The 115,343-nt window shown below is 53.8% G+C and carries 99 protein-coding genes and 1 tRNA gene (2 of these 100 cut by a window edge); 60 read left to right on the forward strand and 40 right to left on the reverse strand.

Annotated elements, in window-relative coordinates; translation table 11 throughout:
- Positions 1-201, forward strand: the 3' end of a protein-coding gene (locus tag DYY88_RS06625) for a sensor domain-containing protein (protein ID WP_052288299.1). Its footprint begins 1,494 nt before the window's first position; the window shows 201 of its 1,695 coding nt (coding positions 1,495-1,695); its start codon lies beyond the left edge, outside the window; its stop codon occupies positions 199-201.
- Positions 202-909: 708 nt separating this feature from the next.
- The gene (locus tag DYY88_RS06630) at positions 910-3,036 is read left to right on the forward strand and encodes a serine/threonine-protein kinase (protein WP_039726101.1); all 2,127 of its coding nucleotides are present in this window, start codon (positions 910-912) and stop codon (positions 3,034-3,036) included.
- Between the two features lie 102 nt (positions 3,037-3,138).
- Here the strand turns inward: DYY88_RS06630 and DYY88_RS06635 are convergent, their stop codons facing one another.
- A complete protein-coding gene (locus tag DYY88_RS06635) occupies positions 3,139-3,423 on the reverse strand; it encodes a 4a-hydroxytetrahydrobiopterin dehydratase (RefSeq protein WP_039726102.1) in 285 nt (94 codons plus the stop codon).
- 1,188 nt (positions 3,424-4,611) lie between these two features.
- Here DYY88_RS06635 and nadC point away from each other — a divergent pair.
- On the forward strand, positions 4,612-5,466 hold the full coding sequence (nadC, locus tag DYY88_RS06640) for a carboxylating nicotinate-nucleotide diphosphorylase (protein WP_084607212.1): 855 nt from the start codon (positions 4,612-4,614) through the stop codon (positions 5,464-5,466).
- A gap of 16 nt (positions 5,467-5,482) precedes the next feature.
- Here nadC and DYY88_RS06645 read toward each other — a convergent pair whose 3' ends face one another.
- Positions 5,483-5,863 (reverse strand): DUF2237 family protein, encoded by a 381-nt coding sequence (locus DYY88_RS06645; protein WP_084607213.1) that lies wholly within the window; start codon positions 5,861-5,863, stop codon positions 5,483-5,485.
- 226 nt (positions 5,864-6,089) lie between these two features.
- On the opposite strand from DYY88_RS06645, the gene DYY88_RS06650 reads away from it, so the two are divergent.
- From DYY88_RS06650 to DYY88_RS06665, 4 genes are all read left to right on the forward strand, one after another.
- Positions 6,090-6,161 (forward strand) — tRNA-Cys (locus tag DYY88_RS06650).
- An 89-nt stretch (positions 6,162-6,250) separates the two neighbouring features.
- On the forward strand, positions 6,251-6,703 hold the full coding sequence (locus tag DYY88_RS06655) for a cupin domain-containing protein (RefSeq protein WP_039729587.1): 453 nt from the start codon (positions 6,251-6,253) through the stop codon (positions 6,701-6,703).
- 375 nt (positions 6,704-7,078) lie between these two features.
- On the forward strand, positions 7,079-8,065 hold the full coding sequence (locus tag DYY88_RS06660; protein WP_130199335.1) for a hypothetical protein: 987 nt from the start codon (positions 7,079-7,081) through the stop codon (positions 8,063-8,065).
- Positions 8,066-8,302: 237 nt separating this feature from the next.
- Positions 8,303-8,839, forward strand: coding sequence for a hypothetical protein (locus DYY88_RS06665; RefSeq protein ID WP_039726108.1), 537 nt, complete (start codon positions 8,303-8,305; stop codon positions 8,837-8,839).
- Between the two features lie 564 nt (positions 8,840-9,403).
- Here the strand turns inward: DYY88_RS06665 and DYY88_RS24850 are convergent.
- Positions 9,404-9,529, reverse strand: coding sequence for a hypothetical protein (locus tag DYY88_RS24850; RefSeq protein WP_302849230.1), 126 nt, complete (start codon positions 9,527-9,529; stop codon positions 9,404-9,406).
- 360 nt (positions 9,530-9,889) lie between these two features.
- On the opposite strand from DYY88_RS24850, the gene DYY88_RS06670 reads away from it, so the two are divergent.
- The 4 genes from DYY88_RS06670 to DYY88_RS06685 all read left to right on the forward strand — a co-directional run bounded on the left by DYY88_RS06670 (position 9,890) and on the right by DYY88_RS06685 (position 12,945).
- Positions 9,890-10,603 (forward strand): YHS domain-containing (seleno)protein, encoded by a 714-nt coding sequence (locus tag DYY88_RS06670; protein WP_236146328.1) that lies wholly within the window; start codon positions 9,890-9,892, stop codon positions 10,601-10,603.
- 516 nt (positions 10,604-11,119) lie between these two features.
- A complete protein-coding gene (locus DYY88_RS06675; protein ID WP_130199336.1) occupies positions 11,120-11,851 on the forward strand; it encodes a hypothetical protein in 732 nt (243 codons plus the stop codon).
- Positions 11,852-11,858: 7 nt separating this feature from the next.
- Positions 11,859-12,443: a molybdenum cofactor guanylyltransferase gene (locus DYY88_RS06680; protein ID WP_039726112.1), complete on the forward strand. Its 585-nt coding sequence runs from the start codon at positions 11,859-11,861 to the stop codon at positions 12,441-12,443.
- 235 nt (positions 12,444-12,678) lie between these two features.
- Positions 12,679-12,945 carry a DUF3146 family protein gene (locus DYY88_RS06685; protein WP_039726113.1) on the forward strand — a complete coding sequence of 89 codons (267 nt, stop codon included), beginning with the start codon at positions 12,679-12,681 and terminating at the stop codon, positions 12,943-12,945.
- Positions 12,946-13,120: 175 nt separating this feature from the next.
- Here DYY88_RS06685 and DYY88_RS06690 read toward each other — a convergent pair whose 3' ends face one another.
- Both DYY88_RS06690 and DYY88_RS06695 read right to left on the reverse strand, forming a co-directional pair.
- A complete protein-coding gene (locus tag DYY88_RS06690) occupies positions 13,121-13,555 on the reverse strand; it encodes a pre-16S rRNA-processing nuclease YqgF (RefSeq protein ID WP_039726114.1) in 435 nt (144 codons plus the stop codon).
- Between the two features lie 167 nt (positions 13,556-13,722).
- The gene (locus DYY88_RS06695) at positions 13,723-14,196 is read right to left on the reverse strand and encodes an HmpF-related protein (protein WP_039726115.1); all 474 of its coding nucleotides are present in this window, start codon (positions 14,194-14,196) and stop codon (positions 13,723-13,725) included.
- Between the two features lie 254 nt (positions 14,197-14,450).
- On the opposite strand from DYY88_RS06695, the gene DYY88_RS06700 reads away from it, so the two are divergent.
- The 7 genes from DYY88_RS06700 to ilvB all read left to right on the forward strand — a co-directional run bounded on the left by DYY88_RS06700 (position 14,451) and on the right by ilvB (position 22,078).
- Positions 14,451-15,122, forward strand: coding sequence for a sigma-70 family RNA polymerase sigma factor (locus DYY88_RS06700; protein WP_039726117.1), 672 nt, complete (start codon positions 14,451-14,453; stop codon positions 15,120-15,122).
- Positions 15,123-15,396: 274 nt separating this feature from the next.
- Positions 15,397-15,978, forward strand: a complete 582-nt coding sequence (locus DYY88_RS06705) for an anti-sigma factor family protein (RefSeq protein ID WP_052288300.1) — start codon at positions 15,397-15,399, stop codon at positions 15,976-15,978.
- Between the two features lie 698 nt (positions 15,979-16,676).
- Complete coding sequence (locus DYY88_RS06710; RefSeq protein ID WP_044151109.1) at positions 16,677-17,924, forward strand: HhoA/HhoB/HtrA family serine endopeptidase; 1,248 nt, start codon at positions 16,677-16,679, stop codon at positions 17,922-17,924.
- Between the two features lie 130 nt (positions 17,925-18,054).
- The gene (gene def / locus DYY88_RS06715) at positions 18,055-18,627 is read left to right on the forward strand and encodes a peptide deformylase (protein ID WP_236146330.1); all 573 of its coding nucleotides are present in this window, start codon (positions 18,055-18,057) and stop codon (positions 18,625-18,627) included.
- Between the two features lie 18 nt (positions 18,628-18,645).
- Positions 18,646-19,089, forward strand: coding sequence for a protein-tyrosine phosphatase family protein (locus DYY88_RS06720; RefSeq protein ID WP_039726118.1), 444 nt, complete (start codon positions 18,646-18,648; stop codon positions 19,087-19,089).
- Between the two features lie 103 nt (positions 19,090-19,192).
- Positions 19,193-19,912 (forward strand): ribonuclease PH, encoded by a 720-nt coding sequence (rph, locus tag DYY88_RS06725; RefSeq protein WP_039726119.1) that lies wholly within the window; start codon positions 19,193-19,195, stop codon positions 19,910-19,912.
- A 315-nt stretch (positions 19,913-20,227) separates the two neighbouring features.
- Positions 20,228-22,078, forward strand: coding sequence for a biosynthetic-type acetolactate synthase large subunit (gene ilvB / locus DYY88_RS06730; protein WP_039726120.1), 1,851 nt, complete (start codon positions 20,228-20,230; stop codon positions 22,076-22,078).
- A gap of 155 nt (positions 22,079-22,233) precedes the next feature.
- On the opposite strand, the gene DYY88_RS06735 is transcribed toward ilvB, so the two are convergent.
- The 7 genes from DYY88_RS06735 to DYY88_RS06765 all read right to left on the reverse strand — a co-directional run bounded on the left by DYY88_RS06735 (position 22,234) and on the right by DYY88_RS06765 (position 32,281).
- Positions 22,234-23,304 carry a hypothetical protein gene (locus tag DYY88_RS06735; RefSeq protein WP_039726121.1) on the reverse strand — a complete coding sequence of 357 codons (1,071 nt, stop codon included), beginning with the start codon at positions 23,302-23,304 and terminating at the stop codon, positions 22,234-22,236.
- A gap of 834 nt (positions 23,305-24,138) precedes the next feature.
- On the reverse strand, positions 24,139-24,834 hold the full coding sequence (locus DYY88_RS06740) for a lysozyme (RefSeq protein WP_052288301.1): 696 nt from the start codon (positions 24,832-24,834) through the stop codon (positions 24,139-24,141).
- A 13-nt stretch (positions 24,835-24,847) separates the two neighbouring features.
- Positions 24,848-26,326: a D-Ala-D-Ala carboxypeptidase family metallohydrolase gene (locus DYY88_RS06745; protein WP_039726123.1), complete on the reverse strand. Its 1,479-nt coding sequence runs from the start codon at positions 26,324-26,326 to the stop codon at positions 24,848-24,850.
- A 623-nt stretch (positions 26,327-26,949) separates the two neighbouring features.
- A complete protein-coding gene (locus DYY88_RS06750) occupies positions 26,950-27,828 on the reverse strand; it encodes a class I SAM-dependent methyltransferase (RefSeq protein WP_044151110.1) in 879 nt (292 codons plus the stop codon).
- A gap of 207 nt (positions 27,829-28,035) precedes the next feature.
- Positions 28,036-29,190 (reverse strand): glycosyltransferase family protein, encoded by a 1,155-nt coding sequence (locus tag DYY88_RS06755; protein WP_039726126.1) that lies wholly within the window; start codon positions 29,188-29,190, stop codon positions 28,036-28,038.
- Entirely contained in the window at positions 29,190-31,046 is a 1,857-nt protein-coding gene (locus DYY88_RS06760; RefSeq protein ID WP_072041308.1) for a glycosyltransferase family 2 protein, read from the reverse strand. The genes DYY88_RS06755 and DYY88_RS06760 overlap by 1 nt, the downstream gene beginning before the upstream one ends.
- 482 nt (positions 31,047-31,528) lie before the next feature.
- Positions 31,529-32,281 (reverse strand): pentapeptide repeat-containing protein, encoded by a 753-nt coding sequence (locus DYY88_RS06765; RefSeq protein ID WP_052288303.1) that lies wholly within the window; start codon positions 32,279-32,281, stop codon positions 31,529-31,531.
- 254 nt (positions 32,282-32,535) lie between these two features.
- Between DYY88_RS06765 and DYY88_RS06770 the strand changes: the two genes are divergently transcribed.
- Both DYY88_RS06770 and DYY88_RS06775 read left to right on the forward strand, forming a co-directional pair.
- Positions 32,536-34,389, forward strand: a complete 1,854-nt coding sequence (locus DYY88_RS06770) for a hypothetical protein (RefSeq protein ID WP_039726127.1) — start codon at positions 32,536-32,538, stop codon at positions 34,387-34,389.
- Between the two features lie 15 nt (positions 34,390-34,404).
- Positions 34,405-36,210, forward strand: a complete 1,806-nt coding sequence (locus DYY88_RS06775) for a DUF3685 domain-containing protein (RefSeq protein ID WP_039726128.1) — start codon at positions 34,405-34,407, stop codon at positions 36,208-36,210.
- A gap of 282 nt (positions 36,211-36,492) precedes the next feature.
- Here DYY88_RS06775 and groL read toward each other — a convergent pair whose 3' ends face one another.
- Positions 36,493-38,127, reverse strand: coding sequence for a chaperonin GroEL (groL, locus tag DYY88_RS06780; protein ID WP_039726130.1), 1,635 nt, complete (start codon positions 38,125-38,127; stop codon positions 36,493-36,495).
- A 179-nt stretch (positions 38,128-38,306) separates the two neighbouring features.
- On the reverse strand, positions 38,307-38,618 hold the full coding sequence (gene groES / locus DYY88_RS06785) for a co-chaperone GroES (protein WP_039726131.1): 312 nt from the start codon (positions 38,616-38,618) through the stop codon (positions 38,307-38,309).
- A gap of 219 nt (positions 38,619-38,837) precedes the next feature.
- Here groES and DYY88_RS06790 point away from each other — a divergent pair, with 219 nt between their 5' ends.
- From DYY88_RS06790 to DYY88_RS06800, 3 genes are all read left to right on the forward strand, one after another.
- The gene (locus DYY88_RS06790) at positions 38,838-41,522 is read left to right on the forward strand and encodes a two-partner secretion domain-containing protein (RefSeq protein ID WP_052456672.1); all 2,685 of its coding nucleotides are present in this window, start codon (positions 38,838-38,840) and stop codon (positions 41,520-41,522) included.
- 263 nt (positions 41,523-41,785) lie between these two features.
- Entirely contained in the window at positions 41,786-42,556 is a 771-nt protein-coding gene (locus DYY88_RS06795; protein ID WP_367889270.1) for a response regulator, read from the forward strand.
- A 116-nt stretch (positions 42,557-42,672) separates the two neighbouring features.
- Complete coding sequence (locus tag DYY88_RS06800) at positions 42,673-43,212, forward strand: Dps family protein (protein WP_039726132.1); 540 nt, start codon at positions 42,673-42,675, stop codon at positions 43,210-43,212.
- Positions 43,213-43,461: 249 nt separating this feature from the next.
- Here the strand turns inward: DYY88_RS06800 and DYY88_RS06805 are convergent, their stop codons facing one another.
- A complete protein-coding gene (locus tag DYY88_RS06805; protein WP_044151111.1) occupies positions 43,462-44,115 on the reverse strand; it encodes a PQLLE family protein in 654 nt (217 codons plus the stop codon).
- 221 nt (positions 44,116-44,336) lie between these two features.
- On the opposite strand from DYY88_RS06805, the gene DYY88_RS06810 reads away from it, so the two are divergent.
- Both DYY88_RS06810 and DYY88_RS06815 read left to right on the forward strand, forming a co-directional pair.
- On the forward strand, positions 44,337-44,597 hold the full coding sequence (locus DYY88_RS06810; protein ID WP_130199337.1) for a hypothetical protein: 261 nt from the start codon (positions 44,337-44,339) through the stop codon (positions 44,595-44,597).
- Positions 44,598-44,706: 109 nt separating this feature from the next.
- Positions 44,707-47,253: a COR domain-containing protein gene (locus tag DYY88_RS06815; protein WP_052288305.1), complete on the forward strand. Its 2,547-nt coding sequence runs from the start codon at positions 44,707-44,709 to the stop codon at positions 47,251-47,253.
- A gap of 46 nt (positions 47,254-47,299) precedes the next feature.
- On the opposite strand, the gene DYY88_RS24015 is transcribed toward DYY88_RS06815, so the two are convergent.
- On the reverse strand, positions 47,300-47,458 hold the full coding sequence (locus tag DYY88_RS24015) for a hypothetical protein (protein WP_160299522.1): 159 nt from the start codon (positions 47,456-47,458) through the stop codon (positions 47,300-47,302).
- Positions 47,459-47,585: 127 nt separating this feature from the next.
- Positions 47,586-49,517, reverse strand: coding sequence for a tRNA uridine-5-carboxymethylaminomethyl(34) synthesis enzyme MnmG (gene mnmG, locus DYY88_RS06820; RefSeq protein WP_039726133.1), 1,932 nt, complete (start codon positions 49,515-49,517; stop codon positions 47,586-47,588).
- 278 nt (positions 49,518-49,795) lie between these two features.
- On the opposite strand from mnmG, the gene DYY88_RS06825 reads away from it, so the two are divergent.
- The 6 genes from DYY88_RS06825 to DYY88_RS06850 all read left to right on the forward strand — a co-directional run bounded on the left by DYY88_RS06825 (position 49,796) and on the right by DYY88_RS06850 (position 59,178).
- Positions 49,796-50,584, forward strand: coding sequence for a sulfite exporter TauE/SafE family protein (locus DYY88_RS06825; protein WP_039726134.1), 789 nt, complete (start codon positions 49,796-49,798; stop codon positions 50,582-50,584).
- Positions 50,585-50,889: 305 nt separating this feature from the next.
- Positions 50,890-54,897 carry a PAS domain S-box protein gene (locus DYY88_RS06830; RefSeq protein ID WP_130199338.1) on the forward strand — a complete coding sequence of 1,336 codons (4,008 nt, stop codon included), beginning with the start codon at positions 50,890-50,892 and terminating at the stop codon, positions 54,895-54,897.
- Between the two features lies 1 nt (position 54,898).
- A complete protein-coding gene (locus DYY88_RS06835; protein WP_052288307.1) occupies positions 54,899-55,927 on the forward strand; it encodes a GAF domain-containing protein in 1,029 nt (342 codons plus the stop codon).
- A 207-nt stretch (positions 55,928-56,134) separates the two neighbouring features.
- The gene (locus DYY88_RS06840; RefSeq protein WP_052288308.1) at positions 56,135-56,944 is read left to right on the forward strand and encodes a hypothetical protein; all 810 of its coding nucleotides are present in this window, start codon (positions 56,135-56,137) and stop codon (positions 56,942-56,944) included.
- 198 nt (positions 56,945-57,142) lie between these two features.
- The gene (locus DYY88_RS06845) at positions 57,143-58,297 is read left to right on the forward strand and encodes an AI-2E family transporter (protein WP_044151112.1); all 1,155 of its coding nucleotides are present in this window, start codon (positions 57,143-57,145) and stop codon (positions 58,295-58,297) included.
- 140 nt (positions 58,298-58,437) lie between these two features.
- The gene (locus DYY88_RS06850) at positions 58,438-59,178 is read left to right on the forward strand and encodes a hypothetical protein (RefSeq protein WP_052288309.1); all 741 of its coding nucleotides are present in this window, start codon (positions 58,438-58,440) and stop codon (positions 59,176-59,178) included.
- Positions 59,179-59,187: 9 nt separating this feature from the next.
- Here DYY88_RS06850 and purM read toward each other — a convergent pair whose 3' ends face one another.
- Entirely contained in the window at positions 59,188-60,246 is a 1,059-nt protein-coding gene (gene purM, locus DYY88_RS06855; RefSeq protein WP_039726135.1) for a phosphoribosylformylglycinamidine cyclo-ligase, read from the reverse strand.
- A gap of 955 nt (positions 60,247-61,201) precedes the next feature.
- Between purM and DYY88_RS06860 the strand changes: the two genes are divergently transcribed.
- The gene (locus DYY88_RS06860) at positions 61,202-62,158 is read left to right on the forward strand and encodes a septal ring lytic transglycosylase RlpA family protein (RefSeq protein WP_039726136.1); all 957 of its coding nucleotides are present in this window, start codon (positions 61,202-61,204) and stop codon (positions 62,156-62,158) included.
- A gap of 45 nt (positions 62,159-62,203) precedes the next feature.
- Here the strand turns inward: DYY88_RS06860 and DYY88_RS06865 are convergent, their stop codons facing one another.
- Both DYY88_RS06865 and DYY88_RS06870 read right to left on the reverse strand, forming a co-directional pair.
- Complete coding sequence (locus DYY88_RS06865; protein ID WP_052288310.1) at positions 62,204-63,106, reverse strand: 4'-phosphopantetheinyl transferase family protein; 903 nt, start codon at positions 63,104-63,106, stop codon at positions 62,204-62,206.
- Between the two features lie 14 nt (positions 63,107-63,120).
- Positions 63,121-64,227 (reverse strand): rhodanese-like domain-containing protein, encoded by a 1,107-nt coding sequence (locus tag DYY88_RS06870; RefSeq protein ID WP_039726137.1) that lies wholly within the window; start codon positions 64,225-64,227, stop codon positions 63,121-63,123.
- A gap of 554 nt (positions 64,228-64,781) precedes the next feature.
- On the opposite strand from DYY88_RS06870, the gene DYY88_RS06875 reads away from it, so the two are divergent.
- From DYY88_RS06875 to DYY88_RS06890, 4 genes are all read left to right on the forward strand, one after another.
- Positions 64,782-66,527, forward strand: a complete 1,746-nt coding sequence (locus DYY88_RS06875) for a DUF3370 domain-containing protein (RefSeq protein ID WP_084607012.1) — start codon at positions 64,782-64,784, stop codon at positions 66,525-66,527.
- A gap of 283 nt (positions 66,528-66,810) precedes the next feature.
- Positions 66,811-68,769: an FAD-dependent oxidoreductase gene (locus DYY88_RS06880; RefSeq protein WP_039726138.1), complete on the forward strand. Its 1,959-nt coding sequence runs from the start codon at positions 66,811-66,813 to the stop codon at positions 68,767-68,769.
- 65 nt (positions 68,770-68,834) lie between these two features.
- Positions 68,835-69,923, forward strand: a complete 1,089-nt coding sequence (locus tag DYY88_RS06885) for an aromatic ring-hydroxylating dioxygenase subunit alpha (protein WP_044151113.1) — start codon at positions 68,835-68,837, stop codon at positions 69,921-69,923.
- Between the two features lie 93 nt (positions 69,924-70,016).
- Entirely contained in the window at positions 70,017-70,583 is a 567-nt protein-coding gene (locus DYY88_RS06890) for an REP-associated tyrosine transposase (RefSeq protein WP_039726140.1), read from the forward strand.
- 69 nt (positions 70,584-70,652) lie between these two features.
- On the opposite strand, the gene DYY88_RS06895 is transcribed toward DYY88_RS06890, so the two are convergent.
- Both DYY88_RS06895 and gyrA read right to left on the reverse strand, forming a co-directional pair.
- Positions 70,653-71,939, reverse strand: a complete 1,287-nt coding sequence (locus DYY88_RS06895; RefSeq protein ID WP_039729609.1) for an ABC transporter ATP-binding protein — start codon at positions 71,937-71,939, stop codon at positions 70,653-70,655.
- 79 nt (positions 71,940-72,018) lie between these two features.
- Positions 72,019-74,562: a DNA gyrase subunit A gene (gene gyrA, locus DYY88_RS06900; RefSeq protein WP_039726141.1), complete on the reverse strand. Its 2,544-nt coding sequence runs from the start codon at positions 74,560-74,562 to the stop codon at positions 72,019-72,021.
- A gap of 220 nt (positions 74,563-74,782) precedes the next feature.
- Here gyrA and DYY88_RS06905 point away from each other — a divergent pair, with 220 nt between their 5' ends.
- Together DYY88_RS06905 and DYY88_RS06910 are read left to right on the forward strand one after the other, a co-directional pair.
- Positions 74,783-75,181, forward strand: a complete 399-nt coding sequence (locus tag DYY88_RS06905) for a response regulator (protein WP_039726142.1) — start codon at positions 74,783-74,785, stop codon at positions 75,179-75,181.
- 210 nt (positions 75,182-75,391) lie between these two features.
- Positions 75,392-76,141, forward strand: coding sequence for a creatininase family protein (locus DYY88_RS06910; RefSeq protein ID WP_039726143.1), 750 nt, complete (start codon positions 75,392-75,394; stop codon positions 76,139-76,141).
- 129 nt (positions 76,142-76,270) lie between these two features.
- Here the strand turns inward: DYY88_RS06910 and DYY88_RS06915 are convergent, their stop codons facing one another.
- Positions 76,271-77,227, reverse strand: coding sequence for an RpoD/SigA family RNA polymerase sigma factor (locus tag DYY88_RS06915; RefSeq protein ID WP_039726144.1), 957 nt, complete (start codon positions 77,225-77,227; stop codon positions 76,271-76,273).
- A gap of 283 nt (positions 77,228-77,510) precedes the next feature.
- Between DYY88_RS06915 and DYY88_RS06920 the strand changes: the two genes are divergently transcribed.
- A complete protein-coding gene (locus tag DYY88_RS06920; RefSeq protein WP_039729611.1) occupies positions 77,511-78,839 on the forward strand; it encodes a cytochrome P450 in 1,329 nt (442 codons plus the stop codon).
- Here the strand turns inward: DYY88_RS06920 and DYY88_RS06925 are convergent.
- Positions 78,817-81,405 (reverse strand): bifunctional diguanylate cyclase/phosphodiesterase, encoded by a 2,589-nt coding sequence (locus DYY88_RS06925; protein ID WP_160299524.1) that lies wholly within the window; start codon positions 81,403-81,405, stop codon positions 78,817-78,819. The genes DYY88_RS06920 and DYY88_RS06925 overlap by 23 nt on opposite strands.
- Before the next feature lie 480 nt (positions 81,406-81,885).
- On the opposite strand from DYY88_RS06925, the gene DYY88_RS06930 reads away from it, so the two are divergent.
- The 3 genes from DYY88_RS06930 (at position 81,886) to dnaN (ending at position 85,074) form a co-directional block, all read left to right on the forward strand.
- Positions 81,886-82,074, forward strand: coding sequence for a hypothetical protein (locus tag DYY88_RS06930; RefSeq protein WP_130199340.1), 189 nt, complete (start codon positions 81,886-81,888; stop codon positions 82,072-82,074).
- A complete protein-coding gene (gene dnaA, locus DYY88_RS06935; protein ID WP_039726146.1) occupies positions 82,035-83,417 on the forward strand; it encodes a chromosomal replication initiator protein DnaA in 1,383 nt (460 codons plus the stop codon). The genes DYY88_RS06930 and dnaA overlap by 40 nt, the downstream gene beginning before the upstream one ends.
- A gap of 517 nt (positions 83,418-83,934) precedes the next feature.
- On the forward strand, positions 83,935-85,074 hold the full coding sequence (gene dnaN / locus DYY88_RS06940; RefSeq protein WP_039726147.1) for a DNA polymerase III subunit beta: 1,140 nt from the start codon (positions 83,935-83,937) through the stop codon (positions 85,072-85,074).
- Positions 85,075-85,197: 123 nt separating this feature from the next.
- On the opposite strand, the gene DYY88_RS06945 is transcribed toward dnaN, so the two are convergent.
- From DYY88_RS06945 to purF, 3 genes are all read right to left on the reverse strand, one after another.
- The gene (locus DYY88_RS06945; RefSeq protein ID WP_044151114.1) at positions 85,198-85,869 is read right to left on the reverse strand and encodes a Pr6Pr family membrane protein; all 672 of its coding nucleotides are present in this window, start codon (positions 85,867-85,869) and stop codon (positions 85,198-85,200) included.
- A gap of 44 nt (positions 85,870-85,913) precedes the next feature.
- Positions 85,914-86,180 carry a hypothetical protein gene (locus DYY88_RS06950; protein ID WP_039726148.1) on the reverse strand — a complete coding sequence of 89 codons (267 nt, stop codon included), beginning with the start codon at positions 86,178-86,180 and terminating at the stop codon, positions 85,914-85,916.
- 162 nt (positions 86,181-86,342) lie between these two features.
- Positions 86,343-87,863 (reverse strand): amidophosphoribosyltransferase, encoded by a 1,521-nt coding sequence (purF, locus tag DYY88_RS06955; protein WP_039726149.1) that lies wholly within the window; start codon positions 87,861-87,863, stop codon positions 86,343-86,345.
- A 459-nt stretch (positions 87,864-88,322) separates the two neighbouring features.
- Between purF and cysC the strand changes: the two genes are divergently transcribed.
- From cysC to DYY88_RS24025, 11 genes are all read left to right on the forward strand, one after another.
- On the forward strand, positions 88,323-88,868 hold the full coding sequence (gene cysC, locus DYY88_RS06960; protein WP_039726150.1) for an adenylyl-sulfate kinase: 546 nt from the start codon (positions 88,323-88,325) through the stop codon (positions 88,866-88,868).
- Between the two features lie 59 nt (positions 88,869-88,927).
- Positions 88,928-89,068 (forward strand): hypothetical protein, encoded by a 141-nt coding sequence (locus DYY88_RS24020; protein ID WP_160299525.1) that lies wholly within the window; start codon positions 88,928-88,930, stop codon positions 89,066-89,068.
- Positions 89,062-89,838: an enoyl-ACP reductase FabI gene (gene fabI, locus DYY88_RS06965; RefSeq protein WP_039729616.1), complete on the forward strand. Its 777-nt coding sequence runs from the start codon at positions 89,062-89,064 to the stop codon at positions 89,836-89,838. Before DYY88_RS24020 ends, fabI begins: the two co-directional genes overlap by 7 nt.
- 454 nt (positions 89,839-90,292) lie before the next feature.
- The gene (locus DYY88_RS06970; protein ID WP_052456676.1) at positions 90,293-91,144 is read left to right on the forward strand and encodes a hypothetical protein; all 852 of its coding nucleotides are present in this window, start codon (positions 90,293-90,295) and stop codon (positions 91,142-91,144) included.
- 20 nt (positions 91,145-91,164) lie between these two features.
- Positions 91,165-92,364: a lipase family protein gene (locus tag DYY88_RS06975; RefSeq protein ID WP_039726151.1), complete on the forward strand. Its 1,200-nt coding sequence runs from the start codon at positions 91,165-91,167 to the stop codon at positions 92,362-92,364.
- 419 nt (positions 92,365-92,783) lie between these two features.
- Positions 92,784-93,410: a TMEM165/GDT1 family protein gene (locus DYY88_RS06980; protein ID WP_039726152.1), complete on the forward strand. Its 627-nt coding sequence runs from the start codon at positions 92,784-92,786 to the stop codon at positions 93,408-93,410.
- Positions 93,411-93,491: 81 nt separating this feature from the next.
- Positions 93,492-94,196, forward strand: a complete 705-nt coding sequence (locus tag DYY88_RS06985; protein WP_039726154.1) for a cytochrome b/b6 domain-containing protein — start codon at positions 93,492-93,494, stop codon at positions 94,194-94,196.
- A 190-nt stretch (positions 94,197-94,386) separates the two neighbouring features.
- Positions 94,387-94,962 carry a hypothetical protein gene (locus DYY88_RS06990; protein ID WP_052288314.1) on the forward strand — a complete coding sequence of 192 codons (576 nt, stop codon included), beginning with the start codon at positions 94,387-94,389 and terminating at the stop codon, positions 94,960-94,962.
- Positions 94,963-95,597: 635 nt separating this feature from the next.
- Positions 95,598-98,069 (forward strand): ATP-binding protein, encoded by a 2,472-nt coding sequence (locus DYY88_RS06995; protein ID WP_052288315.1) that lies wholly within the window; start codon positions 95,598-95,600, stop codon positions 98,067-98,069.
- A gap of 80 nt (positions 98,070-98,149) precedes the next feature.
- Positions 98,150-98,416, forward strand: coding sequence for a hypothetical protein (locus DYY88_RS07000; RefSeq protein WP_039726156.1), 267 nt, complete (start codon positions 98,150-98,152; stop codon positions 98,414-98,416).
- A gap of 89 nt (positions 98,417-98,505) precedes the next feature.
- On the forward strand, positions 98,506-98,673 hold the full coding sequence (locus DYY88_RS24025) for a hypothetical protein (protein ID WP_160299526.1): 168 nt from the start codon (positions 98,506-98,508) through the stop codon (positions 98,671-98,673).
- Between the two features lie 88 nt (positions 98,674-98,761).
- Here the strand turns inward: DYY88_RS24025 and DYY88_RS07005 are convergent, their stop codons facing one another.
- From DYY88_RS07005 to DYY88_RS07015, 3 genes are all read right to left on the reverse strand, one after another.
- A complete protein-coding gene (locus tag DYY88_RS07005; RefSeq protein ID WP_084607015.1) occupies positions 98,762-99,472 on the reverse strand; it encodes a histidine phosphatase family protein in 711 nt (236 codons plus the stop codon).
- A gap of 175 nt (positions 99,473-99,647) precedes the next feature.
- A complete protein-coding gene (locus tag DYY88_RS07010; RefSeq protein WP_242517581.1) occupies positions 99,648-100,154 on the reverse strand; it encodes a flavin reductase family protein in 507 nt (168 codons plus the stop codon).
- A gap of 46 nt (positions 100,155-100,200) precedes the next feature.
- Positions 100,201-101,592, reverse strand: coding sequence for an NAD-dependent malic enzyme (locus DYY88_RS07015; protein ID WP_039726158.1), 1,392 nt, complete (start codon positions 101,590-101,592; stop codon positions 100,201-100,203).
- Positions 101,593-101,844: 252 nt separating this feature from the next.
- Here DYY88_RS07015 and DYY88_RS07020 point away from each other — a divergent pair, with 252 nt between their 5' ends.
- Complete coding sequence (locus DYY88_RS07020) at positions 101,845-102,327, forward strand: SRPBCC domain-containing protein (RefSeq protein WP_044151115.1); 483 nt, start codon at positions 101,845-101,847, stop codon at positions 102,325-102,327.
- A gap of 126 nt (positions 102,328-102,453) precedes the next feature.
- On the opposite strand, the gene DYY88_RS07025 is transcribed toward DYY88_RS07020, so the two are convergent.
- The 5 genes from DYY88_RS07025 to DYY88_RS07045 all read right to left on the reverse strand — a co-directional run bounded on the left by DYY88_RS07025 (position 102,454) and on the right by DYY88_RS07045 (position 106,401).
- Entirely contained in the window at positions 102,454-103,080 is a 627-nt protein-coding gene (locus tag DYY88_RS07025) for a Uma2 family endonuclease (protein WP_039726159.1), read from the reverse strand.
- A 235-nt stretch (positions 103,081-103,315) separates the two neighbouring features.
- Positions 103,316-103,897 carry an AbiU2 domain-containing protein gene (locus DYY88_RS07030; protein ID WP_039726160.1) on the reverse strand — a complete coding sequence of 194 codons (582 nt, stop codon included), beginning with the start codon at positions 103,895-103,897 and terminating at the stop codon, positions 103,316-103,318.
- Between the two features lie 187 nt (positions 103,898-104,084).
- Positions 104,085-104,948 carry a GIY-YIG nuclease family protein gene (locus DYY88_RS07035; protein ID WP_072041309.1) on the reverse strand — a complete coding sequence of 288 codons (864 nt, stop codon included), beginning with the start codon at positions 104,946-104,948 and terminating at the stop codon, positions 104,085-104,087.
- Between the two features lie 396 nt (positions 104,949-105,344).
- Positions 105,345-105,893 (reverse strand): FKBP-type peptidyl-prolyl cis-trans isomerase, encoded by a 549-nt coding sequence (locus DYY88_RS07040; protein WP_039726163.1) that lies wholly within the window; start codon positions 105,891-105,893, stop codon positions 105,345-105,347.
- Positions 105,894-106,077: 184 nt separating this feature from the next.
- A complete protein-coding gene (locus DYY88_RS07045; RefSeq protein ID WP_039726164.1) occupies positions 106,078-106,401 on the reverse strand; it encodes a phasin family protein in 324 nt (107 codons plus the stop codon).
- Positions 106,402-106,606: 205 nt separating this feature from the next.
- On the opposite strand from DYY88_RS07045, the gene DYY88_RS07050 reads away from it, so the two are divergent.
- Complete coding sequence (locus DYY88_RS07050; protein WP_039729626.1) at positions 106,607-106,930, forward strand: TIGR03792 family protein; 324 nt, start codon at positions 106,607-106,609, stop codon at positions 106,928-106,930.
- A 30-nt stretch (positions 106,931-106,960) separates the two neighbouring features.
- Positions 106,961-107,320: a hypothetical protein gene (locus DYY88_RS07055; RefSeq protein WP_039726165.1), complete on the forward strand. Its 360-nt coding sequence runs from the start codon at positions 106,961-106,963 to the stop codon at positions 107,318-107,320.
- Between the two features lie 164 nt (positions 107,321-107,484).
- Here the strand turns inward: DYY88_RS07055 and DYY88_RS07060 are convergent, their stop codons facing one another.
- Entirely contained in the window at positions 107,485-108,519 is a 1,035-nt protein-coding gene (locus DYY88_RS07060) for a magnetosome magnetite crystal formation protein family (RefSeq protein ID WP_052288317.1), read from the reverse strand.
- 456 nt (positions 108,520-108,975) lie between these two features.
- Between DYY88_RS07060 and DYY88_RS07065 the strand changes: the two genes are divergently transcribed.
- Complete coding sequence (locus tag DYY88_RS07065) at positions 108,976-110,373, forward strand: NCS2 family permease (RefSeq protein WP_039726166.1); 1,398 nt, start codon at positions 108,976-108,978, stop codon at positions 110,371-110,373.
- A gap of 187 nt (positions 110,374-110,560) precedes the next feature.
- On the opposite strand, the gene DYY88_RS24030 is transcribed toward DYY88_RS07065, so the two are convergent.
- Both DYY88_RS24030 and rpe read right to left on the reverse strand, forming a co-directional pair.
- Positions 110,561-110,737 (reverse strand): hypothetical protein, encoded by a 177-nt coding sequence (locus DYY88_RS24030; RefSeq protein WP_165390102.1) that lies wholly within the window; start codon positions 110,735-110,737, stop codon positions 110,561-110,563.
- 462 nt (positions 110,738-111,199) lie between these two features.
- A complete protein-coding gene (rpe, locus tag DYY88_RS07070; protein WP_039726168.1) occupies positions 111,200-111,907 on the reverse strand; it encodes a ribulose-phosphate 3-epimerase in 708 nt (235 codons plus the stop codon).
- A 441-nt stretch (positions 111,908-112,348) separates the two neighbouring features.
- Here rpe and DYY88_RS07075 point away from each other — a divergent pair, with 441 nt between their 5' ends.
- The 3 genes from DYY88_RS07075 to DYY88_RS07085 all read left to right on the forward strand — a co-directional run bounded on the left by DYY88_RS07075 (position 112,349) and on the right by DYY88_RS07085 (position 114,715).
- A complete protein-coding gene (locus DYY88_RS07075; protein ID WP_130199341.1) occupies positions 112,349-114,013 on the forward strand; it encodes a S8 family serine peptidase in 1,665 nt (554 codons plus the stop codon).
- A gap of 67 nt (positions 114,014-114,080) precedes the next feature.
- Positions 114,081-114,377, forward strand: a complete 297-nt coding sequence (locus tag DYY88_RS07080; RefSeq protein ID WP_039726171.1) for a cupin domain-containing protein — start codon at positions 114,081-114,083, stop codon at positions 114,375-114,377.
- A gap of 53 nt (positions 114,378-114,430) precedes the next feature.
- Positions 114,431-114,715 carry a YkvA family protein gene (locus tag DYY88_RS07085; RefSeq protein WP_039726172.1) on the forward strand — a complete coding sequence of 95 codons (285 nt, stop codon included), beginning with the start codon at positions 114,431-114,433 and terminating at the stop codon, positions 114,713-114,715.
- A gap of 55 nt (positions 114,716-114,770) precedes the next feature.
- On the opposite strand, the gene DYY88_RS07090 is transcribed toward DYY88_RS07085, so the two are convergent.
- Both DYY88_RS07090 and cimA read right to left on the reverse strand, forming a co-directional pair.
- Positions 114,771-115,031 (reverse strand): hypothetical protein, encoded by a 261-nt coding sequence (locus tag DYY88_RS07090; RefSeq protein WP_039726174.1) that lies wholly within the window; start codon positions 115,029-115,031, stop codon positions 114,771-114,773.
- A 112-nt stretch (positions 115,032-115,143) separates the two neighbouring features.
- A protein-coding gene (gene cimA, locus DYY88_RS07095; protein WP_044151116.1) for a citramalate synthase crosses the window boundary here: on the reverse strand, positions 115,144-115,343 show its end. It continues 1,498 nt past the right edge of the window; 200 of the gene's 1,698 nt are visible here — the last part of the coding sequence; its start codon lies beyond the right edge, outside the window; its stop codon occupies positions 115,144-115,146.

The raw sequence follows: 115,343 nt of genomic DNA on the forward strand, positions 1-115,343 counted from the left end.
AAGCTCGAAATTCTGCAATCAGTAGTGCGGCTAGCGTGGAATTTAGGCTTAGAAGTGGTCGCCGAAGGGATTGAAACTCCCAAGCATCTGGCCCAAGTACAGGCGCTGCGCTGTGAGTCGGGTCAAGGATTTCTCTTTTCACGGCCCCTCAATAAGACGGCCATGGAAGCGATTTTGCAATCACAAGCGACAGCTTCTTAGGAATTGGAATTAAATTAAGTGTGAACAGCCGAGACGGCTGTTCAAGAGCAGGCAAGATGCCTGCCCGACAAAACTTGGATTTTATAAAATCCTGATTCCTTAGTGACTGGCAAGGGATACTACGCGCTATCGGAGCCGCGATCGCCCCTCTCATGGCTGGAGCGATCGCGGTGGGAATCCTGACGCAGACATTCGCATCGCTACTACGTAACCTGGGCAGCCTGGCCAGTCCACATCCGTTAAGACAAATTGAGCAAATCCGCTTTTAGGACGGTGGGTAAGCTTTATTGAACACAAAGCGGTATGACTAGGTCATGCCATTCCGTGTGTGCAGCTGTTTGCACCCTCAGGAATGAGCATTGAATCGGTTGGGACAGTCGAGACAGCTATCCTCAGGCAAGTAAGGTGACTGAATGCCTGCTCCGATTTTGGGTACCTGCTCCAATGTGGGTCAATTTGCCCCTCATGTCTAAGACGACATCGCTGAGCGGGGCAGCCGACGACTGGTGACTAGTCAAAAGACTCGGCAGACTCGGCGATGGACTGCCAGATCTTTGCCAGGAGATGGCCGCGACGCTCCTATAACCCGCCTTGGCCATGCCCGCCACCTTGCCTGACTAGATTGAGGGACGCATACTTCATAAGCGAGTGCTGATTCCGCCAATTCTGACTTGCACCACACACCGTATCTGCCGTTGACGAAATCCTATGAGTCTTTGCATTAACCCCAGTTGTCCCCAACCTGCCCACCCAGAAAACAGTCGCCATGTGACTTGCCAAGCCTGTGGCTCGGGACTGTTGTTACAGGGACAATATCGGGTCATGCGCTTGCTCAGCAGCAGTAGCGGCTTTGGTTTAGTGTATGAGGCCTATCAGCAAGATCAGCCCAAAATTTTGAAAGTGCTACGGCCTGATCGCACAGATAATCCCAAAATTTTGAGCCTCTTTCGTAAAGAAGCGGAAGTCTTAAGTCAGCTCAACCATCCGGGAGTACCGCTGGTGGAACCGGACGGCTATTTTGTCTACCAGCCTCAGGCGGGGCCACCGCTGCACTGCATTGTGATGGAAAAAATTGATGGCCCCAATTTGCTGCAGTGGATGCTGCAGCAGGGCAATCATCCCATCGGCGAACGGCAGGCGTTTCAATGGCTGCATCAACTGACGGAAATTTTGCGGCGGGTCCATCAACACAATTACTTTCACCGCGACATTAAGCCGGATAACGTGATGCTGCGATCGAGCGGGCAACTCGTGCTAGTCGATTTTGGGGCAGCACGGGAAATGAGCCAAACCTATCTGGCTCAGGTGAGCGGTTCGGGCGTGACTACCATTAGTTCAGCCGGGTACACACCACCAGAACAAGAACAGGGACAGGCAGTGCCCCAGTCTGACTTTTATGCCCTGGGCCGCACGATTATCTTTTTGCTCACGGGGCGATCGCCAAACGACCCCGCCATGTATGACCCCATGCTCAATCTGTTTAAGTGGCGGTCCTTTGCGCCGACCATTTCCGATGAGTTTGCCAACTTGTTAGACAGTCTCGTGTCGCCCCGCGTCATCGATCGCCCCAAGACGGCACAGGAATTGTTAGATCGCCTGCAAAAGCTGTCCCTCAGCCAGTTTATGCAACTGGGCGACACCGCCGCGTTACACGCCATCACTTCACCCCCGGTCATCGAGAGCGATTGGGGCAGTACACAGGCCAGCGGCTTTCAGATGCCAGACAATGCAGCGAGCCCTATCGGCGACACCCCAGCGCCCACGGTGATCCCCCGTCGTGGCAACTCCCACCTCTGGACTTGGCTCATTGCGGGTGGGTTGACCTGTGCTGGCCTGCTACTACTCGGCGTCGGGGTCTGGCATCGCCAGCGATCGCAGCCCCCAGCGGCCACCGTCCCATCTGGTGCGGTCAACGATATTGACGTGGCTCAGCCCACGCCAGAAATTCGGGTCGAGCTGCTGCGCACCCTGACCAGTCACACCAACTCCATCAATGAGTTACAGCTGCTATCAGATGAGCGGCGGTTTATCAGTGCCAGTGCCGACAACACCATTCGCCTGTGGGATTTGAGTAGCGGGCAAATCCTTCACACTTTTACCGGACATCAGACCTTTGTGAATGCGATCGCCCTCAGTCCCGACGAACTCACCCTCTACAGCGGTAGTGCTGACGGTGCCCTCCTCGCTTGGAATCTGAACACCGCGGAGCAACAGGCGACCTTTGCCGGACATGACAGTCCGATTAATGCTCTCGCCCACCACCCCAACGGTCGTCTCTTGGTGAGTGGCGGCTCCGATGGCACGATCAAAATCTGGGAAACCGCGACCCAAACCCTGGTGCAAACCCTCACCGGACACGAGGGCGCCGTGAATACGCTGATCATCACGAGCGATGGCCAGCGCATCATTACGGGCAGTGCCGATCGCACCATTCGCATTTGGGATTTGCAAACGGGAGAGGCACTGGCAGTGCTCGCCGGTCACGACAGCTTCATTAACGCGATCGCTGCCAGCCCCGACGGGCGATATTTATTCAGCGCTAGCGCCGACCAAACCCTCAAACGCTGGGATTTGAATGCCGAAGAAGTGCTCGAAACCCTCAACGGCCACACCAGCTATGTGAATGTGTTGACCGTGAGCCGGGACGGACAGACCGTGGCCAGCGGCAGCGCCGACGAAACCGTGCGCCTGTGGGATGTGACGACCGGCAAACTCAAAGTAACCTACATCGGCTTTGGGATGCCCGTCGATCATTTGCTGCTGCCCTCAGAAAAACAGATCGTCACCGCCAGCCGCGAAAACTCCGCCATCAAAGCCTGGAATCTCGAACCCTGAGGCGGATTTTGACTCCGCGATCGCTGAACGGACCTGCCCCTCAGCTCACCCGGCAGGAGCTAGCTGGAGCGCAGACCGAAGCCATGCGAACCGAGGCAGCAATTACGTCGCTAATTTGTCAATGGTTGCTGCCAGGTCAAAGTCTTTTTGGGTCAGGCCGCCCGCATCGTGAGTGCTGAGGGCAATGGTGACCTTGTTGTAAGAGATGGAGAGATCCGGATGGTGCCCAGCAGTTTCAGCTGGTTCCACTAATTTATTGACAAAGGCGATCGCGCTCGGGAAGCCATCAAAGGTCTTCACGGTTTGAATCGTCTTGCCTTCTTGTTGCCAACCGTTGAGCGATTCCAATTTGGTCTGAATTTCAACAGCGGATAATAACGCAGTCATGACAGCGATGTCTCCAAAAGCTTGCGACTACTTTGACCTTAGCGCTGATGCGGGGCTGTGTATCTGGGTCAATAGTTAGGGACTCGCGGCAACGGCGACGCTGTCAGACAAATCTATTGGATGAATCGCCGACCTTGAGGAGAAATACCGGAATCGACCCATCAATGAAATATGCCCCTTTAAAAACTATCCGCCCCTACTCGTGGAAGGCAAAACCTTCAAAAAGTAGGGGCGGTGTAGCGGGTCTCAGGCTGAAACCAGACTGCCGGAAGGAACTCCAGGATCCAGTTTCAATCGGTCAGGCAATCTGCAACGAGATTGACACTGGTTCCTAGCGAACAGCCCCGGCACACAGCCGACTTACCTCAACCTGAAGACCCATGCATTTACTACTGTCACTCATGGGCATCACCTCCTTTAATCCTAGACGGTTTTTTCTAGGTGGACTATGCAGCCGTTGACTGCAATGAAGTAAAACTAACACACATTTTTAGAAATTGGGGGCACCAGAGAAAATTCTAGCCGGGCCATCGCCATGCCTCCCCACAGCCCCCTACCGTGTACATATAAGTCTTGCAACCCTTGCCGTCATGGCTTTACCCTCATCCCCCAACCCCTGCTCCCAGAGCGGGAGCAGGGGAGCCGGAAAGCTTTGTCTGGCCTCCCCCTCGCCCATTTTTGGGAGAGGGGGACTGAGGGGGTGAGGGCCGAGATGTNNNAGGGGAGCCGGAAAGCTTTGTCTGGCCTCCCCCTCGCCCATTTTTGGGAGAGGGGGACTGAGGGGGTGAGGGCCGAGATGTGTATACACAGGAGTCACAGACCCAGATGTCTGGATTCTGTGGCGGGGTGGCAAGGGGCATTCATGCTGCCGCTGCTTAAAGCGTGGTCGCCTTTGCGCCTGCAACCGTTACAACGTCAGCTCAACAGGCGATTTTTGCCCTCTCTCCAAACCTCTCTCCCAAAGGAAGCCAGGCTTCAAAGCATAGTTTTTCGCTAGTCATGATGATCAAATCAATTAGCAACAACAGGCTTGGGCTTTTCATTGAACTCACACTTTACAGGTGCCTGCTGGCATCGAGTGACGCGGCTGGCGCAGTGTCATAATGGAGGGCTCGACAAAGCGGGCCGGACTGAGAGCCTGGGTCACCAGTCTTCAGGTGTCGCTGTTTTTATCCAGTAGGTGTGTTTGTGATACCTCCCAACGTAGTTTTAGATCCGATGTTGCAGCGCTGGTTGCAGGAAGACATTGGCCGTGGCGATCGCACTACTGCGGGCCTGGGTGACATCATCGAGCAGCCCCATCGGGCAGTGTGGATTGCCAAAGCGCCAGGCGTGCTCGCTGGATTGCCGATCGCGCAACGAGTCTTTACCCTGCTGGATGCCGCCACAGAATTCACCCCCCTAGTCGCGGAAGGCAGCGACTGTGAACTGGGGACGGCGATCGCTGAAATTACCGGCCAACTCGGCGCTTTGCTAACCGGGGAACGGGTGGCGTTGAATCTGGTCATGCGACTCAGCGGCATCGCCACCCTGACCCGGCAATACGTCGACCAAATCGCTGACCTCCCCGCGCAACTGGTCGATACCCGCAAAACCACGCCCGGCCTGCGCCTGTTAGAAAAATATGCCACCCAAGTCGGGGGGGCTCGCAATCATCGCTTGGGCTTGGATGACGGCGTCATGATTAAAGACAATCACATTGCGGCGGCAGGCAGCATTGCGGCGGCGGTGGCCCACATTCGGCAAGACATGCCTTACCCACTCACCATTGAGGTGGAAACCGAAACGCTCGCCATGGTGGAGGCGGCACTGGCCGCCCAAGTGGACATCATCATGCTGGACAACATGCCACCGTCAGAAATGGCCCAAGCAGTGACGCTGATTCGGCAAACTCAGCCCCATGTGAAGATCGAGGCATCGGGCAATGTGACCCTACAAACCTTACGGGCCGTCGCTGAGACAGGGGTGGACTACATTTCCACCAGTGCGCCGATCACGCGATCGCCCTGGTTGGACCTGAGTATGCGCATCCAGCAGTCATGAGAGGCTTGGTGCCCCCTCAGCTAGCAGCTTCCTTATCGAGCGCACATGATTGCAAAATTTCGAGCGCAATGACCTGCAACGCGGCTTCGTGGGTGGCTTCTAGCGCGACTGGGGGCGCAACGCCGTCATCATAGGCTTGTTGCCAGCGTGAGGCACAGACACACCAGCGATCGCCCGGTTTGAGCCCCGGAAAGTTATACATCGGCATGGGGGTGCTCAAGTCATTGCCCTGCGCTTTGGTGTAACTCAAAAACGCCTCGGTCATTTGAGCGCACACCGTGTGAGACCCAAAATCACCCGCTCCGGTATTGCAACACCCGTCGCGATAAAACCCCGTTATCGGCTCAGTGGAACAGGTTTCTAAGGGGCCACCCAATACGTTCTTGGCGTTTGCCATCGTCATCTTTCCCTCGGCCATGCAACATTAAATATTGTGACAAGCGATCGCCCCTGTGGCGAGAATCAATCTGGGATTGAGCAACCGACGCCTTCTTTCCAGAGAAATACAGCCGCTCGCGATCGGCTAGATGCCACTGAGATTTGCGATCGCTCTGCCCATACGAACGCTCGCGCATTTAAGGTACTAAATTGCGGTCAGATTTGATATGGTAGTTACTTGGTGCGGCGACATAGCCAAGTGGTAAGGCAGAGGTCTGCAAAACCTCCATTCCCCGGTTCGAATCCGGGTGTCGCCTTCTTGAATCTTTGAAATCAAACGCTCGTAATGACTGAGCGCAGCGATAGACTCGGGGGGCGATCGCCCTCAGTCGTCAAAGGAGCTGCCATGTCTTTGCCATTGATTTTGGAACCTGGCGCAGGAAAAACAGTCCACATTCGCAGCAGTACCTGTACTTTCAAACTCACAGGCGCCGAGACTCACGGGCATTTTGGCTTGTTTGAGTTTGTCATGCCGCCAGAGACCGGGGGCGCGAGTCCCCACATTCACAAAGCGCTGACGGAAATTTTTTATGTGGTGCAAGGAGATGTGGAGTTGGTGCTAGATCACGAGACGATCGCGGCCTCGCCAGGGACGCTGATGCGGGTACCCGAAAATCGCCGCCACGGCTTTTCCAATCCGGGCAAAACTTCCGCCAAGCTGCTGATTATGTTTTGTCCGGCAGATTCTCGTGAGCAATATTTTGAAGGTCTCGCAGAGCTCACCCGCGATGGTCGCCAGCCCAGTCAAGCGGAGCTGCTGGATCTGATGCATCGGTTTGATCAGTATCCGGCTGAGTGATGTGGAGAGGTTGGAAATATCGGCGTCGCGATCGCTGGATACGCACTGCAAAATCACAGTGACTAATTGATCAGGCGGCATACTGGCAGATTTATCAGAAGGGAGGATGGGAGCGATCGACCTAAATGTCCGTAGCTTCAAAATGGAGTGAGCCGTATCAACCTTCTTTAATTACACATCAGCTACAATCACTAACTAAAAGCCTTCGATGAATTGCGGGTACACCTAAGGTTAGGTGGTCGAATCCTAGATTCTGAACTTAGTACTTCAGAATTTGAAGTGAAAACCTCAAAACGTTGTCTAGCGAAGTACCAATACGAGACATTCGTACATTAGCACAAATGTCTCTTGGCACTTCTAGATCAGGAGAATTTAGTGAAAGAGAAGTTCAGATTTCGTGTTTATTCCGTCAACCAGTGTGGATATTATTCTCGCGCTACAGATAAGCCTGAATTCGGAGGTCTCGCAGTTACCTTAGAGCAGATGCGCGAGTGGATTGAGAATAAAAGTCTCATAATGACTGGCACGTACCCACTACGCGAAGAAGATAAAATATTCAGAACATTTTGCCGGGGAATTTACTCCAGCGAATTTGGAGATTACTTTGTCGCTACGTGGAATGAAATACCTCATCAAGATAGTGCAACAACTTATATTAATGCTAATGAGCCAGCGGAAAGCGCCAAGGTTAATATTCAAAAGCTTTCAGCAGACAGCATCCCAGGATATCCAGCTTATTTTTGGGTCTTACCAGAAAGACAACAGATTATAACCGTAACTCCAATCAAAAGCCAAAATGGGATGGACAATCTAAAAAAATATATCAGGAATTTTTTAAATTTCTATTCACCTTCTGTCTTGCGGAAATCGGATTCAGATTCATGGGATGAAAGTCAAGTTGAAGTGGAGATTGAAGGGTATCTAAATGAATCAAGTACTTACAAGAAAAGCGATATATTTCCAAGGTTTGAAGCATATTTATACAGCAGAGGAGGTAAAAATATTCAATATATCAAGGAGAATCTTGCTAAAGTAAGAAGAGTGCTTCATAAAAGAGAGTTGGATCTCTCAAAGCCTCCCCAAAAAAGGCTTCTGGGAAATCTATATGATTTCATGGGTCTTGATGAAATACCACAAGATAGAGAGTCTCCAAAAGTAAACTATTCTGTCGACTTGGAGAATCCAACAATAGATCAATTTGAGAGTATTGTTCGAGAATGGGAAAGTCATTCCTTAGAAACTGACAGTCTTTGGGATGATGTTGGATTCTTATTGAAAGACGAACTAGAGAAGTCCGAAGAAAAGCGATGGTTGGGCAGGTTCTATATCTCAAAGGCTATACAGCCTTTTCCAGTCTCGTGAGATACACTTAGTATGTTTTGGAATTTGCTAAGAGACAGGGATGAAAGCTTACTCTNNNCAAGGAAGTTTCTTTGACAGACATTAAAAACTGGTTTACAAATTGCTGCTACTGCACCTCACTAGAGTGAGAAATGCTGTAGATCTTAAAGTCAGAAAAAATGGTGCAGTAGTTGCTCCAGACTCTATCTTTGAAGATGTCAAAAATCGTCGGGCTGAGCTGATGCAAAGCCTAATGTTATGAGAAATAAAATTGCAGCCATCAATAATAAACCTGCGAAATTAATATTTTGGTCGTTGACTTCCATCGGAGTGTTTTTAAGCTTCGCCTTTGGAAGGAATGTTTCATATGCAGAGCAAAAAGAGATTTTTGATAGCTTAAGAGAAACATCCGCCATAGTATTTGGAGTCATGGGGGCGTGGATGGCTATCTTGTATCCTGGCGGAATTAGTTCATTATTCAGCAATGAAAAGGAAGCGAGTTCTCAAATTATTGCAATGATGAATGCTATGGTTTCAGCAGCATTCACGATTGCGATTATTCTTCTAATTGAATTCTCATTCCCAATAATTAGACAATTTTCTCTTTCTGTATATTTTATTTCATTGATGAAAGGAGCTTCCTACTCACTTATATTTGTTCTTATCATTTTTCAAGTGAAATCGATTTTGCTGACTCTTTTACCCAACTATATTTTAGAGAAGAAACTCAAAAATGCCGAACACAAGGCGGCTGTGAAGTCATATTTGACTGGGGAAGAATACAAAAGGAAATGAATTTGAGTAGTTGCGAGAGGGAGCAACTACTCCGTTGCGATGTTGGACAACTGGCACAGTAGACCAGTTTTGATGCAGTAGTCATTACAAGTCCTCTGATTAGAGTGTTCTTTGGTGTTCACCTGCCCAGCTATATACCATCGTCGGCAACTGCCGCTGTTGAGGTACTGTCACACCAAGCAGTTAAAGAGAGAATGCGGGTTTTAAGTGTGTGACAGTTGGGCATTTTGGGCCAGATATGAGTCCGCTTCAAGGAATCGCTGGCGATGAAGCGGTGGTGGTGGCGTCGCTGGGGCGAGAGGTATGATCTTGGACGGCCCGACCATACTGGAATTGTGAGCATAAAGGGGGAATCTGGCGGATTCAGCGGTCATTCGTGGAATTCTCAAGGACCCTCATAGGCAATTGGATGCGATCGCGCTTTACTTTCTTGTGGGTGCGCCGAATTGGCCCATGGGTTTGGAGCCAGTGTGATTCTAGTCAACACAATCGCCTCAAGTTTTCAGGCTTCTATAACCTCGCCTTAGGTTTGCTTGATGCGATCGCAGGATGACGAGGTCGATGTCAGTTAGTGATGTCCAGGTTGATTTTTGCTTGGTGGGCGTAGCGATCGCCTGGGCTGCCGAGGGTATTTGCTGTGAAGGCAGGATTTTCCAGGTCGTCCCTCGCCGCCGCTACAATCCGGTGCACACATGTGCCGCCAGACAAACCTCTCCGCTGTCGTCTGGTGTCGCCATGGAGACATCATGTGACTCGCCTCAGAACAATTATCTGCAACCTTGAGGTCTCGACGACCTCTGTTCTTGGCAATTTCTCAGACTTCCCTTAGAGACTCCTCAGAATGCATTCAGACCGTCTTCAGTTCATCAGCGTTTAGTAAGGGAGACATCGCTGAGCGCGTATATCGCCTACCTGGTTGAGCTTAAAGACTACGGTGGACTGTGCGTTTGCCTATCGGTAGCTGTACTCGACACCCTGACGGGTATCTCCTTCGTAACTACTTGTTGTTTTCCATTGAGTTTCATGCAAATTAAGTATTTGACTGCTTTAATGGCTTCTGCCGTTCTGTCTGTTGGCGTCGCCTCCGTACCAACCGTGCTCACGGCCCAAGCAAATCCTTGTGCAGCAAAGGTGGAGGATCCCTGTGCCGCAGCCGACCCCTGTGCCGCAGCCGACCCTTGTGCAGCGGCTGACCCCTGTGCCGCAGCCGACCCCTGTGCCGCAGCCGACCCTTGTGCAGCGGCTGACCCTTGCGCGGCAGCTGACCCTTGCGCGGCGGCTGACCCTTGTGCGGCGGCTGACCCTTGTGCGGCGGCTGAAGTCGTCACTTCTTACGCCCCTCCTCACACTGAGGTGTATGTGGAAAGTGGTAGTAACCTAGCCATTCGCGGCGCTGACCCAGTGGCCTACTTTACAGAGGGTGAAGCAGTTGCCGGAGTTGCTGAGTATGAATATGAGTGGAATGGGGCAACTTGGCGCTTTAGCAGTGCTGAAAATCAAGCTGCTTTTGTCGCTAATCCAGTAGCCTTTGCGCCGCAGTATGGCGGTTACTGTGCCAAAGCCATGAGTGAAGGCAATCTGGCCTCTGTTGACCCCCGCGCTTGGAAGATTGTCGATGGCAAGCTGTATTTGAACTGGAGCAAAGAGGTGCAGGCGCAGTGGCTGGGAGACGTTCCAGGGAATATTGAGAAGGCTGATGGATTCTGGCCTAGCGTGCTGGCCGCGCAAACTTTCTATGAAAATCAACTCGCCTGGGCGCAGTAAAAAAGTTAGGGCAACTCTCCCAGCATGCGGTTCTTGTTAAAACCAGCAACCTGAAGTTGCTATCACTGTTGCGAATTGACACAAGTAAAGCCAGTTTCCTCTGCTGACTCTAAGCGAGATGGGGAAGCTGGCTTTGTTATTTGCCCAATTCGAGCAGTTAAGAGTTCATTCCCCGTGTGATGAATGACATCGGCTAGCAATAGCAGGCATTTTCATGGGTAACGACTTACCTGAAATTGTGAAATTAAAGGTGGATTTTGGCGCAATCAGCGGTCATTCATGGAATTCTCAAGTACCCTCATAGGCAATCGGGTGCGATCGCGCTGGGCTCTGACGGCATCACACCAGTCAGGTCGCTCAATCGGCTAAACTGTGTAGTACGTCAGCACTGATTCAGCATCCTGCCGTGTGAGAGGGATCTGATTTCTCGCCCCATCGCGAGCGGTGAATGGTAAGCCTGTTTCAACGCCGCTTAGCCTGCAACTCCCTGATTTTCGCTGCTAACTTTTTTGCGCTATGACTACCCGGATTTCATCAACTCAGCGATCGCCAGTGTCCTCTAATCGCTCATCCGCCAAATCGATCAAGGTGGTGCGCTACATTGTGGCGACCGTCCTGCTGATTGCGGGTATGGTGGCGGCCAAAGGGGCGATCGCTTGGGCAGCGGAGACTTTTGTCTACAACCTGCCCCTGTTCGGCGGGCTGCTCAAGAGCCTGGAACTGATGGAAGTCACCAATGTCGTAGTGTTTGCGATTTTGGGAGTCAGTTTAGGCGCATTTACGTTATGGCTGCCCCGGCGCTGCGGCTTGTGGATCAAGCTCATTCCGTTTGTCATTGCGGTGCCGCTGGTATTTATGACGGGCTATGCGGTGCGTTATCACCTTTGGGTCAATCAGGTGGCGGTGGAATCAGAATTGTTGCCCGCGCAGGCCGAACAGGTCACCAACACCCTGCTCAACCAGGCCACTGGCACGGATGGCGTCATGGGATTCTTTCGGTACACCGTGCAGGTGCCCATCTTGCCCACCGATTTGCGCGCCCTGCAAAACATTGATGAAGACGACAAATGGTTCCGGTCTGAGCTGACCCGCTTCAGCGGCTTAGAACCCGGCTTATTTACCATGGTCTTTAAGATCACTGGCTGGAGCATTCGCGCCTTTTATGTGCTGCTAGCGGTCATTACCGCCAGCCTGTACTTTGCCAAAGGCTTGTTGTGGGTCGATCGCAACCGTCAGACCCAGCGCTAAGTCAAAGATGAACCTCTCAGCCGTCATCCTTGCGGGTGGAAAAAGTGAGCGCATGGGGCAAGATAAAGCCCTGTTAACCATTGAGGGGGTGCCGCTCTTGCGTCGCACTTGGGCCGTGGCGCACCGCCTCACACCCGACGTGCGCATTGTGACCTCGCGCCGCGATCGCTATCAATCCCTGCTGCCACCGGATGTGACCTGGCTGGACGAATCCACACCGGGGGGGCCACTCCTGGCTTTTGAGCAGGCATTGCGGGCATGCTCCTCGGCTGCTACCGACTGGCTGCTCTTACTCGCTTGCGATCTTCCCAATTTGCAGGTCGAGCCATTGCAGCAGTGGTCGCAATCACTAGCCCAGTTGTCGCCTGAGGCGATCGCTCATGTACCCAAAACGGCTCAGGGATGGGAGCCGCTATGTGGCTTTTATCGCTCCACGAGTTTGCCGTCGTTGCAGGAGTATCTGTCCACCGGGCAGCGATCGTTCCAAGCCTGGTTGAATGCCGCCCCCGTCGTGGCGATTACGGATGTGCCAATCGGCCTGCTGGCTAACTGCAACACCCCAGAAGATTGGCATCGCCTGACGCAAACATAGCCCTGGCGCAATATCCTCCATCCACAGGAAATCGCGCCTCAAAGCCCCGACTCATACCTTCTACAGACAAGCCGAAGCGCTCAAATATTCACAAATCCTGAAAATAAAGTGGATGAGGCGGTAGATCTTAGCGGGCCTGCGCGGCTATCTTAGCTGTTGAGACAGTGCCGTTTGGGAGCGATCGCCCGTCCCCAAACGACTCATCTGTCCGCTGTCGAAACCTGGCATTTGCCCTGTGACACGTCGCCGTTCATTGCCTGAAACCACTGCCCACGTTCGCATTACGTATCAATCCTGGCAGCAGGGTCGCCTCGAAGGTGAAGTTTGCGCCAACGAATATGTATGGCAGTTTCAATGGCAGTTTCCTAAAGGGGGACTCAAGATCGAGCCCTCTCTGGGGCGGGCGCTAATTCGAGAACCCCTGGGCCGCTTTTTAGAACAGTGCGACTACCAACTCGAAGCCGGGGGCGACTATTCCTTTACCATTCGGGCTCGACTTTAGGACGCAGCGTCACTGACGACCGTAACGGCTGACGGCTTAGGAATCAGGATTTTATAAAATCCAAGTTTTGTTGGGCAGGCATCTTGCCTGCCCCAGGACAGCCGAGACGGCTGTCCACACTTAATTGCATTCTCCTTCCTTGGAGGCAACACACCGAACTCAGCGGCACGTCGGCTTATCCCTCGACCAAACGATTCAAATAGCGCTCAATCAGCAGCATGGCCACAATGTCGTCAATCGGCTCTTGGGGCTGCCGCATCCCTTGGGGAATCAGACGCTGCAACCCCTGGGGCGGATTGAGTTGCCAGTAGCGATCGCGCGCCTCCAGGGAAGAATACCGTTCATCGACTAACACCACCCGCAACGGCTCTGCCAGCTGCGTCAACTGCGCTTGCCAATCATTGGCAGAGGTTTGATCCCCCATCACAATGAGCGAAATGGGGTATTGCTGCTGTAACTGCTGAATGGTCGTCATCACCTCATCGGCGGCAATGACCGCACGATAAAACAGCTGGCGATCGAGCCCCATAATCGCTAACCCACATTTCTGACGTCCCGGATCAAATCCCAAGATCGTGGGCTGGGAGCAGGCTCGCGCATTCGCAATCACAGACTTTTCGTACTCTCAACAATGTTTGCTTGCATTATCTGCCACAACTGAGCGAACCTCCAACTGAGTAGAGATCAGGACGGCGATCGCAACCCACCACCCCACAGTATTCAAGATTGCTCCGATATCGAACGCTGGAAATCGGCTTAGGCAGCCGACAGGGCGGTTTACTCAGCCTCTTGTTGCCGGGCCAACAATTCCGCCTCACGCTGCTCTAGCTCAGCCCGCGCTACTTTCAGGTTGCGTTCCAATTCTTGAATTTCATCCCGTCGGGCCGCCGTTTCCAAGGCTCGACGTTCCACTTCCTGGCTTTCAAGGGTGAGCGATTGTCGCCACTGTTCAGCCCGCTCCGCCTCTTGGGCGAGAAAATCGGGCGTAATGCCCTGAGACAAAAACTGTTCTAAGAGCTCTAACAACCAGGGCACCACATCGTCGATCGCCACAATCTGCAACTGGTCATCCTGTTGTTCCACCGTAGCCAAAACGATCGCTCCAGGCCCAACGCTAGCGGCGACCTTAGTTTCGATCACCGCATGGTCAGGAATCGTTTCCCACAGGTACTCATCAACCTGTCGGGCCAGGGGTTGTAGAACAGTATTTCCCAAGAAAGAGGCTCGCTCAATCTTTGCCAGATAACGCATGGGCTCGGGGTAGTCTCGATGGCTTGAGTATACCCTCACTACTTGACCAGAGAGACTTCACTTCAGTCAATCACCCCCAAAATGCTGTGCCACAAAAACGATAGGCACACAGCCTAAACCCAAGACACAGTCGATCACTGTAAAACTCTAATCAATCCGCATTTCATGACTAAATCCTTGCGATGTAAGCAGCGTTTTGTCCTCGGGGGCGGCTCTATCCTTCCTCAACACTATTCACGGCTTTATCTGGATCTATGAGTTACTCATTTTCTACGCCATGGTCATCGGCTCGTTCGGCTTTGTCAGCACTCCGTCATGATGCGCCGACGCAGTTGTCAAACTATGACTTGATTCAGCGTTGCCAGCAGCAGCATCGTCCCGACAAAGCGGCGTTTGCCGAGCTCGTCAAGCGTTATCAAAGCTATGTGGAGAAGCTGCTCTATCACTTAGCCCCGGATTGGTCTGATCGCGCTGATCTGACCCAAGAAGTTTGGATTCGGGTCTATCGCAACTTGCACAAGTTACAAACTATTGAGCGCTTCAAGAGTTGGCTAGGACGCATTACGACCAACCTGTTTTATGACGAGTTGCGCAAGCGTAAGCGTCACCAATCGCCGCTATCGCTGGATGCTCCCCGCCAATTATCAGATGGCGAAATGGACTGGGAAGTGGCTTCAGACGCGCCAAACCCGGTCGATGTGATGATGACCCAGGAATTTTATGCCGAACTGGAGCAGGCGATCGCGGAGCTGCCAGAGGTTTTCCGCACGACGATTGTGCTGCGAGAAATCCAAGGCTTGAGCTACGAAGAGATTGCCGATATTACTAACACCTCACTCGGCACGGTGAAATCACGGATCGCCCGCGCCCGACAGCGGTTACAGCAAGATTTAAATCTGTATCTCAAAACCGAATCATTGACTTAAGGCGGGGAAGCCGTTGGCGATCGGTCATAAATTCTTATCGATGGGGGGGATGTTTCTCAGAGACGTTAACACTATGATAAGAAGTCACCGCTAAACAGTGGTTTTCGCGTTGACGTACACAGATGAATGTGTACCTTGCTGAACGCCCCGGAAAGTTACGGATTTACTGAGCTGATTTCCGCTTTTAGGCTGAACCCAGTTGAGTCGGAACTTATCGGTAGTCTTGCAGCGTCTGTATCATTATCGGTTTTGATGCCACTGAGTTGAACCCAGCATGAGTGAACGCTATCAATCTTCCCATCAGCCCCAGGGAACTCACCCGCAGTCAGTCATTTGCTCGCAGCAGACTGCTAGTGGATACAACAGAGATCTAGATGCCACTAAACGCGATCGCTTCGAGCTACTGAGTGCCTACCTAGATGGCGAAGTCTCCCCCGAAGAACGGCGGCTTGTCGTCTTTTGGCTGGATGAAGACCCAGAAGCCCAGTGTCTGTATCAGCGCTTGTTACAGCTCCGACGCGGCTTTCAAGGATTAGGCACCGAACATTGGCACACAACCAATCCATGTGAGGCTGCGGAACAAGTTGTCTCCAAGCTCAATCATCGTGTGCGGGCGACCTGGATGGCGGGTATGACTGCCGCCGCTGTTCTGGTCGCTGGGATCTTTTCAGGTGCCTTGAACCCGATTGAACGCATGGGGTTGAGTAACGTGTCGGCTTCCAAGACTGAAGACAATTTAGAAATTGCCCTAGACCAGCCGCCTATCCTCATTCCCAAACCAGCGGCCGTGCGTAATATGGACTCAGTCTTGCCCAAAGACGGTGAGTCGTCCGGTTTGAGCGAGACCTCTTTATAAATCCCCTTGATTAGCCAAAATCCCCTTGGTTAGCCATCATAGTGCTTGGCATCAGTCACCCTAAGCCAGTGAATTAGCCGCGATCGCGACTGGTCAGTGATCCTCGCAAGGCGTCGGGCTAGCTGTGAGCATCAAACCGTCAATGGTGTAATGCACAGTTGTGTAAAGCCATTCATTTGATTGCCGCCCTAGCAGAACTGAGGCATCGGCTACTGCCGGATGTCGGTTCAGTCATCCGATGCCCCCCACTGCGGCTGGTTCAGTCGATGGAAAAATGGCCTCCGGCTCGCCACCCTCCTCAAGCCGTTGAGAGCGGTCACTGAACTCCTAATTCCTCCAACTCATCAAAATAATTCAGCGTTCTGACCAGGCAAATTCAACCTTGAGCCAGGGGCGGTTCTTCAAGGCACACAGGCAACGGCTTTTGAATCAGCACCCATAGTTCGCTATTGTGTAGATAGGAACTTGTTAGCCACGACTGCGTCCAACAGTTTGAAGAATAGGTGATAGCGAGAATCACAGGTTCGATGTGTTGGTCTGTCGTTGTGACTGAACGAAATCAGGCAAGGCAATTGCTGATTCAGGAATGTCCCTGATTTCAATTTTTTTAAGTGAATTGCTCAAGGATTGCGGCGATCGCGGCTAATTCGAGCATTCCAATTTTCTCGCCCCTGCTCGCCCAGAGGAGAATCGCTCCCATGACACTCTCAAATCCCACCGACTCAATCTCCCACCGCACGTTGCCCAAACGTCATCGCATCGCCACTTACAGCTTGTTGACCCTCCTCGGCACCGGGGCGTTGGTGCTGTTTAATCAGACCACTCCTTCCGAGGCGAGATTGTCGGAGTGGGTCCAAGAAGAGTTACCGCCAATTACTCAAGAAGTATCGTTAACAGTCGCTCAAACGTCGCGACCCACCTTTCAAAGTACGAGTTTCATCGCGGATGCCGTCGAGCGGGTGGGTCCCTCAGTGGTGCGCATTGACGCCGCCCGCACCGTGGTAAACCGTACACCGGATGTATTTGGTAGCCCCTTCTTTCGAGAGTTTTTTGGTGAGTTTGGCGGCTTCCCTGAGCAGCCGCGTACTCGGGTTGAGCAGGGCACGGGCTCCGGTTTCATCATCGACGCGCAAGGACTCATTCTCACCAATGCCCATGTGATTGAGGGGGCCGATCGCGTGTTGGTCACCCTCAAAGATGGTCGTGAGTTTGCGGGCGAAGTGTTGGGGCAAGATTCATTGACAGACCTAGCTGTGATTCGCGTTGAGGCATCGGGGCTGCCAACGGTGACGCTGGGCGATTCAGAACAGTTGCGACCAGGAGAATGGGCGATCGCGATCGGTAATCCCCTCGGGCTAGACAGCACCGTGACTGCTGGCATTATCAGCGCCACCGGGCGATCGAGTTCCCAAGTACGAGTGCCCGATAAGCGGGTGAGCTTTATTCAAACGGATGCGGCAATCAATCCAGGCAATTCGGGTGGCCCTTTGCTGAATGAGCAGGGTCAGGTCATTGGTGTGAATACAGCGATCATTGGCGGGGCCCAAGGTCTGGGATTTGCAATTCCGATCAACACCGCGCGCGACATTGCCCAAGAGTTGATTGCCAATGGCCGAGTCGAGCACCCCTACATTGGCATTCAAATGCGATCGCTCACCCCGGCCCTACGTGACATCTTGAATGAGCAAAATGGTCGCGATCGGCAAATCACCGCTGAAAGCGGCGTCATCGTGCTCGGGGTGCAATCTAACTCGCCTGCTGCCCAAGCGGGGCTCCGTCCAGGCGATGTCTTGCAATCTCTCGGCGGACAGCCTGTTCAAGAGGCAGAAACCGTGCAAAATATTGTCCAAAATACCGAAATTGGGGAATCGTTAGTCGCCTCGGTGGATCGCCAAGGGCAGCAACTTGAGATCACCCTGCGTACCGCTCCGTTACCCATTCGATAACCCGTTGGCATTGCAACGACTCCCTCGCCAGCCTATCGGCGGACAACAGGAGCCGTACAGCAAACCGCTTATTTCATCCTCAGAAAAATCGGGCTACGCTAAGGGTTAACAACGTTTAGTCGTAGTCGTTATGTGGCCTGCTCAGATGCGTCGGCAACAGCTCTCTATATTGACCTTGGGCGATCCGCAGCTGCGGCAACTGGCCTTGCCCGTGATCAATATTGACGATCGCCTCCAACAGTTAATCAACAACTTAATCTGGACGGCGGAGAAGACCAACGGAGTGGGCATTGCCGCTCCTCAGGTCGGTGAGTCTTTACAGCTCTTTATCGTGGCGTCTTATCCCAACCTGCGATATCCCCATGCGCCGCGGATGGAACCAACGCCGATGATCAACCCGCGCATCATTGCCCACTCTGATGAACAAGTCCCAGGCTGGGAAGGGTGCCTGAGCGTACCGGATCAACGCGGACAGGTCGATCGCTGGCGCGAAGTCGAGGTGGAATATTGCGATCGGCGCGGCCATCTTCAGCGACGAATATTCACTGATTTTGTCGCTCGCATTTTTCAGCACGAACTTGACCACCTCAACGGCACCGTCTTTGTCGATCATGTGGCTGATGCCGCAGAGCTGCTAACGGATGCCGAATACTTCGCCCAACTAGACAGCATACCCGCCATCACTGACATATCCCATACCTGATGACCCAGGGTGCGAGCCATGAGCACCTGGTGGATCGAACAGCCCTACTTTCTGGGGAGTCACAATCCGACCAACCGAGAACTGGCTCGGCTCAGGGAAGCGGGATTCACCGTGCTCATTTCTTTGTTGCAAGAAAGTGAGCAAACACCACGCTATGACGTTGCTTATGCCCAAGCCCTCGGGTATGAGCGCTACACCTTTCCAGTCCAAGATTTTGCGTCACCCACCCCAGAGCAGCTAGAGCAATTTATCGCGTTGGTAAATCAACGCACCTCCGGCGTAAAGATGCTGCTGCACTGTGAGGGTGGTAGTGGCAGAACGGGGACTTTTGCAGCGACTTACTGGGTCGCCAAGGGCATGACGGCGGCAGACGCGATCGCACATATCCGCCAAGCTAATCCCCATGCGGTGGAAACCGCTGAGCAACAAGCGGTAATCGCCAAGTATGAGCAGCAACTCTGAACTCTAAAGCAAGACTCAACGTGTACTGCGACTGGCTGACCTGCTAACAGTTCGTGATTGTCCTGTATTCTGAGTGAGGTTTGGGCAACTTGAGGCAGCATCTATGGCATGGCAGCGTCCTGATGGTCGACAGGCAAACGAACTGCGACCCGTCTCCTTTGAGCTGGATTTCACAAAATTTGCCGCCGGTTCGGTGCTGACTCGCTGTGGCCACACTCAAGTGCTGTGCACAGTTTCGATCACGGACGGGGTGCCACCGTTTCTGCGCGATTCGGGGCGCGGGTGGCTGACGGCAGAGTATCGCATGTTGCCAGGAGCGACACCCGAACGCCAGCGTCGGGAACTGATGAAGCTGTCGGGACGCACGCAAGAAATTCAACGGTTGATTGGCCGGAGTTTGCGATCGACCCTTGATTTTGAAGCGTTAGGGGAACGCACCATTACTGTCGATGCCGACGTATTGCAGGCGGACGCAGGCACTCGTACCACGTCAATTACTGGCGGCTATGTCGCGCTCAAACACGCTTTGACCAAACTGGTGGCGTCAGGAGAATTGGCCCAGTTGCCATTGGTGAACGAAGTCGCAGCCATTTCTGTCGGGATTGTCGAGGGCGAAGCGTTGTTGGATCTCAAGTATGAGGAAGATGTCGCAGCGGCAGTGGACTGTAATGTGGTGCTGAATGGCCAGCTCGACATTATTGAAGTGCAAGGTACGGCGGAAGAAAGGAGTTATTCGCGATCGCAACTTAATCAACTGCTGGACTTGGCAGAGTCCGGGATTCAAGATTTGCTGGCCCAACAGCGTCAGCTATTTGCAAATTAATCTTGTTATCAAAACGTGACTTGCAACCTTGAAAACAGATGGCGCGAGGAAATTTAGCGATCGCTGACCGCCGCCTGAAAGAACGCATTATTGCCGGATCCTTCCTCTCGCTCTAATCGGCTAAATCTATCTCAATAATTTGCCTGTAAAGAATTTCAAGGATCTGCGACCGAGAACCGAAGGATCCTTATTGGTGCCAGATAAATCTCGTACTATAGTGAAAGTCTTACCTGCTACTTTGTGCTTCGCAACAGTTTCGTACGGCACAAATTGGCCAAAATTCTGCCCACTTAAGCGTGTGTGTTCACAAATTCCATGACAACTTCTGTTAAAGCACTTGATAACGTTACAACTCAACGGGTAACTGGTGGATTTGCTCTAATCGACAGCCTACAGCGTCATGGTGTCGAGCATATTTTTGGCTACCCAGGCGGGGCCATTCTGCCAGTGTATGACGAGCTTTACAAAGCAGAACAACGGGGGGGCATTCGCCATATTCTGGTGCGGCATGAGCAGGGCGCGTCCCATGCCGCCGATGGCTATGCCCGCGCCACTGGCAAAGTGGGCGTTTGCTTTGGCACCTCTGGACCAGGCGCGACCAACCTAGTGACCGGAATTGCCACCGCCGCGATGGATTCGATTCCGATGGTCGTGATTACGGGCCAGGTGCCGCGCCCCGCGATCGGCACCGATGCGTTTCAAGAAACGGATATTTTTGGCATTACGCTGCCCATCGTCAAGCATTCCTACGTGGTGAGATCGCCCAAAGACATGGCGCGTGTAGTCGCAGAAGCGTTCTACATTGCCCAGAGTGGGCGTCCAGGACCAGTGTTGATCGACGTGCCCAAGGATGTCGGAGTTGAAGAATTTGACTACATTCCGGTAGAGCCAGGGGATGTGCACTTGCCAGGATTTAAGCCCACAGTAAAAGGGAATCCTCGGCAGATTGATCATGCCATTCGCCTCCTGCGCCGCGCCAAGCAGCCTCTCTTATACGTTGGCGGTGGAGCCATCACTGCCGGAGCCCACGCCGAAATTCAAGAACTGGCGGAGTATTTCTCGATTCCCGTCACCACAACGCTGATGGGCAAAGGGGCGTTTGACGAGCATCATCCCCTCTCGGTCGGCATGTTAGGCATGCATGGCACTGCCTATGCGAACTTTGCCGTGAGTGAGTGCGACCTGTTGATTGCCGTCGGAGCCCGCTTTGACGATCGCGTCACTGGCAAGCTAGACGAATTTGCCTCCCGTGCCAAAGTGATTCATATTGATATCGACCCGGCAGAGGTCGGCAAAAACCGCATTCCCAATGTGCCAATCGTGGGCGATGTGCGCCGCGTACTGCAAACGTTGCTCAGCCGCTTGCACGAAGCCAATAAACCGGGCAGTGCTGAACAAACTCAGGCATGGCGCGATCGCATTCAGCGCTGGCGAGAAGATTATCCCCTGGTGGTGCCCACCTACGACGACATGATTGCGCCCCAAGAGGTGATTGTCGAACTCTGTCGCCAAGCACCGCAGGCTTACTACACTACCGACGTCGGTCAACACCAGATGTGGGCCGCTCAGTTTCTCAAAAATGGCCCCCGCCGCTGGATTTCCAGTGCAGGCTTAGGCACCATGGGCTTTGGTATGCCTGCGGCGATGGGCGTGCAGGTGGCTCACCCAGACGAAGTGACCATTTGCATCAGCGGCGATGCCAGCTTTCAAATGAATCCCCAAGAGTTGGGAACGTTGGCGCAATACGGCATCAATGTCAAAACCGTCATTATCAACAACGGCTGGCAAGGGATGGTGCGCCAGTGGCAGCAGACCTTCTATGGTGAGCGCTACTCCTCATCCAACATGCAGTCGGGGATGCCCGATTTTGAAATGCTGGCGCGGGCCTATGGTGTCAAAGGCATTGTGGTGGAGCATCGGGCTGACTTGGAGCAGGCGATCGCAGATATGCTGGCCCATGACGGCCCTGTCCTCATGGATGTTCACGTTCGCAAAGACGAAAACTGCTACCCCATGGTGGCTCCCGGCAAGAGCAATGCGCAAATGCTGGGACTGCCGCAAAAATCACCCGATGTGCAGACCATTGAGCTGATGTATTGCAGCAACTGTGGGGCCAGAAACCCCTCCAGTCATAGCTTTTGCCCTGAGTGCGGCACTAAGCTGTAAATTGCTAAACCTCCGCTCTTAGTCAGGGCACAGTACACCACTCCAATGGGAGAGTTAAACATGATTAGCTCTCCCATTTTGCATTATTCTTTGGTGCAAGCTTGCAGGCGATTCCGGAGTCATTCAGGCAAAAGTGGCTCAACCCCAGGCTAGGGCTAAGGCTCAGATGATTCTCCGCCGCCATCTGCTGATAGTAGTTGTAATCGCACCATATGTGAGAGTGGGCTGTCGGCATCACCCAGCTGCACTTCTAGAGTTTGGCTGGTCAATGGTTCCAAGTGGTTTAATAACTGGCGCAGATGGGGAGTGCTGGCACCACTATCGACGTAGACTCGTTCCGCCAGTTTATTCATCTGTGTCCATGAGCTGTACAGCTTAGCTGCGGCCTGTTCGAGTTGCGAGGCCTGCTTGACCAAATCAGCAGTGGCGTTGAGGCAACCAATCCTCAAGGCTTCTTCGAGAGCCTGCTCCAAATCGAGATCGTCGCTATTAAGAGCTTGCACCTGCACAGCGGCTTCCAGATATTTAGCTAAATAGCGGGCTTCAGCCGTGACCTGTTTTAACGTGTCGATATCAGGATTGAGGGTGATCTCGGTCTTTAGGGTTTCCTGATGCGGCGGCGGCAGCTTTTGCATTTCTTTGACGAGAGGAGCCAAATAACGGGTCGGAATCGTATTGTTAGCGGCTTTTTCCTTGAGTTCTGTAGGCAACAAGTCAGAACTCATCGCGGTCCACTCGTCAGAGATTTGCCGCACTTCACGCCGGGTAATGTGTTCGCCTCGTTGGGCCGCATCGCTGACCAACTGCTGCACCTCAGGGGCCGATTGCGCCGTCTCGACAAACGCCCGTTTGCTGAAATTATTGACAGATTGAGGCTCTAGCATCCCCTCTTGCAGCAAGGTATCGGCGCTATCAGCGAGTTCGATCAGTGAGTAAGCCTGACTTTTGGTGATTTCACGGTCTTTCAGCCAGTTCAGAAAGCCGGTGCCACGCCCATCGCCACCACGTTTCTCGCGATCGCGCACCGTCCGTAAAATCCGCCCCCGCCAGATATCCGTTTGCAAATCAAAGCGATCGCATACCTGCCACGCAGTTTCAATTTGTTGCTGAAACTCGTACTCCGAAAGATTTTCGTCTTCAGGGCTAGGCAGTTGAAATGAGAGATCGGTGCTGGGATCGAGGGCCGCAGTAATTTGGTCAGCAGCAGGGTGAGAGGCAGCGTTCATAGACTCAGAAATAACGGCACAGGGTCAACATTCTCCCACGAGCATGAGCTGATCACGCATTTAACCGCGAGGATCGCAGCGGCAAGCAGAGGTGAGCTCCCCCAGCCATCATGAAAACAACTGCAAGCTCATACCTAATTCCGTTAGCAAATCTCGTTGCCGGAGGGCGCATAGTCATGCATCCCGGTAACTTTCCTGAATTGATGCAGGAGTACTAAGTTCGGATCCGGAGTCAGCAATCAAACGTTCAACTAAAAGTCCCCTCACTGCCACAGCAGCAAGGGGACTTTAGAACGACATCGCCAACAAGTGACAAATTACTTGCGGAGAGATTCATATACGAGAAAGGGCTCTGACTGAGACCCAGCATCACGACTCTCATGTTGATGCTTGAACGATTTAGTCACTACTTTACGAATCATATTAGGGAGCGTCAGTGGCCAGATTGCTGCGGCAAAGACAATGAATAACCACGCCTGTGGATCATCTTTGCGGGCACAATCATCTTGCCCAAAGACATATGCGACAAAGCTGAAGGTTAGTAAGGCGGTGACTGAATAAATCAACATGGCTAGTGCTGGCTTCTCAAAGATGAACGGTGAGTTGAGCGTGAGCAGACGAGATCTCAATTCAGAGAACCAAAGACTCATAACCAACTAGAAAGGTTGCTAAAGTCTCGCCCTGACATAAACAGCTTTTCTGTTATATGTATGCACTAATTTAATTGATCAAGCAATTAGGTCTCGTCCGTTGAAATGCGGAAAGAATTTATAACCACCGGGCTGCGCTCATCTTGACTCTACGAAGGATCACTGAACTCTTCTCAAACCGCAACTACAGATAGATCGTGTAGTCTTGGCTTAAGTACAATGCTCGCTCTGCCTTGCGTCGCCGTTCTAACCCCGGTAGAAATTGACCGCCCGCATAGACCCAGCGTAAAAATTCATTCGCTGCTCCAGCAAAGTCACCAGCATTGTGTTTACGCAGTAGGGTAGAGTCGCGAAACGCACCCAGACCAACATTGAAGGCAAAAGACACCATCGCCGAAAACTGATCGGAGTTGGTGGCGATAGTAACGCCTCGGGTTACACCGGCCTCAAATAAATCCAGATCGCGCCGCAAAATTTGATCAGCCTCGGCTTCGGTAATTACCATGCCGGGATAAACGTCGGGCGGTCCTGCCATTGAGGTATGTCCATAACCAATCGTCCAAATACCGACAGAGTCTTGATAGGCTTGCAGCCTCAGTCCTTCAAAGCTTTTGACGATGATGATGCCGTCTTCATTAATTTGCCCCGGCGGGGGCGCTGGCTTATCGGGAATGGGTTCGGGTTCGGGATAGCCAGTGCCCTGGGAAAAAGTGATCGCAGTAGGCCCGTCGGGGCGCATGAGCCATTGCTCTAGCGCGGCAGTATTGACGACTTGTTCTAAAGGGTTAGTGGTTGACGGATATTTGGTCAGGCGCGAAATCCAATAGCCGCCCTGCATCAGATAAAACGCTTTGTCAGTTTCTTTAATCCAAGTACCCATGGTTCTGCTTTCCCTAATATCCGTAATCCCAACGAGCGCGATAGCCGCGCATATCGATATGCGTAAATACCGAGGAGCTGGCTAAGCCGCCGCGATTGCCCCACCACGGATCCAGGTCAGCAAACACATCGAAGGGATGGATGCCTGGCACGACAAAGTCGATCGCATCCCCCGTCAGATGCCGAGATTGGGAAGCCCCGCCAACAGCCGCATTAGTGACGGGATCGCGATACCAAGAGTTGATGCGAATCGGTCGGTTGCCATAACGACGACGGATATCTTCCATCACGCGGGCCATGTCGAGAATGTTGTAAACCACACCCGCATTGCTAGGACGACGGTAGAAACCAGTCGCAGGGTCAGCATGGAGTGCTTCACCCCAGGTAAAGTTACCGGGTTGGCCAAACTGGTTGGTCGGATGAATGGGGTTATTTGAATAATAAACGCCGTTAAAGCCGGGGAATTGCATCGCAATGCCGCGATCGCCTGGTGATTGCCCTCCACTGCTGGGATTGCTGTCATCCGGGCGATTGCCAATTTCTGTCCCCGAAATCTTGATGTCCGGCAAAAAGCAGTACCAAGTGTTGCGATTTTCTGGCCCTAAAAATGCTCCTTGCAACGCCACTCGCACATGCATATCAGCCGGTTGCAGGTAGGAATTTAGCAAAAAGACTGTCTTGTTTCTAACGAATACCTTTTCATTAGCAGGCAACTGCGAAGACTGTATCGTCTTGGTTTTGAAAATGGTGTCATTCACTGTCTCCAGCGTTTGGCGCTGGCCCAAAATTTTGACATCTGGTGTGTAGGCATACCACGTTGTCCGCTGGTTTGGCCCCAAAGAAGCATCCGCCAGCTCAATTTTGGTGTGGTTACTAGCCGCCGGTTCAAAGCTGAGTAACCGCATCTGGGTGCCATTTTTGACAAAAACTTTGGCTTCCGGTGGCAAGTCAATCGACAACTTTGGCTCAGTTTTGAACAGGGTATCGCTAGTCACCGTTAACAAGATACGAGTCAACAGTTCGATATGGGGCACATACACATACCAACGAGTCGTTTGGCGATCGCCAATCGTCGGCTCTAACAGTTCAATTTCCCAGTGGCTGTTGCCCACATTGGTGTAGTACTGAATGTCAAACGTTTGCCCCTTATCCACAAACACTTTTTCCTTATCGGTCAACTGACTCGAATCTTTCAGAGCCAGCTTGAAAAAAGTATCCGCAGTCGTCCGAATTTGCATTCCCCGCAGTTCGGGAATTGGTGGCGGCTTGGAGGGCTCATCCGGTTTCGGTTCGGGCTCCGGCGCACCCGTCCCCACCGCAATCGTCATAGCACCTGGCTTGTCAGGACGTTGAAACCACCCCTTCATCGTGGAAATATTTGCCACTTCTTCTAAGGGATTCGTCGATGAAGGCTGTTTATAAATCGCATCAATGTAGTAATTGCCATCCATCAAATAGACCGCTTTGTCGGTCTCCTTAATCCAGGTGCCCATGCTGGTCTTCTCCTTCATCAGACAGCATCACGCGATCGCCCCAAAGGACAGATCAAGTTGCGCCGTAGCATCCCACAGGGTGAAACTGTCTCATTATGTCTCTACATGGCAAAAGCAGAACCTGTTCACAATGCAAAAACTCAGGAAATCGCAAAATTGCACCTTAAGACCAGCACCATGGTGCTCTTTTGATATCAGCATGGTGAATTTAGCAAACAAGTCAGCATCCTGTGCTTTTGTCTGACTCCACAACGCATCCCAGCTAGGAGGCTATGTCAATGTTTCACTCTATTGCACCCAGATAGGCACAAAGACAGTCTGAAGGAGGCAAGAAACGTCATGGTGCACACTTGATATGAGAACCCTGATTAGAAGGACTGAAGCTTGAGCAAAAAGTCCTAGATACAAGAGTCGTACAAGTTCTGTAGAAGCACTTGTCACGCTATGGAGAGTGCGATCGCTTATTGCATTCTGCACATGCCTAGCAAACCAGGCGTATGCATGAGCATCACTACCTAACCTCCCGCAGGTAATGAGAATGATGGATGAGGCTTAATATTGACTCAAAATCTTTGAAAACTATTTTTCAGGAAAGCTTCTCAGCCTCAAGACAAATTATCGTCTCAATTATTGTGATAAGAGACACAAGTTTGGGCCGAAATCACTTTTCTAAAAGGGAACTCTTCGTAAAGCGTACTACCTCGCCACAAATTATGGCCTTCTGCCGAGAGGTAGAAGGTCTCTAAATCTCTAGCCATATTCTCAAGCATCTCGTCACAAAGATGATCGGTATCGCTTTGGGAACACGGACCTTGAACCAGCCCTTTTTGCAGATAAAACACTTTCTTTAGAGTAGCTTTGTGGGCGTCCGTTCTATCACCTTCCACCACAATATCTAAGCAATGAATAGAGCGGCCACCCTGACGTAAAAACTTATGAATGCCTCGATAAACACTATCCAGATCCACCAATGGAATATGCTCTAGCACCGAAATAGAGTAAATGCCATCAAAACTAGCGTCCTCATATCCTTGCAAATCATCACTAAAATAACTCCTAGTGAATTTAACATTGGGAAATTGTTGTTTGTAGGCCTCGTATTCTGTGGGCCCATTACCAGCCCCTTCATATGGATCGACAATTGTCACATCGTACCCAAGCTCAGCTAACATACCTGCGGCCAAAGGCACACCTCCACCAATCTCTAAGAGCCTACTCCCAAGAGGAAGAGTTCCCAGTACAGCCTTGACCGTCCAAGCTCGTTGAACATTTTTAAGATCACCATTTAGATGACAGATTTGAGGTAAGTGATCAGAGCTATCACAAAAGTCACGCACTAATGCGTAGTCCAGTTCTGCAAACTCTTTTTGACTATATCGATCGATCAAGTCACGCTTAGACGACTCATCTAAAAATTTCACAGGTGCCGCTGGTTTAATCACTTGTTTCATCTTCCTAGCAGTCGGCAGCAGCTTTTTTAGATTCATAGAACTTTCTACCATGGTTATGTACGAATACAGAAATGCAGTTTTAGCTAACGATTTGTCGGAATCTTATCATATTAGCTAGGAGAATTTTTATTCCCTTGCTTCACCGATAGAGCCAGACAAGTTCTAAAATAGATTTTTTCAATCTATTTTTTCAATCTTTCAAATCCAGGCTAAATGTAATCAACACATCAACCTGTTAGTATCTCGTCATAAGAAATTTTAAGGCTGAGTCTGAGCTTGATAGAAATGAAACAACTTACTCGCATTAATCGACCAGTCTAAATAAGCGTTAGAAAAGTCTACCGCACCGGCACCTAGGCAACTTCTCAGATCTGCATCAGCCATTAACAACTTAACGGTTTCGACGATGCTAAGCGCATCTACAGTAGGAAGAACCACGGCTTGCTCCATAGATTTTGTAAACCGCCCAATATTCGTTTCAGGCAAAATAACTGGCTTACCCATCGCTAAAAACTCAGGGAGTTTAGACGGTAAACGATAATCGTTGAAAGCGTCTCTCTTACCCGGTTGAACTAGAATATCGGCTAAGGCGAGAATGTTGGCGATCGCTGCATGATTTTCTACATATCCCAACTCGATAGAATATTTTTTAGCCCACTGGCTATCTGCTCCCAAAAAGTCATGAAAATCTTGTCCTGTGCGAATTAATATCGTTGGATGCCCCTCACGATTGAGCATCGCTACGGCTAGATAAAGGCTCCTCACCTCACAGGCATTAGCCGCGTGAACGTTACCGGTGTAACAAAGGACGGTGCAATTAAGGGGCACTCCTAGCTTTGCGGCCAGAGTTTGATCGCGATCGCGAGGAAAGAATATCGTTTTGTCGACACCAGGCCAAAGAATTGAATATGGCACATGGGGTGGCACAAATTCTTGCAAGCGATCGATAATGATCGTAATGCCATCAGCAAGGTTCAGAAATTGCTGATAACGGACAGGATGCGATAAATGACTTGGAAAGTGAGATTCGTCAGCTGCTGAGAGTTCTTGAAGTGATTGATGAGTATTTTTTTGAAGAATTAACTCTTCATTGTCCTCTAAATGAATGAATAGCTTGAAAGAATATAGACTCCTGAGCTTTTCACAAAAAATTCGCACTATTTCACGTGGAGTCCAGGCATGAACGATGTCTGGTCCTTGGCCATTCTTATAGATTTTTTGTAGCGAACTTATCTCATCAAACTCGATGGTCGTATACTGCCTCTCTCCTAACGAAACGACAGTCTCTTTTTGATTAGGAACAGCAACGACACACTCCAGACCATAGGTAGTTAATTGATTAGCAAAATTATGAACATGGATAGCGCTGTTCGCCCTAAAGTTGTGATACAGAACAAACAGAATGTTTTGCATTACGTAACCTTAATGGAGTAGTCGAAACGATCAAGCGCGAAACCAGGATTGTAAAAAGGATCGCCAGCTTCAATGTAGTCTTGCCACTGATCCAGTAAGAAATAGCGATCCACCAAATCATAATACTCTTTGCGCGTTGCCGATTCATGATGAATCAACGTCGCCTCCGGGACAACGATATTACGTTTTCCCAAGTGTAGGAGCCTCATGCAAAGATCAGCATCTTGGTAGTGGTGAAAGTAATGCTCGCTGAAGCCTACTACTGCATTAAAATCTTGGTTTTTCACCATCATGCAGGCAGCAGTCACGGCAGAAACCTCACGGGCACATACAAGCGAGCCAGCATACCCATCTGCCCCGACCGGAAATCCCCGCATAATATGGTCAGCGGTCCCCCTAATGCCCATGACTACCCCAGCATGTTGCACAGTATGGTTCGGGTACAAAAGTAACGCGCCAGCGGCACCAACATCAGGCTGTTCTGCATAATAGAGTAAGTTTTGTACCCAATCTTTAGCGACTATTTCAGTATCATTATTCAGAAATATCAAGTAATCACCTTGTGCGTACTGAGCGCCTAAATTATTGGCTTTTGAATAGTGAAAAGGATAGGGAAATAATAAGCGTTTGATCGGATATTCTTGCATGAGCTGCAACGCTTTAGGATCACTCGTTTCGTTATCAACTATTACAACTTCAAAATTAGGGTAAGTAGATACAGCAAAGAGACTATTGAGGCAACGTTCCAGATGATGGGGCGCATCTTTAGTGGGGATGATAATGCTCACAAGAGGGTAAGTATCTTTGACCGCAGGCTGGAGTTTGATGCGGTGATTGCCGAGTTGTTGGGCCGTAGCCGGTAAAGCTAGACGCTTTAAATGAGCATTAACGGCTGCTTGCTGTAGCTGCTCAATTTTTGGTTTAGCCCTTACATCCGCAGCTATGCTACCTGGAATTTTGCGCCAATGATAAAGCACTTCCGAAATATGACCGACTCGCAAGGCGGACTCTGAAAGACGTAGCGCTAATTCATAATCCTGAACACCGTCGTATTGGCTATCAAGTCCGCCGAGGTCTAAGACATGTTGCTTGCGAACACATAATAGGTGACCCACATACATGACTCCCCGCAAGTATTCTGGCGACCAGTCAGGCTTTAAAAAAGGCTCAATATAGTACTGACCGGAACCATCGATTTTGTCTTCATCAGAGTAAACAAAATCGAAACCTTTTTCTAACTCTTGGAGTGAGCGCTCAATGGCATGGGGCACTAGCGTGTCGTCGTGATCCAGAAAACAGACATATTGGCCATAAGCCATATCCAAGGCTTTATTGGTAGCGGCGCTAATACCCCCAGAAGTTTGAAATGCCACTCGGATTCTAGGATGTTTTTGGGTGAGTTGAGTGAGAACAGTACGAATATCTTCTGCAGAAGATCCGTCATCTACCAGGCACCATTCCCAAGCATGAGAAGTTTGGTTAAGTACGCTCAAAACAGTTTCAACAAACCAATCTAGAGAGGAGTTATACGTGGGAGTCAGAATACTGATAATTGGAGGATCATCAATTGGAATAGAAGCACTATGGGCAATCAGAAGAGGATCTAAGATTTGCCGAAATTGCTCAGTTGTAAGATTTTGATAGGAGGCTGAAAACGTTTCGGATGGTGTGCGTTGAGGCTGACTGACTTCGGCGTAGCGCAGTCGCTTAATTGTACGCTGGGATAATGACTTTGTACGCTGGGATAATGACTTTACCTTATGCTTAAGCAGACTGGGAGAAGTACTGTAGCTAACCAGGGACTTAAATTTAGAGGCCAATTTGCTAAATTGACTTGGTTGGGGAAGATTAGGCATTGTCTGATCTATCTACAGGTTATCTCTAGACTTTTTATATTTTTGAAGGTCGTATTTCAAAAGGTTTGAATAGGGTAATCACTTACCCAAGCTAACCTCAGATCATCCATTAAGACTCTATCGTTAAACGTTCTGGCAAGCCAGATACACTGGAGTGCAAAGCTTAAGACATTGAACGACGATCACCTCTTTGCCCAACAAATCGGAAATTTTGAGCGCAGCCAATCAGGTTGCAGCCAATCAGGTTAATGATGTCTAGCATCAGTACAGCTTGCCAGGGAGTAGGCTCGCTTTGTAGCCAATCCCCGGTCAGAGGGTGCGGTGACCGAGGCCATCTGAAATCGCCTGCTCAGACGCCTCTCCTTGCCTGAAATTTGGTCTTTGAACAAGATTGCACTGGGCTAGTAAGCAACGATCGCATTCACTCTTTGCCGCATATTTTACCCCTTTCAAGACTGTCAAACTTAGAGACGGGGCTAGGGTCACTCTCTCAGACAGTCGGCATTATTGAGGCTGCCATCAGGCATGATGGTGCGGCAAAACGTGGCGTCTTCAAAGGTAGAGCGGTTGATGATGGCGCGGCGTAGATTGGCCTCGGTCAGGTCAGCGCCGTCGAAATTGCTGCGGACCAAGCGTGCCCGTGAAAAATCCGCCCCTTGCAAATTGGCGTTAGTCGCATCGGTACGCAAAATATAGGCTTCGGTCAGGTCAGCGGCTTGCAGGTTAGCACTAGCCAGATTGGCGGTGGTAAAACTGGCCTTGATCAGAACAGCGGCGGAGAGGTCAGCAGCGGCCAACTGAGCGCCAGTGAAATTTGTCTCAGGGGCGATCGCTCCCATCAGATCCGCCCTTTGCAAATCCGTTTCAGTCAGATCCGCAAAAGCTAGACGAGCGTCCGACAAATTACTTTCCACCAGTGTTGCGGCTGTCAAGTTGGTCTGAGTTAGAACAGCGGCTTGCAAATTGGCCTGAGTCAAATCAGCCCCTTGCAAGTTAGCGTTGCGCAAGACCGCATCCTGGAGATTGGCATTTTGCAAGTTAGCCCGGGTGAGGCTAACCCCGGCAAGTTGCAAGCCAGAAAGCGCAGCTCCGGCGAGATCACAGCCATTACACTGCCGTGAAACGAGCAGTTGCTGCACTGGGTTAAGCGTGTCCGCCATGCTGGCCAGAGCACTGCCGATTGTTGCTTGGGCCAAAATCATCGTCGCGATCGCCCATTTGCCCCATCTGCCCATGCGATTTCTAGTCTGCCTCAGTAGACGAAGTTGAAGAGTTTACACAACCCAGCGTTCAACTTTCGGATTTACTTCTACAATATCAGCACATTCTGGGGACCTAGCGGGTGACGCATCGCCCCTGACGATGACTGGCTACTCGACTCTAGGATGGGAACGGTATCCCTCTGCGGTCGATAGGGGGTTGCCAGTTAATTTTGGCGCAGAAATCGCCAATCTTTTGTACACGTCTGTTGCGGACCTTCACATTTGTTATGGCGCGATCGTCTGTTCAGCCTCAATCGACCCTCGGTCGTCCTCAAACTAAAGTTCGCCTGCCGCTGGGCTGGTTTTGGCCCCTCTTTTGGAGCGGCCTGATGGTCGGATCAGGCATTTTTGGCCTGTGGGCACTGGCCTGGTTAACTCGGATTCCGCCCCTACCCGATTGTGATGAGGTCACTGCGGTCAGTGCCGATGGCGATCGCCTGATCTGTGCCCAATCCGCTTTGCGGGTGGGTAGCGCCAAAAGTTTGATCCAAGCCGTCCAGTTATCGGCCCACTACAGTCCGACCCATCCGTTCTATGTCGAAACTCAGCCCGTGCTGGTGGAATCATCCGAGCGACTGCTCGACAAAGCCACGCAAAAAATGCATGAGGGCGACCTCGAAACCGCCACCGAGTGGGCCAGCCAGATTCCCCTCGACACGCCGCTCCGCGACGCTGCCCAAAGCAAAATTTGGGACTGGCAGCAGGAATGGAAGCAGGGTCAGGAACTCGAAAATTCCATTGAGCAAGCCATTGCTGCGCGAGATTGGAGCGCCGCTGATAATGCTTTGCGGCAGCTGAAACTGCTGTCGAGTGATTATTGGGTCGGCACCCGCCATAGCGAATTGCAACAGGCCAAACAGTTAGAAGCTACCGCTTGGACGCAGCTGGAACAAGCGCGGGGGCTCGCGAACACGGGTAATCCCGACAATTTGGGGCAAGCGCTGGTCATCGCTCAGCGCATTAATCTCACCAGTCAAGCCTGGCACGAAGCGCAGGAAGAGGTAGACCGCTGGAGTCAAAACCTGTTGCTGTATAGCTTCCAGCGATGGGAACTAGGCGATGTGGAAGGGGCGATCGCGGCGGTGCAGAAAGTGCCCCCCGACCCTAGCCTTGCCCCCGAAGCCCAAGACCTGATTAAGTTCAGCCATGCGACCCGTTTAGCCCAGCAGGCTCAACAAGACAGTCCCGGCTATTTGCAACTTTTCCAATTGATGGAAGCCATTCGCGCTGCCGAACACATTCCTGAAAAAAGTAGCTTTTACGAAGCAGCACAGACCTCAATGGCCGCGTGGCAAGCGGAACTCGAAGATCTGCAAACCCTGAAATTTGCCAACAACGTCGCGAGTCTGCGCCAGGGTTGGGCCTATGACTATGCCTCAGATCTAGCGTGGCAGGTGGAACTAGAGCGGCCCCGACGTTTGCAGGCGCAAACATTGATTGCCCACTGGCAAGACGAAATCGAACGCATTCAAGATCGGCCCTTCTTGATGCGGGCGCGAGCCTTGGCGCAAAAAGCCACCATTCCCGCCTTAGAATCGGCGATCGCCGAAGCGCGAAATGTCGCCCTGGGTCGAGCCTTACGCATCGATGCTCAGACCCTCATTGCCGACTGGCTCGACCAAATTGAAATCATCCAAGATCAGCCGATTTTGACCGAAGCGAATCAACTCGCCGGCGAAGACCAATTGCGAGAGGCGATCGCCATAGCAGAACAAATTCAAGGCGATCGGGCACTGCATGGGCAGGCGCAAGCCATGATCAAAGATTGGACGCGCACCATCCAAATCGAAGAAGATGGCCCCATCTTAGAAAAAGCCAAATCGCTGGCCTACAGTGGCTCGCTCACCGCCGCCATTGACCTCGCAGCCCAGATTGCTCCGGGTCGGGCGCTCTATGGTGATGCTCAAAACGCTATTGAACTGTGGGAAGCTGAAAGGGCTTATATTTGGAAGCTAGAGGCAGAGGAAGCGGCGGCAGAAGCAGCCGCCGAAGCCGATCCGCCCGATACCTTTGATACCCCTGGGAATGCTCCCAATGGTGAACCCATGACTCAGCCTCCTCCGCCCCCCATCGGCAACTAGCCATCAGCAAACGGTATGACCGCGTCTCCCATCAATCTGTTTCTTGTGGACGAAGATCCCGTCTTTCGGCTGGGGTTGAAGATTTGGCTAGAGCAGCGGGCTGATTTTACCGTCGTGGGAGAAGCGTCGGACAGAAGTGCGACGCTGACGACCTTAAGTGAATTGCAGGCCGCTGCTACGAGCAGTGCCACTGACGCCGGTATCAGTACCCCCTCTCCCGCAGTCGACTTGGTGGTGATTGATTTAGGTCTGGGTCAAGACCAACCCGACCAAGTCATGGGTCTGGAGCTGTGCAGCGAAATCAAACAACAGTTTCCAGAACTGGCGGTCTTAATTTTGAGTGCGCAAACGGCCCCCGTGCTGCAAGCCGCCGCCCAGCAAATGGGGGCAGACGGCTTTGGCACACGGGATCTACCAGTGCGAGACCTGGCACGACTGATCGTACAAACGGCGCGACCCGCTCCGGCGGTGGCTCCTGAGGCGAGCAGCGATATCGTCTTGCCTAAAGTTTTGGAAGGCCCGATCGCTTATCTTAATCGCACCTCAATTGAACAGATTGACGCTGCCATGACCGACATCGAGCAAGTGGCCCAAGAGCAGTTGTCGTATTGGTATCGGCTGGTGCTGGCGGGCAAATACCGCGAGCTGCGAGCAGCACGGTGGCTGGTGCAGCGCATGTTGCCCGTGCGGGGGACGAGCGCTAGCCCGACTCAGTCCATGCCGCCCTTAAACGAAATGGTGCAGACGTCTACTAACGGCTCCCAAACTCCTTTTATCTCCCCAGCGGCCTTGGCAGATGCGGCCAGTCGGGCGATCGCGCGTCAGCGGCCCCTCGTCCCCGTGGCGGTTGGCGATGTGCGATCGCGGGTTTGCGAGGCCGTCTTTCTCAAACTCCAGTTTCCCCTCGATAATCGTAGCGATGTGCCACTAGAAATTGACATTTTGCGGCCCGATAAAACGCGCGAACTGCTGTACACCGTGCTGCGATCGTTTGAGACCCTGTTGGATGATTTGCAGCGGGCCAACATTCTGCCCGGACAGCTTGAGGATCAATTCCCCACCTTACTGCGCGATCTGTGGAATAACGTCACGGTGGACTTTTTTGGGCGGTATTACACCCCTGCCGCCGACGGCATCGAGCAGCCCATGGTGGTCGTGCTACAGCAGGATGAGGCGATCGTCGATACCGCGATTCTGGCTAAAATTCCCGATGTGACGACGCTGCTGGCTCATCTCCTATTCCAAGCGCCGATCGAAATTGCAGGCGCATCTTACATGGCAACCACCCCCGAAGCTCTGCGCCGCAGCCAATTTTTGCTAGAAAATCTCTTGATTCAAGTTGCCTGCGCCGTAATGCAGCCTGTGCTCAACCACTATCCCGATGTGGAAAACTTGAAGCGCAGCCTCTATCAGCGCCGCATCATTTCCACCCGCGACATTACCCGCTTTCGTAATGAGCTGTCGTGGCGTTACCGCTGGGACGAATTGGTCAATGAGCCCAAAGCCATGTTTGAAAGCGAGTATCGGCTCTTTGCGATGACCCCCAATGGGCTGCAAACCCATACGATTTACGCCCCCCGCCAAACAGAGTTGGAATCCCTCTCGGGTTTGAAATATGCGCTGACCTTTGCGCTGGAGGCGAGGGATGCGATCGCCCCCCGCGTCAGAGCCGCCATTTCCCTAGCTGGCAGCACCGTGGTCTTTGTGCTTACCGAAGTCATTGGGCGCGGTATTGGCCTCATCGGGCGCGGCATCGTCAAAGGCGTCGGCAACACCTGGCAAGACATTCGCCTACGGCAGCGACAGCAGGATGAACCCTAAGCAATGGTGGCAGGGTGAAAAGATGATCGGGTAGATGCACCCTAGAGTTGCCTGTTGCATTGCTGCTGGATAAGTGACGTGATCAAGCCGTCACTCAGGGGACGGGTCCCCTCTGTTGGTGCTAACGGTACTGAGAAAACGATGCAAGGGACTCGTCCCCTTGGGATCGTTGGAGAAACATAGAGGCGTGATGGATGGACAGCATGAAAAAACCGCCGCTCTCTTCAACGAGAGCAGCGGTTTAGGCAAGGTTAATTAACCTGCTGAGGCAAAATCATCGACCTAGTAGTCGAAGTCGCCGCCCATGCCAGCGCCAGCGCCAGCACCAGCACCATCTTTCTCAGGCTTATCAACCACGATGCACTCGGTGGTGAGCACCATGCCCGCGATGGAAGCCGCATTTTGCAGCGCCGAACGAGTCACCTTAGCAGGGTCAACGATACCGGCTGCAATCATGTCTACAAACTCACCATTAGAGGCGTTGTAGCCCACGTTGAACTCTTTCTCTTTGACGCGCTCGGCGATGACTGCACCATTCTGGCCAGCATTCTCAGCGATGCGCTTCAGGGGCGCGGTCAGGGCACGAGTCACGATTTGCGCACCGATCAGTTCTTCACCAGTAAGGTTGCTGGCAGACCAAGCTTCCAACTGAGGAGCGAGGTGAGCCAAAGTCGTACCGCCACCGGGAACGATGCCTTCTTCCACCGCTGCTTTAGTCGCGTTGATGGCATCTTCTAGACGCAGTTTGCGATCCTTCATTTCGGTTTCGGTCGCTGCACCCACTTTGATGACTGCGACACCACCGGAGAGCTTGGCTAAGCGCTCTTGCAGCTTCTCTTTGTCATAGGAAGAATCAGTTTCTTCGATTTGACGGCGGATCTGCTCACAACGCGCCTTCACTGCCGCTTCGTTACCTTCGGCGACGAGGGTGGTGTTGTCTTTGGTGATGGTGATGCGACGGGCTTGACCCAGCATGTCGAGCTTGGCGCTCTCTAGCTTGAGACCAGTGTCTTCGCTGATGACTTGACCGCCAGTGAGGACAGCCATATCTTCGAGCATGGCCTTACGGCGATCGCCAAAGCCAGGCGCTTTCACAGCAGCCACGTTCAGCACACCGCGCAGACGGTTGACCACAAGGGTAGCCAGGGCTTCCTTCTCGATGTCTTCAGCGATGATCATCAAGGGCTTGCCCGCACGAGCCACCTGCTCAAGGACGGGCACCAAGTCTTGGATCAGGGTGATCTTCTTGTCGGTGAGCAGAATGTAAGGCTCGTCGAGGACGGCTTCCATACGCTCAGTGTCGGTGGCGAAGTAGGGAGAGATGTAGCCTTTGTCGAAGCGCATCCCTTCGGTGACTTCCAGCTCGGTCGTCATGGACTTGCCTTCTTCCAAGGAGATGACGCCTTCGCGGCCCACCTTGTCCATGGCTTCGGCAATCATGGCCCCGACTTCTTCATCGTTACCAGCCGAGATAGTACCGACTTGGCTGATGGCGCTGGAATCCTTAACCGGATTCGCCAGCTTAGCGATTTCGTCAATCAGGTAAGCAGTGGCCTTCTCAACACCGCGCTTCAGAGCGATCGCATTCGCCCCAGCCGCCACGTTGCGCAGACCTTCTTTCACCATGGCGTGAGCCAAGACGGTAGCCGTGGTGGTACCGTCACCAGCGGCGTCGTTAGTTTTGGAAGCGGCCTGACGAATCAAAGAAACGCCAGTGTTCTCAACGTTGTCTTCCAGTTCGATTTCTTTTGCGATGGTGACCCCGTCATTGACGATTTGAGGTGCACCAAACTTCTTTTCCAACACGACGTTGCGGCCTTTGGGGCCAAGAGTCACGCCGACGGCCTCAGCCAGCATGTCCATGCCTTTCTCGAGGGCGCGGCGGGCGTCTTCGTTATAAATAATGCGCTTTGCCATGAGTTGTAATCCTTTCCTGCGAGGAGATGTGAGTAAATGAAAGTTTGGAAGCGAGCAGATAGGTCTGGGGTTTGGGGGTTAGGTCTGAGGTTGCAGACTTGGGGTTTGGGGTCTGGGGACCGCGATCGCCCGTCACCGATTACCCACTACCTAACACCTAGTCCCTAATTCCCTAGTCCCTAACCCAAAGATGCCAGGATGTCCTTTTCCGAAAGCAAAACGTACTCGTCGCCACCTAACTTGATGTCAGTGCCTGCGTACTTGGAATAAAGCACCTTGTCACCGGGCTTTACTTCAGGGGCCTGACGGCTACCGTCTTCGTTACGCTTGCCAGGGCCAACAGCGGTGATTTCACCGACTTGAGGCTTTTCTTTAGCCGTGTCGGGCAAAAGGATGCCGCCGGCGGTAGTCTCTTCAGAAGCGCTGACCTTAACCAAAACGCGATCGCCCAGGGGAGTCACGCTGGACGCACTCAAAGTAATAGCTGCCATTACAAATTCTCCAGAATCGCTAACACTGAGGTGAATTTGTGCTTGCCTAGAACAAAGACTGACTGAATCGGGTCTTTGCGGATTAGCACTCTCACGCTCCGAGTGCCAATTTAGAGCTTTGCGGGGGCCATCTACAACTGCGCAGTGAGTGCGGGTTCCCGAACTGAGCTCGCTCAGGGTGTAGGCAATGGGTATCAATGTCCTCTCTTTTGGTGAGCCATGATGAAATTTTGGCGATGGTTAGCGGTGCTTGCCTGTAGCTCCCAGAGTGGCCTGCTGACCTGGCAGGCGGCCCAGGCCAGCCCAGTGGTCCCCCAGGCAGGCACCCCCACCCAAGTGCAACAAACCGGGTCAGAGTTCACCATTATGGGCGGTGTCCGCTCAGCCGATGGGCAAGCCCTGTTCCATGCGTTTGAGCAGTTGGGCTTATCGCAGGGGCAAATTGCGACCTTTCTCGCGCAGCCCGAGGTGCATTCTATTTTGGGAAGTGTCGTCAGCGGCAACCCCTCATACATTGATGGGCTATTGCGTGTGTCGGGTGGGGGAGCTGATTTATATCTCATCAATCCCGCTGGCATTTTGTTTGGCCCTCATGCCCAGCTCGATCTCAACGGGTCGTTTGCGGCCACAACGGCCAGTGGTGTGCTGTTCGATGGCGCGTTATTTAATGTATTGGGCAGTGATGACTTTAGTCAGATCACTGGTATGCCCACGGGGTTTGTGTTTGCGGTGGATGACGCCGGGGCGATCGCCAATGCCGCTGACTTGGCCGTCAACCCTGGGGAAGCGATCGCCCTCATTGGGGGACAAGTCATTTCCACCGGGTCGCTGACGGCACCAGGAGGGGAAATCACGATCACCGCGATCCCCGAGACCGGGGTCGTGCGCATCAGCCATCCAGACATGGTGCTAAATCTGGAGATTATGCCGCTGCCGCCGGACGCGATCGCTGAGAGTGGTGCCATGACGCCCCTAACCTTAGCGGCCCTGCTCACGGGCGCCCCTGCTGACCTGGCCACGGGCTTGACCGTGCAGCCCGACGGCACCGTCGCGTTAACCAACGATGGCACTGTCGTGACGCCAACGGCGGGGAATGCGATCGCCAGCGGCACCCTCGATGTTGCTGGCCGTCAGGGGGGCGATGTCGCAGTGGTGGGCGATCGCATCGCCTTGTTGGACGCCACCGTGAATGCCTCCGGTGCAACGAACGGCGGCACCGTGCGCATTGGCGGCGACTATCAGGGCCAACCCACCTTGCCCGGTGCCACCCTGACCTATGTCGATGCCGAGAGCCAAATCACCGCTGATGCTGGCATCAGTGGCGACGGCGGCCAAGTCATTCTCTGGGCCGATGGCACCACGGCGTTTTACGGCGACATCAGCGCCAATGGGGGCCAAAACTCAGGCAATGGCGGCTTTGTCGAAGTTTCGGGCGCGGAGACGCTGATCTATCGCGGGACGGTGAGCGCGATCGCGCCCCACGGCCAAGCCGGGACGCTACTGCTCGATCCGACGAACATCACGATTCTTGACGGCAATGGCGACGGCGACGATACGCCCGATGTCGATCCCCTCAATCTCAGTCCGCTCAACGTGTTGGCTGCCGCCGCCACACCCACCATTATTTATGAATCAGAGCTGGAAAACACCGCTGGCAATGTCAATGTCACCCTGCGGGCCACCAACAACATCACCCTCAATGATTTAGCCGATGATGCCCTAACGTTCAATACCGATCCCGTTACGCCCGGAGCAATCACCTTTGAAGCGGGTAACGAATTTCGATTTGTGGATCCCAATGATGCGATCGTGGCCCCCCGGCGCAATCTCACCATCAGTGCGGCGACCATCAACGTTGGCACTCTCGATACGTCAGAAACGGGGAGTTTTGGCGGCAACGTCACGCTGAATGCAACTGGGGCGATCGCGACCCGCACCATCAATACCTTGGGCAATGCGTTGGGCGGCCCGACTGATGGTAGCGGCGATATCACCCTCACCGGCAGCCAAATCCAAACGGGTCGCATTCAAGCGGGGGGCGGCTTTCTCAACGACAGTCGAGTAGAACTCACCGCCACCAGTGGCGACATTATTGTTGACACCATCACAGCGGGCGGCGGCGGTTTAGAAATTGATGCTGCCCGCCGCTTTCAAGCTCGCGACACTTTTGACTCTTTTGTGCGCATTACCCTCAATTCCACCGACGATGCGGACTTAATTGACTTTCTCATGCGGGGCAATCCACAACCGCTCATTGATGCCGGACTGGTGGATACCGCCGATCAAGTGTTCATCACTTTTCCCACCAGCATTGGGGTGAATCCTGGCGGGGGCCAACCGGGCAACATCGTGATTCGTCATGGGGGCTCAGCCGCGAGAAACTTTAGTGATGGCAATATCACCATTACCGGCTCCGGCGCATTCCCCAACCTACAGTTTGTGTCGGGTCCCAATGACGACCACACGATTGACATCAATCCGCTGGTGCCTGTAGCCAACTTCACTGGCTTCACGACACTGTTTCCGCCGGGCACATTTCCAAATGAGGCCAGCGGCACCATTGGCGCGATTTTACGAGGGCAAGGCGATGCCACCCTGGTCACCTCCTTCCAAAATCAGCCGTTTGTGCCATTACCCGAAGCATCCGAAGGCCCGGGTGCTAATGAGGGGTTGCCGCGAGCGGGCGGTCTCACGATTGAAAGCGGCAGCTTTGAAAATGTGGCCAATCTCACACCAGAGGACGATAACGAAGACGAAGATCCGTTAGCTGATGAGACGGATGCGATCGCCACGGATGACCTGGAAGACGAGGACTGTGTGGCCGCGATCGCCCGCCGCTCTGCCAATACCGTCGAGATCGACTCGACGTGTCCAACCCCAGCCGCTGACGAGGCAACGGATTAGGCCAAAGCAGCGTCGCCCTACAGTCAACGCAAATCTAAAAAGCGGCCCAAATCTCTATCTGAGGATGGAAGCAATTTCCCACCTGGGAGAGAAGCCGTATCCATCAGGAGTTTGAGACAGTAATGGAGTCGTGCCAAATGGCAGAATAGAGCAATGCTCACGGCCCCTCTGTGACCTCGCAAGCATCGCCTTGGTGGTGCCTTGGTACCCGTCCCAGTTGAGATGATCATCTGTTTTTCGCCGATGGCGGCTAGCGGCAGTCAATGACGACTTTCAGTATCGCGGGCAAACGGGATGTTCTTCCGACTCAGTTCACTAATCAATCATTTCTGATGAACGATATTCGCATCATTATTATCGAAGACCACGACCTCACTCGAATGGGCCTGAAGGCAGCGCTCAAGCAGCATTCAGGAATTACGGTCATCGGCGAAGCTGCCACAGGGCAAGAAGGCTTGCGGTTGCTCAATCAATTACAACCGGATGTTGCCATTGTGGACATCGGGCTGCCCGATTTAGACGGGGTTGAAGTCACTCGCAAATTTAAGGACGCCGAAGATCCCAGTCAGTCAGCAGCGACCAAAGTGCTAATGCTGACGATGCATGACACCGAAGAATCGGTCATGGCGGCGTTTGCAGCAGGGGCCGACTCTTACAGCGTTAAAGATGTTGATATCAAGCAGTTGGTAGAAGCCATCCGGCTCACCCACGAGGGCCAGGTGTGGATCGATCCGGCGATCGCTCGCATTGTGCTCAGTCAAGCCAAGCGGATGGCACCCATTGCCGCCACGGGGGACATTACGCAGGCTGGCGACGACTACACTCAAGTCCTCGAAAGCGCCCCCCTAACAGAGCGCGAGTTGGAAGTGTTGGAACTCATTGTGGCGGGTTACAGCAACGCCAAAATTGCCGAAGAGCTGTATATCACCGTCGGTACGGTCAAGACCCACGTCTGCAACATTCTCAATAAGCTCAGCGCCAGCGATCGCACTCAGGCCGCCGTCCGCGCTCTACGCACTGGGCTGGTTCGGTAGCCAGACACCAGGGTCGCTGTGCTTCTATCGTCCGAATGAGGCCAGTTCACCCCATCAGGGGATGTAAGTTCGCCGCAAAATTGGTTCGATAGAAGTGTCGAAACGAAAGGAGGTCTATGCGACCCATCAACATAGGACTGACTGAAGAACAGCGATGCAGCGTTATCGAGTTGCTGAACCGCAATCTGGCAGATGTGTATCTGTTGTTGGTCAAAACTCGTAAGTATCACTGGGATGTCGTTGGTCCGCAGTTCCGTACGTTGCATGAGTTGTGGCAAGAGCAGTACGAAGCGTTGTCTCTCCATGCCGACGATATTGCTGAGCGCATCCGAGCGTTAGGTGGATATCCCCTCGGAACGGTTGAAGGATTTTTACGGTATGCCTCGATCAAAGAGCATCCTAATGATTTGCCTAACGCCAATGAAATGGTGACTCGGCTCTACACAGATTACGAGCACATCGTGCGCAACTTGCGTGATTACATTGCCCAGTGCTCTGAGCGCTACAACGATGAAGGCACCGCAGACTTTTTGACTGGCCTGATGGAAAGTTATGAAGAAACTGCTTGGATGCTTCGCTCCTTCGTCGAAGGTGAAGCATTGCAAGGCAGCACTTCATCATCTGACAGTGTCAATAACATGCCAGCCGGAGTCTAGCTCTGACGGTAAGGCGCAAAGCATACCTGCTAGCGATCGCTGAGCTAGCGCAATAAAAGAGGGGAGTGGTCATGGGCCACTCCCCTTTTTTTCGTAAAGCGATATTGCTGCCTAACTGACTTCTTCTCTCTACTTGGCTAGAAACCCTCTATTCACGCTCACAGCCCCTTCAGCGGCGGATTTTTGAACCGCAGGGAGGTTGATCGTTTCCTCTCCCAATAAAACAGGCAGTTACGGCGCGATCGCGGTTCAGGCTCGCTGCAATACGCCGAGGGACTCCAGCAGTTGCGGATTGTCTTCGAGGGCGACTTTGGCGATCGCGAGATAATCGCTCAGCCAGTCTTGCAGGGCGTCTAAGGCCTGATCGCGGGTTTGGGTGGCGGCTTGGGCTTCGCCTTTTTCTTTTTCTTGGGTGAGGTTGCTAGCTTCGACGGCTTTGACTTCGGCGAGTCCGGCCTGGAGCTTGTCAGGGGTGATGCCAAAGTTGCCTAAGCCTGCGAGCACGGCGGGATTGGCCAGGGCGTTGATGTAAAACTGGTTGACCTGGGCTAGCCACCCGGCCAGGTTACGTTTGCGCTCGCCGTTGAGGTCGAGTTGGGTGGCAATGCCCGCATCGCGCTTAAAGGCGACGCGGGCGATTTTGACGCAGCGGATGTAGGTGGCGTGGGCGATGGCGCGGTTGGCCTCTAGCTCAGCGGTGGCGGATTTTTGCTCGCCCGCTTCGAGCTGTTGGGTGGTTTGGGCGGTGAGGGCGGTGGTGTAGAGGGCTTTGCCCTGTTGGAGGTGATCGGCGGTGTAGCCAAAGAGGCTGAGGGCGTCGAGAATTTCGGGGTTGGTGAGGGCGTTGTCAATGGCGACCTGGGCGTCGTGCAGCAGACCGTCGATGCTGTAGCTGTGATTCATGGGATGCTCCCTGGAAATTTTACGGATCCAGAGTGCCCGCTGTAGTCAACAATGCCTCAGGCTCAGGGAGATGCGATAGAAATATATACGGAAGCGGCGGATGGGCAGCGCCGACGAAGGATGATTGACGACATCCGCCACGTACGTGCCGCTCAACCGTTCCTGCTCGACTCTGGATTCTTCCTGCCCAATTCTAAACCGTTCCCGCCTGCTGCTGAACGATGCCACCTGCGCTAAGCAATTCCCGCCCGACTCTGGATTCTTCCCGCCCACCGTCGAACGATTCCCGCCCGACTCCCAAAGATTCCCGCTTGCCGCTGGAAAGCTTCCGCCTGACCCCGAATACTTCCCACCCGACCCTGAATGATTCCCGCGTGCTGCTGAATACTTCCCGTGTGCCGATGAATGATTCCCGTTTGCTGCTGAACGATTCCCGCCTGCTATCTACGGTACGGGCGAGGCATTTCGGCAGTCACCGATAGGATTGAGGAACCCCGTTGTTCACAAAATGCCTCGCCCCTGCACTTACCTCACTACCTCCACCCACCCTGCTACCCTCATACCCTCACACCCACCCACTCCCCCCTGCCCATGACCCAAGACGAGCTACTGCAGATCATTGAGAAAGCTGCCGCCGAAGGGGCGACAAAACTTGACCTCCGCGAGAACCAACTGAGCAGCCTGCCCCCCGAACTCGGCCAACTGCAAAATTTATCTGCGCTCGACCTCCGCTCGAACCAACTGAGCAGCCTGCCCCCCGAACTCGGCCAACTGCAAAATTTATTAACGCTCGATCTCCGCTCGAACCCACTGAGCAGCCTGCCCCCCGAACTCGGCCAACTGCAAAATTTATCTGTGCTCTACCTCAGCTCGAACCAACTGAGCAGCCTGCCCCCCGAACTCGGCCAACTGCAAAATTTATCTCTGCTCGACCTCCGCGAGAACCCACTGAGCAGCCTGCCCCCCGAACTCGGCCAACTGCAAAATTTATCATGGCTCGACCTCCGCTCGAACCAACTGAGCAGCCTGCCCCCCGAACTCGGCCAACTGCAAAATTTATTAAGGCTCTACCTCAGCGGTAATCCGCTACCGATTCCGCCCGAAATTCTAATTCAATCATCTCAGCCGCAGGCCATCTTCGACTTCTACTTCGCCATCCAAGACCCTAGTGAGACTGATCGCCTCTACGAAGCCAAGTTCCTGATTGTTGGCGAAGGGGGGGCGGGTAAAACCTCCCTGGCTAAAAAGATTCAAGATCCCAATTACAAACTCAATCCTGACGAAGACTCCACCCACGGTATTGACGTGATTCAGTGGCGCTTCCCTTTAGACGATGGGCAAGATTTTCGCGTCAATATCTGGGACTTTGGCGGTCAAGAAATCTACCACCAAACCCATCAGTTCTTTCTCACCGAGCGCTCCCTCTACGCTCTCGTCGCCGACACCCGCAAAGAAAATACCGACTTTCCCTACTGGCTCAATTCCATTGAGCTATTCGGCGGCGACAGTCCGGTACTCATGATCAAAAACGAGAAGGGCAACCGTCCCTGTAACGTCAACGAAAAACAACTCCGGGGCGACTTCCAGTACATCCAGGAGTTTCTGCCAACCAACCTGCAAGACGGTCGCGGTCTCGACGCCATCAAAACCGCCATTCAGTATTACGTCACCCGTCTCGATTTCGTCGGTATGCCTTGGCCCAAGACCTGGAGCCAGATTCGCGAAGCGCTGGAACAGGACGATCGCGATTTCATGTCCCAGCACGACTACTTTGCCCTCTGCGATCGCAACGGCGTCACCGATCGCACCGAAATGCTGCGCATCAGCGATTTTCTGCACCAGCTCGGTATCTGTCTGCACTTTCAAAAAGACCGCGTCCTCAAACACCTCGTCATCCTACGCCCCGAGTGGGCTACCAACGCCGTCTACGCCATCGTCAAAAACGACACTGTCGCCGCCGCCAAAGGGCTCTTTACCCGCACCGATGCCGAAACCATCTGGGCCGAAGCCAACTACGCCAACCTCGGGGACGAGCTACTACAGCTGATGGAAAACTTCAACCTCTGTTACCCCATCCCCGGCCTGCCCGACGCCTACATCGCCCCCCAACTGCTCGACTTCGAGCCGCCCCCCTACGACTGGGAGGCCACCAACGCCCTCACCCTGCGCTACGAATACGAGTTCATGCCCAAGGGCATTCTCACCCAGCTCATCGTTCGCCTTTACCGCTGGATTGAGCAGCAACAGCTCGTCTGGCGCAGCGGCGTGGTGCTCACCAACGGTCGCGCCCGCGCCGAAGTCATCGAAACCTATCGCCCCTACAAAGGCGAAATCCGCCTCTGCATCTCCGGCCTCCACAGCAAAGAACTGCTCAGCATCGTCGCCAACGAACTCGACCAGATCAACGACTCCTTTGAAAAGATCAAGGTCAGCAAAAAAATTCCCTGCAACTGCGAAGATTGCTTGGAGGATCGCGAGCCCCACTACTTTCGCCTGCAAACCCTTGATCGCTTCCTTGCCAAAGGCCGCACCGACGTCACCTGCGAAAAAAGCGCCCTAGACGTGCCGATCCGTAGCCTCACCGCCGTCATTCCCACGGGCGAGCTCTTTGCCGATTTGCGCGATCGCTATGAGCAGGCCGAGCTACTGCCCGGTCTGGAGAAGCAAGCCACCCAAGATAAGTTCGATCGCCTCAAGCAACAACACACCGAGTACTATCCAGCCAATCAGTTTTACGATGTCTTTCTCGCCCACAACAGCCAAGACAAGCCCTTTGTGCGGCAGGTGTATCAACAGCTCAAAAAAACGGGCCTGCAACCTTGGCTCGACGAAGAAGACATTGCCCCCGGCACACTGTTTCAAGACGAGATCCAGAAAATCATCCAACAGACCAAAACCGCTGCCATTTTCATCGGTCCTACAGGGCTCGGTCCCTGGCAAAACGTAGAACAGCGAGCCTTTATTTCTCAGTGTGTAAGCCGCGAAATTCGAGTCATTCCAGTTCTGCTACCCGGTGTTCATGCCATTCCAGAAGAGCTGATTTTCTTACAAGAGTTCGGCTTCGTTTCCTTTGAAACCAATGATGATGAGACGGCAATCGACCGCTTACGGTGGGGCATCACCAGAGAAAAATCTTAGAGCCTGGAAGCTTAAACGGCGCGGAGAGATTGAGCAGTCGGGACGTTTAGGGGTGCTCGTGAAGGTGCGATCGCGATGACTGCTGTGTAAGCAGCGATCGCAAACCGAGTTCTGCCTCCACTGCGTCCAGCAGGAAGATGGTGAGGAATTGATCGCGTTCATCTTGGTGATAATGGGGCAACGGCCCATGACGCGGGCGCGACACTCCAAACGATGAAAACCGGAGATATCCCTGAGGTGCTAGGGGACGGGTCCCTGGGTTCTGACCCTGGCAGTATTGTCCTTGTTCTCAAAGGGACCCGTCCCCTGACGAGTTTATTTTCGGAGCAAAGTTAGGGAGCGATCGCTACTTGCCCCTCACTCATCCCCTGCCGCCGCGCTTGAATTTCCAGATATACCAACAGGGCATTGATATCAGCCGGGTTGACGCCGCCAATGCGGGAAGCTTGGCCAACGGTCAGGGGCCGCACTTTGCTGAGTCGTTCCCGCGCTTCTTTCGAGAGGGTATCGATGGTGTGATAGTCCAACGCTTCCGGCAGTTTGCGGTTGGCGTTTTTGCTCACCTGCTCGATTTGTGCCTGCTGGCGGTGAATGTAGCCGGAATATTTGATGTCGATTTCCGCGCCTTCTTTTTCCTCACGAGCCAGGTCAGCGCGACCCAGGCCGTAGCTTTCCAACTGGGGATAGTGGAAGCCGGGGCGACGCAGCAAATCCGCCAGGGTAATGGAACCTTTGATGCGTTGGCCGGTGTCGGCGGCGATGCGTTGACCGATGTCGTCGTGCTCCTTGACGCGCTCTTTCGCGAGGCGAGCTTTTTCGGCCTGAATGTTGGCCTGCTTGCTTTGGAAGAGTTGCCAGCGGCGATCGCCAATCAGCCCAATCTCGCGGCCTAGGGGCGTCAGGCGCTGATCGGCATTGTCCGATCGCAGCAATAACCGATACTCCGATCGCGACGTGAGCATCCGATACGGTTCCCGCAGTTCCTTCGTGCAGAGGTCATCGAGCAGGGTGCCGATGTAGCTCCCCTCTCGCGGCAAGACGATCATCTCCTGACCGTTCACCAGCCGAGCCGCGTTGATGCCTGCGACGATGCCCTGGGCGGCGGCCTCTTCGTAGCCCGTCGTGCCGTTGATTTGTCCAGCGCAGAACAAGCCCTCGACCCGCTTGGTCATCATGGTGGGATAACACTGGGTGGCGGGCAAATAGTCATATTCCACCGCATAGGCGGGGCGTAGCATGGCGCAATGTTCCAATCCGGGCAGACTGCGTAGCATCGCCAGTTGCAGCTTTTCGGGCAGTCCCGTGGAAAAGCCCTGCACATAGATTTCAGGAATGTCGCGCCCTTCCGGTTCCAGAAAAATCTGGTGACTAGCTTTATCAGCAAAGCGGACGATTTTGTCTTCGATGCTGGGGCAATAGCGCGGCCCTTTGGCATCGACCCAACCGCCATACACCGGGGAAAGATGCAGATTTTCGCGAATCAGTCGGTGGGTCTCTGCCGTAGTGCGGGTGAGGTGGCAAGGCATCTGCTCGCGCTCGACCCACACGTCGGGGTCAAAGCTAAACCAGCGCACGTCTTCGTCGCCGGGTTGGGGTTCCAGCACGTCAAAGTTGATGGAGCGGCGATCGACGCGGGCGGGGGTGCCTGTTTTCAGGCGATCGGTTTCAAATCCGAGTTGGTTCAGTGTCTCGGTCAGGCCCGTGGCCGCAAATTCACCCGCTCGGCCCGCTGGCATGGACTTGTTGCCAATCCAAATAATGCCGCCGAGAAAAGTGCCCGTGGTGAGAATCACGGCGCGACATTTGAACGCCACACCAAAGTAAGTCTCCACGCCGATCACTTCGTCGTTGTCGCCCAGCACCAAATCCGTCACCATCCCTTCGCGAATGGTGAGGTTGTCCTGATTTTCGACAATGCCTTTCATCACGGCGGCGTATTCGCGCTTGTCGGTTTGGGCCCGTAGCGCCCACACGGCGGGGCCACGGGAGTTGTTGAGAATGCGCTTTTGCAGATAGGTGCGATCGGTCATTTTGCCGATCTCGCCGCCGAGGGCATCCACCTCGTGGGCCAGTTGCGACTTGGCGGGGCCGCCCACCGCTGGATTACAGGGCTGCCACGCAATTTTGTCGAGGTTCAAAGTGATGAGCAAGGTGCGACAGCCCAGCCGAGCCGAAGCAAGGGCCGCCTCACAACCGGAATGCCCGCCCCCCACTACGACGACATCGTATTCATCTAAAAAGTCAACGGAACTGGGAGCCACCATTTACCTGTTCAAAATTATTTGCGTCTGGCCAGCAGTCAATGCTGTCGGGATCTAAATTTTAACGGCTCTGGTTCAAAAGTCAGAAATTGACCAACAGCGCTGGCTGCCAGGCAGTCCACCCGATTCAAGCCACCCCCACGACCCGCGCCATCGCTCCGCCCACACATCGATCGATTGCGGATCCATCACAAGGCGAGTATATTACTACTTAGTTGTATCGATATTTAACTTGTTAGTTTGTTAAGCCAGGTGCGGCTGATTGTCACCAAGGGGAGAACATGACACTGGTATTGGGATATTTGCTGGCGATCGCCATTGGGCTGAGTTTGGGACTGATTGGTGGCGGGGGCTCGGTATTGGCGGTGCCCATCATGGTTTATGTGTTGGGGGTGCCAGCCAAGTCGGCGATCGCGATGAGCATGTTTGTCGTCGGCTGCGTCAGCCTGTTGGGCGTGATTCCCCACTGGCAGCGGGGCAATGTCAACTTCAAGACCTTCATGATCTTTACCCCAGCCGCGATGATGGGGACCTTTTTGGGCGCCAAGATTGCCGGGCTGCCCTGGGTCAGCGACACCTTTCAACTCGTCGCATTTGGCATCGTCATGGTGGTCACCAGCTTGTTTATGATTCGCAAAAGTGGTGCGAAACCCCGGCCCAGTAGCGTCGGGGCCATGGCCCGACACGAACCACATCAGCATCACGGCCTCTTGCCAACATGGTTACTCATTCCCTTAGAAGGCATCGTGGTGGGCATTGTCACCGGATTTGTCGGGGTCGGGGGCGGCTTTCTGATTATTCCGGCGTTGGTGCTGCTAGGCGGCATTCCCATGAAAGAGGCCGTCGGCACCTCGCTGCTGATCATTGCGTTTAAATCAGCAATCGGCTTTGTGGAATACCTCAACTACGTCACGTTAGATTGGCAACTCATGCTGACCTTTACGCTGGCAGCGAGCATCGGCATGGGGGCTGGCGTTTACCTCTCCCGCAGTATCGATGGGCGGCATTTGCAAAAAGGATTCGGCTACTTTGTCTTGGCCGTCGCCGTCTTCGTCTTACTAAAGCGCTAAACCCACAATTGACCTGAACCCAATGGTGAGTCTTAGAAATCAGGATTTTATAAAGCCCAAGTTTTTTCGGCAGCATTTTGCCTGCGCTTGAACAGCCGAGACGGCTGTTCACACTTAATTAAGTTCCCATTCCTTAACCGCGTTAGCGCGAGGGGTGATTGAGAGAAGAATTAATACACGGCTGCATCGCCTTTGCTGGGCCCTGGGCATTACTAAGCATAGTTATCTGTGCGTAGTTATCTGTAAAAGCGCGATCGCACTTCTTATGCACAGGAACTGCGATCGCTAACACTGGGAGGGTGCGCGTGGCTGAGATTAACCCCTGTCAGGCGAGCGGCTTATCGGCGGATGCACGTCACCCTTGCGATCGCGCTTTAGATGCTTGCCAAGCCTGGGATCACCTGGTTAATGCCGTCGCCCTGCGGATTCGGCGATCGCTCGACCTGGCAGAGATCTTGCAATCGACAACGGACGAGATTCAGCCATTGCTAGGGTGCGATCGTGTCGTTATTTATCGGTTTGCCCCAGATTGGAGCGGGCAAGTGGTCACCGAAACCGTCGCCCATCCACAATGGAGCATTCTCGATCGCGTCATCCACGATCCGTGCTTTCAAGCGAGTTGGCTCAAACCTTATCAAGACAACCGCTACTTTGCCCTGAACGATATCACCCAGGCTGACATCACTCCCTGTCATGCCGAGTTTTTGGCCAGCTTTCACGTCAAAGCCAATTTAATCATCCCCATCTTAGAAACCGACACCCTCTGGGGCTTGCTCATTGCCCACCACTGCCAGGGAGCCCGACTTTGGCAAGCAGCTGAAATTGAAGGACTGCAACTGCTCGCGGTGCAGGTCGGCATTGCCATTCATCAGGCGAGGTTGATGGCGGAATTGCAAGCCGCCAAAACTCAGCTCGAAAGCACCGTGGCGGCTCGCACCAGTGCCCTAGCTCAGAGTCGCGATCGCCTGCGCGACGAAATGCAGCGTTGCCAACAACTCGTCACCATCGTGGCCTCTTCGCACGATGCCATTCTCAGTACTGATCTCAACGGCATCGTCACCAGTTGGAACCAGGGTGCCGAAGCTCTGTTTGGTTACACCGCCGCCGAGATCATCGGTCAATCGTTGATGACGGTGATTCCCGAGGCTTTGCAGGCCGAAGAAACCCAGATGTTGGAGCACGTGCATCAGGGGCAACCGATTACCAGCTACGAAACCCAGCGGTGTCGCCGAGACGGTCAACTGATCGACGTGGCGATTACCATTTCGCCCTTGCGAGATGAAGACGGCAACCTCACTGGCGTATCGCGGATTCCCCGTGATATCTCAAGGCGCAAGCAAGAAGAACGGCAGCGACAAGCCGCTGAGGCCAATCTCGCCGAAAGCGAGCAGCGACTGCAACTGGCCCTCGAAGCCTCGGGCGATGGCCTCTGGGACTGGAATATCACGACCGGAGAATTATTTTTGAGCGATCGCTGGGGGGCCATGCTGGGCTTTGCCCCCGGCGAGTTAACCCCTAACGTCACCACCTGGGAGGAGTTGATTCATCCCGATGATCGGCCCTGGGTAGAAGAACGATTGCAGGCTCACTTAGCCGATCCGACCGTGCCTTACCAATTTGACTATCGCCTGCAAACTCAAACAGGGGACTGGAAATGGATCGCTAACTACGGCAAGGTCGTCACTTGGGATGCCGCTGGTCACCCCATGCGCATGGCCGGCACCCACCGCGACATTAGCGATCGCAAACAATATGAAACCCAAATTAAACAGAGCGAAGCCACCAAGCAAGCCTTGATCCAAAGCATTCCCGACCTCCTGGTCCAGATTCGTCAAGACGGCTTATATCTGGACGTGCTGAACCGTGACAGCACGAATGTTGACATCTTTGCCTACGACAGTAATCGCGCCGGAGCCCATGTCACTGAAGCGTTACCGCCCGATTTGGCCCAGCAGCGGTTGGCCTATGTGCAGCAGGTGATTGCCACCCAACAGCCCGTGACGTATGAATATCAGATCGAGGTTGAGGGCACGATCCATGACGAAGAGGCGCGGTTGATTCCACTGGATGACATTAGCGTCTTGGCCGTCATTCGCGACATTAGCGATCGCAAACGCATTGAAGCGCAACTCCGGCAGAGCGAGGCGACGAAACAAGCGCTGATTCAGGCCATTCCCGACTTTTTGGTACGCATGCGGCAGGATGGCGTCCAATTAGAGGTGATCAACGTTGGCAACGTTTACTGCCTGCATCCTGCTCCAGCACCAATTCAACGTCACAACGTGCTGGATATTATGCCTGCTGACATCAGTCAGGAGCGCATTCAACTCGCGCAACGGGCGATCGCGACGGGGCAGACGCAAGTCCAAGAATATGCCTTTACTCACGATGGACGCACCATCTACGAAGAAGCCCGCATCTCACCGATGACCGACGATGAAGTGCTGGTGATGGTGCGCGATATCAGCGATCGCAAGCAAGCCGAGCACGACTCCCAAGCCAACAAAGAACAACTAGAACTAGTCCTGAAAGCCTCGTCTGAGGGCTTTTGGGATTGGAACTTGCTGACCAACGACATTTATTTTTCGCCCCGGTGGAAAAGCATGTTCGGCTATGCCGACCACGAACTCGAAAACACCTTCGAGATGTGGGAATCGCTGATTTTTGAAGAAGATCGAGCCACCGTGCTACAACTAGTCGAAGACTACAACAGCGGCAAAATTGACACCTTTGCCACGATCCAACGCTTCCACCACAAAAACGGCTCCACCGTTTCCGTCCTCTCGCGGGCCATTCATCTCAAAAACGATACGGGCCAAGTCATTCGCATGGTAGGCAGCCACCTCGACCTCACCCAAACCATGCACATGCAAGAGGCGTTGCGCAATTCGGAAATGCAGCTCAGCAGCATCTTAGATAGTTCATTAGACGGCATTATGGCGTTTCGCTCCATCCGCGATGCGCAGGGACACATCATCGATTTTGAGTGGCTGCTGAGCAATCCCACCGCTTGCCAAATCGTCAACAAATCAGTCAACGAGCTCATTGGGCACCACCTGCTAGACGTGCTCCCTGGCAACCGCACCGACGGACTATTCGATTTATATATCCAAGTGGTCGAAACGGGAAACCCCATACAACGGCAGTTTCACTATGCCCACGACGGCATTGACACCTGGTTTGAAAATGTGGCGGTGAAGCTCGGCGATGGCTTTGCCGTCACATTTCGCGACATCTCCAATATCAAACAGTCGGAGCAAGCCCTGCAACAAGCCAACCAAACCCTGGCGACCCATCTCGATGATCTCCGCCAACGCAACCAAGAAATGCTCTTGCTCAGCGAGACGAGCGATTTCTTGCAGGCTTGCCGCACGTTAGAAGAGGCTTGTTCCGTCATCACGACCTTAGTCGAGCCCCTCTTTCCTGATTGCTCCGGGAGTTTTCACATCACCTGTGCCTCGCGCAATCGGATTGAAGCCGTGGCCCAATGGGGCGATCGCGGCTCGTCTAAACCCGAATTTCAACCCCATGATTGCTGGGCCTTGCGGCGGGGTAAGTGGCACCAAACCACCCCCGAATCGTACGGGCTGCGGTGTCGGCATATGACGACCACCAACCCGCAGTTGACGACCCTTTGCATTCCCATGATTGCCCAGGGCGAAACCCTCGGCATGTTTCACCTCAACAGCGAAGATAGTCAGTTACAGAGTGAGTCAAAGCGGCAATTGGCCCGCACGGTGGCCGAGCAAGTTGGGCTCGCGATCGCCAACCTGCACCTCCGCGAAACCCTGCATAATCAGAGTATTCGCGACAGTCTCACCGGCCTGTTTAATCGCCGATATCTAGAAGAGTCGCTGCAAAAAGAGATCGCCCGAGCCCAACGCCACCAAACCTCTGTCGCGGTGGTCATGGTCGATGTCGATCACTTCAAAGCCGTCAACGATACCTACGGCCATGATGTGGGCGACATTGCGCTACAGGCCATTGCCCAAGTGCTCAAAACCGCGATTCGGAGCTCTGACACTGCCTGCCGCTATGGGGGTGAAGAGATGACGCTGGTATTTCCTGACACGCCGCTGGATGAAGCGATCGCCCTCGCCGAAGAACTCCGACTGAGTATCCAACACCTCGTTATCAAAGAAAAGAGTCAACAACTCTGCGACCTCTCGGCCTCGTTTGGCGTGGCGGTATTTCCGCAACACGGCATCCTCGTCCCAGACTTAGTTCGAGCAGCCGATGCGGCCCTTTACCGAGCCAAAACCATGGGCCGCAATCAGGTGGTTGCCGCAGGCTTCAACGCCCAGGAGAAGTAGTATGCAAATTCCAGCTATTCCCGCCAATGAATCCAGTCGTTTGGCGGTTCTGTATTCCCTCAAAATTCTCGACACAGACCCCGAGGAACGCTTTGATCAAATTACGCGCATCGCTCAACGGGCGTTTCGGGTACCGATCGCCCTCGTCAGCTTAATCGATGCCGAGCGGCAGTGGTTCAAGTCTTGCCAGGGCTTCTGTGCCAGCGAAACCCCGCGAGATGTCTCGTTTTGCGGACACGCCATTCTGGAAGATCGGCCTCTGATTGTGCCTGATGCCCGCGATGACCCTCGGTTTCACGACAATCCCTTTGTAATGGGAGAGCCCGGCATCCGGTTCTATGCAGGGATGCCCCTCACCGTACTCGATGGCTATCGCCTGGGCACCCTGTGCCTGATCGACCAACAACCGCGCACCTTAGACACCAATGAAGAACTGCTCTTGATCGATCTTGGGCATTTAGTCGAACAAGAACTGGCCGCTTGCAAAACCTCGGTGCTCGAAGAACTCCAACAGCGTAATCAGGAAATGGAGCTCCTCAGCCGTCTCAGTGACTTTTTACAAGCCTCACTCAGTTTGCCAGAGGCGTTTGAGGTGATGCGGAGTTTACTAAACCCCCTGTTTCCGGGCTGTTCCGGCAGTGTTTTCACGATTTGTGCGTCGCGTAATCGGGTCGAGCAAGGGGTGACTTGGGGCCAACATCAGTACTCGATCGAGGCCTTTGCCCCCGAAACCTGCTGGGCCTTGCGGCGGGGGCGATCGCATTTTGTCAATCCCGAACGGTCAGCGCTGCAATGTGCCCATGTACACCAGCACTCCGAGCATCCAACGGCGGCCACGCTCTGCATCCCCATGATTGCCCAGGGCGAAACCCTGGGTCTATTCTTCATCAGTGCTATAGAGTTAGGGACGCTCAATCCGGCGTTGCAGCAGTTGGCTCATACCGTCGCCGAACAAATTGCTTTGGCGATCGCCAACCTCAATCTCCGCGAAACGCTGCAAAATCAAAGCTATCAGGCGTCGTCATCATAGTGACTGCCAGACCGCCCCGGCTGGCGCGGTCTGACGGCCCGCATCCCAATTCCCCGCGATAGCCCAGCTCGGTCAAAGGGCTGACCGGACTGACACCTCGTATCCTGAAATAAAGGCAGTTAACCCCAGGCGTTGCCATATGCTGGCAACGCGATCTCCAGCCGCCCACCCGCCTCCTGATTCTGACGACATCCCCTCAATCACCCCATGACTCATCCGGTTTCCGATTCGGCCCCAGCCACTGCGTCTCAGCCCGCATCGGCAAACATCTCCCCTGTCAGTGAGGCCGCATCCACTCACAGCAGCCCTTGGCAGCGAGGTGGGGTCTGGCTGGCCTGGGTCGTCTATGTGGGCTACCTATTGCTGAGTGACTTGCCGCCAGGGCCGTCGCTGCTCCACACCTCACCCGATACTCTGCGCGAAGCGGGGGCACTCAGCCTCAATTTTTGGTTCGTGTTGCCTGCACTCTTTCCCGCCCAAGCGCCCACCCTGCACCCAGCGTTGGAAGGCTTATTTAATGTAGTCGTCACCTGGGGGCTGTTGTTCTGGGGATTTGCGATCGAGGGTCGGCAACAGCGCGTGCCCATGCTGCCCTTTCTCATCGGCACTGCCTTTTTGACCAATGTGTTTTATCTGCCGTGGTTGGGGCTACGACAATCTCGCCGCGATCGCCCCACGCGCCCCCTCAACCGTTTAGAGACCATCACCGAAAGCCGTGCCTATCCCATCGCGTTGATGATTATTCTGCTGGCGGCGATCGCGTGGGGGCTATGGGGCCGCGCCGATTTTGGCAGCATCAGCGATCGCTGGACCGACCTTGTGCAAATCGTGCAGAGCGATCGCCTCGCCTACTCTTTTTGGATCGACCTGCTGGTGTTCTGGCTGTTTCAAGGTTGGCTGGTGCCGGACGACATGGCCCGTCGCCAGTGGCAAGATCCCGTCGCACTGTGGTCGGCCCGCTTGATTCCCGCCTTTGGCCTGGTCATTTATTTTCTACGACGCCCCCCAATTACTTGAGTTTTTGGTCAGACCATTAAGGCGTAGGTCAGTGGGTGGATAGGCTTTTCCCAGGCCTCAAAGCACCCTGTTGAGCATCAAATCATTAAAACGTCGGGATTCCCTTGCCCAGCAGACTCCTTCGCGGGACGCGATCTGTTATAGATGAATGAACGCCCGCAGCTCGTTTAGGCGGCGTCAAAGGACGACGGGTTTTGTATGGCTTCTTCTGACGAACAGCGCATATCCATTTCCCTTAGCAGCGTGGTTTTGCTGGTGTTGGCAGTCCCGTTGCTGGCGCTGTTATGGCAGCTGCGGAGCTTATTTTTGCTGGTGATGATCGCGATCGTTCTGGCCGCGTCGATCGCCCCCGTGGTTGATTGGGCCGAGCGCTATCGGGTGCCGCGCTGGTTAGGGGTGGTGCTGACGTATCTCGCGATCGCCGCCATCATCACTGGCGTCGCCTTTTGGGTAGGGCCCACCGTCGTAGAACAAATCCAACGGTTGATCCGCCAAATTCCGGTTTCCCTCAAGCAAATTCTCGACTATGCCGAGAGTTGGGTCGTCAGCCTCAACGACGAGCGCCCCGACTTTGCCAGCGAGCTCATCAACCGCTTTGTGGATGTACAGGGCCTCACCCGCTGGGTGATTCGGTCAAGTCAGCAGCTCTTGGTGCGTTCTTACGGACTGACGACGGGCATTTTGGGCGGCTTTTTTAGCGTGATTTTGGCCCTGTTTTTATCGGGCTACATGCTGGCCGATAGTCGTACGCTGGTGAAAAATTTAGTGCGCTTGTTGCCCCAACCCTGGGACGATCGCCTGGCCGCCCAGGTTGGCCCCATGAGCAATCGCATCGGCAGCTACATCCGGGGACGCTTGCTAGTTTCGACTATTTTGTCTGTCGCTACCACCGTCAGCCTTACCATTTTGGGCCTGTCAGATTTTGCCTTGGGCCTGGGGGCTATCTCCGGCTTTACCAATCTCATTCCCTTTTTGGGGCCGATTTTGGGGGCCATTCCCGCCCTGGTCGTCGCCATCTCCCAAGGGGGCTGGACGGTCGTTTGGGTGCTCATTCTATATGTAGTTATCCAAAATTTAGAGACCTACGTGCTCGACCCCTTGCTGGTGGGCACATCGGTGGGTGTGCATCCGCTTTATCAGCTGCTTGCCGTGCTGGGGGGCACTCAGGTCTTGGGCATTATCGGGGCGTTGGTGGTGCCGCCATGGATCGCTGGCGGAGCAGTTTTGTTGGAAAACCTATATTTGCGGCCCAAACTCATGGCCGAACGGCGGCGATCGCTCCCCACAAATCCGCCGCCGGAAACCCCAGCGACCAATCGTCCGTCTCCTAGTCCCATGATGGCAGACGGCTAATCGTCGTCCGTCTGATTTAGCGTCCAGGTCAGCGCTTCGCATTACAAAGCCTCTACAGCGGGTGGTAATCCTGAGAGGATGTGTCAATATAGGGAGCTAGATTTGACCTTGCTAAATGCACTGTTTTGGGTAATGGGCGAATGATTGGGATGAAACATCTGCGGTGGTGGAGCTTAGCCTTGTTGATCGCAGCGGGTAGTGTGACGGCGCCCCGGGCCGGGGCCGATGAGTTTCCCCCCTGTGCGCCCCCTAATGCGAACGAGTATCTGCTGCTCGTGCAGGGTGATACGGTCGAAGCCCGCGATCGCATTCAAAACCTGTTGCCCACCACCACCATCGTGAGTGTGTGTCGCTATCTGGACGATGTCGTGGTCCGGGCCGGTGGTTTCACCAGTTTGGAAAACGCTAATGCCTGGGCGCAATACTTGACCGAAGCCGAAGGCGCCCAAGCCTTTGTCGCCCGGCCCGCCGCCCCCGGCGAAGTGACCACCAGCACTCCCATCGCCGCCGAGCCCGTCGCCCCAGCAGTCACGCCCGAACCGGCACCTGCGCAGCCGACCACGCCGGAGCCGACGCCCGCAGTAACCGACCCCGTGGCCGCTGCCGAAGTCGCATACGCCCCCAAACTGTTAGGCGAGGGCTATGCCGTATTGGTGAATTACAGCAATAACCCCGACATCGCCAAACAGCTCCAGCAATCCCTTAATCAGCCCGTGGGACTCGCCATTTATCAACAGCGGCCTTTTTTGCTCGCCACCCAGAGCACTGACCCGCAGGCGGCCGCGCAAGTGTTACAGACGCTGAGCAACAGCCGCTTTGGGGCCTTCATTGTGGATAGTAGCGAAGTCGTGTTGCTCTCCGAAGCCGTCGCGACTCCCTGATTATCGGCTTTATGCCACACCGGGAATGCCGCTCAGCCGACCATCGCCATCGATGACCTCTCCGATCGCATAGGCCGCCACCCCTTGCACCTGAAAATGGGCGATCGCCGCCGCCTGTTGCGCAGACGGCACGATCACAACAAAGCCAATGCCCATATTAAAGGTGTTGTACATCGCCTCCGGCGACACCTGACCCGCCGCTGCTAACCACTCAAAAATCGGCAACACGGGCCAGCTATCCGGCTTAAGCACAATTGAATGGCGATCGCTCAGGCAGCGCGGCAGATTTTCGGGCAACCCGCCCCCGGTAATGTGGGCCATGGCGTGAATAGCCAACCCCGCCTGCTGGGCCGCCAAAATTGGCTTGACATATAGCTGGGTCGGCGTCAGCAAGGTCTCGGCCAGAGAAGCGCCATTCAATAAGGCCGGACACTCGGCCCAGTCATAGCCAGGCGTGGCGCGATCGCTCCGCTCCGCTTCCGCCATAATCTTGCGCACCAGGCTGTAACCATTACTGTGAATGCCGCGACTCGCCAGGCCAATCACCACATCCCCGGTCGTCACCTGCGACCCGTCTAGAATGGCCGATTTTTCCACAATGCCGACACAAAAGCCCGCCAAATCATATTCTCCAGGACCATAAAATCCCGGCATTTCCGCCGTTTCGCCCCCAATCAACGCACACCCGGTCTCCCGACACCCCGTGGCAATGCCTTCCACAACTGCGGCTAACTGCTCGGCATCCAGTTTGCCTGTTGCCAAATAATCCAAAAAGAACAGCGGCTCCGCCCCACAGGTCAACACATCGTTAACGCACATCGCCACTAAATCGATACCTACCGTATTGTGCCGATTGAGCGTTTGGGCCACTTTGAGCTTGGTGCCCACGCCATCGGTACCCGACACCAACACCGGGGTTTCATACCCCGTCGGCAGTTGAAACAATCCCCCAAAACCGCCTAAGCCGCCTAGCACCTCGGGACGGCGCGTACTGCTGACCATTTGTTGAATGCGATCGACAAAGGCGCGGCCCGCCACGACATCGACTCCGGCCTCTTGATAATCCATAAACTTTGCCCCTTAAAACGAACTCCACACATGCCGTTGTGACAGCGTGACATCTATATATTTTCTGGGCAAATGGTCACCCTATTGACAGAACCACCGCCGCCGCCGCGATCGCGACATTCCCAACAACGCAAAACCAACCGCCAGAGAGGCTAATGCCCTCGCATTCATGCCTACCCTATCGGTTGATCTGACCGAGAAACAGCCCCGACACTGGGCTGACGGTTGTGCAAACACCAAAATCGACTTAGGAATCAGGATTTTATAAAGTCCAAGTTTTGTCGGGCAGGCATCTTGACTGCTCTTGAACAGCCGTCTCGGCTGTTCATACTTAATTTAATTCCAATTCCTTAGCAGCAAACCCGACATCACAATACCGACCAAGCACAGCGCCAGCGATCGCTGCCATGATTCCCTCACCGCTTAACCGTACCGAGTCACCCAAAGTCGCAACTGAGCAACTCATCAAAAAAGCAGCGGCGTAAAATAATTACGGCTTATCAATAACGCAGCATTGTCCCCAGAGGTGGCACTGCAAAAAGTTGCATTACCGGTAGCCAATTTAGAAAATGGCACACTTCCCATCACCGAAAATCCAATTGCTTTTTCAAAATCTTGGGTCGGCAAACGATAAGTTTTATTGACTATACAAGCCTGACTATCAGCGCCTCAACAACGCACTTCACAAGGATCTGATCGATTCCGTCTAATTTTCAAGAAATCCTGACATTCAGCCTTGGGGAAATCTGCTGGGTTTTCTGCGGATTGCCAATCGAATTCTTCGTGCTAACGTACGGGTCGTTCAAATGAACTTGAAGGGTTATGTCGAGGTGGACGTGATTTTCAAGGGTCTGAGTTAACGGCAACCGCCAATTCACTCAGCCTTTGATCGCTGGCTGGCTGGTTTGCAGCTCAGCCCGTCACAACACCACCATGTTGAGCTCTTGGAAACTATATGATTCAGAACTTGTGTCGCAGCTTGACGGTCGCCGCAGTGGTATGTGCCACGGGCGCACCTTTAGCCGCAAGCGCTGAGCAAACCTTAGGGAATGCTCACGCGAACCTACAGGAAACTCTCGAAGTCGCTGTCGATCAACGGGACGCAGCCACCCCTGAAGCCCGTTCAGGCGATCGCAACTCCGCTCGGTTAACCCCTGAAGCGGCTGAACTTTCAGACCTTTTCCGAATTGCTGCCCACACGCTCGAAGGCGAGCGGATCGCCATTTTGCACATCGACAACTTGCCGGTGCTGACCTTTGTCGACGACTTAGAGACCGACGCGACGACGAAGGCCATTACCACCAGTGATGAACTGGTCAATCGAGCTGAAGCCGTCGCCCGTGCGATCGATGCTTTTTACCAGGCTGGTGGTGACCCCCATGCCATTGGGGTGCGTTGGAATGACGCTGCCGAAGAATATGCCCTCACCCTCGATGGCGAAGACTTAGTCGCCATTAATGAGGCCGTCCGCTATGTCAACCCGACGGGTCAGCTTCAGACCGATGCGTTGCAGGCAGCCAATCGCCTGCGTAACCTACTGGGCGCATCAGAAGAACTGACCGAAGTTGAAGGCGCACCGGCCCCCGCAGCCGTAGCCCAGACTAACTGGGGCGTAGTTTCTAGCTTCTCGGGTACCGCCTCTTGGTATGGGCCTGGCTTTGACGGCCGCTCGACCGCGAGTGGCGAACGGTTTAATCGCCACGCCTTAACAGCCGCGCACCGGACGTTGCCTTTTGGGACTCGGGTGCTGGTGACGAACGTCAGCAACAATCGTCAAGTGGTGGTGCGCATCAACGACCGAGGCCCCTATTCCCACGGTCGGGTGATTGACCTCTCAGAAGGTGCCGCTCGCGAAATTGGTCTGCACCTAGCAGGCGTTGGCACCGTTCGGGTCGAAGTCCTCGGCAATTAACGACAATTAACGACGATCGCTTGAATTAACTGAGTTTTAAGTCCCTCAGAAGTTGTCAATCAGCTTCTGGGGACTTTTTGTGTCCGTCACAGCTGTGGTTGTGCAAGGGGCCAAGTCAACAAAATCAACGGCAACAGGAGACTGACCAACGCAAATCGCCGCGATCGCCCCAGCATCAGGCGGCCACACCTGAACGTGCCAAGCCCGTCCGGCGTTGGTCGGCGTCACTGCGGGGCGCACCAGCTGAGGCTGAGGCTGCAAAGCCACTTGCACGTCTCGGAGGGGATAGCTCAACCCCAGCCCTACAGCCTTTAGGTGAGCTTCTTTGACCGTCCACATGGTGAGAAACCGGGCCAGTTGAGCAGTTGGGTCGCGCAAGACATCGGCCTGCTCTGCCGGCGTCAAACATTTTTGCATCAGCGATCGCAGTCGCCGCCGGGGCTGCAATACTTCCACATCGACCCCAAGCCATGGACAGCGACTGAAGGCCCAGATTACCCAGTCGCCGCTGTGCGCCACGTTGAAATGTAAAGGCACCGATGCCGCCGCGAGCATTGGCCGCCCCTGGGCTCCGTACCGCAACTGAATACTGGCAGGTGGCTGTTGCAGATAACTCGCCAATAGGTAACGTAAGCCACCGCGACTGCACAGGAAGCGATCGCGATCAGCTGCGCGACGATAGCGCTGCCAGCGGGCTTGTTCATCCGACGATAACCAGCCTTGCCAGTGCGATCGCGCCTCCTGGGCCGCCGCACCGCGCAATTGCCACACATGAGTCGTCTCTGGTTCTGGCCACGAGATCGCTTGAGGCTCCGTTAAATTCACCGCGGTCTGTGCTCCTTGCAGCGATCGCCCATCCGATTCGCTATTTCGCCATCGTCTAGTCTGACCGGACTCCAGCCGCCAGATTCCCAAACTGCCCGCAGCCTCAATGACCAACGACGACATCCCCGTCCAGAGACTTATTCTGCCACGCCAACCGGGGACTGTCTTTCCACCGGCAATCCCGCGTGGTTCCACTCCAACATGCCCCCCCGCAAATTGGCAGTTTGCTCAACCCCAGCCTTACGGAGAATGACCGTCGCCTGCCCCGAGCGACTGCCCGACTGGCAAACCGTCACCACTGGCCGATCTTGAGGAATTTGGGCGATCGCGTCTCGCAAATCCCCCAAGGGAATCAACTGGGCTCCAGCGATGTGACCCAAGCGATTATTAAATTCATCCGCCTCCCGGACGTCGATCACCGTCACCTCTGAGAGATGTTCGGCCACCCACTGCGGCTCAATCTCGCGTAAGCCGCCATAGGTCTGACGCACCGGAGCCCAATCAATCACGCCAGGCAGTTGCCCGTCTTCGGGTCGGCCACACCGACAATTTCCCGGAATCGCGATGTCAATCTTTTTCGGGTGGGGCAAGCCCAAATTATCCATATAGCCGACAAAGTCTGTTTCCGTCGCCTGGCCGCCAATGCGCGAGTTGTACTGTTTTTCTTCTGCCACGGTGGAAGCCGTGCGACCGCTGTAGTCGTGTCCCGGATAGATGGCACAGGTATCTGGCAGGGTAAAAATCTGCTCTTTGATGGAGTGGTACATCACTGACGCATTGCCCTGCTGAAAATCGCAGCGTCCGGCCCCCCGAATCAACAGACAGTCGCCCGTAAAGGCCATCGACTGATCATCCAACACGTAAGTGACACAGCCGTCTGTATGGCCGGGGGTCGCTCGGACAGACAGCGATCGCCCGCCAAATTGAATAGTGTCGCCATGATCCAGCAGTCGGTCGGCGCCCTCAATCATGTCGCCATAGCGCCCCGAGATAGCAATCTGTGAACCGCAGGACTGCTGCAACCGCCAAGCCCCAGTCACGTGGTCGGCATGGCAATGAGTATCCAGCGTGTACAGCAAGGTGAGCCCCAATTCTTCAATCAGTGCCCGATCGCGATCGTGCTGCTCAAAAACCGGATCAATCAACACTGCTTCCCGGCTTTGTGGATCCGCCAGGAGATAGGTGTAGGTCGAAGACGACAGATCGAACAGTTGCCGAAAAATCAAAGAAGCAGAATGGTCCACGACAAAACCCCACTTTTAATGAACATATGACTATTCAGTAGTATAACGCCTGCGATCCAGAATCAGGTCACTCCCGTTGGTGCTCTTGTGTTACTGATATCCGCCCCTCTTGGAGTCACGATGAGTCACACTTCAGAGCGGCCTTGACGGATGCTCTGAGCCGTTGCCAGCACCAGGCATCTCGTCCCTCTGCTGAGCGTCATCACCCATAATCTGATTATTGGCAAGGATGGTGCCCGCATGGCATCGCCCCATTTCCTGCACTTGCTAGCAAGAGATTTTCGATTCCCTTGATCCCTTGACTAGTCTGTGTTGTAAGCACTCATCCCCTGCGACCGACCCGAGAAGATAGTGGCCTGATGTTCACGAAGTGTAACAGAGTGATATTTTGGTATCTGGCGCTATTTGCATTCAGTGCTGAGGGCATATTAAAACGACATACCGAACGATGGCGATCGCCGCCTAATCAATGCATTGCTGTTTGATCGTCTAATTTACGCTTCTACCGGGACCCATAGCGGTCGAGTGATTCTACGTCTTGTTACGATTTGCCTATGTTTACTGCACTTGCATGGCTTTCGCTGGCTCCCACCGTTGTGAATGCCCCCATACCCCCGTCACCAGCGCCCATTGTGGCCGCTGTACCCGCGATCGAGGGGCAGGCCCTGCCGCGAATTCCGGACGAATTTACGCTGTATCACGATGTGCTGCCCCTGCCAGGCCAACTGAACAACGTTCCTGTCTTCAATAGCAATAGTCCAGAGTTGGTACAGCAAGATGGCATTCTGCTCTCCACCTTCCCCGGTGATGAGATGGCTCATGCCGACGCCCACCTGGATTTCGCCTTTGAAGGGCGGTTTGACTTTTTTGCCCATCACATCGCTCGGGGGCTCGTGCCCGACGATCGCCGCACACTCTTTATTGGCGGTGTGATTTATAACCCCAACCCTGAACCCGTCACGTTAACGATTGGGCAAGGGGTCAGCTACCTCAGCCAAGAAGCACCGTTTTACAATTTGCCCGCCCTGCGGTTCAATCCAGACGGCTCCGTCTTTTCTGGACCGGGCAGTCGCACAGTCGCCGACGTCTTGCAGCAGCGTCGTCAGTCTCAATGGCCCCGGCAGATTGTCATTCCTCCCGAACAAACATATTTATTAGTGAATGCGCCAATTCCCCTGCGGCGCTTGCCTTTTGCAGCTGATGCCACCCTGCCACCGGGTTCGATCTTGCCGGGTGCGCCTAACAACTTTCAGGGCTACCCCGTTGCCTCAGTAGTGCCCCGTGCTGATGGTCGCCCCTTACCCAGCAATGGGCGATCGCTGCTCTTACATCTAGAAAGTGATGGTCCTGTGTATGCGGCCACCCTGGCCATGTATGCGCCCCGCACCGACGAGGGTGAAGAACGTGCCCCGACCCTGCAAGAATGGCTGAGATTATTGGTTAATGGTCGGCTGGCTGGTCCCCGCGACATTCCGCCCACCAACCCGGAAGAGTATGCCAAAAGTGACGAAGACAGCCGCTTTTTCTATGGTCGCGTCGCTGGCGTCGCCCAAGGGTCACAATGGGAAGCCCGCGCCGTCGATGAAGAGGACGCCGACTATCTGACGATTCCGGCCGCTGGCGAAGCCGTTTCTTACGTCATCAGCACCGTTGACTACAACACCTTTGGCACGAGCCAAATTCAAAGTGCCCCGATGTTGGCGCGCTATTCTGATACGGCCTATCGCGCCCACGGCAACTATGGGGTGCACTACAAAATTCGCTTGCCGCTGCATAATGCCACCGATCGTCCCCAGCGCATTGCCCTGAGTTTGCAAACTCCCCTACAAGACGAGACCTTGAAGCATGGGCTGCGGTTTTTGCGGAATCCGGTGGATCGGATCTTTTTCCGGGGCACCGTCCGCGTGCAGTACGAAACTGAAACCGGACAACAGCAAACTCGCTACATTCACGTCGTCCAACGCCAGGGCGAAGAAGGTGAGCCGCTCTTGCGCTTGGCCTTACCCCCTAACGCTCAACAAAATGTCACCGTTGAGCTGATTTACCCGCCTGACGCGACCCCCCCTCAAGTCTTGACCTTAGAAACCTTGGGCAATGCCAGCGCCCGCACCAGGCCGCCCGCGACCGTCGAGTCCGCGCCGGTTAGTGATGTGGATGAGTCAGCTGATTCATTGTCCCCAGTCCCGCCAGCGACAACATCCACCACGCCGCTGCCCGTTATCAACACCGCTGCTGAGGTGACTGAGACGGACGCTACCGACTTAATACCCGCCAGCATGGATCAGTTTTTGGCCGACTGATCGCTAGGGGCTGCCATCAGTCATGCATCGCGACGATGTCCGAGACGTCGTGGCACCTTCGCCATTGATAAGGAAGGATCATTGTTCCAGCCTGGGGCAGGGGACCAAATTCTTACCAAAAGTTGAGTGACTGTTGTTAAGATTTACCCCATGTGTTTAAGAAATCCCTAGAGACTCATCGTTTTGTCCATGGTTGGGCGACTGTCTATACGGTATCGCCATGGCCAAACCCGGCCTCTAGCGACCCGACCAAACACCCCTTTGTCTACTGATTGCGGAATACATGTCCTCACTCCCGGAACTTTCGTCTCTACAGGCGCTCTCCCGTCGTAGTGTGCTCAAACTGTTCGGATTTGGTACGTTAGCCGCTGGTGTCGGCTACTCTCGATTTAGCAAACCGCAACCCACCATCCATCATCAAGATCGTTTGGCCTTGCCACGCCAACCCGGTCGCGACCTCAAGGCAGTGGTGATTGGTGGAGGCTTGGCGGGCCTCGCAGCCGCCTATGAGCTGAGCCAGCGGGGGGTGCGGGTCACTTTATTGGAGCGATCGCCCCAACTCGGCGGCAAAATCGCGAGTTGGCCGATCCAAGTCGGCGACGACCACTTCATGATGGAGCATGGCTTTCACGGCTTTTTTCCGCAGTATTACAACCTGTTTGGCCTGGTCGAAGAACTCCAGATTCGGCAAAATTTTAAATCCCTCGACTATTATTCGGTCGTCTACAAAGACGGCTATCAGCCCGAAGTCTTTCGTCCCAGCCACTCGGCCTTTCCGTGGAATGTGGTGGATCTGGCCATTAATTCACCGAATCGCTTGAAGTGGGGCATCAACCTCGCCAAGCTCAAGCATTTGGAAGTCTTTCGAGAAATCACTGGCTTCCGCACGCCCCAGAGTTTTGACCGCCTCGACCAAATGTCCGTCGCGGAATGGGTCAAGGAAGACTTCCCCCAAGGGCTCTACGACCTCTATTTTTTGCCCTTTGCCAAGTCCAGCCTGAATGCACCGGATGTGATGAGTGCGGGGGAACTGATGCAGTTCTTCCACTTCTATTTCTTTGGCAATCCGGAAGGGCTCGCTTTTAATGGCACCTGCCAGGACATGGGCCGCAGCCTCGTCGATCCCATCGTGGCGGCCATTGAAGACAATGGTGGTCAGGTGATTACTGGTGCTACCGTGAGCCAACTCGGCTGGCAAGACCACAACATTCACCAAGTGACTTACCACCAGGGCTCGGTGGCGGCAAACCCGGTGGCCTTTTGGGTCGATCGCAATCCGCTGCTGAGCACCGACGAGATGGAATACTTTGGGGCGGGCGATCGCGTCTTCAGTCACCAGCCTGGCACCCAAGAAGCGCTATCTCTCACCTGCACCCACCAGGGCTGCACCGTGCAAAAAACGGTGCAAGTTAGTACCGACGGTGGCTACGCCTGTCCCTGCCACGGGGCCGTGTATGCCCAGGACGGCGAGGTCCTCGGGGGGCCTGCCCGTGAAAATCTCACCCGCTATCGGGTGGTCGATCGCCAGGGGGACCAAATTCAGCTCTTGGCCCAAGCGCCTGCCACGGGGGGAGCCACCGACACTACAGTAGACGCCGATTACTTTGTGCTGGCCGCCGATATTCCCGGCATCAAACACTTGATGTCCCTTTCTCAAGGTCAGGTGGAGCCGACGGTGTCCCGTCAAGTCGAGCAGTTGCAGGTGGCCGATCCCTTTGCGGTGGGGCGGTTCTGGTTCGATCGCGACTTTGACTGGGAGCATAGCTGGTTCACCTCCCTCTCGGGCTATCGCTTGACGGACAGCATCACGCTGTATCACCGCATTCAAGAAGACTACATTGACTGGGCCGAGCGCACTGGGGGCAGCGTCGTCGAACTCCATGCCTACTGCTACAAGGAAAAGGAATTTCCCACCCAGCAAGCGTTGCTCGACACCTTCCAGTCCGAACTATTCGAGATTGTCCCGACGTTGAAAGACGCCACGCTGCTGCACAAGCAACTGGTGAATCAGAAAAACTTTGCGGGCTTTCCCCCCGGCAGCTATGGCGATCGCCCCGAAACCACCACCGCTGCTTCCAATCTGCTGTTCGCGGGCGACTGGGTCAAGATGCCCTTCCCTTGCGGCCTGATGGAACGGGCGGTGAGCAGCGGTCTGCTGGCGGCCAACGCCGTGTTGCAACAAGAGGGCGCCCAGCGTCGTCCCATTTTGTCAGTGAATCCCGAAGGCGTGCTCAAAATCTAGCTGGTAGAATTTGCTCCAACCGTTTGCTGTTCTCGTCGTACTCGTGCTGAGGAGTCCCCTCCCCCATGGTTGCTTTGCCCTCTCAATCTGGTGCTGATCTGACGGTTGCGGCGGGTGGTCGCCAAGATGTGCGATCGCTCGGTCCCAACCCCAACCATTGGTACGTGGTCGCGCGATCGGCAGAAGTCACCGACCAACCGCTGGGCGCCACCTTTTGGGGGGAAGCGATCGTGCTGTATCGCGATACCGAAGGGCACATTCAAGCACTGGAAGATCGCTGTCCTCATCGCCAGGTCAAGCTCAGCGAGGGCGAAGTCACCGATGGCGAGCTGGAATGCATTTATCACGGCTGGCGCTTTGACGCAGCGGGGCAGTGCAGCCACGTTCCTTACCTGGCCGACCATCAAAAGCTGCCGAGTTGTCAGCTCAAAACCTATCCTGTTCAAGATTTGAATGGGTTTGTGTGGCTATTTCCTGGCGATCGCGATCAGCTCGAACGGGAGAACATTCAACCGATGGGCCTGCCGGAGTGGGAGCACATCAACTACATCGCCAGCTTTACCGTCATCGATGTGGAGTCCCATTACTCATTTCTCATCGAAAACTTGATGGACATGTACCACGGGCGCTTGCACGACGACCTGCAAGCCTGGGCTAATCCTGTGCTCGACACCTTAGAAGCGACCGACCAGCGGGTCGATGTGCTCTACAACGCCCAGAGCTACTACCGCATCGACAAAATTTGGTCGGTCTCCCAGCTCTTTATCCCGGCCCTGCGTCAGCTGCACCCTGAAGAGTTGCGCGTCAGTTATGTCTATCCCCACTGGGTCTCGACTCTGGGGCAAGATTTCAAAATCTGCTGCCTCTTTTGCCCCATTAGCCCCACCCACACCCGCGCCTACCTGATCCATTTCACGTCACTCAAGCGGTTCCATCGGCTGCACAAATTGCCCATGGCCTTTCGTCGCTTTGTCAAAAATCGCTTGTTTAATGCAGCGCAGGGGCTACTCGCCGGTCTCGTGAAGCAAGATGTGCTGATGCTGGAACAAGAGCAGGTCGCCTATCTCAAAAATCCTGACTACAAAGGCCCAGAGCTGAATCGTGCCCTGATCAACGTACAAAAGCTAATTCGCCAGCAAGCTCAGCAAGATTAAGGGGACGCACCCTTTGAAAGGGTGCGTCCCCTGGGTGCATCCCCTTAAGGAAGTGGGCATGCTGACCATGGAGACTTCTCAGGTTGCACCACCATGCCCAGACGCCCGCGAGCCGTGAGCCCCGGCCACTACTACCACCTCTACAATCGCGGCAACAATCGGCAAATTATCTTCTTTGAGCGGGCCAACTATCTGTTCTTTTTGCAGCAGTTTCGCCATTACGTCGCCACCGCCACGGTTCACGTCGTCGCTTACTGCCTCATGCCCAATCACTACCACTTTTTGATTTACTTGCGAGCCGCCGACCTCGACGCCGCCATGCGACGCCTCACCCTGTCCTACACCAACGCCATCAACCGCCGCTACGATTGCTGCGGCAGTCTGTTTCAGGGGCGGTTTCAGACCTTGCCCGTCGATCGCGATGACTATTTGCTGCACTTGACGCGCTACATTCACCTCAATCCCGTGAAAGCGGGGCTGGTGGCGCATCCCGCCGAGTGGGAGTTTTCAAGCTATGTAGACTATGTCGAGCTGCGGGCGGGCACTTTACCGCAACGGGAAGCCGTGCTGGCACAGGCGGGTTCCGTCACCACCTATCGGCAATTCGTCGAGCAGGACAGTCCGCCCGATCGCTCCATCCAGCACTTGATGTTTGATTAAGGGGCAAAGGGGACGCACCCTTTGAAAGGGTGCGTCCCCTGGAGGCTGAAAGGGTGCGTTCCCTTGTTTTTAGGGAAAGAGGGCGGTATCGGTGGTGGCGTCGAAGAGGTGGACTTTGTCCGGGGCGATCGCCAACCACAGCTCTTCCCCAATCTCAAAAGTGCGATCGGGCTCCACCCGGACTTGCAGAGTGTCTGCCCCAAACTGCACCGCCAAATAAGTTTCACTGCCCAACGCTTCAATGCGGCGGACGTGGACTTGCAGGTTTTTGGGCGCGGGAGAGCTGAGGGTGAAATGTTCGGGACGCACGCCGAGAATGGCGGCTTGACCGTCGTAGGGTTTCAGGGTGTCTTCCCACTCACCAGGCAGGGTCAGGCGAAAGTCCGGATGAGACACCAGCAGCGGGGCCTGAACTTGCACCGGCAAAAAGTTCATCGGCGGCGAGCCAATAAAGGCGGCCACAAAGCGGTTGGCGGGACGGCGATACAGTTCCAGCGGGGTCGAGCACTGCTGAATTTGTCCGGCATTCATCACCGCGATGCGATCGCCCATGGTCATTGCTTCCACCTGGTCGTGGGTGACGTAAATGGTGGTGATGCCCAGTTGCCGTTGCAGGTTCACAATTTGGGCACGGGTTTCCGTGCGCAGCTTGGCGTCCAAGTTCGACAGCGGCTCATCCATCAAAAAGACCTGGGGATTGCGGGCGATCGCCCGTCCCAACGCCACTCGCTGCTTTTGCCCCCCCGAGAGCTGACGGGGCAAGCGGTTCAGCAAACTATCAATTTGCAGCATTTGGGCGACCGATCGCACCCGCTGATCGATCAGCTTGTCCGCTGGAGCCAAATACCGCAATCCTTTGGGCAGGCGTCGCGTCGCGCCAGAGAGGGCCGTTTGCCAACGGGTGCGGTTGGCCAGCGCTTGTTGCAATTGCTGATTGGCGTCGAGTTCCGCATTCACAGGGGCATCACTCGGCTCGGCTAAGAGCTGGGCGCGACTACCCCCCATGCGTCGCAGACCAAACGCGAGATTGTCGTACACCGTCAGGTGCGGATACAGCGCATAACTTTGGAACACCATGGCAATGTCCCGCTGCTTGGGCGGCAGTTGGTTCACCTGGCGATCGCCCACCCAAATATTGCCCGCCGTAATTTCTTCCAACCCCGAAATCAAGCGCAGCAGGGTGCTTTTGCCGCAGCCCGACGGCCCCACCAGCACCATAAATTCGCCATCCGGCACTTTCAGATTGATGCGCCGCAGCACGGCCTGTTCCGCCGCCGTTTCGCCGTCCTCACTCGACTGCGCCCGACTTTGCCCCACAAAGGTTTTGTACAAATTTTCTAGGACAACCTGCGCCACGGTGGATGGCTCCTCCACGAATCTTGATCGATGTGCCAATCCGGAACCAGAGAGTCCGGCAGGGGTTGGCTAGCAGCAACTACTCTTCAGAATCGTCATCGCTGGCCGTATTGGTCTCATTATCAACCAAGGCGGTCAGCGTAACGGTCTCAATTCTTTCACCTTTGGCAAATTTGCTCAGGCGATAATTGGTCGGGGTGTCGCGGCCCTGGCGGGGAATCGTATCAATGGGAATTTGCGCACAGCGGGTCTGGGAGGTCACCACCGTCATTTCCCCATTGAGGGGACTGGGGGCGATCGCCACCAGATGATCCGTCTTTTGCTTGAACAAGAACGCCTGAGTACCAATGCCGCCCCGCGCCCCCAGGTGAATGCCGCCAATGGGCAGTCGTTTGGCAAAACCCGCCGCCGACACCATCAACACACAATCATCCGCTTGCTGAATGCGGACACAGCCCACAATGCTCTCTTGTTTGCGCAGGCGCAGCGCTTGTGGCCCCTGGGCGGTGCGGCCCATCACGGGTAAGTTCTCATCATTCACCGCAAACCGAATCAATCGTCCCCCCGACGTGGCGATCGCCAGTTCTTCGTCGGCCTGCACCAACGTGATAAACGCCAGTTCGTCGCCTTTTTTCAACTTGACAGCGGTGAGGCCCCGCCCCGTCAGATTTTGAAAATCTGACAGCGGCACCCGCTTAATTTTGCCAAGCCGGGTCAACAACACCAAATCGTGGGTCAGTGCGGCTTCTGTGAGCACCAGATGGGTGGCGATCGCCTCCGGGTCGCTACCCGCCGAATTGGGCAACAGGTTGACCAGCGGCACCCCTTTAGACTGACGCGACGTTTGGGGAATCTCGCCCACAGTGAGGGTGAAAGCCTTGCCGTCGCGGGTCAGCACCAGCAACTCTTCGGCAGTATTCGCCGCCTCTGTCTGCAACGTCGGATCTTCTTCTTCTTGGAATTCCTGGCGATCGCGGTCATTTTGACGGGCCTGTCGGCGCTGATAGGCGCGAGTGGTGGAGCGGCGCACATAGCCCTTTTGGCTAAATTCCAGCACAACGTCTTCTTCTTTGTGTTCCGCGAGAATTTCTGCCAATTGCTCGGTTTCTTCCTGACGTTCTGCCTCACTTTGAATGCGAGTACGCCGCTCATCACCGAACTTTTTCTTCAGCGATCGCAGCTCTTTCTTCAGCGCCTTCAGCAACTCATTGCGATCGTTCAGCAACCGCAACAGTTCATCCCGATGGGCGGTGAGTTCGTCATATTCCGTTTGCAGATTCTGCCGTTCCAACCCCGTCAACCGCCGCAACGGCATGGCGAGAATGGCATCACACTGGCGATCGCTTAACTCGAAGGCCTCTCCCAGCGACACCTTAGCCGTGGTGCCATCCGGCGCATGACGGAGGATGTCAATCAGCTGATCCAGATTTTCCAGCGCCCGAATCAAGCCCTCCACGATGTGCAGGCGGTTTTCTGTCTTTTCCAGGTCATACCGATACTGGCGCACCAGCGTTTGCTCGCGAAAGTTGAGAAACGCGTTCAGCATCTCTCGCAACGACATCTGCTGCGGCTGACCATTGTCCAGAGCCAGCATGATCGCCCCAAAGTTATGCTGCAACTGGGTTTGGCGATACAGCGCACTGAGCACCACTTCCGGCTGCGTTTCGCGCTTGAGTTCGATGACGACGCGCATCCCCTCGCGATCGCTCTCATCCCGAATGTCGGCAATGCCCTCTAAGCGACCGTTGTTGACCAGGTCGGCGACCTTCTCAATCCACCCCGCTTTGTTGACCTGATACGGCAGCTCCGTCACGATAATCGCCGTCCGTCGCTGTCGTCCGCGACCGGGTCGCACCTCCTCCAGTTGGGTGATGCCCCGCACGGGAATGCTGCCGCGTCCGGTACGGTAGGCATCCTGCACCCCTTTGGCATCAATGATTTCACCCCCAGTGGGAAAGTCCGGGCCAGGGATCAGCTCAAATAACCGCTCATCAGAGAGGGTGGGGCGATCGATCAGCGCAATCAACCCATCTACTACCTCTCCCAGATTGTGGGGCGGAATGTTGGTCGCCATGCCCACCGCAATGCCCGACGAGCCATTCAGTAACAGGTTCGGCAATTGCGCCGGGAGCACAATCGGCTCTTGCTGCGAGTTGTCAAAGTTGTCGATAAAATCGACCGTCGCCTCGCCAATGTTGTCCAACAGCGACTCAAAACTGACGGCGGCCAAGCGCGTCTCGGTATAACGCATCGCCGCCGGGGGGTCGTTGTCCACCGAGCCAAAGTTGCCGTGCCCCGCCAGCAACGGGTACCGACTGGAAAAATCCTGCACCATGCGCACCAGGGCGTCATACACCGCCTGGTCACCGTGGGGGTGATATTTACCCAGCACATCCCCCACCACGCGGGCGCATTTACGAAAGGGGCGATCGGGGCTCAAGCCCAACTCGTACATGGCGTAGAGAATGCGACGATGCACGGGTTTCAGCCCGTCGCGCACATCGGGTAAGGCCCGCCCGACGATGACACTCATGGCGTATTCCAGATAGGAGCGCTGCACCTCAGTATGCAGAGGGGTCGGCACGACCTGCCCAGATGAAAGTATGTTGAGTTGATCCGCCATGAATCCCGGTCCTCTGAAATTGGGAATTAATAGATTGTTCAGCCTGCATTGGGCCTAACAATACAGGCACTAACAATGCTGTAAGGTAAAGGCAAATGTCGCCAGTTTGCAATATCTTGCAGCTAGGATTAATTCATGCCTTGATTGCGTGATGATTCACACTGGGCAATGTAGCAAGATTTGACCCCGCTCTGAGGCTGACGCCGTTAAAGGAAGTACCATGAAGACCGTTCTCATTGTCGAAGATGACATGATTAACGCCCGTGTGTTTTCGAAGATTTTGTCAAAACGGGGCGGTTTTGACGTTAAACACACGGAAGATGTGGCCGAGGTGATGGAAATCGCACGCGATCGCCAAGCCGATATCATTTTGATGGATGTCTCCTTATCGCACAGTCTGTTTGAGGGCAAGCCCGTCGATGGCATCAAAATCACCCAAATGCTAAAAGCCGATCCGGTCACCGCTGACCTCCCCGTCATTTTGGTCACCGCCCACGCCATGCAGGGCGATCGCGAAAATTTCCTTGCCCAAAGCGGAGCCGATGGCTACATCAGCAAACCCGTGATTGACCATCAAAAGTTTATTGATGACATTTCGGCCCTGATGCCGCAATCATAACAGTATACTTGTACTATTTCGCAAGTATTCACGAGCTTTTTGTTAACTGCTCTGGCTGACACCGAGAACTGACGCTGCCCCTACAAAGGTGATTTAAAGAGCCTTCCTGATCGTCGGGGTGAGGCAGTGCCTCACCCCGACAGCAACCTTGAGGTCTTGAGGAAATTACCCTCACACTCTGCTACCCTCACATCCTGCCGCCCTGTCCCCATGCAACTCCACCTCTCCACCTGGCCCGAAATCGAAGCCTACCTGCAAACTTCGCAGGGCATTATTTTTCCCATTGGCTCGACCGAGCAGCATGGCCCCACGGGGCTCATCGGCACTGATGCCATTTGCGCAGAAACCGTGGCGCGGGGCGTGGGCGAAGAAACCGGAGCCGTGATTGGCCCCACCATTAACGTGGGCATGGCGCTGCACCACACCGCCTTTCCTGGCAGCATGAGTCTGCGACCCAGTACGCTCATCGCGCTGATTCAAGACTATGTAAAACCGCTAGCCCGCTATGGGTTTGAGCGGTTCTTTTTCATTAACGGGCACGGTGGCAATGTGGCGACACTCAAGGCCGCTTTCTCAGAAACGTATGCCCATCTGGCCGATCTAGGGCTGGAAAATTCAGGACGGGTACGATGCAAGGTCGCGAACTGGTACATGGCGCGCTCGGTGTATGCGATCGCGAAGGAACTCTACGGCCACCAAGAAGGCTCCCACGCCACCCCCAGCGAAGTCGCCCTGACCCAATTCGCCTATCCTGACCACATCAAACAGGCCGAACTGAACCCGCAAATCGCCCCGTCGGGCTACCCCATCTACAGCGCCACCGATTTTCGCCAGCATTATCCCGATGGCCGCATGGGCTCTAACCCCGCCCTCGCCACCCCCGAGCACGGTCAGCGCTTGTACGAAGCCGCTGTCAAAGAACTCAGCAGTGACTATCTGCAATTTCTCGCCGCCGAGTAAGGCGATCGCGGTACCCAACACAAAAAAGCAGCGCCCATCCATGAGAGCGCTGCTATCAGTCTGATTTGCGAAATTAAATCTGGGACTGCACCCCAGGGCTTGCGCCGCGATGGGGCAGCAAGACAAGCGTTACACTGCTGCCAAATATTCGCGGAGTTCGCTGCGGTGCTGTCGCAACTTGCTGATAGCTTGCTTTTGCAGTTGACGCACTCGCTCACGGCTAACGTTCAAGCGTCGCCCCACTTTCTCCAGCGATAGCGGATTGCCATCTTGCAAACCAAAGCGCAGGGTTAGCACTTCTTGCTGCTGCGGAGTCAATGCGGCAATCAAATCGCGCAGATCTGACTTCAGCGCCCGCTCAGTGGCAAAATCCTCGGGAGAGTCACCGTCAGCCTCTAACAAATCGGCAAGCTCGGTATCCTGATTGTCACCGACTCGCAGCTCCAACGACAGAGGGCGTCGCGATAGGCGCATACAATCGCGCACCCGCTTGGGCGTCAGGTCAAGCTGTTCGGCGACCTCTTCAATCGTGGCCGTCCGGCCTTGTTGCTGAGTAATTTGGCGTTGCGCTTTTTTGATCTTGTTGAGCGTCTCAGTCACGTGAATGGGAAGGCGGACAACGCGACTCTTTTCAGCGATCGCCCGCGTCATGGCCTGGCGAATCCACCAATAAGCGTAGGTACTAAAACGGTAGCCTTTGGCAGGATCGAACTTTTCGACAGCGCGATTCAGACCAATGGAACCCTCTTGAATCAGATCAAGCAGATCCAAATTGCGATCGGTGTACTTTTTGGCGATCGAGACTACTAAGCGGAGGTTAGCCTCAATCATCTTATACTTGGCACGCTGACCTGCTCGCACCACCTGTTTCAGATGAGCCACATCCACCTGTGCTTGCTCAGCCCACTCTTGCATGGAAGGTTCGCGTTGCAAAGTCTCGGTCAGCTCTTCAAAAATGACCTCAAACGGCATCATTTGCTGCACCTGTTTACCCAACTGAATTTCTTCTTCGTGGGTGAGTAGAGGCACACGACCAATCGATTTCAAATAAGAATAAACAGCGTCAGAAGATTTTTTGCTGGGCATAGAGCTTGTAGTGAGTTTTTGGCAGTTATATCCATAATCCACAAAACTTCACAATGAAACATCGTTCCTGAGAAGGATATTGCCGCTGGAGGCCGAATTCTGAAAATGGCGTGATGCTCTATTGCCGCCAATGTCATGAAGTTTACACAGTTGGTGTTGGGGAGAGTCCCAGCTTGAAGTTAACCACTGGAGCCAGGCTTTGCAAACCAACGATCGCCTGACCTCTGCTCACCCAGTCCAATCATCGGTACAGTTAGAGGCAACGACTCTCGCGGTTCTGTTTATGAGTGCATCCCAACCATCTGCTACCCCGTCACCGGTGCCCCCTGGTGAGTTTGGGTTGCCCGTAATTGGCGAAACTTTAAGCTTTTTTCGCGATCGCAACTACGCGGTCAAAAAGCATCAAAAATACGGTGCCATTTTCAAAACGCGGCTGCTGGGCAACCCCACCGTCTTCGTCAAGGACCATGCTGCTAATCAGTTCGTCTTCAGCCACGAAAACCAATACTTTCAAGTGACCTGGCCGCCCAGTACCCGTGCCCTATTGGGACCCCTCTCGCTCGCGCTGCAAACGGGCAACGTCCATCAAAATCGGCGCAAGTTACTGGCCCAAGCCTTCATGCCACGGGCCCTGTCGGGATATATCGACGCGGTGCAAACGATCACGGCGCAATATAGCGATCGCTGGGCCGCCCAGGGAAATCTCACCTGGTATCCCGAACTGCGCAACTACACCTTAGATGTGGCCTGCAAGCTACTGGTAGGACTCGACCAGGGTTCACAAACTCGCTTGGGCCAGCTATTTGAAACCTGGTGCGAAGGGCTATTTTCGATTCCGCTGGCGCTGCCGTGGACGCGGTTTGGCAAAGCCAAACGCTGTCGTCAACTGCTGTTGGATGAGATCGAACAAACCATTGTGACGCGACAACAAGCCTCCGAGCCAGGGCAGGATGCGTTGAGCCTACTGATTCAAGCGCGGGACGATGATGGACAAGGGCTGAGTCTGGAGGAATTGAAGGATCAGATTTTGCTGCTGTTGTTTGCGGGGCATGAAACGCTAACCTCGGCGATCGCCTCTTACTGCCTGCTCATTGCGCAAAATCCCACAGTCTGGGACAAATTGCGAGCCGAGCAAGCTGCCTTTGCTGAAGCCCCCCTGACCTTAGAAACCTTGAAGCAGATGACTTATCTCGATCAGGTGCTGCGCGAAGTGTTGCGGCTGGTGCCCCCAGTGGGCGGCGGCTTTCGCACCGTCTTGCAAACCTGTGAGCTAAACGGCTACCAAATCCCTGCCGGGTGGACTGTGCTGTACGAAATCAATCAGACCCATCTCAATCCTGACGTATATCCAGCCGCCGATACCTTTCAGCCCGATCGCTTTGCCGACGAGGCGAGTCGCGCCAAGTATAGTTACATTCCCTTTGGCGGCGGCATTCGCGAATGCTTGGGCAAAGAATTTGCCCGCTTAGAAATGAAACTGTTTGCCGTGCATCTGCTCCGCCATTACACCTGGGAGCTCTTGCCCGATCAGGACTTGAGCTTGGTCACCGTCCCGACTCCGCATCCCCGCGACAATCTCAAGGTGCGCTTTACTGCGATGAGCGATCGCTAGACCGCTGCGCTGCTGCGGTTAACCGTCGCGTCATGTCATCCGCGCTGCCGGGTCGGGCAAAGTAGTAGCCCTGACCATAATGGCTACCGAGTTGCGCCAACAACGCCGCCTCGTCCGCCGTTTCAATCCCTTCCGCAATGGTTTGAATGTTGAGACTGTGAGCCATGGCAATAATGGCCCGCACAATCCCCGTATCGTGGGGCGTCGCTCGGAGCTGGTGCACAAAGGATTGATCAATCTTGAGGGTATTGAAAGGAAACTGATGTAAATAGCTGAGGGACGAATAGCCGGTGCCAAAGTCATCCAAGCTGAGCTGCACTCCAAACGCCCGCACCTGCTGCAGGCGCTCTCGGGCCACACCGGGGTTATGCATCATTAGGCTCTCAGTGACTTCTAGTTTCAAGGCCGCAGGGGCCAGATGAGTCGCTTGCAGCACTTGATGAATGTCTGCCACAAAGGTTGGATGCATCACATGCACTGGGGAAATATTGACACTCATAAACGCGAGGGGCAGCGCCGGAAATTGCTGCTGCCAGTGCTGCATCTGGGCACAGGCTTGATGCAGTAACCACCGTTCCAGCGCCACAATCAATCCGGTCTCTTCCGCAATGGGAATAAAAATTTCGGGGGATACGGGACCGAGTTGTGGGTGGTGCCAGCGACAGAGGGCTTCAAACCCGATCATGTCGCCCGAGCTCAGCTGCGTGACCGGCTGGTAGGCGATCGCCAGTTGCTGGGCCTCAAGACTTTGCCGCAGGGCCGTTTCAATTTGCCAGCGTTGCTCAACGGTGGCGTGCATTTCCTGCACAAATACCTCATAGCGGGCCTTGCCCCGTTCTTTAGCCTTGTACAAAGCAATATCCGCTTTTCGCAGGCATTCCTCCACACTATTGAGCTGCATCGTGCTGAAGACAATGCCGACACTCATCGTGACGTAAATGTCGCGATCGCCAATGGCTACCGGTGCTTGCATTATCTGCAATAGGCGATCGGCCAGGTCCAGCGCCTCATCGATCGCCGCCACCGCCCCCGTCATCACCACAAATTCATCGCCCCCAAAGCGACTGACAAAGGCCGGATAAGGCAAGGCCGCTCGGAATCGCTGGGCCACTTCGACCAACAGGCGATCGCCCACCAGATGCCCCAGACTGTCGTTGATTAACTTGAAATTATCCAAATCGATAAAGAACACCGCAAACTGGAAATCCACATCCTGCTCAGCCCGCACTAGCCGCCGCTGCATTTCGGTCACCAGGGCATTGCGGCTGGGCAGCTGGGTCAGTCCATCATGCAATGCCTGCTGCTGCAACGTTTCAAACGACGTTTGCAGTTGCTGAGCCATGCCTTCAAACGACAGCGTCAAATCGTCAAGCTCTTGAATACCGCTCTGCGGCAACCGTTGATGAAAATTGCCCGCCGCCAAACGTCTGGCCGCCCGCCGGAGATACTGCACCGGCCCGGCAATCCACCGCGAAGTGTAGAACCCCACCATGAGCGAAATCAGCAACGCCCCGATTGACAGCAGAATGATGTTGCTGCGGTAGGCATACAGCGGCCCCAGGAAATCGGTATCCGGCAAAATCACGCCGATCAGCCAATCCAGCCCGTAGTCGTCTTGAAAGGCCGTAACCTGCAAAAAATAGTGGGCACGATCAGCGGTAAAACCAACCGTCTGCGCCGCCCCTTGGCGCACCAAATCGCTGTCTTGGCGCTGCATGGCCGCCACCGCTGCTTGCAAAACGGCAGTGGGAGCCTCGCTGGCTAACATCCGCTCCGCTTTGCCATGCTTGACCCAAAAGGGTTGGGGCAGCGATGAACTCGCCACCAGTAACCCCTGACGGTCGAGGATAAACGCCTGACCCGTTTGCCCAATTTTGAGCGTCTTGAGAAAATCGCTGACCTGACTCAAAAAAAAGTTGTTGGCGACCACCCCTTGCAATGCCCCTTGCGCGTTAAACACCGGGGTCATCGCCGGAATCGCCATCGCCGGAAAGGCATGATACGTAAAAATATTGCCCCAGCTGGGTTGGCCTTGGGCCACCGCCTCTTGAAACCAAGGGCGCTGGGTGACCTCAAAATTGGGGGCTTCGGTCACCAGCCGGGTAGGCGTCCCCGCCTCATTAACCTCCCAGAACTGGAGCAGTTGCGGGGTTTGCGATCGCACGTGCATCACTTGGAGCGGGTGGGCTCCCTCCGGCTGCCTCAACGCCCCACTAAATTCACCACTGACTGACCCGTAATAAATCGAGTCCACATACTTAAAGTCTTGCAGCTGCTGCAAAAAATACTGTTCAGTGGCCTCCCAATCCCCCAGCGGCAAGTTGCCCTGAGCGATCGCCCGCACATTCAGTTGATTGATCTGATGCGGCTCGGCGAGATAGGCCCTGAGCTGGTCAACAATGTGGGTCGTAATTTCTGTACGGAGATCCTGCGCCACCTGGTTCACGGCAAGCTCACCACTGCGCACCGACAAATATCCCGTCAGAGCGATCGCCAGCACCAGTTGAATGACAAACGGCACAATTAATAGCGATCGCAACGACAAGCTCAGCGGTCTCAGAGTCAAGAATTTCCGCACATCACCCCTGCCTGACAAACGTTTGAGTCAGGCTCTCCTATCGGTATTTCGGCTTTCAGCGAGCTTGCGCACCGTTGCAGTCATACTCAACCATATGTTTTGCCAACTCCATCGGCCTTAACGTGCCCACGGCTGCACACCCACGCCAACTTCGTTTGAAAACTTATTAGCCTCGGTTCCACCCGCCATCACATTGGCGCTCACTCGCCATTGATACTCCACTATTCACAAGTGCTGACCAATTCCATAAGTCCCCTAGATGTAGCGGTTCATCAGGTGCCAGCGCCCGCTTTCACGCTCTCTTCAGAGTCTTCAATCTTTCATCGAATCTCTCAAATTCTCGCCCATCGGCGGCAGAAGATCGGGTACTCTAGTAAGTCCAAGTCGGTAGTCCCGATTGGTCTAGCGAGTCCGCACCCCGTTCTTTCACTTAGACAATTGCCGTGCCTAAACTCATGCGTACTGCTCATGACGACTTTTCCGTACCTTGTGCCGCGATCGCTGTCGTTCAGCACTAGCAACCCGTTTGTCATCAGGTTCAGCGCGATCGCCTCCGGTCACGCAACATCGTTTCAGTTTCCGGCAACAGCAGCAGCGGCAACTCTTGGAGGTACAGTGTGGAACAAGCGCTTGACGGCATTTGGCAACAAGTCTTAGACGAACTGCAAGAACAACTCAGCCGCCCCACCTTTGAAACCTGGATCAAGCCCGCCCGCCCCCAAACCCTGTCCGAACAAACCCTCATCATTTCAACCCCTAACCCGTTTGCGCGTAACTGGTTGCATAAGCATTACCTGAGCACGATCGCCACCGTGGTGAAAAATATTGTGGGTCGCCCGGTCGAAGTGCAGTTTGTGGTGGAAAGCCCCGAAGGTAACGGTGCTGCGCTGGACGGCATCCCGGCGGCAGATTTAACCTGGCCAGTCCCGGCACCGCCCCCACCCGCAGCAGATACCGATGACGGCACCAGCGATCGCGAAGCCAGTTTGAACCCCAAGGCCATCTTTTCGCGGTTTGTCGTTGGGGCTAACAACCGCATGGCCCACGCCGCTGCCCTCGCGGTTGCCGAGGCCCCTGGCCGGGAGTTCAATCCCCTGTTTCTTTGTGGCGGGGTCGGTTTGGGCAAAACCCACCTAATGCAATCCATCGGCCACTATCGGCTCGAAATCGCCGCCTCAGCTCGCATCGCTTACGTCTCGACGGAACAGTTCACCAATGACCTGATCACGGCCATTCGCAAAGACAGTATGCAGAGCTTTCGCGACCACTATCGCCAAACAGACGTGCTGCTCGTCGATGACATCCAGTTCATTGAGGGCAAAGAATACACCCAAGAAGAGTTTTTCCACACTTTCAACACCCTGCACGAGTCGGGCAAACAAATTGTGCTGGCCAGCGATCGCCCGCCCAACCAAATGCCGCGCCTGCAAGATCGCCTGGTGTCGCGCTTTTCCATGGGCTTGATCGCCGATATTCAGCCTCCCGATTACGAAACCCGGATGGCGATTTTGCAAAAAAAAGCCGAGTACGAAAATGTGCGCTTGCCTCGCGCCGTAATTGAATACATTGCCTCTACTTACACCTCCAACATTCGAGAATTGGAAGGGGCGCTGATTCGCGCGATCGCCTACACTTCCATCTCCGGCCTGCCCATGACGGTAGAAAACCTGATGCCAGTACTCAGCGCCACCGCCAGCGAAAAAGTCGAGGTCTCCCCCGAGACGGTGCTCAAAGTCATTTCGGAAGTCTTCAGCGTCTCCGAAGACGACCTCAAAGGCAGCTCTCGCAAGCGGGAAATCAGCCTGGCCCGACAAATTGGCATGTATCTCATGCGTCAACACACGAGTCTGAGCCTGCCCAAGATTGGGGCCATTTTTGGCGGCAAAGACCACACCACCGTGATCTATAGCTGCGACAAAATCACCAAGCAGATCAAAAAAGATCCCCAGTTCAATCAAACCGTGCGCGACGTCAGCGATCGCATCAACACTGCCGAATAGTCACTTATCCATACGGTTAGTCATGTTCCGGGTCCCGGCAGTGCTTCTGTCGGGATTTTTTGATCTAAATAAATAAAGATTGATCGCTCCAGCAAGTCCGCACTAACGCCGCACCTACCATATGTAACAAAATATGAAAATTCCCCATAAGTTTATGTGGAAAACTCCATCAAGCATGTGGAAAACTTTCCTGAAAAACCCTCCCCTTTTTGGAGACTATGGGGAAAAGAATCAGGCTACATAAGGGATGTGGAAAACAGCCCGAACTCTCCACAAGTTCTCCACAAGATTGGGGACGACCAAAGCCTCACCGGGTAAGCGATCCCCAATTTATCCACAAAATCCGCAAGTCCTACTAATGCGGCTATAAGAAAAATTTGATTTAAAAAGACCGATAGAGCCCACTTGACGATGGGGAAAAGCCAGGGTGATACGATAGGCATCCGTCCAGCTTGAGGACGATCCAGTTCCGCAAAACCCTGTGATCAATCCACTCCAGTTTTTCTAGAAACACCCTATGAAATTCGTTTGTCCCCAAAGTGAACTGAATACTCATCTTTCCTTAGTCGGACGAGTCGTCCCTGCCCGACCGAGCAAACCTGTGCTGAGCAACGTCCTGATCAAAGTGGATGAAGCTAATCAACAAGTGACGCTCATCGGGTTTGATGAAACGATGGGGATTCAAACCTCCTTTAAAGCAACGGTGGAAGAACCCGGTGAACTGACTCTGCCAGCCAAACTGTTTGAAAGCATCATTGCGCGGCTGCCAGCGGAAGACATCGTCATTCAAGAGACTCAGGCAGACGCGGCAGTGACCATTACCAGCTCGTCGGGCGAATATGAGGTGCGGGGCCTGAGTGCTGAAGATTATCCCAGCTTGCCCGTCATTGAAGATGGTCAAGCCGCCGAACTCTCGATCGAGGCCCTACTCGAAGGACTCAAAGGCTCGCTCTTTGCCACCAGCGCCGATGAGAGCAAACAGGTGCTCACCGGCGTCCATCTCCTGGCGGAGCCAGAAACGCTAGAGTTTGCCGCCACCGATGGCCACCGACTCGCGGTGGTGAAAACCAGTGATGAATCGGGTGACCCAGCTGATACTGACGCCAAGATGGATGTCACGGTCCCCGCTAAAGCCCTGCGCGATTTGGAGCGGATGCTGCAAACCTACACGTCTTCGGAACCCATTGCCCTCAAGTTCGATCGCACTCAAGTCATTTTTGAGCTCGGCGATCAGCGCCTCACCACGCGCCTACTCGAAGGGCAATACCCCAACTATCGTCAGCTCATTCCTAAGCAGTTTGAGCGGCAGGTGACGATCGATCGCAAGTTGCTGATGGATGCCCTAGAACGCATCGCCGTCCTGGCTGATCAGAAAAACAACATTGTGAAACTGTCTCTGGACTCAAAGCAGCAGTCGGTGGCGGTCTCGGTGGAAGCGCAGGAAGTCGGCAGCGGTCGCGAAGTCGTCGCCGCCCAAATTTCCGGCGATGACCTCGACATTGCCTTTAATGTCCGTTATCTGCTGGATGGCCTCAAAGCTCTGGGCACCACCGAAGTGCAGCTGCAGTGCAACACCGCCACCAGCCCCTCCATCTTCGTTCCCCTCGGCGAGATGCAGATGACCTACCTCGTCATGCCCGTCCAAATCCGCTCTTAATGGGCTTAGGTGTCTGGGGCAAGCCGCCCAGATGCTCAGCACCTCGAGATCTCTATTCTCTCAGCGTGGACTGTCAATTCATCTCACGTTGTCCTGGTCAGGCTGAGTGCTCTCATCCATGCCTTAGGTCGAGCGAGATGACTTGTCTGGCCTGGTTTGCAGGCGGCCCACACTAATGAATACGAGCGAGACGATCGCAAACAACGCAAACATGCTCAGGGAATTTAACAGCACGCGGGCATACCCCAAAGCATTCACATCAGAGAACGGATAAGGATATTTATTGCGCACAGCGCCTAAGAGCAGCGTGTAGACCGAGTACCCGACAGGATACATCAGCCATACCAACGCCCCGCGCCACCGGAGCGATCGCTTGGGCACGCCTAACCACCAGTAGATCAGATAAGCAGCGGGCATGACGGAATGTAGCATCACGTCTACTATCTTGGTCAGCCCCTGCGGATCCCAAAGGTGGCTTAAGAGGATGTGATAGACGGCAGCCACAATCGTGATATAAACCGCGATCGCGGTGACGGTACTGGGTTGCCGCAAAAGCCGTGTAACCAATTGTGGGTGGGGGCGGTTCAGTTCTATGCTCCCTGCTGTGAATGCCAGAGCTACGAGAATGTTAGTGAGTACCGTGAAATAGCTAAAGAAACTCACGATGCCAGAACCGATGCCCGTGCCATCACTCAAGCTTGTGTCGATCGCCAAATAAAAGCGCAGCATGATCGTGATCCAGCTCGCGATCGCGGCGATTTTGGCATATTGACGCATCGCAAATGAGGGACCCATATTGATTCAGGCAATATTATGCGTTCTGTGCTGCTTGAAGCACGTTACGCTTCACCGCCAGCGGCCCGCTCTTCGGCCTCAATTTTTTCCCGAGTTTCGCCCCAATAAGCGCTGACGGTGATGATTTCATTGCCGCCATCTATTTCCGTTTTCCAGCGATAGATGGTGTTTTTGGGGTTCACGCCCACTTCAATCAGTTTGGCTCCCATGTAATAGGTCATGGAATCACGGGTCCGTTGCTTGAAAAATTCCGATTGGTTTTTAGGAACGGTACGGGAGAGATGAGCTTGAGTATGTTTAGGCTTGGCCATGGCGAGTCAACAATCTGGAATTAATCAGTCTTTATCTTAAACAGCGATGAAACGGTCTTCAATTTGAGCGATCGCTTCAACCAGCCCGACGACTCATGCCGGGCTTTGGGATTGGGAGTACACAGCGTTGACCAAGCCTCAGTTGAGCCGCGTCGTCAATGACTACACAGGCGCAACCGGGGACGGCATGGCCGTCTCAAACTTGAGTTTTGATCGCTTGTAAGGATCGGGAATCTCGACCGGATAGTTGCCCGTAAAGCAAGCTGAGCAGAAACTATTGGGATCTTGATGAGTGGTTTTGAGCATCCCCTCCCAACTGAGGTAGGCTAGGGAATCAACCCCAATTTTTGCCGCAATTTCTTCGACTGATAGATTGGCGGCAATGAGTTGATCTTGGTTGTCGGTATCAATGCCAAAGAAACAGGGATGCGTCACAGGGGGCGATGAAATGCGCATGTGCACTTCCGTGGCACCCGCCTCTCGTAAGGCTTTCACGATTTTGTAGCTGGTGGTGCCGCGCACAATGGAGTCATCCACAATCAGCACCCGCTGACCATTCAACACATCCTTGAGCGGATTGAGCTTCATACGAATGCCCACTTCGCGCATCGACTGAGTCGGCTGAATGAACGTACGGCCCACGTAGCGGTTTTTAATCAGGCCCTCGGCATAGGGAATATGAGACTCTTTGGAAAACCCGATCGCCGCCGGTACGCCAGAATCGGGGACGGCCATGATTAAATCCACATCGGCCGGTGATTCGCGGGCCAATTCTTCGCCCAGCCGCATGCGATAGGTGTACAGCGTTTCTTCGTTGACAACGCTATCAGGGCGCGAAAAATAGATCATCTCAAAGACACAGAGTTTGCGCTCGGCTTCGGTATCCCATTGCATTGAGGTGATGCCCGACTCGGTGATCCACACGAGTTCTCCCGGTTGGATGTCGCGCACATAATGCGCCCCAATAATATCGAGGCCACAGGTTTCAGAGGACAAGACGTAATTCGCAGGTCCCCCATCTTGAGTCGGTTCATCGCCCAAAATGCCCAATACCAAGGGGCGAATGCCATGGGAGTCACGAGCGCCAATGATGCCGGCTGGGGTGCCGATCACAAGGCTAAAAGCTCCTTGACAGCGCTTAAAAGCGGACACTGCGCCATTGAGCCAGCCTTGTCCGGCATCGACCGCCTCGGCCATGGCATAGGCAATCATTTCTGTATCAGCGGTGCTGACAAAGTCGTAGCCGCTTTCGTGCAATTCAGCTTTGAGGTTGGCGGCGTTCACCACATTGCCGTTGTGGGCTAAGGCAATTTCGCCAAATTTGGTCGGTGCGATCGCGGGTTGGGCGTTGGCTAAATGACTCGACCCCGTCGTGGAATACCGCGTATGCCCAACGGCATAGTCGCCGGGCAAAGATTTGAGCTTGCCATCATCAAATACCTGCGAGACCAAGCCCATATGCTTGTAGCTGTGCAGCTCACCCTGGTCAAAGGTGGCAATGCCAGCCGATTCTTGGCCGCGATGTTGCAGGGCAAACAAACCAAAATAAGTTAATGTAGCGACATCTTCGGTCGGAGCATATACCCCAAACACACCGCAAGCCTCTTCGGGCTTATCGGGGCGAGAGACCTCGGTCGTGAGCGGAGCAAGGGGATCCGCTGGAGAGGGCGATCGCAAAGTCATATTGAATGGTGGCTCCGAGTTAAGACTAGACAGATTGACAGACAGTAGATTCGCAACGAGGGCGCTAGCACAAGGTGCCCCAAAACGCACTCAACTCCCATAATAAGATCTCGGACTTGCGATCTGCGGAGAAAAAATCTTTGATTCTTTCTCCAAACTTAATGCAATCTTAAACCAGTTTGGTTGCATCATTTACAACGGTAACGCCTGCTCAAGACTCTTGCAGATTGGCCCCTTAGCCATGCTAACTGGGCGATCGTTGGGGCTGCCAGACGGTGCTCTGGGCTAGGGATCAGCGGGAGTGTGTTCGAGCGCTAACACGGCGGCGATCGCCCCATCTGCGTTGCCGAGTGATTCTCCGCTGGGGAACACAGGGCATACTGGAAAGAATGCAAAATCAGGTAGTTTGCTGGTGATAACCAGTTCAATTATTCATATTGTTAGGAGACGAAACACAACATGGAACATCGTGGCGTAACCGTTTGGTTAACGGGGTTAAGCGGAGCCGGTAAAAGTACGATTACCGAAGCCTTGGCGCAGCGTTTGCGCGATCGCCAGTGCAAGCTCGAAGTGCTCGACGGCGATATTGTCCGCACCAACTTAACCAAAGGACTCGGCTTCAGCAAAGAAGACCGCGACACCAATATTCGTCGGATCGGGTTTGTCTCCCATTTGCTCACGCGCAATGGCGTGATCGTTTTAGTGTCGGCCATTTCGCCTTACCGGGCCGTGCGCGAAGAAGTGCGCGCCACGATCGGCGATTTTATGGAAGTTTATGTCAGTGCGCCCCTTGAGGTTTGCGAATCGCGCGATGTGAAAGGGCTTTATAAAAAGGCGCGGGCAGGCGAGATCAAGCAGTTCACCGGCATTGATGACCCCTATGAACCCCCGGCTAATCCCGAGGTGAACTGTGAAACCCACAAAGAGAGCTTGGATGAAAGCGTCGATAAGGTCATCGCCAAACTCGAAGAAATGGGGTATTTACCTGCAGGAGTGCCGGCTTAAGCGAGAGTGACAGCTGCCTTGTATTCACTGTGATCTGGAATCACTGGAGGGGAGCCCAAATGTGGGCTCTCCTTTTTAGTGGCGATCGCGGCGCGGGCGAGAATGCGATCGCTATCCAGTCATCCGCGATTGGGGACTATCCAGACGTCCCCGGTTTTGAGTATTCTCCTAGATGGCTCTTATTGAATTTGTCATGCTAGATCTCACTGGAAAAACCGCCCTCGTTACCGGCATTGCCAACAATCGTTCGATCGCTTGGGGCATCGCGCAACAGCTCCACGCTGCCGGGGCCGATTTGGGCGTCACCTACTTGCCAGATGAAAAAGGCAAGATGGAGAGAAAGGTCAAAGATCTCGTAGAGCCGTTGAACCCATCGTTGTTTTTGCCTTGCAATGTCCAGAACGATGAGCAAGTGGCAGAGACCTTTCAGGCGGTGAAGGAAAAGTGGGGCAAGGTTGACATTCTGGTGCACTGTCTTGCTTTTGCCAACCGCGACGACTTGATGGGCGATTTTAGCGCCACATCGCGACAGGGGTTTCAAACCGCGCTGGATATCAGTGCGTATTCATTAGTGAGCCTAGCCAATGCGGCCAAGCCTTTGATGACCGAGGGGGGCAGTATTGTCACGCTGACCTATCTGGGTGGTGTGCGAGTCGTGCCGAACTACAACGTCATGGGCATTGCTAAGGCCGCGTTGGAAATGAATGTGCGCTACTTGGCGTCAGAGATGGGCGCGAGCAACATTCGCGTCAATGGCATTTCGGCGGGGCCGATTCGGACGTTGGCATCGTCGGCGGTAGGCGGCATTTTAGACATGATTCATCATGTGGAAGAGATCGCCCCCCTGCGCCGCACGGTGACCCAAGAAGAAGTCGGTAAGGCTGCCGCGTTTTTGTGTAGCGATTTATCGAGCGGTGTGACCGGGCAAATTCTCTATGTGGATTCGGGCTACAACATCATGGGCATGTAGAGTGCTCATCGACGTGTGCCTGTGGAATGCAAGTTGTCATTAATCAGGTCAGGTCATGCTCGGGGGCTGCACGGCCTGCGGTGAAGACGTTCCGTAAACCTTACACTTTGCACCTTTCGACCCTCTCCTATAGCTCCGTTCATCGCTTTGGCAAAAAATGAGGAGATTAGGAAGCAAGATTTTATGAAATCCAAGTCTGGTTGAGCAGGGCATCTTGCCTGCCCCGAGACAGCCGAGACGGCTGTCCACACTTAGGTTTAATTCCCATGCTTTAAGCTTTTGGGCTTTCAGCATCTGACTGCAGATTGCTAGACCAGCGCTCACCCTTTTGGGTGGCGATCCCGCCGAACTTGTGGCTGATTTCAGGCTCGGGCTGAATCTCAAGGTTTGCTTCAGCATACGCTGATCTACGTTGACCTTATGATTTGATGGCATCAGCGTTTATTTCTGGCCTATGTCTGATTCTCTTGCTGAAAAAATAGCCTGTCTAGAGGTGCTGGCTGCGGTAGCCAACTTGAATGGTGACCCAACGCCTCTGGAGTTTGAAGCGTTTTTGGCGGCGATTAACTCCTTCCAACCGCTACCGGCAGGGGTGACGCCTGAAAAACTTTTATCCACTTCTGCGGATATTGCTCAGCAACTGAGTCAGATCCAGGCCCCAGAACTGCAACAGCAAGTTTATCGGGGTGCCTTTGCGATCGCCCGCTCTAAAGGCATTGACCCGCAAGAGGCCAAGGTGCTGGGTGAGATGAAGACCGCCTTTGCGCTCTCTCCAGAAATGGCACAAGCCTTAGAAAAACAACCCCTTATTCATGCGTCATCAGATAATTTTGCCGACTCTGCCTTATCGGGCATGGCTTCGCTGATTGGTCGAGAAGGCGAAATTCGCCGCATGATTTTTGACTATGCCATGGGGGCGGCGATTGTCGGGTTAGTGCCACTCACTGGGGGCGGTACCCTCGAAATCAAATTGGTGATTGTGCTGGCCCTCATCCTCAAAATGACCTGGGATATACGCCAGCGATGGGGACAACCGCAAGGGCAGGGCATGTTGGTGACAATGGGCAGCGCGTTTGGCATTTTGTGGGCCGGAGTCGCGGGTCTCATCGTGTGGGGCATCATGATTGGTTTAGGGGTCGTGGTGCCCTATGCTGATGCCTTTGCCAAAGCCGCCGGATTTGCCACGGCCACCTGGCTGGTGGGGCAAGCCGTCAATCAGTTTTATGCAAGTCCCAAGCGCCCAGATTTCAGCGCTCTCAAACGCGCCTTTCCCAACTTAATCTCGACAGATAAATCGACCAGCTGAGGCCCCCAGGAGAGAACGTCATGGATAAATTTAAGCGTCGTCAATTTTTGTTGGGGGGAGTCGCTGCGGGGACGGCGGCCACATTTGGCACTGAGTTTGTGCGTCGTCAGCGGGCAGAAGCTCGCCAAGAGTTGATTGATACCTACGCGGCGCAGTTTTACGATCCCGATGACATTATCCAAGCGGCGGTGACGGGTGACACCCAGATGGTCGAAGAGTTTCAGGCCATTCAAGCTTCCGCTGTTTTTCCCCCGCCGCCGATTCCGTACAACCGCGAAATGTCGAAACGCTTGATATTGCTGAGTCGGTTGGCAACGCAGCAGTACATCACCGGGCGCAATGATCCCAGCTATGACGGTAGCTTGCAGCAGTTGTTTGATTACGACTCGAGTTTAGACAAATATCGCCTCGTCACCTCCTTTCGAGGGCAGGAGCGGCAGGTCAATGACAGTATCGAAATTCAAGTCCCTCAAGAGGTCATTGATGACCCGACCTTGCTAAACGACCCCACCGCGCTAGAGGACAATTTGGCGCAAACAGAAGATGTCATTCGCTCGGGGGTCACAGCAGCGGTCAAAGTCGGTCGCAAAATCGATGTGTTCTTTGGCTTTCTGTTGGAATCGGAGGAGGAGAGTATTCTCGTTTTTCGAGGAACCCAGCGCACGGCTGAATGGGTCGGTAACATTTACGCGGTTCAGGAAGATTATATTAATCCCCAAACAGGGGAGTCACTGGGTCGCATACATACGGGCTTTCGTCGCATTGCTGATGGCATCATTAATCCGCTGGCGGTGGATGCAGTCAAGCAAATTAATCCCAATAAACCCTGCTATATATCGGGGCACAGCTTGGGGTCTGCGCTGGCGACGCTGCTTGCCCTTGATATTGCTTTGGCAGTGCCGGAGTTACAACCGCAATTGCAGGTTTATGTGTATGCCAGTCCGCGAGTGGGCAATCCTGACTTTGTAAACAGTTACGCTCAAATTTTGCCGAATACGTTTCGGATTACCAATTTGGCCGACCCGATTCCCACGATGCCGCCAACGAAGCTGCGGGCAGAGTTTGTGCATGTGGGTGAAGAGTGGTCGTTTCTTAGTCAGGGGGGCGATATTTTGCCCAACCACATTGTTGATACCTATCGGCGGGCGGTGAATGCAGAAGTGGAAACGAATCAGTCGCGCAACTTTCCTAGTAGTGGCGTTGGTGATGTCACGGCATAGGGGTTTGGACAATGCGTTGAGAATTGCTTGAGGCCAGGGCTACAAAATGCGTAAGTGCGATCGCGCCTATTCATTTTTGATGACTCTTTCATTTCCGCCAGTCAGTTGTTTTCAAAAATGAATTCATAATGAAAATTGCGTCCTCAAAATTTCTGGAATTGGGCGTTCAGCGCAGTTTTATTTGAGTATTTAGACGTCTTTTTGTGCTACTTTTTAGAATATTGAAGGGGAGTAGCTAGAGGCTAAAGCCCATTATCTGAATCAACATGCTGGCGATGAGCCTGGTTCAGATAGCAAGTTAGACATTCTCTAATTTGTTTGCGAGACCTTCACTAAGTCCACAGAGAGAGTGGGCTTGGTGGGGTCTGTTTAGAATTCCGTCATGCCTGCTCGATCGCTGCATTACTTGAGAGGAGAGCATGACTTTTTTAGAAGGCTTTACTGCCGGATTGTTGTTAATCACGCTGTCAGAGCTAGGCGATAAAACGTTCTTTATCGGCGCAATTTTAGCGATGCGTCATCCCCGTCGCTGGGTGTTTGTGGGAGTGACCTCAGCGCTTGCCGTCATGACGCTGTTGTCCGTCTGGATTGGGCAAATTGCGACCCTGTTTCCGCAGCATTATGTGCAGTGGGTGGCGATCGCTCTCTTCTTCGGCTTTGGTCTCAAGCTGCTCTACGATGCCAGCCAAATGTCGGGCCAAGAGTCGCTAGATGATGAGTGTGAAGAGGCTTTAGAAGCCGTACAACAGCGGGAAAAAGGCATCACCAGTTGGTCGATTCGGGCGGTTTTGGTGGAGGCGTTTACGCTCACCTTTGTGGCGGAGTGGGGCGATCGCACGCAGTTAGCCACGATTACGCTGGCGTCGGCGAATAATCCCTATGGCGTGCTTGTTGGGGCAATTTTGGGCCATGCCATTTGTGCTGCGATCGCGGTCACCTGCGGCAAACTCATCGCTGGGCGTATCTCTGAGCGGTTACTGACCGCGCTGGGGGGAATCTTATTCATTGGGTTTGGAATACTGGCTGCCTTTAACGGCGGGGCGTAACTCGGTGGGTCGTTACTAGTCATCACATTCAATCTGACGCCCAGGTTACGTTCTACCCTCATTACCACTCAACAACGATCAATGAAACCGTCTCATCCTTACCAACCTTTACTGCTCCGCGTTTTGCATGGCCTCACGGGCCTATGTTTGATGGCCGCCATTGTGACCGCCTATTGGACTTACGAGGTCTACGACGGTCGCTGGGGGCGCATTCCGTTGCCCGACTACCAAGCCATTGAGGGGCTGCACGGCACCTTTGGGCTGTGGACGTTGCTCATCTTTCCCGCCTTTCTCGTTTACGCCTGTCGTCAAGGTCGCCGCCGCCTCTGGCAACCCCAGTCATGGCAACAACTCGCGGCTGTCGGCAAGCCCATCTGGTGGTATACCCTCAATCGTTTGGCCAATACGCTGGCTCTGCTCGCCCTCACCTTTGCCCTCTACAGCGGCAAAATGATGGACGAAACCTGGCTGCCACGCGGTGAGCTGAACCATGCTTGGTATTACGCTCATCTGATTTCGTGGGTCGTCATGGTGGGGGCGATCGCGCTCCACCTCTTGCTCACTGCCAAGGTTGGCGGTACCCCGCTCCTGCTGTCAATGCTGACCTGGCAATATCGAGAAAAAGATAGTCCTCAGCTGTGGCCGGCTCATATCACCCAAACTTGGGTCGCTTTTCGTCAGGGGGCTTGGCGACACTGGCTGTCGACTAAAACGGCGATCGGGATAATGGAGATGGCTATTTTAGGCAGCTTGATGGTCGCTTGGGTGCTGCCCTTATTCAAATAAAACTCAATCAATTTGCCGCTAGCCCATCATTGGGCGCATGAAATATGGATGGCGGGCGATCGCCGCCCGCCGATCAGCAGGAATCCAAAAACTGGGTAGAAATGTAGCTGTGGTTAGGTGAAGAATTGACACAAATTTGACCAACCACTCTGGTTGAGCCGCTGTACCAGGGCAAATTGAGTCAGTATCGATGCCGGTTTCCAGTGGTGCCGACCTGACCGGATGTCCCCCCATCCTGGAGGTCTTTGGTTTTGCCAGCACCCCGCCAACGGCATCTCAGACGTACCACGCCCCCGCTCTGAATCAATATTTGTTGCAGGATAAATCCATGAATGCTTTGAAGACTGCCGCAACGGCCTTGTTAACGACTAGTGTGAGCTTGGGGGTGATGACCGCTGCTCATGCCCAGTATGAAACCTTTGAAATTTCCCCAGGGTTTACGCCTGATCCCCTAGTGGGCAGCGGTGTCTCAGGGGGGCCTGATGAGGTTGATGGCTGTGGTTTTATTGACACTGCCGATAGTCCAGATCATGTGCTGTATGTGAATGATTATTTTGACTATCTGCGCGTGTCGGTCGAGTCACCCGGTGATGTCACCTTGTTTATGGAAGATATCGAGACGGGTGAAACGATCTGTGTGGATGATTCCAACGGTACGCTGCTGCCAGAGTTTGCAGGGGAGTGGCCAGCGGGTACGTATTTCCTGTGGATCGGTGATTTTGACGGCGGAGCTTACCCCTACGACATTTATATCTCGGAGTTTTAAACCGACGCTACGCATTTTGGTTCTGAGAAGGGAAATGCGGTCAATCGTGAGCAAATCATTGAGTAACGTGGCACTCTGTCAGCTAATCAGAGTGCCACGTTACTTGCTTTTTAAGATGCTTGCTGTGATTGACGGAGTGGCGCGATCGCCGTGGGAGGCCGTAGAGCCTAAGGCATGAGACTTTAATAAGTTAGGATAGCCGTCTCAGCTGTCCCAAGGCAGGCAAGATGCCTGCCCCAAACAATTTGGATGTTATTTAATCCTCATTCCTAAAGTCATGAAATGCGCTTGGCGTGACTTCATACGCTGGCTTGGCGAGCAGGCCAAATTAGTCCGGCCAGAAGTTAAAGAGCAGATTGCCATTTGGGCAAGCTAAATTAGCGGCTGCTAATCAGCGATGTTGATCATCAAGCCCGCCCGCTGAGCGATCGCAAACCTGAAGAGTCACGGTGTGACAGTAGTGAGCTCAGCCAGTGACGATGGTGACAGGGCCAAATCGATATGCAATTTTGGCGATTGCATTGCATCTCTAGCCTGGTTTGTTAAGTCACCAATCAATGCTGTCATCTCCCTTTCTAGTGCTCTTCGGCGGCTATCAGACACTCAGACTCTTCTCCTTCACCGCCAGGTGGTCTATGTTCGCTTTTCCCTTTCATCGCCGCCTCACTCGGTTTTCCCTCTTGTGGGTGATCACTGTTCCCTTCCTGGTTCAAACTATTCTCACCATTGCTTTTATTGGCTATTACTCCCTGCGCACCAGTCAGAAAGCGATCGATGATTTAGCCCAACGCTTGATGGAAGATATGGGCGATCACGCTCAGCAAGAAATTGAACGCCGCTTAACTCTGCCCAATCGCATCAATGAAAGTAATCGAGTCGCCATCCTGAGCCAGGAACTCAACTGGACGGATCCAGACCAAATGGCGCGGCATTTTTTAAGTCAGAGTTATGGCTTTCAAGAACTAGATTTCATTTATTTTGCCAATGCTACTGGCGGTACCGTGCTGGCGGGTCAACAGGTGCCCGGTCAATGGATCATTCGTCAAAATCAACCGTTTGAGGCCGGTCCGTATTACACCTACCGTGCCGATGCCCAGGGCGCTCGTTTGCCCGCCATCAACATGCAAACTTATGACGCTCGGACTCGCCCTTGGTATCAAGCGGCTCGGCGTGAGCGCCAGGCCGTGTGGAGTCCCATCTATTTGTTTAGCAGTCGGCAGACCCTCGGCATTTCGGCTAGTTTGCCCGTGTTTACCCCTGAGGGACGATTGCTGGGGATTTTAGCCAGTGACTTATCGCTCGAAAATCTCAACCAGTTTTTACAAACCCTCACCTCGGTTGATTACGAGACGGCGACCACGGTTTATTTGATGGAACGGAGCGGTGATCTGATTGCCAGTTCCACCGATGCTCCAACCTTTGATATCTCAGAGACAAATGAGGTACAGCGCATTCCAGCCGTCGAAAGCCAAGATGAGCTGATCCGGCATAGTAGCCAACAATTGCAAGCGCTCAACCCTGAGACTCTCCCGCTCGGTCATCACCGGTTGCGGCTCAACCAAACGGCTCACTATTTTCAGGTAAATCGTCTGCAAGATGACCAGGGACTGGATTGGGTGATGGTCCTGGTAGTGCCAGAGGCCGAGTTTACGCAACAGGTGAAAGAGAGTTTTAAGATCACGATTATTCTCTTTGGCTTTGCTGGCGTTGCCAGTATTGGGTTTGGGTGGCTGCTGTATCGGGGGTTGCTGTCTCCCATCACGCGCCTTTGCCACGAAGCCCATGCCCTCACTCAGGGGAACTGGGATTTTCCCATCACGAGTGAAGGGTCTCGAGAGTTTGAGCAGTTGTCGCAAGCGTTTCAAATCATGCGGCAACAGGCCAAAGATCTCAATGAGGCCAATCAAGAGTTGGCCCAAGCGACCCGGTTAAAAGATGAGTTTCTCGCCAACATGAGCCATGAGCTCCGCACGCCGCTGAATGCCATTTTAGGGATGACGGAAGGACTCCAGGAGGAAATTTTTGGTGATGTCAATGAGCAGCAGCTCAAAGCTCTCGGCACCGTAGAAAAGAGTGCTGATCACCTGTTAGCGCTGATTAATGACATCCTTGATGTGGCCAAAATTGAGTCAGGTAGCATCACCCTGGAATATAGCGACGTCTCTGTACAACACCTGTGTCTCTCCAGCCTGACCTTTGTGAAACCGCAAGCTCTCAAGAAAAGCATACGGCTGCAAACTGATATTCCGCCTGATTTGCCGGACATTTGCGTGGATGAGATTCGGATCCGGCAGGCATTGCTCAATTTATTGACCAATGCCGTGAAGTTCACGCCGGAAGGGGGCACCGTGACCCTGCGCGCGGCAATGGTGGCCCTAACTGATGCGGATGCCTCTCGCCCGACTCATCTACGGATTGCGATCGCCGATACGGGTATTGGCATTGCCCCTGAAAACATCTCAAAACTATTTCAACCCTTTGTGCAAGTGGATAGCGCCCTCAATCGCAAATATGAAGGCACTGGCCTGGGCCTGGCTTTAGTCCAAAAAATTGTCGGGCTACATGGCGGGCAAATTGGGGTGACCAGCGAGCTAGAAAAGGGGAGTTGTTTCACGATGGATCTGCCCTATCAACCGGATGTGGTGATCGATCGGCTAGCTGCAGATTCATTCAGGGCGCAGGACTCCGAGTTGACTCATCCTCATGAGATCACACTAACCACGGCCCCATCGACCTTAATTTTGTTGGCCGAAGATAATGCCGCGAACGTGGCGACTCTCTCTAGCTATTTGACGGCCAAAGGCTATTGCTTGCTCTGCACGGATAATGGCCAAGAGGCGATTGATCTGGCTCTATTTCACCATCCGGATGTGATTGTGATGGATATTCAAATGCCGGTGATGGATGGCCTCACAGCGATCGAAGAAATTCGTCAGCAGCCCAGTTTGCGTGAAGTTCCCATCATTGCCTTGACGGCGTTGGCAATGGCGGGTGATCAAGAGCGTTGCTTGGGGATTGGGGCCGATGAGTATTTGAGTAAACCGATTCAACTCAGGCAATTAGAGCGTGTCATCAGAAAGCTGCTCGCTGGTCGCCAGTCACCATAAGGCCAAGGGCGATCGCTCGCCTGTCAGATCATGACGCCTGCCTGAGATATCGCGCCGCATAGATAGCTCCGTACATCCCCATGCTGCGGAACAAGGGGCTTAAGCCCCTTGCCTGTTGGTACCTTACTGCGGACTGCTATATCAGCCCCGATCAGCTCAGCGCGATCGCTCAGCGCTATGACTTGCAAGCGGTTCAGCAGCCGTTAGAGAGCAAGTTTTCGCCACCGGCTTGGTGGGGGCTGCCGCCGGGGGCTGACTATTATTTGCGGGGCAGCGGACATCAGTATCTGTTGCGGGTCTTTGACCCGGCGACGGGCAGTGTGATGGTCGAGCGTACGCAAGATTGATATCGGTTGCCGGGCGATGGGCTGGGAGCTCTTTGAGCGAGTTGATTGAGCTATCGTGGAGGCGTGATTTCTGGATGGAATGAAATCGAATGAGTCAGTTACTGCGGGGGTTTATTCGCGTCGAACAAGGTTTACAGATTGCGGCGTTGATTGGGGTCATGTTGCTCTTGGGGTATGTCGGATGGAGTCAATATCAACTCAAAGAGGCTTCGTCTGCCCCTCGCGGGGTGCCAATGCTGCAAGATTCAGAGCCTTAACTCGGGTGAGTAATTGATAGATGGGCTGTGGTATTAGCTGAACTTGCAAGGTTCGGTATCGGGTCCAAAGATTCGCGATCGCCCTTCACTAAAACGGCCCGATCGCTTCCACGACTTCCGGCTCGTTGTCATCGTTCACTTGCATCACGACCAGTTCTCCGGAGGAGACGCCGCTGCCCGCGATCGCAGAAATATTGACAAAGTGGGTTACCAGCACCGTCACCCCGGCCTCATCACGGTTCGCCACCATAAATTCTTGGAGCTGCTGGGTTTGGGGCGGCCCCTGCGATCGGTCTTGAAAGAATGAATTGAGGATAGGAAAGCGTTCGACGGGGCCAAGATCCAAGAGTTCTGCGGTGTCCAGACAGCGACACCATTCACTAGAGAGCACCTGCTGCACCGCCACATTTTGTTCTCGAAACGCGGCACCCGTGCGGCGAGCCTGTTCCCGCCCTTCTTCGGAAAGGTTGCGCTGGGTGGCACAGTCATCGACTTGAAAATTAGCCGGATCCCCCGTACCAGGGGCGATCGCGTGACGCATCAACACGTAATAGTGGGTGTCGGCCTGTCGCAACCGTGACCAAATATCGCCCTCGACGACTTGTGCTTCAGGGATTGCTGAGCTGGTGGAGTCAGTGCTTGACTCGGCGGGAGCCTCGGACGCTGGAGCCGTTGGTGTCGCTGTCGAGGAGGTCGGGGTATCTGGCGGTGCAGCCGCAGGTTCTGAACGGGGGCCACAACCCGCTAACGCGAATAGCAGCAAGCTGGCAGTAACGAGACGTTGGCGATTAACAAGCATCGTTGGCAATCGAGTAAAAGCAGCGAATTCTGATCAATCCAGGCCTGGTGCCGCGATCGCTGGGGTGTAAAGTGCTCAGACCGTTGCCCCACGCTTCAGTTGCTGATCATGGCTGCGTCGACAACTGAAGCGCGGCGCAGGGGAGGAGGCACACTTTTGCCCCGCTCACTCAGGCTTAGCCGCCGTAGTTCCAGCCGGTGCTTTCGAGCAAGAGCGGATCGCCCTCACGGTGAACAGCAGCACCCACGACTTCGCCCACAAAGACAGTGTGGTCGCCGTGTTCAACGGTGCCCACCACTCGGCATTCCACATAGCCCAGGGTGTCTTTAATGACAGGGCAGCCAGTTTCCGGCGCTTCGTAAAATTCGATGTCTTCAAATTTATTGCCCACCCGGCGCTGGGGCTTAAAAAAGTTTTGCGCCATATCCTTTTGGCCTGCTTCTAAAAAGCTGAGAGCAAACACGCCGCTTTGCTTCACCATTTCGTGAGAGCCCGAATCGTTCTTCACGCAGTTCACCACCAGCGGCGGCTGAAAGGAAGCCTGCATGACCCAGCTCGCGGTAAAGCCGTTCATGTCTTCACCATTGCGCACGCCGCAAATGTAGAGTCCGTGGGGGATTTTGCGTAGCAGCGTTTTTTTAGCCTGTTCGTCCAACATGCCGATTTCTCCTAACTGTCTCACCTATCTTACTGGGCGGCGATCGCCCTCGAATCCCACGGCAGTCAGATCACACGCGGGCCACCCCTTCTTCTCGCGCGGCTTGCTGCACCGCCGAGGCCACCGCCTGCGAAACGCGGGGATCGAACACGGAAGGAATGATGTGTTCGGCATCTAGGTCATCCGGCGTGACCAGGGCGGCGATCGCGTGAGCGGCTTCTAAAAACATGCCGGTGGTCATGGCCTTAGCGCGACAGTCCAACGCGCCGCGAAAGACGCCAGGAAACGCCAACACATTATTGATCTGGTTGGGATAGTCGCTGCGACCCGTGGCCATCACGGCCACCAAGCCCGATACCAACTCCGGCTGAATTTCGGGAATCGGGTTCGCCATGGCAAACACGATGGGATCTGCGGCCATCGACTTCACCATGTCCACCGAGACCACCCCCGGTGCGCTGACCCCTAAGAAGACATCGGCATTTTTCATGGCGTCAGCCAGCTGGCCCGACTCCTCGACGGCAAACGCTTGCTTTTGAGGATTGAGGTCGGTGCGATCGCGGGAGAGAATGCCCTGGCGATCGCACAGGAGAATGTTTTGGGCTCCGGCTTTTTGCAGGAGGAGGGCGATCGCCACCCCCGCCGCTCCGGCCCCGTTGATCACAATGCGAATGTCGCCAAAGGATTTGCCCACTAATTTCAGGGCATTGGTCAGCGCTGCCAGAACGACGATCGCGGTGCCGTGCTGATCGTCGTGAAAAATGGGAATATCCGTCTCGGCTTTGAGCCGCGCCTCAATTTCAAAACAGCGGGGGGCGCTGATATCTTCCAGGTTCACGCCGCCAAATACGGGGACGATGCGCTTGACCGTCTCCACGATTTCGTCCGTGTCTTGCGTCGCCAAGCAAACGGGAAACGCATCAATGCCCGCAAACTCTTTGAACAGCAGCGCTTTGCCCTCCATCACGGGCAGCGCGCCCTCCGGTCCTAAATTACCCAGTCCCAAGACGGCACTGCCATCGGTGACGATCGCCACCATGTTTTGCTTCACCGTTAGGTCGTAGACGCGCTCGGGATCAGCGGCGATCGCCTTGCACACCCGGCCCACCCCCGGCGTATAGGCCATGGCCAAATCATCCTGATTGCGGACAGCGATGCGACTGGTCACCTCAATCTTGCCCCCTTCGTGCAGCCGAAAGGTGCGATCCTCGGCTTTCAGCAGCACCACCTGATCCACCTGTTTGACGGCAGCAATAATTTCTTCCGCATGTTCACTACTCGACGCATCCACCGTAATCTCGCGGGTCACCCACTGCCGGTTTCTTTCTAACAGCCGCACGTCTTCTAAATTGCCCCCGGCATCGGCGATCGCCTGCGTCAGCTGGGCCAACCTGCCCGTCTGATTCGGCAGCTTGAGGCGGAGCGTCAGACCGTAGCTAGAGTTGGGCGTGAGTTGAACCATGAACTTTCCTGTGGTGAAGCCGTCAAAACGTTAATCGTCGCTGCAAAAGTCCGTCACTTTGGGCAGACTGTAAGAAAATGGTATGCCGATTTGGAGGCGAGAGAACAGCCCTCATGGCCGAAAGTCGAAGAACCCTGACGTGAAGTTTGAAGACAGCGTTCAACAAATGATCGCATTCAAATTTTCGGTTCTCGGCCGCCGCTTCGGCGTTGTTCTTATCCACCTAATTACCCATCTACCTGACCGTGCGCAATGCCCACCCTGCGAACCCAAATTGAAATTAATGCGCCTCGGGCGGTGGTGTGGGACGCACTCATGCGCAAGGATGAATGGCGACGGTGGAATACCTTTTTGTTTGATGCTGACCCGGCCCTCAGCCTGCGCCAAGGGCAGGCAGTGTTTCTCTCAGTGCGTCGGTTAGAAGATGACGAATTTACCGATTTTGAGCCGCTGATTACGCTGGTGCAGCCTTACAACTGTCTGCGCTGGATTGCCAAAATGCCTGGTTTCAAAAGCGAATCTGCGTTTGAGCTCCAAGATCTCAGCCCCACCCGCACCCTCTACACCCATCAACAGCGGTTCAAAGGCATCCTCTCAACGGTGTTTTTGCCGTTCATTCGGCAGGATGAAAAGCAGGGTATGAAGCGCATGGCCCGGCAACTCAAACGGTATGTTGAACATCGTGAATATCGGCAATATCAACGGGAAAAGCGCGATCGGCGCTACGGCTTATAAGGTCTGCTGACGAAGCTCAAAAATGCCTGTCCGCAGACAAATCCTGATGCTTGGTAGTCAGGCAACTATCTACCATCTCGCCAATTTTGACAAAATACGAGTCACGTTTTCGAGTTATCTACGAGCCTATCCATTAGCGCTTAAAACTTTTTCAGCCGTTAGTTGTAACTCTGTAAAGGTTGGCGAAATGGCGATCTCACTTCCCCTAAACTGCTGAATTTCATATTCGCCATCCACTAGCGTACAGATGGATAGAGTGGGCAGTTTGGGCTTGCCGATATGTCTAGTGCCGCCTAACCCTGCATAGTCAGCAATCCAATATTCTGGAATCCCCAGAGCTGCATAGTCTTCGACCTTACGAGCATAGTCATTTTGCCAGTTGCTGCTCACAACTTCCGCCACGAATTTAATGGAACTGCCTAGCGTTAAAATCGATTGCTCAGACCACAACGGCTCTTTGACCAACTCGTTGCGATCTATCACTGCAACATCAGGTCGAAACGCGGTCATGCCAGCATTAGCAGGACGTAACAGTCCGCGTTGGAGGACAAACCAAGGTAAGCCTGCTGCCTCAATTTGGACACAGATTTTTGTCGTGATCAAGGCGGCAACTTCTTCATGCTGACCTGTTGGTTCCAATTCGAACACCTCTCCATCAATGAGTTCATAGCGGTTATCGCCACCATACTGAGCAAGGAACTCGTCAAAGCTGAGTGGCTTTTGTGGTGCTGAGTGGTCGATCGCAAGAGCCATAAGTCAATTAAAGCCTCGTCAATATCTTCAGTCTACTAAATTCGTTTTTTTGCAAGATATATGGGAAATCAAGCTTTATTTGTTCTGGCCTCAAAAAATTGACCGACTATCAGATTTCATTTAGGCACTCACAGTGACTCTACGACATAACGGTGAAGTTGTGCGGCGGCAGGCAGATCTGGCATCCCACCGATAACTTTTGTTCCGTCCGCACCAACGCAGTGTTAGGTGGCTGCTATTGATCTCGGTAACTTTTCGCATCATATAGACAACCAATAAGACTACTTGCTCCTTCTGCAACCGCTAAATACTCATAGCCTGTTTCATTCTGCGTAAAGTGTAGTTCAACTTTATTGACAAAGGTTCGTAAACCAAGCAAAGCTTCTTCAATCTTTTCTTTAGTAATACTCAATAATGGTTCTGGATGATCTTGAAAATAAGTTTTTAGATCTGTATGAGCAACCCGACGGTTCCTATGCTTTCTTGCAAAGTCGCAGCTATTCTTTATGATTTCTAGCGTTTCTACCAACTCTGTTTTCAATTGAACCAGTGATGGGTCAATACTATCTAGTATTCTCGCTAATGTTAAATTTTCTTTGTCACCAGTTTTTGAGGAGTCAGTTAAACGGCTAATTGACAAGGTAATATCATTCAAGAATACAGACTGACAAACACCAAAAAAAGTGGGAGCAGACTCATTTAGTAAATCAACTATTTCCTTATCTTCATATAATTGAGAAAACAAGAGCCATTTTAGATGTAGTTCTCCAAGCTCTCCCGAAATAGCTTGAAGCAATTCGTCTATTTTTTGTGTCATTTTCCCAGCCTTCCGCCTTAGAGGATGTTTGAGAATTCATCCGAGGTATCAAATTAGGCTAAGCGTCGCACCATAATCCGAATCATAGCGAGGTAGATGAATGCCTNNNTCAAGGGCTGATGGTTCGTATCTTCAGCTTATGGCGAGTGAGCTTTTTTACTGACTGAGCGATTTATCAAACATCCTCTTAAGATTCTAGATCAAGCTGTTGAATGTAATTTTGATCAGGACAAACGTCTGGCTGTCCCATCTTCATAACTCTATGAAATGCTTCATGAACTATTGCTGGAGGTTTATCATCGAAGCAATTACCGAAAGGAATTGGAAATCCATCAGGGTGTATTTCAATATCCTCCATGAAGCCAATCATTTTGCCGTACTGCCAACAATCAATGATACTAATTATTGAGAGTTCAGGCTCAAAGAGAGATAGTTGTTCGGAGCTAGATGTAAGCTTTGGTGAACCAATGATAACAACTCTATCGCCAGGATATGTAGTTATGACTTCACTGAGAGAGCCTGGAATGCAAGAATCATTTGCTAATTTAATTAAGCTTGAAGGATCATCTTCAGCTCTAGTCGTAAGTAGTATGTGATCCCTAGCTTTGCAACCCCAAAAATTAATTAGTTTAGGTTTATCAGCCAACCAATTTTCATATCTAAACAGGAGGATAATTCCTTTTGAATAGCAAGTCCATCGGAATGTAGTATTTACATCCAACCTATGAATTCCTACATGAATTGAGGCTGCATTTTTATCAAATTCTTCATAGACAACTTTTTCGACAGTCGATATTGCTTCTTGCAGGGGTATCACAAAAAATTCCCGATTAGCCTTATATCGATGTTTCTTTAATTTTTGATGAATTAATTTCTCAGCTAAAACACAATCAGGGACATCTCTTTCATAACAAATATTAAATTGTTCAGGCAATCCTGTTGTAAACAACTCTTTTGCCCTTTCCTGCACATTCCGCTCTGTTCTCCCGATCTTAAGCATGTTCTCAGGTAGTACAGGATTTTGCAGAATGTAAACAGAACCCGCAGACATTGAATGCAGCCTCTTTTATAAACTGTGCTGGAGAACTTAGAGATACATCAATATATTTCCCAATTGAACGAATTCAGCAACGGGTCTTCAAATTATTCAACCTTTAAAACTTACAGACAAGTTTCAAGGAGCCCTTGTCGAGGATTGAAGCCACCTAACAACTTATTAGAGGGAAATTGTCTGCCTTATGTGATAGGTGTGTAAGGTCATAAGAACATATACATCATAAGGTTTTCAATGACTTCGTGACCTATTTTATCTTGCGTGATTAGGCGGACGGATATTGCCGGAACTTCCGCCCGCTGACTCTGGAAAAACAAAATCGGGATAGCTTGAGGGCTACCCCGATTCTTCGGCGGACTTTTAAGTGAGGAATGCCTCTATGCGATCGCAGCTCTAGCCGATGCGAAGTAGCTCGACATCAAACAGCAGCGTGGCATTGGGGGGAATCACGCCGCCAGCGCCGCGAGCACCATAGCCCAATTCGGGGGGAATGACCAGCTTGCGCTGACCACCGACCCGCATACTCATGACGCCTTCATCCCAGCCTTTTATCACTTGGCCCACGCCAATGGTGAACGAGAAGGGTCGGTTGCGATCGCGGGAGCTATCAAACTTGGTTCCGTCCTCCAGCGTGCCCGTGTAGTGAACGGTGACTCGCTGACCCTTTTGGGGCATCGCGCCGGTGCCTTCCACAATGTCTTCGTACTGCAAGCCTGAATCAGTCGTCACTAAAGTTTCCTCAGCGGTTTCGTCAGGGGTCGTTTCTTCCTCGACCGTTAAATCTTCGGCGGCTTGGGCGATTTGCGTTTCGGCCACAATGGGGGTTTCTGTGTCGCCCACATTAGCCGCGATCGCCTCACCCTTGGGTCCGGTAAATTGCGCTACCAACAGCACCACACAAAAAGTCGCTAGCACTGCCAAGCTGATTAAAATCTCTCGCACAAAGCCTCTCCCGCAATCACAAATAGCAACATTGAACAGTCTACCGAGATTCGCCCCCCGTCGCGAAGGCATTTCATTCGGCCATGAGCGATCGCGTCAAGCCTGGGAACGCCTGCGGCAACTTGAGTCACTGACAGTTGAATCAACTACAGACGCGCTTTTCGCTAGCTGATTCCAAGGTGTTTTACCGCCACATCTTATTTTCCAGGTCGCGCACTTGCCGTTCCAGGCGATCTAGGCGGCCCCGCAGTTCGTCCATTTCTCGCTGTTGAGGCACGCCCAAGTCTTGCAGCACGTTGCGCAACTGCCGCTGAATCTGCTCATCAAAATTGGCAGACTCACCAGAAAACTGAGTCATGATGTCATCCACAAAGCGGCTGGCCTGCTCGGGATTGATGCGACCTTCGCGGACCCACTCATCGCTCACCTCACGTAATCGCTCGGCCACGAGAGAAGTCGTGCCGATGCCAATCATCATGATTTGACGGAGCAGGTTGTTGGTATCCATGTCGCCTCCAGAAGTCGGTTGAGTGTACCTCAAGGTACCGTTTTATTGTGACAAAGAACCGCGATCGCCCCGATCTCCATAACCGAACCCAGCCGAATCTCTGGCGAAGGTCGGACGCTGAGGCGATCGCGCTAACAGTACAGTGATATGGAATTTGGTCAGGCCAACGATGGGCCTGTCGTCACCGATAAATGTGGATCAAATTATGGTCATTGAGTGGCTAGAAATCCGCGTCCCGGCGGAAAATCGCGAGGCGTATATTCGCATTGATGATGAAATCTGGACGCCTGCTCTCCAGCAATACGACGGCTTTGTCGCTAAGGAAACCTGGATTGCTCCAGATGATCCAGAGTTGGTGATTTTCATGATTCGCTGGGAAACGCGGGAGCAGTGGAAGGCCATTCCAGAAGATGAACTGACTGCGATTACTGAGCGTTTTGATCAGGCCTTGAACTTTGATTACACCATGGCCGCGTCAAAGGAATACCAGGTGCGCCGGTTTCCCGTGAGTCGGGAATCCGCACGCTAGGATACGAATGAACTTTGGGGATGGACTGCGATGCCACTGTGCCCACGCTGCGAAAATCCGGTAAAAGCGACAGATTTGATCTGTAGTCGCTGCCGTCTCCATCTCAAGGCTCACGGCCATCCCAGCATTGAACTGCATCAAGCCACTAAAGACGAGGTGCTGTGTCAAACCTGCGCCTATCATGCTGACGATACCTGCACCTTTCCCCAGCGGCCTTACGCCCAGACCTGCACCCTTTATCAATCCATCACCGCTGAAGCCGAACGAGAGAAAGGCCAAGTGCGATCGCCCAAACCAGCCCCTTCGTTAGCCATCATCTGGTATCGCTACCGCGTATGGATTATTCTGCTCGCGATTTTTGGAATCAGCTTGCTGATTACCGTGTTTTAGTGCTGTGGTTTAGGATGCCGCACAACGATATTCTTCTGTTGGGCTCGGCTATTGCCTTTAGAGATCTCTGGCAAAGCATTTCCCCCTCGTCGTCGGGTGACATGAGCGCAGCGTCATGCACCGCAGCCGTTTTTTTGTTTTTGGAGATCTCCTGCAGTCGTCCCTCACAGCAGATGCAAAATCAACCAGCTGGGATACGTAAACACTCGATCCTCATGGGTCATGCAAACAAAAGTGGCGACGACGGGATAAAAAGACAGCACGATGAGATAACTGGCCAGCGCCAAAATCAACAAAATGCCAATGGGCGGTATCAGTGCCAAGATCAGCGCCAAGGCGATGGCACCAAAGATCAGCAGAATGAACAAAATCAAGCAGGTGATGGTGTAGTTCAACGCCTCGCGAGCATTGTCTTTGACCACTTTGTCTTGGGTCGTCAGAAAAATAATCAGCGGCGCGGCAAAGCGCAGTAGGCCCAAACCATTGGCAACAAAGGAATCGCTGAACAAGATGTACAGCAAAATGCTGGCGAGCATGGAGATGGAACCATGGGCGATCGCTGACATCACCTGCTGAGTGAAATCTTTTTGCTGTGGTTTGCGAGTCGTCCGAGACTGATGGCGCACTGGGGTCGCTGAGGAGGATGACGGCCTGGAACGTTGAGGAATGCTCGCGCCGTCGTAAACAAAGCGGGCATCACCCGCAGTACCGGACTGATCAACTGGGGGCGTTGCCTCATGGGGCTCAGCCGGAGTATCCGTGATGTCGTCAAAGGGATTGTGGTCGGCGGGCAGCGGCGGTGGTGGCGTAGCGGTCTTGTTGTCTAACGAGGGGCCACGGGTAGAGTTGGCGGGGGCGGGCAATGGGGGCGGTGGTTCTGAGGTGGCACCCGCGACAGGGGCGGAGTCGGAATGCGCCTCCGCAGTCGTCATCAGCTTTTGCAAGGCGTTGGTCGCCCATTGCTGAACCTGGGGAATCTCACTTTTGGCGAGTTGCTCACAGAGGGCGATCGCGTGCAGATCCCGATGATCGCGGTAATAGGCCTGGATTAACCACATCTGCGCTTGAAAAAACTGCTTGGATTGGCGGTTCGTTGTTTCCTTGCAAAACTGTTCCAGACTGGCGATCGCGTCGGGATAACGTGCCTGCTTAAACGCGAGCGAGCCATTTTGATAAAGCGTGAGAGAAGAGTGGTTCATGAGGTTCAGGGTGGGCCACTGGTTCTAACGTGCCCGGAGGAGACAGAGGCAGCTCAAAACTGGGATTAGCCGACTGCCAGGATTTACAGATCTTCAAAATGCATCAATAGATCGGCGTTACTGAATGCGTAGATGATTCGGCGAAATCGTGGACGAGCCTTCGAGGGATATCGCCACAACATCATTCACTGAATCAGCAACGCCCATAGATCTTTTGCTAGCAACTGCATTGAGTGATGCAAAGAACTTGATGAGTCGTGCTCGCTTGCGATCTCTGGCTCATCTCAGACTTGGGGCGATCGTGGGCGGCACTCGGCTAAAGAATGAAAAGTCATAGCACGTGCGAAGTTTTGCGAACCGTTTTGTTCAAACAGTCTTGATGTTTCACCTTGTAATAAAATTTGGGCGATTTTCATTCTCTGATGAAAAAGTCGCCATTAGAATGAGTGATTTCTCATGACCAATTCTTCTCCAGAACCCGCGCCAACCCCCGGCGCGATCGCTCAGTTTTTTGATTTCGAGGGATTGCAAACCAATCTGCGCACCGAAATCATTGCGGGCATTACCACCTTCATCACCATGGGGTACATCCTCGTGGTGAATCCGGCGTATCTTTCGAACGCCATCTTTTTGCAAGAAAGCGGTGATCTCTTTGGAGAGCTGGTGGTTGCCACGGGCGTCTCCGCGATGATCGCTACCTTGATTATGGGTATCGTGGCCAAATACCCCATTGCCCTCGCCCCCGGCATGGGATTAAATGCCTTCTTCGCCTATTCCGTCGTGTTGGAATTGGGCATCGATTGGCGGGTGGCCCTGGCGGCCGTCTTTATCGAAGGACTGATCTTCATTGGCCTCACCCTGACCAATTTGCGGGCGGCGATTATCACCGCCATTCCCGAATGTCTGAAACGTGCCGTTGCTGCTGGTATCGGCCTATTCATTGCCTATATCGCCCTCTCCGGTGATCCAGAATTTGGCGGCGCGGGCATCATCGTTGCCTCGGAAGCCACCATCACCACTCTGGGCAATCTGGCCCAGCCCGAAACGCTCATGGCGGTGATTGGCATTGTGATTACGTCGGCCTTTGTCGCCCGCCGGGTCAAAGGTGGTTTGCTCTGGGGCATTTTAGCCACGGCAATTTTGGGCTGGATTTTACAAATCACGCCGGCACCGCAGGGCATTGTGGGCTTACCCATCTGGCCGAAAGATCTGCTGGGACAGGCCTTCGTCGGCCTGGGGCAAATTGGCTCGGCAGGCATTGCCAACTTTTTGGCGGTGCTGTTTGTCTTTCTGTTTGTGGATTTGTTTGACACCATCGGCACCCTCTCGGGTATCGGTATCCAAGCCGGCTACATCGACGAAGACGGTAACTTGCCCCGGGCGAATCAGGCTTTGATGGCTGATGCGATCGGGACGACTGCTGGGGCGTTGCTGGGCACGTCCACCGTCACTAGCTATATCGAATCGGCCGCGGGCATCTCGGAAGGTGGGCGATCAGGCTTTGCGGCAGTTGTGTCAGCGGGCTGCTTTTTTCTGTCTATCTTTTTCATTCCGCTGATTTCGGCGATTCCTGGGTATGCGACTGCTCCCGCCTTGATCATTGTGGGGGTTTTGATGATGGGGAGTATCACCGGTATCCGCTGGTCAGATCCCGCCGAGTCGATTCCCAGCTTTTTGACAATTTTGCTAATGCCCCTCACTTTCTCGATCGCTGAAGGTTTGGCCGTTGGCTTCATCATGTATCCCTTGGTCAAAGCGTTCCAAGGTAAGGCCCATGAGGTGAACTGGGTGGTTTGGCTATTGGCTGCAATTTTTGTAGCGCGGTTCGTCTTACTTGGTTTAGGCATCGCCTAGCGCGCCCTGTTCAACGCATGCCATCGCATTCGCTAAATTGCCAGAGGGGACACGATAGCTGTGCTCCCTCTGGCAAGAAAGTGGTTGATGGTACAGCGGTCAGTTGCCCCGGTGGGTGATTGAGCCTGGTCAAGTTATGGCAACGCTCAGCGATCGCTCGCGGACAATATCCATTTTGGCCGGTAGGCTAATCCACGACCCGTAAACGTCCTTGATGTAGCGCTTCATATACGCTGTCCAACAAGTCTTTGTCCGAAGGCGACAAGCTGTTTTGAGAAAACAAACACATCAGCAGTTGCTGATCATGACGAGTGATGCGGCGAGTCGTAAAAATCTTTTCGATTGTAGTCTCAAGGTTCATCATCTTCAGGGCACTCCTGATTCCTAATTTAATGGGAATACATAGTTGAAGAGAAAGCATTCCCGTGGGCTGGTTGAGCGTCAGCAAATCCTCGATAAATCAAGGCCAGCCAACAGGCTCTTTAGGCGTTCACACTAGCCTCTAGCAACCTCGGAACGGTTATCTCATCCTATGTTTTACTTTAGTCTGTGTGTATTTATTGATGCATCGGTATTCATTGTGGACTTGTAGGACAAAGTCCTTGAAGTTCTTATCGGTTCCTTGAAAAACTGCGGATCGCAAAAATACGGAATTTACCATCCATGTTTTTGATTAAGCCAGATTTGAGGCGATTTATCCGTATAACTGCCGACATTAAAAAGCAGGAGGCGCGATCGCACCCCCTGCCAAAATTCTTGAACTTTTTAGCTTGTTGTAGCCTTTACAAAGCACAGACCAATCGAGAGCTGAGGGGTTTGTGAGGCTCTAGACGGCGGCCAACTCAGGAGTGGGCCGCTTGCTGTTGCGGATGCCCGCGATCGCATCAGCGTAGTCTGCCGCTTTGAAGACGCCGGAGCCAGAAACGATCGCATTGGCACCAGCCTCAATGACCTGCCAAGCGTTATCAGGCTTCAGACCGCCATCTACCTCAATCCACGGATCGAGACCGCGCTCATCGCACATCTGGCGCAGATTTTGCACTTTCGTGATCATTTCAGGAATGAACTTTTGACCGCCGAAACCGGGGTTGACGCTCATGATCAACACTAGGTCGCATAGTTCCAAGACGTGCTCAATCAAGGTGAGGGGAGTCGAAGGATTTAGCACCACCCCAGCTTGTTTGCCCAACTCACGAATCTGTCCCAAGGTGCGGTGCAGGTGGGGAGAGGCGTTATGTTCGGCATGTACGGAGATGATGTCAGCTCCGGCTTTAGCAAAGTCTTCAACGTACTTCTCAGGCTCCACAATCATCAGATGCACATCCAAGGTTTTTTGGGTGACTGGACGTAATGCCTGCACAATCAGAGGACCGATGGTGATGTTGGGGACAAACCGTCCATCCATCACGTCAATGTGAACCCAATCAGCACCGGCTTCATCGATGGCACGAACCTCATCACCCAATCGACTAAAGTCAGCCGACAAAATAGATGGAGCAACAACAACTGATTTTTGAGACTGGGTCTGAGCCATAGCTGAGGGTTTCTCCTAAATGCTTTAGTTAGTAGTTATCGTAACAAAACCTTTAGCTTTTCAACAGCGTGCTTACAGTGATCCGGTCGTTGTGAACCCAGTAGTGGACGCTTTTCGCGATCGCACATTCCCTTCGCATGGCGCTGTTCCGTCGCGATGTTTGCGATTTCGAACCATTAAAATTGGGCGATCAGCTGTTACGAAGTGATGACAGGCTGTAGTTGCTAATATTTTAGGCAGGTTGGGCCGGAGTCATACGGCTGAGGAGCAGGCGCTTAGGCAGGGTGAGCCGTAGCGGTGGCGTGCCAATGCGGTCGTTGCTGGCCACGTTATCTCCATGACTGTTAAGCGGTTGCTTTTTAGATATCTTCAGTTCATGACTTGACCGATTTAGAGAACGGATTCGAAACATTGGCCGCTGCTGGGGAGTGGAAACGCTGAATGAATGCATTAAAACTGGCGAGAGTGATGCGCGACTGGCGGAGTCGTTGCTTGTTGACTCTGGGGGCAGTGGGTGTAGGAATGCCGGTTTGGGCCTTATCGACCTCGGTGGGAACGGGTGGCATTGATGCGTTGAGGTTGCATGGGGCGCCTTACTTTTTAACGGGTGACAAGATTGCCATTGGTCAGGTCGAAATTGGCCGTCCGAGCCAGTTTGGCTTGGATAAAGTGGCGGGACCGGACCTGCCAGTAAAAGTGGGGCGAGTGTTCTTTTTAGATCAGCAGCCGAATCCGAATCAGTATGTGGATGGCCATGCGGCGAATGTAGCTAGCGTCATGGTCAGTCAGGATAAGACGCTGACCGGAGTGGCCCCCAATGCAGTGCTGTATGCGGCGGCGATCGGCCCCATTCGTGGACGCAGTGGTCAGCCAGAGGAATGCTTTGCCTCTCAGCAAGTGGCGCTGAGCAACGGTGGCGATGTGCGAGCCATTAACTTTAGCTTTGGCGAATCGCTCAGCCGGGATCCGCGCCCTGATGCGGTGTTGGATGGCAATGCTTTGTTGACCCAGTGCATTGACTGGTCGCAGCGCCTCCATGATGTGCTGTATGTCATTGCGGGGAATCAAGGAGGTGGAGGCATTCCGATTCCCACTGATAATTTCAATGGCATTAATGTGGCCTACTCCCGTGAGGTCGATGGGGTGTTTAGCAAGGTTGATTTTGCCAATTTGGGCAGTGAACCGGACTTTCAGCCCCGGCGATCGCCCGCCCCCGAGAGTAATGTGGGCGATCGCCGCTCCATTAATCTGGTGGCTCCCGGTAGTCAAATCACCGTCATCAACCCCGATGGCAACTCGCGCACGGTGAGCGGTACGAGTTTTGCGGCGCCCCACGTCACGGCGACGATTGCCCTGCTGCAAGAGTGGAGCGATCGCCAGATCCGGTTGCCAGAAGTTGGTTGGACGCTGGATGCCCGCGAGCCCATGGTGATGAAAGCGGTGCTGCTGAATTCTGCGGACAAGCTGGCGGACAGCGGTGACGGACGCCTGCTGGGCATGACCCGCACCCTGCTAGACGAGGGCAACCGCACCTGGCTGGAATCAGATGCGTATCGTGACCCAGCGCGCCCTCTGCATGCCGAACTGGGCACGGGCCATCTCAATGCGGCGCGGGCCTTACAGCAGCTACAAGGCGGCGAATGGTCGGGTGCCCAACAGGTGCCCGCCATTGGGTGGAGCTTTGACTCGGCGGAGTCGCCGTTGCCGCCCGATTTGCCCCGCACTCAGCAAGCGAATTTACAGCGGGACTATGTGTTTGCGGAGCCGCTGGCGGGCGGGAGTTACCTCTCAGCAACGCTAGCTTGGGAGCGGTTGGTGGTGTTGAACGATGCCAACAACAACGGTCTGTATGATTTGCAAGAGTCGTTTACCGATCGCGGCATCAATAATCTCGACCTCTACCTCATGCGGGCAGAGGATGAGGATGTGGCCGATAGCGTGTGGTCATCGGTGAGCCGGGTCGATAGCGTGGAGCATATTTTCACGCAAATTCCTGCTACAGGCACTTATAAGTTACGGGTGGTGTATCGTCAGCAAGTGCCCGATGAGCTGGCACAAGACTACGCCTTGGCTTGGTGGGCTGTGCCTGCCTCGCAGGTGGATTAGGCCCCTGCGTTTGAGGGCCGCACCAGTTTGTTAGGGTGAATGACAAGTCGTTAAGGACACTGCAACCATGACCGTATCGCCAGCGACCCATATTGTGGTTGAGTCTCAGCCGAGTCGCGATCGCCTCGCCGAACTTGGCGTGTTCGATTGGCCGATCTGGACGAAGGAAGCCTCCACGTTTCCCTGGACGTATGATGAGTCGGAGACGTGCTACTTGCTCGCGGGCGATGTGGTGGTGACGCCTGAGGGCGGCAGTCCCGTCTCGATGGGAGCCGGTGACTTGGTGCGGTTTCCAGCTGGGATGTCTTGTACCTGGGAAATTCGCACGGCGGTGAAAAAGCACTACACCTTTGGGGATGAGTAAGGGCGGCTAAGCCGTAGCGGTTGCCGCTGTATTTGAGAAATTGTGAAGAGACTATGCGCTATTTGATCCAGGCTTATCGTCGCTTGCTCACCCACCCTCAGTATGGGATTTGGGTCTTTTTTGGCTCGTTGCTATATCTCATTAGCCCCATCGATATCTCACCAGACATCATTCCTTTTGTGGGGCAAATCGATGATGTGGCGCTGATTATGCTGATGGCGTCGGCGGCCACTCAATGGTTGAGTCAGCAATTTTTGAAGGAGGAAACGGCGGAGTCGCAGCCCTCTGACGAGGGTGCCTCGGAAACGGTGGACGTTAAGGCCGTGGAAGTGGATTAAGGGCTGCTCGTGAGCGATCGCGACCAAACTGACTGACCGACAGGCGACGGTTTCCCTATTCCACCCCCCTGACCCCGTGAATCGTGGTGCCGGGCAGCTTGGTGGGCACGGGGGTGATTTCAATCGATTTGATGTTTTGTTTTTGCAGAATGACGAGCTTTTCGCCCATGTCGAGCAGCACATTGTCTTCGTGCAGCATCTTTTGCAGGTGACTGACGATATTGGCTGATTCGGTGCCCTCGGGCTGCGCATCCCACTCAAACTGTTGGGCAGTGCCGTCGATATATTGGATGTGCATTTTGACTGTTTGGCTCATGGCGCAGTCTCCTGAATTATGCGATCGCATCTCAGGAATCATACTGTTAGCCTTTCGAGTGGGGTTAATCGAGGTTGTGAGCCTTAACAGCCTGTAACAGTTTCTTCTGTCGTTATGTGACGGGTGTCGAAGGGTTATCGCCTAACTGAGTAGATGGGATGTCGCAACTGGCGAGGGGATGGGCTTGCTGCATCAGGCCATATTCCAACCCTTCCACAACGGCCTGATAGGAAGCTTCGATGATGTTGCCTGACACGCCTACCGTCGTCCAGCGCTGATGGCCGTTGCTGGATTCGATCAGGACACGGGTTT

It is taken from the genome of Leptolyngbya iicbica LK, assembly GCF_004212215.1.
GTDB classification, from domain to species: domain Bacteria; phylum Cyanobacteriota; class Cyanobacteriia; order Phormidesmidales; family Phormidesmidaceae; genus Halomicronema; species Halomicronema iicbica.

Coding starts and splice junctions, on each gene's coding strand:
- purM (WP_039726135.1), bottom strand. CDS start 60,246: ATGGATTATCAAGAGGCCGGAGTCGATGTCGTGGCGGGCCGCGCCTTT.
- DYY88_RS06765 (WP_052288303.1), bottom strand. CDS start 32,281: ATGGGCAGATGGGGCAAATGGGCGATCGCGACGATGATTTTGGCCCAA.
- DYY88_RS06680 (WP_039726112.1), top strand. CDS start 11,859: ATGAACCTCTCAGCCGTCATCCTTGCGGGTGGAAAAAGTGAGCGCATG.
- DYY88_RS06700 (WP_039726117.1), top strand. CDS start 14,451: ATGAGTTACTCATTTTCTACGCCATGGTCATCGGCTCGTTCGGCTTTG.
- DYY88_RS06630 (WP_039726101.1), top strand. CDS start 910: ATGAGTCTTTGCATTAACCCCAGTTGTCCCCAACCTGCCCACCCAGAA.
- cysC (WP_039726150.1), top strand. CDS start 88,323: ATGGAACATCGTGGCGTAACCGTTTGGTTAACGGGGTTAAGCGGAGCC.
- DYY88_RS07045 (WP_039726164.1), bottom strand. CDS start 106,401: ATGGATACCAACAACCTGCTCCGTCAAATCATGATGATTGGCATCGGC.
- DYY88_RS06985 (WP_039726154.1), top strand. CDS start 93,492: ATGAAACCGTCTCATCCTTACCAACCTTTACTGCTCCGCGTTTTGCAT.
- DYY88_RS07075 (WP_130199341.1), top strand. CDS start 112,349: ATGAATGCATTAAAACTGGCGAGAGTGATGCGCGACTGGCGGAGTCGT.
- DYY88_RS06675 (WP_130199336.1), top strand. CDS start 11,120: ATGACTACCCGGATTTCATCAACTCAGCGATCGCCAGTGTCCTCTAAT.
- DYY88_RS06665 (WP_039726108.1), top strand. CDS start 8,303: ATGAGAAATAAAATTGCAGCCATCAATAATAAACCTGCGAAATTAATA.
- DYY88_RS06695 (WP_039726115.1), bottom strand. CDS start 14,196: ATGCGTTATCTGGCAAAGATTGAGCGAGCCTCTTTCTTGGGAAATACT.
- DYY88_RS06970 (WP_052456676.1), top strand. CDS start 90,293: ATGTCTGATTCTCTTGCTGAAAAAATAGCCTGTCTAGAGGTGCTGGCT.
- DYY88_RS06635 (WP_039726102.1), bottom strand. CDS start 3,423: ATGACTGCGTTATTATCCGCTGTTGAAATTCAGACCAAATTGGAATCG.
- DYY88_RS06805 (WP_044151111.1), bottom strand. CDS start 44,115: ATGAATCACAGCTACAGCATCGACGGTCTGCTGCACGACGCCCAGGTC.
- DYY88_RS06930 (WP_130199340.1), top strand. CDS start 81,886: ATGACGACTTTTCCGTACCTTGTGCCGCGATCGCTGTCGTTCAGCACT.
- DYY88_RS06865 (WP_052288310.1), bottom strand. CDS start 63,106: ATGTCGTCGTTGGTCATTGAGGCTGCGGGCAGTTTGGGAATCTGGCGG.
- groL (WP_039726130.1), bottom strand. CDS start 38,127: ATGGCAAAGCGCATTATTTATAACGAAGACGCCCGCCGCGCCCTCGAG.
- DYY88_RS06645 (WP_084607213.1), bottom strand. CDS start 5,863: ATGGCAAACGCCAAGAACGTATTGGGTGGCCCCTTAGAAACCTGTTCC.
- DYY88_RS06770 (WP_039726127.1), top strand. CDS start 32,536: ATGGCGCGATCGTCTGTTCAGCCTCAATCGACCCTCGGTCGTCCTCAA.
- DYY88_RS06795 (WP_367889270.1), top strand. CDS start 41,786: ATGACGACTTTCAGTATCGCGGGCAAACGGGATGTTCTTCCGACTCAG.
- DYY88_RS06800 (WP_039726132.1), top strand. CDS start 42,673: ATGCGACCCATCAACATAGGACTGACTGAAGAACAGCGATGCAGCGTT.
- DYY88_RS07000 (WP_039726156.1), top strand. CDS start 98,150: ATGCTGCGGAACAAGGGGCTTAAGCCCCTTGCCTGTTGGTACCTTACT.
- DYY88_RS06875 (WP_084607012.1), top strand. CDS start 64,782: ATGTTTACTGCACTTGCATGGCTTTCGCTGGCTCCCACCGTTGTGAAT.
- DYY88_RS06885 (WP_044151113.1), top strand. CDS start 68,835: ATGGTTGCTTTGCCCTCTCAATCTGGTGCTGATCTGACGGTTGCGGCG.
- DYY88_RS06920 (WP_039729611.1), top strand. CDS start 77,511: ATGAGTGCATCCCAACCATCTGCTACCCCGTCACCGGTGCCCCCTGGT.
- DYY88_RS07030 (WP_039726160.1), bottom strand. CDS start 103,897: ATGACACAAAAAATAGACGAATTGCTTCAAGCTATTTCGGGAGAGCTT.
- DYY88_RS06710 (WP_044151109.1), top strand. CDS start 16,677: ATGACACTCTCAAATCCCACCGACTCAATCTCCCACCGCACGTTGCCC.
- groES (WP_039726131.1), bottom strand. CDS start 38,618: ATGGCAGCTATTACTTTGAGTGCGTCCAGCGTGACTCCCCTGGGCGAT.
- def (WP_236146330.1), top strand. CDS start 18,055: ATGTGGCCTGCTCAGATGCGTCGGCAACAGCTCTCTATATTGACCTTG.
- DYY88_RS07080 (WP_039726171.1), top strand. CDS start 114,081: ATGACCGTATCGCCAGCGACCCATATTGTGGTTGAGTCTCAGCCGAGT.
- DYY88_RS06950 (WP_039726148.1), bottom strand. CDS start 86,180: ATGGCCAAGCCTAAACATACTCAAGCTCATCTCTCCCGTACCGTTCCT.
- DYY88_RS06745 (WP_039726123.1), bottom strand. CDS start 26,326: ATGGGCACCTGGATTAAGGAGACCGACAAAGCGGTCTATTTGATGGAT.
- DYY88_RS06845 (WP_044151112.1), top strand. CDS start 57,143: ATGGCTTCTTCTGACGAACAGCGCATATCCATTTCCCTTAGCAGCGTG.
- DYY88_RS06670 (WP_236146328.1), top strand. CDS start 9,890: ATGGCTTCTGCCGTTCTGTCTGTTGGCGTCGCCTCCGTACCAACCGTG.
- DYY88_RS07090 (WP_039726174.1), bottom strand. CDS start 115,031: ATGAGCCAAACAGTCAAAATGCACATCCAATATATCGACGGCACTGCC.
- DYY88_RS07015 (WP_039726158.1), bottom strand. CDS start 101,592: ATGGTTCAACTCACGCCCAACTCTAGCTACGGTCTGACGCTCCGCCTC.
- purF (WP_039726149.1), bottom strand. CDS start 87,863: ATGACTTTGCGATCGCCCTCTCCAGCGGATCCCCTTGCTCCGCTCACG.
- DYY88_RS06860 (WP_039726136.1), top strand. CDS start 61,202: ATGATTCAGAACTTGTGTCGCAGCTTGACGGTCGCCGCAGTGGTATGT.
- DYY88_RS06850 (WP_052288309.1), top strand. CDS start 58,438: ATGATTGGGATGAAACATCTGCGGTGGTGGAGCTTAGCCTTGTTGATC.
- DYY88_RS06735 (WP_039726121.1), bottom strand. CDS start 23,304: ATGAACGCTGCCTCTCACCCTGCTGCTGACCAAATTACTGCGGCCCTC.
- DYY88_RS06655 (WP_039729587.1), top strand. CDS start 6,251: ATGTCTTTGCCATTGATTTTGGAACCTGGCGCAGGAAAAACAGTCCAC.
- DYY88_RS06750 (WP_044151110.1), bottom strand. CDS start 27,828: ATGGTAGAAAGTTCTATGAATCTAAAAAAGCTGCTGCCGACTGCTAGG.
- DYY88_RS06880 (WP_039726138.1), top strand. CDS start 66,811: ATGTCCTCACTCCCGGAACTTTCGTCTCTACAGGCGCTCTCCCGTCGT.
- DYY88_RS06990 (WP_052288314.1), top strand. CDS start 94,387: ATGCCGGTTTCCAGTGGTGCCGACCTGACCGGATGTCCCCCCATCCTG.
- DYY88_RS07050 (WP_039729626.1), top strand. CDS start 106,607: ATGGTCATTGAGTGGCTAGAAATCCGCGTCCCGGCGGAAAATCGCGAG.
- DYY88_RS06825 (WP_039726134.1), top strand. CDS start 49,796: ATGACACTGGTATTGGGATATTTGCTGGCGATCGCCATTGGGCTGAGT.
- DYY88_RS06790 (WP_052456672.1), top strand. CDS start 38,838: ATGATGAAATTTTGGCGATGGTTAGCGGTGCTTGCCTGTAGCTCCCAG.
- DYY88_RS06980 (WP_039726152.1), top strand. CDS start 92,784: ATGACTTTTTTAGAAGGCTTTACTGCCGGATTGTTGTTAATCACGCTG.
- DYY88_RS06810 (WP_130199337.1), top strand. CDS start 44,337: ATGCCACCTGCGCTAAGCAATTCCCGCCCGACTCTGGATTCTTCCCGC.
- DYY88_RS06905 (WP_039726142.1), top strand. CDS start 74,783: ATGAAGACCGTTCTCATTGTCGAAGATGACATGATTAACGCCCGTGTG.
- DYY88_RS06840 (WP_052288308.1), top strand. CDS start 56,135: ATGACTCATCCGGTTTCCGATTCGGCCCCAGCCACTGCGTCTCAGCCC.
- DYY88_RS07085 (WP_039726172.1), top strand. CDS start 114,431: ATGCGCTATTTGATCCAGGCTTATCGTCGCTTGCTCACCCACCCTCAG.
- DYY88_RS07025 (WP_039726159.1), bottom strand. CDS start 103,080: ATGGCTCTTGCGATCGACCACTCAGCACCACAAAAGCCACTCAGCTTT.
- DYY88_RS24025 (WP_160299526.1), top strand. CDS start 98,506: ATGAGTCAGTTACTGCGGGGGTTTATTCGCGTCGAACAAGGTTTACAG.
- rpe (WP_039726168.1), bottom strand. CDS start 111,907: ATGGCTCAGACCCAGTCTCAAAAATCAGTTGTTGTTGCTCCATCTATT.
- DYY88_RS06760 (WP_072041308.1), bottom strand. CDS start 31,046: ATGCCTAATCTTCCCCAACCAAGTCAATTTAGCAAATTGGCCTCTAAA.
- DYY88_RS06720 (WP_039726118.1), top strand. CDS start 18,646: ATGAGCACCTGGTGGATCGAACAGCCCTACTTTCTGGGGAGTCACAAT.
- mnmG (WP_039726133.1), bottom strand. CDS start 49,517: ATGGTGGCTCCCAGTTCCGTTGACTTTTTAGATGAATACGATGTCGTC.
- fabI (WP_039729616.1), top strand. CDS start 89,062: ATGCTAGATCTCACTGGAAAAACCGCCCTCGTTACCGGCATTGCCAAC.
- DYY88_RS24030 (WP_165390102.1), bottom strand. CDS start 110,737: ATGATGAACCTTGAGACTACAATCGAAAAGATTTTTACGACTCGCCGC.
- DYY88_RS06835 (WP_052288307.1), top strand. CDS start 54,899: ATGCAAATTCCAGCTATTCCCGCCAATGAATCCAGTCGTTTGGCGGTT.
- DYY88_RS06945 (WP_044151114.1), bottom strand. CDS start 85,869: ATGGGTCCCTCATTTGCGATGCGTCAATATGCCAAAATCGCCGCGATC.
- DYY88_RS06740 (WP_052288301.1), bottom strand. CDS start 24,834: ATGGGTACTTGGATTAAAGAAACTGACAAAGCGTTTTATCTGATGCAG.
- DYY88_RS06815 (WP_052288305.1), top strand. CDS start 44,707: ATGACCCAAGACGAGCTACTGCAGATCATTGAGAAAGCTGCCGCCGAA.
- DYY88_RS07020 (WP_044151115.1), top strand. CDS start 101,845: ATGCCCACCCTGCGAACCCAAATTGAAATTAATGCGCCTCGGGCGGTG.
- DYY88_RS07065 (WP_039726166.1), top strand. CDS start 108,976: ATGACCAATTCTTCTCCAGAACCCGCGCCAACCCCCGGCGCGATCGCT.
- DYY88_RS07060 (WP_052288317.1), bottom strand. CDS start 108,519: ATGAACCACTCTTCTCTCACGCTTTATCAAAATGGCTCGCTCGCGTTT.
- DYY88_RS06995 (WP_052288315.1), top strand. CDS start 95,598: ATGTTCGCTTTTCCCTTTCATCGCCGCCTCACTCGGTTTTCCCTCTTG.
- DYY88_RS07035 (WP_072041309.1), bottom strand. CDS start 104,948: ATGTCTGCGGGTTCTGTTTACATTCTGCAAAATCCTGTACTACCTGAG.
- rph (WP_039726119.1), top strand. CDS start 19,193: ATGGCATGGCAGCGTCCTGATGGTCGACAGGCAAACGAACTGCGACCC.
- DYY88_RS06705 (WP_052288300.1), top strand. CDS start 15,397: ATGAGTGAACGCTATCAATCTTCCCATCAGCCCCAGGGAACTCACCCG.
- DYY88_RS07005 (WP_084607015.1), bottom strand. CDS start 99,472: ATGCTTGTTAATCGCCAACGTCTCGTTACTGCCAGCTTGCTGCTATTC.
- DYY88_RS06890 (WP_039726140.1), top strand. CDS start 70,017: ATGCCCAGACGCCCGCGAGCCGTGAGCCCCGGCCACTACTACCACCTC.
- DYY88_RS07055 (WP_039726165.1), top strand. CDS start 106,961: ATGCCACTGTGCCCACGCTGCGAAAATCCGGTAAAAGCGACAGATTTG.
- DYY88_RS06775 (WP_039726128.1), top strand. CDS start 34,405: ATGACCGCGTCTCCCATCAATCTGTTTCTTGTGGACGAAGATCCCGTC.
- DYY88_RS06915 (WP_039726144.1), bottom strand. CDS start 77,227: ATGCCCAGCAAAAAATCTTCTGACGCTGTTTATTCTTATTTGAAATCG.
- DYY88_RS24020 (WP_160299525.1), top strand. CDS start 88,928: ATGTGGGCTCTCCTTTTTAGTGGCGATCGCGGCGCGGGCGAGAATGCG.
- dnaN (WP_039726147.1), top strand. CDS start 83,935: ATGAAATTCGTTTGTCCCCAAAGTGAACTGAATACTCATCTTTCCTTA.
- DYY88_RS06975 (WP_039726151.1), top strand. CDS start 91,165: ATGGATAAATTTAAGCGTCGTCAATTTTTGTTGGGGGGAGTCGCTGCG.
- DYY88_RS06910 (WP_039726143.1), top strand. CDS start 75,392: ATGCAACTCCACCTCTCCACCTGGCCCGAAATCGAAGCCTACCTGCAA.
- ilvB (WP_039726120.1), top strand. CDS start 20,228: ATGACAACTTCTGTTAAAGCACTTGATAACGTTACAACTCAACGGGTA.
- DYY88_RS06755 (WP_039726126.1), bottom strand. CDS start 29,190: ATGCAAAACATTCTGTTTGTTCTGTATCACAACTTTAGGGCGAACAGC.
- gyrA (WP_039726141.1), bottom strand. CDS start 74,562: ATGGCGGATCAACTCAACATACTTTCATCTGGGCAGGTCGTGCCGACC.